Consider the following 113,883-nt stretch of genomic DNA (forward strand, 5'->3'; position numbering starts at 1 on the left):
GCCACGGCGACGGCGGTCACGGTCATGGAGATGGTGGCCATGGCGACGGCGGTCACGGTCATGGCGATGGTGGCCACGGCGACGGCGGTCACGGTCATGGAGATGGTGGCCATGGCGACGGCGGTCATGGACATGGTGATGGCGGCCATGGCGACGGCGGTCATGGACATGGTGATGGTGGCCATGGCGACGGCGGCCATGGCGACGGCGGCCACGGCGATGGCGGCCACGGCGATGGCGGTCATGGTGACGGTGGCCATGGTGACGGCGGCCATGGCGATGGTGGCCATGGTGACGGCGGTCACGGTGACGGCGGTCATGGTGACGGTGGTCACGGCGACGGCGGTCATGGCGACGGCGGTCACGGCGACGGCGGCCATGGTGACGGCGGTCATGGCGATGGCGGTCATGGTGACGGTGGTCATGGCGATGGCGGTCATGGTGACGGTGGCCATGGCGATGGCGGTCATGGCGATGGCGGTCATGGTGACGGTGGCCATGGTGACGGCGGCCATGGCGATGGTGGCCATGGCGATGGCGGTCATGGTGACGGTGGCCATGGCGATGGCGGTCATGGTGATGGCGGCCATGGTGACGGCGGTCACGGCGATGGCGGCCATGGTGACGGCGGTCATGGCGATGGCGGCCATGGTGACGGCGGTCATGGCGACGGCGGTCATGGCGACGGCGGTCACGGCGACGGTGGCCATGGCGATGGCGGTCATGGTGACGGTGGCCATGGTGACGGCGGTCACGGTGATGGCGGTCATGGCGACGGCGGTCATGGCGACGGCGGTCACGGCGACGGCGGTCATGGCGACGGTGGTCACGGTGATGGCGGCCATGGTGACGGCGGTCACGGTGACGGCGGTCATGGCGATAGCGGCCACGGCGATGGTGGTCATGGCGATGGTGGTCACGGCGCCAGCGGTCATGGTGGCCAGGGCAATGGCGGCAACGGCGGTGGCCAAGGCAATGGCGGCCCCGGAAACGGCGGTCATGGTGGCAGCGGTGGTCCCGGCAACGGTGGCAACGGCGGAGGCCAAGGCAACGGAGGCTCCGGAAACGGTGGCCATGGTGGCAACGGTGGCGGCCAGGGCAATGGCGGCAATGGTGGTGGCCAAGGCAACGGTGGCCCCGGAAACGGCGGTCATGGTGGCAGCGGCGGTCCCGGCAACGGTGGTAATGGCGGTGGCCAGGGCAATGGCGGTAACGGTGGTGGCCAAGGCAACGGTGGTTCCGGAAACGGCGGTCATGGTGGCAGCGGTGGTCCCGGCAACGGTGGCAACGGCGGTGGCCAGGGCAATGGCGGTAACGGTGGTGGCCAAGGCAACGGTGGCCCCGGAAACGGCGGTCATGGTGGCAGCGGCGGTCCCGGCAACGGTGGCAACGGCGGTGGCCAGGGCAATGGCGGCAACGGTGGTGGCCAAGGTAATGGCGGCCCCGGAAACGGCGGTCATGGTGGCAGCGGTGGTCCCGGCAATGGTGGCAACGGTGGCGGCCAAGGCAACGGTGGCGGCCAAGGCAACGGCGGCGGCCAAGGCAACGGCGGCGGCCAAGGCAACGGCGGCGGCCAAGGCAACGGCGGCGGCGAGGGCAACGGCGGAGGCCAAGGCAACGGTGGCCGCGGTGGCCCGGGCAACGGCGGTTTCGGTGGCGGCTTTGGCGGTGGCCACGGTGGCGGCTTCGGTCACGGTGGTGGCTTTGGCGGCGGCTTCGGCGGAGGCCCGGGTAACGGCGGAGGCCAGGGCAATGGCGGAGGCGAGGGCAACGGCGGAGGCCAGGGCAACGGCGGCCGCGGTGGTCCGGGCAACGGCGGCTTCGGTGGCGGCTTTGGCGGTGGCCGCGGCGGCTTCGGTGGCGGCTTCGGCCACGGTGGTGGTTTCGGCGGCGGCTTCGGCGGCCACGGCGGCGGCTTCGGCGGCCACGGCGGTGGCTTCGGCGGCGGCCATGGTGGCGGCTACGGCGGTGGTGGCGGTGGCAATGGCGGCGGCCACGGCGGCGGCAACCACTAACCGGTGGGCGATCCCCGCATCACGCGGGGCACCCATCGGGTGCGGAGACCGGCTCCCCGGTCCCCGCACCCGAACCGGTCCCGAGCAACAGCAAAGAAACAGCAGAAGAAGTAAACAGGCAAAACGAGTCAAAGCAGTGGACGGCCACCACCGTCCACTCACCCCGCCAGTTCGATCACCTTGTCCTGCACGACGAGGAAGACCTTCTCCCCAGCGACGCGTCCCGTCTCACGCGCGCCTCCCGTAAAGCTCCCAAAAGCCGGCAGCACCCCGCAATCGGCACCCAGCCGAAAACACGGCACACGCACCGAATCGGTCCGCGTCGTAATCCGATAGACCGGGTGCACATGACCCGCAAGCACATACGCGCCGTCAACCGCGCGCGGATGATGACACAGCGCCCACGGTCCGACACGCCACGGCGCGCGCGCGTATTCGACATCCAGTGTGCGAGGCAACGCACCCGCATGCCGGTCGTGATTGCCTTCCACCAGCACCACGTGCAATTGCGGATGCGTCGCGCGCCACGCATGCAACGCGTCGAGCGTGAGCGGCGTCAGCGATTCGCGCGCGTGCAGCAGATCGCCGAGAAACACGAGCATCACCGGTTCGAATTCGGCGATCAGCAGATCGATACGCAGCAGATTGTCCGCGGTCGACCCCGTCGGCACCGGAATGCCGCGCGCGCGAAATACGGCGTCCTTGCCGAAATGCGCATCGGCGATAAAGAGCGCGCGCAGTACCGGATCGAAACTCGCGCGCAAGCTCGACAGCACGAGCGGCTGTCCGGCGATCTCGATTGCAAGCGAGGAGAACGTCATCGTTGCGCTGCCTTCTCGAGTTCCGCCAGCATCCGCTCGACGCGATCCGCGAGCTTCTCCGTGCTGACTTTTTCACGCAGGCGTCCGACGATCAACGGAAATGCGAATGGCGTCGGCTTTTTGGGCTGCGTCATGACGACGCGGCTCGCGTTCATTCGCTCGAGCGCGCCGCGAATGCGCCGCACGTCGAGTTCCTGCAGCAATACTTCGGTATCGGCCTGGCTCAATAGAAGATTGCCGCGATCATGCTGACGGAAGATCTCGTAGAAAAGTCCGCTCGACGCCTGCAATTGCCGCGCGCTTTTCTGCTGTCCCGGATGCGCCTGAAAGACGAGTCCCGATACGCGCGCAATCTCGCGAAAACGCCGTAACGACAATTCGGACGAATTGAGGCTCGCGAGAATGTCGTGATCGAGTTCGTCGAGCGACAGTAAGCCGCATTGCAATTGCGCATCCCAATCGAATGGTTGCGCGCACAGCAACTCGAAACCGTAGTCGTTCATCGAAATCGAAAACGTGCCGGGCTTCTCGCGTGCGACGCGCCATGCGAGCAGTGCACCGAGACCGATATGCGCGGTGCGTCCCGCGAATGGATAGCAGAAGAAATGATGTCCTTCGCGCGATTTCAGCAACTCGATGACGAGTACCCCGGGCGCGGGCAATGCCGACCACTTCTGCTGCAATTCGAGCAGCGGGCGAACCGCGCGCATTTCCGGTTCGTCATAGATGCCTTCGGCGGCGCGCGCGAGCATCGTCAGCGTGGCGTCGGCGAGTTCGGACGAAAGCGGCATGCGGCTGCCCGCCCATTGCGGCATCGCTCCGCGCGACGAGGTCGCGCGCCGTACCCACGCGGTCATGTCCTGCACGCGGACCAGTTCCAGCACGCGGCCGCCGAATGAGAAAACGTCGCCGGGCTTGAGCCGTGAAATAAACGATTCCTCGATTGCGCCAATTCGTCCGCCCGACAGATACGCGACATTCAGCGTGCCGCTCGCGACGATCGTGCCGATGTTGTTGCGATGCCGCCGCGCGAGATCGTCGCGCGGCACGCGATAGAGACCGTCGTCGCCGCGTGCGACGCGATGGTAGTCCGGATACGCGCGCAGCATCGCGCCGCCGCCTTCGACAAAGCCGAGTGCCCAGTCGAATTCCGTTTGCGTGAGATCGCGGTATGCATAGGTGCGCAGTATTTCCCTGTATAGCTCGCGCGCGTCGAAGCCGCCGCCTGCCGCGACGGTGACGAGATGCTGCACCAGCACGTCGAAAGGCTTTTCCGGCGTGTCGCGGCTTTCGATCCGCCGGCTTTCGACGGCCTCGCGCGCGGCGGCGGCTTCGATCAGTTCGAGTGCATGCGTCGGCACGATCGTCACGCGCGACGGCAAATCAGGCGCATGGCCCGAGCGTCCGGCGCGTTGCATCAAACGCGCGACGCCCTTTGGCGAACCGATCTGGAATATGCGTTCGACCGGCAGAAAATCGACGCCTAGATCGAGGCTCGACGTACATACGACCGCTTTCAGCAAACCGTTCTTCAAACCGCGCTCGACCCATTCGCGCACCTGCTGATCGAGCGAACCGTGATGCAGCGCGATCGATCCGGCCCATTCAGGCCTCGCTTCGAGCAGCGCCTGATACCAGACCTCGCACTGCGAGCGGGTGTTGGTGAAGACGAGCGAGGTTCGTGCTTCATCGATTGCATGCGCGACGGCATCGACCTGACGCATGCCCATATGACCGCCCCACGGAAAGCGCTCGATCGTCTCGGGAATGAGCGTGTCGACGATCAGTGTCCTGGGCAGTGCACCACGCACGCTGACGCGCGGCGTCGCGACCGGCGCGAGCAGCACGTCTTCGGCGAACGGCAGATTGCCGAGCGTCGCCGACAGGCCCCACACCTGCAAGTCGGGCCGCCAATGCGTGAGACGCGCGAGCGCGAGTTGTGTCTGCGTGCCCCGCTTGTTGCCGAGCAATTCATGCCACTCGTCGACGATCACGAGCCGTACGTGCGAGAGCACTTCGCGCGCATCGGCGCGCGTGAGGATCAGCGTCAGGCTCTCGGGTGTCGTGACGAGCGCGGACGGCATGCGCCGGTTTTGCCGCGCGCGTTCGGCCGATGACGTATCGCCGGTGCGCAGCCCGACGCTCCAGGGCACCGCGAGTTCGGCCGCCGAGCTTTGCAACGCGCGCGCGGTGTCGGCGGCGAGCGCGCGCATCGGCGTGATCCATAACACGGTGAGCGGCTCGGGGTGCTTGCGCGCCGCGGACGATTCGCTCGCGAACGCGGCGAGCGCGCCGAACCACACGGCCCAGGTCTTGCCGGCGCCGGTAGTTGCATGCAGCAGACCGCTCGCGCCCCTGGCAATTTCGCGCCACGCGTCGCGTTGAAAATCGAATGGCTGCCAGCGGCGTGCGGCGAACCACGCGTCGAGTTTGTCCGCGAAAGGGCGGCGCGCTTCTTCCGGCGTGTACGACGGGAACGGCAGCGGTTCGAAAGCGGGCTCGCGCGCGTCGAGCCGCGCCTGCTGGGCGCGGCTGCGCGGAATCCGCCGTGGCCGGGGCGCGCGGCGCGCTGCGTCAGCCGTCGAAAGAGGCGGGGTGGCGGGATCGTCGCGATCGTTGCGATCGTCGGGTGGGGCCGGCTCGGTCATCGAAAGCGCTCTTTAGCATGAGATTCGCGTGCCGGCGAATGGCTCGCCGGGGATATTCACGTGGACTTCGGCGTTGCGGCAGTGGTTCATCGAAAGCCGCTTCGCGGCGACGCTCAGCCGTGCATCCTTCAGCCGGGGCCGTGCCGTCGATCCGCTACAATGCGGCGAATCACCCCATTGGAGACTCGCCTTGAAATCACTCGTTGCATTGCTGGCCGCAACCGTTCTTTCCTCGACCGCAATGGCTGCCGCGCCGGCTACGGAAAAGCTGCCGTCCGGGGTCGTCGTCGAACACCTCATGCAAGGTACGGGCCCGCAACCGTCCGCGACCGACGTCGTCAAGGTCAACTATCGCGGCACGCTTCCCAACGGCACCGAATTCGATAGCTCCGCGAAGCACGGCGGCCCGGCCACGTTCCCGCTCAATCGCGTGATTCCGTGCTGGACGCAAGGCGTTCAGAAAATGAAAGTAGGCGGTAAGGCGCGGCTCACCTGCCCGGCGGCGACCGCATATGGCGATCGCGGGGTCGGCCCGATTCCGCCGAACACCGACCTGACGTTCGAAGTCGAACTCGTCGACATCGTCAAGTGATAGCGCGCGAAATACGTATGACGCGCTGAAGCCCGGGCCTCGCTGCGGAATCGCAGCGAGGCTTTATTTTTTGGGGAGCGGAGTCGAGATAACCCGCGCGGCGAGTATTTCGAGCTGATTGCGAAGCGCCGCGTGGAGAGCAATCTGGATATTGCGCTATTTCAGTCGGGCCGCTTGCTTTGCAGTGGACATTTACACATCATTGTCACCGGAGGCTCGCGCTCGGGTATCTGAATGAACAGGCACTGGAATAACCTCTCTCCGTTAACGTATCCGACCTGACTGGTCTGCTCCATGGGTGGTTCATATGCCGCCCAGCGGTCCTTTTTCTACGTGTTTCTCCGTACTCACGCGCGCGGCCGGGCGGTGCAGCGCCGCATCGACTCTCTGCTTCCCGGCAGCAGCCCAAACGTTTGACTGGCTCAAAAACGCGGAAAATGCGTCTTTTTTCAAGTCTCGCGCCATTGACTCGTCTACTATCTACGCACACGCAACCCCCGCCACCCTCCTGCCGGCCACCGGGAATACGCCGGCCGTTCTTCTTCGCGCGCCAGGAGCGCATGCCATGAATATCGACTTTCACTACGGTGTGGTCTACATTGCCGCGCGAGTCGGTGGAATGACACCCGACGACGCACAGACGGTCGCCCATGCATGTCAGTACGTCGACGATGCGACAACGAGCGGAATACTCCGTTTTAAAGGCGGCGAAACATACGAGCGGTTTGCGACCGCGCACAAGTTATTCGATTACGCCAATACCGAGAATGACCAGAATCGCCTGGTCTGGACGCCATTTCATTTTCTGCCTGCCGGAGTGGGGGCAAGCCTGGAGGAAAAAGCCATTTGCCGGCCGGACAGCGAGGTGGCGCGCGAAGTCGTGCGGCGCGCCATCCGGCAGCGCGATTCGGAAACGGCTTTGCACCGACTCGGCGTGACGCTTCATACGTATGTCGATACCTGGGCGCACCAGGGATTCGCGGGAATCGAAAGCCCGTGGAACCGCGTGCATCTGCTGGAAGCCCAGGATTGCACGCGCAAGGGCTGGCTGGCGAGTCTGGAGCGCGCGGTCGAACATCTGATCGAGCATATCGAGGAAGACATTGTGACGATCGCGCTGCCGGTCGGCCACGGCGCCGCATTGCACTATCCCGATCAACCGTGGGCGCGCTGGCATTACATCGACGGCCAGAACAACTTCATCTCGCGACACAATCTGCCGGATTTCGTCCAGGCGGCGGAAATGGCTTGCCGCGCCGTACGCGGTCATCTGGCCGGGAAGGAGGATTTCGAAAACCAGCCCGGCATGCCTGACGACGTGAAAGACGCACTCACCAGACTGCTCGGTACGAACCGGAATCCCGACGACAACATGCGTTTGCGCACTGTCTGCGAGTGGGTGAAAGCCGGCCGTATTCCAGGTCTGAAAGAACCGGTACCCGGTTATATCGCCAAGGGACGCGGCTCGTGGAAACACAAAGCCACCGGTTTGTTATGCGATGACGACACCGGGGACAGACCGGTGTGGACCAGTGAGTTCGAGAAAAGCGACTACCGCCTTTTTCACGACGCGGTCAAACAGCATCGTTTCGTCACCACTCAGGAGATCCTGCCCGCTCGCGGGTTGCGGATTGCGTGAGAGCGGAGAGCAGCGCGTCTTGCCGCCGGACCGATTTCAAACCCTGGTATGTGACCGACGGCCGGCGGTGACACCGGTGTACTTTGCCGGCTATTGCATTCTGCCCTGCTGATGCGCGGCGGGTTGCACCGCAGCCTGTTCTTCCGCATGCTTTTTCGCCATATGCCGGCCGACCAGACAGCCGCCGACCGCGCCGGCCACCGCATGATGTCCCGCGTAATGTCCGGCGACACCGCCTACTACCGCGCCTTTCAGGCAACCGGCCGCATTCGCGGTGCCGGTCATTGCAGAAATGAGTACCACCGCCGCGAGGGCGGTTCGAATATAACCAGCTTTCATTGCAAATACCGTCCTGTAGAGTGGGTCGAAAATGGCGTCACCCCGCATCTTCTCAATAATCTTCCGCATCACCTTCTTCGGAGCCTCGCTATTGATGACCGCGGGCATGCCACGAGGCACGGACCGCAGTGTAAAAGCCCGAGCCCGGCGCGGGCGAAACGGCAATTGCAAGATTGGTAACCGTCGGTTACCGGCGGCGCTGAGTGTATTGCGCGCCCGAACCCCGTGTTTTTGCCCTTCTTCAATGCATTGCTCTATAGCCGGGTGCGAGAAAGGACTGTTTTCAATTAAAAAAATGAACTAGTCTCCTTTGAATATTCGAATGCTTGCCTATAGTAGAAGCGGTTATTGCCGCACAGGACGGCAGCGGCCTTTTGTCGTTGATGCGGGTGACGGGGAAACAGAAATGACGCCATCGAATGCTGCGATCTATCAGACCAGAACTTGCACGCCGGAGTCGTTACGGACACTCGCCGGATATCTCGAATTGGCGCTCGACGAGGGAAAAAGCGTGGTCGTGATGCGGATCGGCAAGCAGGTACGCAGCGTTTATGTCGGAAATCCGTCCGGCGCATTGGACGATTTAACAGATTCCGGCGTTGTCGATGCTTTTCAGGCAGATGAAATGTTGATGCTGACCCATCTGGGGCTCAACCGGATAACAGCGGACGGTCAACACTACCGCTTTATACGAAGCGTGAGGTACATCGACGATCGCCAGGCCGTCGTTTTTACGCCCACCTGAGCCGCGGAACTGAAAGCACGGAGAAGAGTCAGGAGAAAAGGAAAAGGAAGAGAAAGACACGATGAGGCAGTGGAGAAGCTGGAAATCTCATATTTGTACGCGACGCGAGTGATCCTATCGATGTACTGAAGTTGCGGATAGTCCAATAAACTGCCTTTCTTGCTTCATTCATGGCATAGTTCGACGATTACCACATAAGGAGGAACCAGATGCCTTCGTTAGAGCAAATCCAAGCAAAGCTTAAGAAACTCCAGGCGCAAGCTGATGTCCTGATTGCCAGGAAAGCACAGGCTGCGGTCGATCAGATTCGTGAGTTGATGCTCAGGCACGGCCTGACTACCGCGGATATCGAAGCGCGCGCCAAGGCAAGACGCGTGGCGCGCGGTCTGAATGGCCTCACCGGAAACGGCAGGGGACGACCCGCCGGAGCGGCCAAGGCGGCTAAATCGATGGGCTCGGCGAAATATCGCGACCCCGCCACCGGCGCGACCTGGACAGGTCATGGTCGCGCGCCGGGCTGGATTGCCGGCGTGAAGGACCGTACGCCATTCCTGGTGGACGGTGCGAGCGAAATGAAAGCGGCGGCGGCCCCGGCCCGGCGCGGCAAAGGTCAGCCGAAAGGCGTGCAGCCGCCGAAGTACCTGGATCCGAAAACCGGCGCGACCTGGAGCGGCCGCGGTCCGGCGCCCGCGTGGCTCGCGGCGGTCAAGGACCGCAGCAAATTCCTGATTGAAGGCGCGGCGGCGGCTCCGAAAGCCGGTAAAGCGGCGGCTAAAACCGGTAAAGCCAAAGCGGCCACGAGTGGCGCGGCGGGCAGAAAGACCGCGGCGAAAAAAGCAGCGGCTAAAAAAACCGGTGCGGCTCGTAAGACGGCCGTGAAAAAGACGGCGGCGAAAAAGGCCACTCCGGCGAGCAGAAAAGCCGCAGTAAAGAAAACCGCCGGCCGCAAGAGCGCGATCAAGACGGCAAGGAAAGCACCGGCGCGCAAGGCTGCCGTGAAGAGCGCCGCGGCCCCTGCCGCGGCGGCGCCGCAAACGTCGACGGCGCAAGCGGGCGAGTAATTGCAGCGGAGTCGTGAAGTAGAAGATGGTTAACACCTTCGATGCACCCCGGCAGGAGGACCTGGTCGTCCTGCTGGACTCCGTTCCCCATCCGGCAGCCGATGCCGCCGAACCGTTCATCGTCGCGAGCGATCGCCGCGTGATTCTGACGTATCCGATCGCGGAGTCGGACTTTGAACGGTTCGGACCATTCGATCCCGACGATGATCCCTTTTGCGCGGTGCTGTTTGCCGACACCGTGTTTCATCGGCTCGGTCCGCCGGGCGACGCCGATCTCATGATTCATCCGCTCGCCGCGCAAGGTCTGTCCGGCTATTCGGTGCATGAAGTCGTCAATTCGTCGTTGTGCGCGGAAATCGCGGCGGTACCGGCCGGCTCCACGTCAATTGCGGCCGCGGCGCCGGCACGGCGTCATTTCGTCATTACTTTTCTCGAGTCGACGTTCGAATGCGTGGCGTCGGACTATACGGTAATCGGTGTATTTGGCGCGGGCGAAATAGCGAGCCGGGAAGCATTCGCGCTGGTCAGGTAAAGCAATAGGTCACCAGAGCGGCCGGTTGAGATGAACCTCGGCCGGATGCCAGGATTGTCAAAAAGCTGCAAATCAGGCGGCTGGGCGCGCATACCTTGTGCCCCGCTTAGCATCGAGGCCACGCATGCTGACTATTCCTATTACCGCGTTCGTCACGCTCGTCATCGTACTGATCATTGCCAATCTGTCGAGCGGCGAAAAGAAAATAGAACACAGGATCAAACGGCTCTACAAGAGCGAGGATCCGCAATTCCTTCGTTCGATGGGATTGCTGCTCGGGCCGCCGGTCGTGCCGGGCAATCGCTTCGACATGCTGCTCAACGGCGATCGTATTTTTCCGTCGATGCTCGAAGGCATTCACTCGGCGCGTAAAACCATTACGTTTGAAACGTTCATCTACTGGTCCGGCGAAATCGGCGAACAGATTGCGCGTGCGCTCGCGGACAAGGCGCGTGAAGGCGTCGCCGTGCATGTACTGCTCGATTGGGTCGGCTCGTCGAAAATGGATCAGCGCTATCTGGATATGCTGCGCTCGGCCGGCGCCGAAGTAGTCAAGTACCACAAGCCACATTGGACCGGACTAGGCCGCATGAACGATCGCACGCACCGTAAGCTATTGGTGATCGATGGCCGGATCGGCTTTACCGGCGGCGTCGGCATTGCGCCGGAGTGGACCGGCAACGCGCAGGACGAAAAGCATTGGCGCGATACGCATTTTCGCGTGACGGGCCCGGTGGTCGGCCATATGCAGGCGGTGTTCATGGACAACTGGATCAAGGCGACCGGCAACGTCCTGCACGGCCCCGAATATTTCCCACCTGTCGATGCCGAAGCCAAAGGAGAGGGCGAAGGGCTCGCGCATATGTTCAGCAGCTCGCCGTCGGGCGGCAGCGACGACATGCAGTTGATGTATCTGATGGCGATTACCGCGGCCACGCACAGTCTGCATCTTGCGAGCGCGTACTTCGTGCCTGACAAACTGACCATCAACGCGCTCGTCGAAGCGGCGAAACGCGGCGTGAAAGTACAGATCGTCACGCCGGGCAAGCATATCGACACGCATACGGTGCGCGAAGCGTCGCGTGCGTGCTGGGGCGATCTGCTCAGAACCGGTGTCGAGATGTTCGAGTATCAGCCGACCATGTTTCACTGCAAACTGCTCGTGGTCGACGAATACCTGGTCTCGGTCGGCTCGACCAACTTCGACAACCGCTCGTTCAAGCTCAACGACGAAGCGAACCTCAACATCTACGATCGCGACTTCGCGAAGCAGCAGACCGCCGTGTTCGCCGACGACATTGCGAAGTCGCGGCGCGTCACGCTCGAAGCGTGGATGCACCGGCCGTTCACCGAAAAGCTCGTCGAAAAGTTCGCGCGGCTACTGGACGCGCAGCTTTGAAACCGTCGTCGGAATCGTGGCGCGCACCGGCCAAATGGGCGCGGCGGGTCAGCGAGAGGCCTGGCTCAAATACGTTTCGATGGCGGCATGTGCCGACAGATTGCCGTTGCCGTGTTCGGCGGCCAGTGTGTCGACGAGCTGCCCCTTGGCGTGCCGATACGCATTGGCAAAACCGCGCAATTGCTGCGTGACCGGACGATCGTCGAGCCTTCGGCGTGCGAGCGCCCGCGCAATGCCGCGATCGATCAATGCGATCTGACTGTCGATATAGTCGATGCATAACGCGCGGCTGCGCGCCGAAGCCGCCGCGACGGTCAGTAGCGCGGGCACGAGCGAGATCGTCAGAAAGCCGCCGGCGGGAATCCGCGCGAGCGCGGCGGGCGAATCGAACAGGTCCGCGCGCAACGCTTCAAAAACGGCTTGTGTCCATATGAAGCGTTCCTGTTCGAGCGCGCGACGGCGGCGCGCGAGAGCATCCCGCGCCAGCCTGTCGACGAGGCGGCCTTGCTCGACCAGCAGCGCGGCGTCATCGCGTTTGCCTTCCTGAATGCACGCGCTGCCGAGATAGGCAGCGTCCTGGGCGCGTTCGGCCAGTACCAGATGTTGCAGACTGTCCGGCACGAGCGGATCGAGCGGGACCACTTCGCACGTCAGCGGCTTGCCGTGCAGATGGATCGCGCAGCGTCCGTCGTCGGCGAGAGCCGGGCAGCGCGCGAGCGACGGGTAGTCGAAGCCTTGCGCGGTAATGCTGAAGGTGTCGCCCGCGCGATGCAGCAGCGTATCGGCAAGCGTATCGAATGCCGCGCAATCGGCTTCGTCGAGCACGGTTTCATACCGGCCGATGCGCAGCTTCTCGCCCGGGCGCCGGCGCGCCACGCGACCGATCGCAATGCAGCCGATGAAGCGATCGCGATGCTGGAACAGTTCCGCGAGCGTCATCGAAGGCGGGCTGTTGCAGCATTGGCCGCACGCGGAACAGGCGAACGAGAACGTGTTCACCATGGCCGGCGCACCGAGTCCTGATAGCGAGTGAGGATGAAATGCGCGACGTCGTTCGAGTGATAGGCGGCGACGAGTTGCGCGACCCACGCGCCGCCGCGGTCGCTGTCGCGCACGGTCAACACGTTCGCGTAAGGAGAGCGTGCGTCTTCGAGACCGAGACCGTCGCGTGCCGGATAAAGCCCCGCACGTGCCGCGCTGTCGCTGTCGATCACCGCGAATGCCACGCTATTCAACGCATCGTACAAACGCGCGCGAGGGATCGCGCGAATCTTCAGATCGAGCCGGTTGCTCGTGATGTCGGCGAGTGTCGCGTGCAGGCCCGCGCTGTCCCTGAACGTCAGCAGCGTTTCGTTTTGCAGCAGGATCAATGCGCGCGCGATGCCTGCCCGATCGTCGGGAATCGCGATCGTCGCGCCGCGTTGCAACTGGCCGAGGTTCGTCAGCTTGCGCGAGTACAGCGCGAACGGAAACGTCACGGTCGTGGCGACTCTCGTCAGCGCGTAGCCGTGCCGTTTGCGCCGCGCGTCGAGCGCCGGTTCGTCTTCGAAACTCGCGGCGTCGATCTGCTTCGCCACAAGTGCGGCGTCGATACGCGACGGCTGATCGAATACGACGACGTCGAGCGCAAGGCCGCGCGTCGCGGCGACGCGACGCACTTCGTTCATGATCTCGGCCTGGGCGCCCGCGCTCACGCCGACCTTGATCGCTTGCGGCGCGGCCTGGGCCGCCTGCGCAGCCTGAAACGACGATGCACCGAGCACCAACCACGCGACGGCGGCCACCACGCTACGTCGCTTCATGACGCATCCCTCAGCACCGTGCGAAAGCCGATATGCGAGGCCGGCAAGTCCGCTTCCTGCTGTTCGCGCGAGGCCGCGCGATATCTGACGCAGTAGTCGCGCGAGCATAGAAACGAGCCGCCCTTGATGACCATCGGCGTGTCGTGCCGGCGGCCGAGCGGCGCGACGGCCGCGGTATCGCCGTTCGTGTGCGACTGGTGCGGGCCGGTGTAGACGTCTTTGGTCCACTCCCACGCATTGCCGATCATGTCGTAGAGCCTGAAGTCGTTCGCCGCATAGCAGCCGACCGGCGCGAGTCCGATGTGACCGTCCTCGCCGGTGTCGAGCACCGGAAACACGCCTTGCCAGTAGTTCGCGCCCGGCTTGCCGTGTTCGTCGCGCGGCGCGGTGTCGAGATCCGCGCCTTCGTGACCGGCCTTGCCCGCGTATTCCCACTCGGCTTCGGTCGGCAGATCGCGGCCGAGCCAGCGCGCGTACGCGAGTGCGTCGGCCTGCGTGACCATCGTCACAGGCTGGTTCATCTTGCCATCGAGATTGCTGCCCGGACCGCCCGGATGATTCCACGCGGCGCCCTTGACCCAACTCCACCACGCGAGATCGCGCGCGTTCATCTCTTCGCGCGTCGGCGTGTGAAAGACGACCGCGCCGCCCTGGTGTTCGGCATCGCTGACATAGCCGGTCGCTCGCACGAACGCCGCAAACTGCGCATTCGTGACGTCCGTCTGATCGATCCAGAAGCCGGCGACATGGGTTGTGCCGTCGCCGGCCGGGCGTTCGTCTTCATAACCGAGCTTGCTGCCGAACACGAAGTCGCCGCCATGCAGATGCACCATGCCGGCTTGCGGATCGTCACGCCAGCGCGCGGGCAAACCGGAGTAGCGCACGCATTGCGATTCGGAGCCGAGCGCGGCGAGCGGACGCGCCCGGTTCAGCGCGTCGAAGGCGCTGGCGTGGCCGCCGCCGGATTGCGAAGAGGCGATGGCGGCAAAGGCCGCGGCAAACGCGGCCGAAAACGCGACTACCGCAATCGCGGCATATGTGCCGTACAACGCCGCGCCGCCCTTGAACCTGAATGGAAACGTCATCGCACGCTCAGTAGTAACCGCGCGGACGCAACGGCTCGACGCCGCCGACGCTGCTCATATAGCTGTTCCACTGCTGCACGAGACCGTCGATGATCGACGGATTCTGCGTGGACACGTCCTGCGTTTCGCCGCGATCGGCGCTCATATCGTATAGCTGCCAGTGACCGTCGACGGGTCCGAGCGGCGGCTCGGTCCACAGCGCTTTCCAGCGGCCGTCGGCGCTGCGCAGATAGGCGCGGCCATACGCCTCGTCGCCGAACGACGCGCCGTGCACCGGCGCCGTCGCCTGATCGTTCAGCAGCGGCAACAGCGACTGGCCGGTGATCGGGTACACGTAGCGATTGTCGTAGACCACCTTGCCCTTGTTCTGGTCGACGCCGGTGAGCGTATTGATCAGCGGCGGCGCGGGCTGCGTGGGCGGCGTGATCTGCGCGACGGCGAGGAACGTCGCGGTGTTGTCGGTCACGTGCGTGAATTCGCGCAGCGTCGGCTTCTGCGTGGTTTGCCCCGGCAGATGCACGATCAACGGTGTCGATACGCCGCCTTCGCCGGAATAGCCCTTGGTCAGCCGGAACGGCGTCGCGCTCACTTCGGCCCAGCGCAAGCCGTATTGCAGGCGCTGCGCGTTCTGCCGGCCGTTGTCGGTGCCGAGTTGCGAATAGGTCGGCTCGCTCGCGTTCGCGGTATCGGTCGCGGTCGGATCCGCGCCGGAATCGATCGGCCAGCCTTCCGCGCCGTTATCCGACTGGAACATGATGAACGTGTTGTCGTATTCGTCGATGTCCTTCAGATGCTGGATCAGCAGGCCGATGTTGTGATCGAGGTTTTCGACCATGCCTGCGTAGATTTCCATGTAGCGCGTCTGCGCTTTCTTTTCGGCGGGCGACAGGCTGTCCCACTTCTTGTTCACGTAACCGGGGCCGTAGTCCGTGTAGCCTTGCGCGGCGCTATGCACGGCGCTCACGTATTTCGCGTTCACCGTGCCGTTGCCGGCGGTGGCGGGGTTCGCGGCCAGCGTCTCCGACGCGCCGCCGTACGGCACGAAATCCTGCGGAATGATGCCGAGTGCTTTTTGCCGCGCGATGCGCGCGTCGCGGATCGCGTCGTAGCCCGCGTCGTATTTGCCGACGTAATTGTGCAGATAGGGATCCGGTACCTGCAGCGGCCAGTGCGGCGACGTATAGGCCGCGTACGCGAAGAACGGCTTGCCGTCGCCCTTGTTCGAATCGATGTACGAGATCAGGCGCTGCGTATAGAAGTCGGTCGAATAGAACACCGCGGGACTGCCGCCGGCGCCGCCCGGTTGTCCCGGCTGGCCGGGCTGCACGTATTTGCCGTCTTCGGTGTAGTTCTGCGAACCGGCCGGCTCGTGCGCGAAGTGATTGGTCGCGGCGCCGCCGAGCAGCGCGTAGCTGCGCTCGAAGCCCCACTGGTCCGGGGTTTGTCCGCTGCCGGTCGCGCTGCCGACGATGCCCGAGCCGATGTGCCACTTGCCGGCCATATACGTGTGATAGCCGCCGTCCTTCAGCAACTGCGCAACCGACAGCGCGCGATCGTTCAGATAGCCTTCGTAGCCCGGCAGCCCCTTGCGTTCGTCGGTCGGCACGCCCATCGTGCCTTCGCCGACCAGATGGTGGTCGGTGCCGGAGATCAGCATCGAGCGCGTGATCGCGCAGACGGTACCGGTATGGTGATTCGTCAGGATGCGGCCCGCTTGCACGAGCGCGTCGAGATTGGGCGTATTGATCTCGCCGCCGAATGCATGGATGTCGGAATAGCCGAGATCGTCGGCCATGATGTACAGGATGTTCGGCCGCTTATGCGCGACGACGGGATTGGTCGCGGGCGCGCTGCTGGACGTGGTGCGCGGATTGTCGTCGCCGCACGAGGCGAGGGTGACGAGACTGGCGACGGCGGCGCCGATCAGGCCAAGGCGGAATGCGGGAAAGAACCCGGTACGTTGCGATCGATATGTTGTCATTGTTCCGCGGACCGTTAGGTTGGGCCGCCGATGTTAGCAATGACGTCATGAAGGCCAAAGATCGATTTCTGCGTTGCTATCGAGGTTTGCCGATATAGGCCGGCACGATGAAAAGCGCCGCGCGCGTTCACACCTGTAAAGCGCTAATTGCCCGGTTCGAGTACCGGTTTGTCCGGGTCTGCCTGCGTGCGGTACGGCAGTTGCGCGGCGTGCGGATCGGTGACCGTATTGTCGATCACGCGATCGACGTCCGCCGTTTTCGCCAGTTCGGAGAGAAAGGTTTTCTTGTCGAAACCGGACGCGACGCAGCCTTCGACATAAATAAAGCGGCGTTGCAGCGTAAGCCACAGCGTCGACTGTTCGCGCCAGTGCGTCGCCACGTTCAGATTCGCGAGACGCCGTTGCACGCTTTCGGCGATTTCCTTGTCGTACAGATAGGCATTCGACAAACGGCAGCGGCCTTCTATCCAGCAGCTATTGCCGCGCTCGATCCGGTAATGGCTGTCGTCGAGCCATTCCTTTTCCGTTTCGAACGGACCGAGCGGCGTCGGGCAATCGGCGATGGCTTTGGAGATCTGCATGAACGGATCGTGGCCGCGATTGACGCGCGCCGGTTCCGCCTGCGCGTGAGCCGTGGATGCGCAGATCAGCAGACCGGCGAGGAGTTCGAACAGTCGTTTCATGCTCAGGCCGCTCCAGATGTTTGAACTATTATCGCGCGCGCAAACGTCAGCGGCGCGTCCTCCGATGCTCGACCGCGAACTTGATCAATTCCGCCTGACCTTCTATTTCGAGCTTGCGCTTCAGATTCAATCGATGCGTTTCCACCGTCCGCACCGACAGATCGTTGCGTTGCGCGATCTGCTTGCTCGATAGTCCTTCGGCGAGCGCATCGAGAATGTCGAGCTCGCGCGGCGTCAGACGTTCGATCGGCGATTGCGTCGCCGACGCCTGAATCAGCCGCGAACTCAACTCCGCGCTGAAAAACGTCTTGCCGTCGAGCACCGCGCCAATCGCCTGAATGATTTCGATGGCGGGCGAATCCTTCAGCACGTAGCCGCTCGCGCCCGCGCGTACCGCCTGGGTCACATATTCGAGGTTGTCGTGCATCGACAGCATCAGCACGCGAATCGCCGGAAAACGCTCGTGAAAAAGATTCGCGAGCGCGATGCCGTTCATTCCGTTCATGCCGATGTCCATCAACGCGAGGTGCGGTGCTTCTTTCCCGGCGAGCGCGAGTGCTTCCTGCGCGTTGCCCGCTTCACCGACCACTTCGAAATGACGCACCGCTTCGAGGCGCGCGCGCAAACCGTCGCGCACGAGCGGATGATCGTCGACGAGCAGCAGGCGCGCGATGGAACGCGTGGAGGTGTCGTTCATGAGCTGATTTCCTGCAGGGACGGCAACGGTGCGCCGGCAGCATGCAGCGGCACGCGCGCGGTGACGATGGTGTGACCCGCTTGCGAACTCAGCGACAGGCCGCCGCCGAGCGCTTCGAGCCGTTCGCGCATATTGCGCAGACCGACACCGGCGCGCCGGCCGACGAACACGTCGGTCACGTCGAAGCCGCGGCCGTTGTCGGCGATCGTCAGCGTGACGGCATCGTGCGCGATTTCGAGCGCGAGCGACGCGCTCGACGCGTGCGCATGACGCACGATGTTCGTCAGCGCTTCCTGGGCGATGCGAAACAGCACGGTGTTGACCGCGTCGGGCAAGGTTGCCGCATGCGTGTGCGCGATCTGCGTGAAGCCGATCTCGATGCCGGATTCGTCGCCGAGTTCGCGCGCGAGCTGTTCGAGCGCGGCGGCGACGCCGAGGTCGTCGAGCATCGACGGACGCAGCGCGTGCGAAATGCGCCGCACCTCGCGCAGCGTCTCGCCGAGCCGCGCAAGTCCGGTGGACAACGCGGCCTCGGCGGCGGGCACGCGCGCTTCGCCGCGCTCGAGCCGCGCAAGCGCGGATTCGAGCAGCAGCTTCACCGACACCATCATCTGGCTGATGCCGTCGTGCAATTCGCGCGACAGCCGCGCGCGTTCGTTTTCCTGCGACTCGACCACCTGCCGCGCGAGCCGCTTCAGCTTCGCATCGGCGCTGCGGTATTCGGTCACGTTGAGCACGAGCGCGCACAGCGCGATGGCCGCGAGCCCCGCCATCGCGATCGCGTCGATCCACTGCATCGTGCGATCGATGTTGGCCGCCGCCTCGGCGTCGAGATGTGCGAGCGCCGCGTCGACGTCGTCGAGATAGATGCCGGTGCCGATCATCCAGCCCCAGCGTTCGAGCGGCACCACGTAGCCGAGTTTCGACGCGACCTTGCCGGTCGACGGCCGATGCCACAGGTAGCGCACGTAACCGCCGCCGCGCGCGGCTGCGGCGAGCAGCTGCTGGATCGTCGGCGTGCCCTGGCTGTCGCGCAGCGACCAGAGATCGCGGCCGACCAGATCGGGCTCGCGCGGATGCATCAGCGTACGGCCGTGCAGGTCGTAGACGAAGAAGTAGCCGTCCTTGCCGAAATCCATTTTCCCGAGCACGTCGAGCGCGCGCGTGCGCAGCAGCGCGTCGTCGCGCGCATTGTCGCGGCCGGCTTCGTAGAGCGGCGCGATCGCGGTGGTCGCGAGCTCGACGTAGTGCTTGAGTTCGAGCTCCTTGCTCGCCATGTAGGCGGCCTGCGTGATCGCGTGCTGCCGCTCGGCGAGCGCCGTGGCTTCGCGGCGCACGCCGGTTTCGATAGCGGCGATCGCGGCCAGAAAGGGCACGATTGCCAGCAGGACAATCTTTGCTTTGAGTTTCATCGTCGAAAAAACCGGCCGGAAGGCTACGTAGTATTACGTAGAGCGCGTACGTAGTTGCGCGCTTGTGAGGACACTCGTGAAGGCGAATACTACATCCCCGCGAGGTGGCGCGCTTCGCGGGGCCTGGAGCCGGATCGTTCCGGCAGTTTTCCCGCGCGATGCCCCCCGTTTTTCCGCCTGACCTCAGGCAACCGGACACTCGCGTACGGGCCACGAGCCATGACACGCGGTGTCGATAATATTCAGGAGACGTTCGTGGAGACCTCCCCGTCCGCCGGCCGTTCATGGCGCTGGCTCATTCTGCTCATTCCTTATATCGCGCTGCTGTGGCTGCCGTTCTATAACGACACGCATCCGCCGCTCGCGGGCTTTCCGTTCTTCTACTGGTATCAGTTTCTGTGGGTGCCGTTGACCTCGCTGCTGATTTACATCGTGTATCGAGGTATCAAATGAGCGACCTGAATCCCGTGAATCCGGTCGCGATGTCGGTCTTCATCGCGTTCTTCGTCCTCGTGACCGTGATCGGCTTTTTCGCCGCGCGCTGGAAGCGTGGCGATCTTACGCAATTGCACGAGTGGGGCCTCGGCGGACGCCAGTTCGGCACGCTCATTTCGTGGTTCCTCGTGGGCGGCGATTTCTACACCGCCTATACCGTGATCGCGGTGCCCGCGCTCGTGTACTCGGTTGGCGCGTATGGCTTCTTCGCGTTGCCGTACACGATCATCGTTTACCCGTTCGTGTTCGCAGTGATGCCGAAACTGTGGAAAGTCGCGCATGCGAAGAACCACATCACCGCGGCGGACTACGTGCATGGCGAATACGGCGGCAAGTGGTTCCCGGCGGCCGTCGCGCTGACCGGCATCGTCGCGACGATGCCGTATATCGCGCTGCAACTGGTCGGCATGCAGGTCGTGATCAAGGGCCTCGGCGTGAGCGGCGAAATGCCGTTGATCGTCGCGTTCGTGATTCTCGCGCTCTATACGTATGCGAGCGGCCTGCGCGCACCGGCGATGATCGCGTTCGTCAAGGACATCATGATCTATATCGTCGTGATCGCGGCGGTGTGGCTGATTCCGGTGAAGCTCGGCGGTTATGGACACGTGTTCGATCTGGCCGACGCGCACTTTCAGGCGAAGGGCGGCGCGACCGGCATCATCCTGAAGCCGACGCAGTACACCGCGTTCGCATCGCTCGCGCTCGGCTCGGCGCTTGCCGCGTTCATGTATCCGCATACGATGACGGCGGTGCTGTCGTCCGCGTCGGCGCAGACGGTGCGCAAGAACGCGATCTTCCTGCCCGCGTACACGCTGCTGCTCGGCCTGATCGCGCTGCTCGGCTATATGGCGATCGCCGCCGGCGTGAACGTGAAGTCCGCGAGCGACGTGGTGCCGGCGCTGTTCGGCACGCTGTTCCCGTCGTGGTTCGTCGGCTTCGCGGCTGCCGCGATTGCGATCAGCGCGCTGGTGCCGGCCGCGATCATGTCGATCGGCGCGGCGAATCTGTTCACGCGCAATCTATGGCGTCCGCTGGTGTCGCCGAATATCTCGCCCGAAGCCGAGGCGGCCAACGCGAAGATCGTATCGCTGGTCGTGAAGTTCGGCGCGCTGTTGTTCATCGTGTTCCTGCCGACGCAGTATGCGATCGATCTGCAACTGCTCGGCGGCGTGTGGATTCTGCAGATTTTCCCGGCCGTCGTGTTCTCGCTGTACACGCGCCGCCTCAACACGCCGGGCCTGTTCCTCGGCTGGCTGGTGGGCATCGTGCTCGGCACGGGCCTCGCGATTTCGCAAGGGCTCAAGCCGGTGTACGGGCTGCATTTCGGCCACGAGAACTATCCGCTGTATATCGGCCTGATCGCGCTGGCGGCGAATATCGTCGTGAGCTTTGCGGTGGCGGCGGTGTCGCCGCGACGGGCTGCCGTGACGGCCTGATCGCAGCCTGTTTGTCCGGCTGAATGAAAAACGCCGCGGAGCTGTTGCTTCGCGGCGTTTTTCGCATGGGCGCTCCCCGGCTCGCGCTATGCGTCGGCCCAACGGCGCAAAAGGTTGTGATAGATCCCGGTGAGGCTCACGACGGTCGCGTCGTTCGAGCCTCTTTCGGCCACGAGCGTCTGTATGTCGTTGTCGAGCTGAAACAGCGTCGCGCGCTGACCGTCATCGCGCACCATGCTCTGGATCCAGAAGAACGACGCGACGCGCACGCCGCGCGTGACCGGACTCACGTGATGCAGACTCGAAGCGGGGTAGAGCACCATGTCGCCGGCGGGCAGTTTCGCGCGATGCACGCCGTAGGTGTCTTCGATGCAGAGTTCGCCGCCGTCGTAGCTGTCGGGCTCGGCGAGGAACAACGTGGCCGACAGGTCGCTGCGGATCCGGAAGTCCGTGCCGCGAAGCTGGCGGATCGCGTTGTCGACGTGCGTGCCGAAACCGTCGCCACCCGCATAGCGGTTAAAGAGCGGCGGAAATACTTTCAGCGGCAACGCGGCGGAAAAGAAACGCGCATTGCGGCCAAGCGCGTCCTGGATCGCATCGCCGATCGCGCGCGCGGCAGGCGAGCCTTCGGGCAGTTGCTGGTTACGTTTGGCCTGCGCCGACTGCCGGCCGGACGTCGCATTGCCATCGATCCATTGCGCCGCGTCGAGTACTTCGCGGCATTGCGCGATCTGCTGTTGGGTGAGCACGGCTGGCAGATGCAGCATCATGGCTGTGGTTCCGGCATGAAGTTCGTCGCGGCGCGGGTCGGCGCATGCGTGTTTGCATTCACACTCGCGGCAAGACTCCGTTCGAACTCACGAAACGCGCTAACAGAAGAAGCGGCCAGCCAGCCACGCATCTTCGCGATGAACGCAGCAGTCGCCGTGCGCGGCACACGCTGCAACCACTGCAACGCTTCGGCGATGTCGCCACGCTCCGCAAGCAGCCGCGCGTAGTTGAACTGACCACGAAAATCGCCGCCTTCGGCCGCGCGGCGGTAATAGGCGAGCGCGATGCTCGCGTCGGCGTCGACTACCCAGCCGTCTTCGTAGAAACTGCCGACGAAGTTCAGCGATTTCGCGTGACCGAGTTCGGCGGCGCGCCGGAACCACCGCAACGCTTCCGCGCGATCGCATTCGATACCGTTGCCGAGCGCGAGCGCCGACGCATAGTTGTACATGCCCCAGTCGAGCCCGGCCTGGGCCGCGAGCCGATACCAGTACACGGCGACCGGCGCGCAGGCGGCGGTGCCCCAGCCATGTTCGTAGCAGCGGCCAAGCATGTTCATCGCCATCGGATGATCGCGCCGCGCCGCGTGCCTGAACCAGACGAATGCCTCGCCGGCGTTGCGCTCGACGCCGTGCCCGTCGAGCAGATACTGCCCGTACACCGCCTGCGCCTCGACGATGCCGTTGTGCGCGGCCGCCGCGACCCACGCGGCGGCGCGCTCGGGTGGCCCGGCCAGGATCGCGGCGAACTCGTCGCGCGAGACGTTCGCGAGCGCCTTCAACGAGACCTGAGTCATCACGCCGTATTCCGTCGTGCTCAGTAGTGCGCGTTGAGCGTCAGGAACGCGGAGCGTCCCGGCGCGATCGACGCATAGTGCGCCGCATACGCCTGGTCGTAATACGTGCGGTTGAAAATGTTCTGCACGTTCAGTTGCAGATCGACGTGCTTGTTCACGCGATACGTCGCCATGCCGTCGAAGCGCCAGTAAGACGGCACCGCGCGCAGATTCGCGGTGTCGCCGTAGACCTTCGACATATAGAACGCGCCGCCGCCGATCGTGAACTTCGGCAGCACGTCGTAATTGGTCCACAGGCTGATGCTGTTCTTCGGCGTATTCGGGAACTGATGACCGTTATCCGACGTGGTCTTGCCGTTGTCGCGCAACTCGCTCTTCAGATACGTATAGCCGCCGAACACCTGCCATTGGCTGGTCAACTGACCGGCCACGCCGAATTCGAAACCTTGCACGCGCTTGTTGCCGACCATCGCGTATTCGTTGTTCGGCAGCGTGACACGCGCGTTGGTGGTGTCGATCTGGAACAGCGCGCCGGTCAGCGAGAGCTTGTTGTTCAGCACGTTCCACTTGCTGCCGAATTCGATGCTGCGGTTCTTTTCCGGCGACAACTGCGCGGCGTTCAGACCGACGCCGTTACGGCCCGGCGTCAGCGACTGCGATTCGCTACCCTGGCCGAGCATCGCGCCGGCCGGGGTCGACGACGTCGCGATCGACGCATACACGCTGCCGTTCGATGCCGGCTTGAACACGAGACCGAACTGGTAGTTGAACAGCGTGTCGTCGCGCGACACACGCGTCGCGCCATTGGCGACGGTGTTGCGCAAGTCGGTCGAGTAATCGTCGACGCGCAGGCCGACGTTCGCCTGCCAGCGTTTCGTGAACTCGATCGTATCGAACGCGTAAATGGATTTCGTCGTGGTGCGCTGCTCGCCCGGATCGTTATTCCGTTTGATCGAACCGGCCCACGGGTCGTTCGGGTTCGGCGTCCACAGGCTCGTGCAGTTGTAGCCCGACGCCGCGCCGATGCCGTTGGTCCGGCAGATCGCGCCGGTCGCGGTGGCCACCGTGTACGCGTCGTTGACGCTGGTTTCGCGCGACAGCTCGATGCCGGTCGTGAAGCTGTGCTTCAGGAAGCCGGTTTTGAATTCGCCGAACAGTTCGGTCTGGTTCGCGAGGCTGTAGACGTCGCTCGCGCGCGTATTCGCGCGACGCCACACCATGCCGTTGACGACGTTGCCCTGGCTGTCGTCGGGCTGGGTCCAGATGTAGTCCTGGGTCGCCTTCGTGTAGCGCGTCGTGTTGCGGATCGTCAGGTCGCTGTTGATGTCGTGCTCGATGCGCACCGTGCCGACGTCCGAGGTCGTCTTGCGGAAATCGCGGTCGATCAGACCGTAGAAGTTGTGGCGGTTCACCGGCGCCGGGTAGATCGTGTCGACACTCGCCGGCTTGTTGGTCGTCGTGTAGTAGTACGGGATGCCGCTGTCGGGCAGGTCGTCGGTGGTGAGGTGGTAGTAGCTCGCGGTCACGCGGGTCGGCGTGCCGAGGCCGTACGTGAACGACGGCGCGATGCCCCAGCGTTCGTTGTTGACCGCGTCGCGGCCGGCCACGTCGTTGTTGTGGCTCATCACGTTCAGGCGGAACGCCGCGTGGTCGGCCATCTGCCAGTTGCCATCGGCGGTGAAGCGCCGGTAGCGGTCGGTGCCGAGGCCGACGCTGCCGTCGGCGGAAGTGCCCAGATGCGGTGTCTTCGTGATCAGGTTGATGCTGCCGCCCGCGCCGCCGCGGCCGCCGAACGCGCCGTCCGAGCCCTTCGTCACTTCGACGCTGTCGATGTTGAACACTTCGCGTGTGGTCGCGCCGATATCGCGCATGCCGTCGACGAACGTGCTGCCCTGCGCGTCGTAGCCGCGAATGAACGGCCGGTCGCCGAGCGGGTTGCCGCCTTCGCCGGCGCCGAACGTGATGCCGGGCACCGTGCGCAGCGCTTCGGTCAGCGTCGACGCGCCGGTGCTGCGAATGAGTTCCTGCGGAATCACGGTGACGGACTTCGGCGTGTCGACGAGCGGCGCGGTGAATTTGACCGATCCGGAATGATCGGTCTTGAAGCCGTCGTCCGACTGGCCTTGCACGGCGATCGGCGCGAGCTGTCCTTCCCCGTCGGGCGGCGCGGCGGCCGTGGTGCCCTGCGCGAGGGCGGGGCCGGCGGCCAGTACGCCGCACAGTGTCGTGCTGATTTTGCCGAGTTTCGGATCGTCGGACCGCAACTTCATGTTCATCCCCGTCTGGTTCGGGAAGCCGGGGCAGGTGTCGTTTCCTTACCTCGACATTCCATGTTTATTACAAAGTGTTTTCGGTGTGAATTCTAAGCAAACACTCCATAATTGAGAAGCGTTCTCAATAAAAATTTGGGGAGAGCGGTAAGAATTGCGTTGCCGTGGCAGGCTGATTTGTCTGTAAAAGATGATTGATTGATATAAAAAGCCGTGTATTGGCCGACGTTAGATGATTCTTACGAGGCCAATCGGAAGGGGTCAAAGGTGGCGAGCAGAGATGTTTGAGAGGTGCTGCTGCGCAGGGCGTGTCTCAGGAAAACCACAATGCGGTCATTCTGAACGGCTCATTTCGCCCATCCGCGCAGGTCGTTTCTTTCATAAAAATAACAACCGGATGTGCGCCGGGGCGGCAGTCCGCTAGAAGCGTTCCACGCGAAACGGCCACGGATCGACCAGCGTTTCTTCGCCGGTCATCATCTCGGCGATCAGCCGGCCGGTCACCGGGCCGAGCGTGAGGCCGTGATGCGCGTGACCGAACGCGAACCACAAGCCCTGATGTTTTTTCGCGGGCCCGATGATCGGCATCATGTCCGGCGTGCAGGGGCGCCGTCCCATCCACGGTTCGTTGTCGAGACGCTCGCCGAGCGGAAACAGCGTGCGCGCGATCGGCTCGACCGCATCGAGTTGCACCGGTGTCTTGTCCGCGTCGGAACGCGCGATTTCCGCGCCGGTGGTCAGACGGATGCCGCGTGCCATCGGCGCGAGCACGTAGCCGTGCTCGACGTCGAGAACCGGATGATTGAGCCGGGCCGTCTGACGCGGCGCGTAGTGCATGTGGTATCCGCGCTTGATCGCGAGCGGCAGCTGGTAGCCGAGCCGCGTGACCACCTGATCCGACCACGGCCCGAGCGCGACGACCACCGAGTCGGCCGTGACCGTTCCCTCCTGCGTATCGACCTGCCAGCCCTCGCGCAGCGTCGCGGCATCGCCGATCAGAAACCGTCCGCCGAGCGCTTCGAAATACCGCGCGTACGCGGTGACGAGCGCGTTCGGATCGCTGACGGAATCGGATTGCGGATAGCGCAGGCCGCCTTGCAGACGTTTGTCGAGGTCGGGCTCGAGTTGCTGCAGGCGCGGCGCATCGAGCGTTTCGAACTCGACGCCGTATTCGCGATGCCATTGCCCGGCGAGTCGGGTTTCGGCGTCCCGCGCCGCCTGGCTGCGAAACACCTTGATCCAGCCGATCGGGCGCAGCAGCGCGCTTGCGCCGGCCGCGGCGGCGAGCGCGCGGTGTTCGCTCACGCAATGCTCGATCAGCGTCGCGTACGACCTTGCGATTTCCGCGTGTTTCGCGGGACGGGAGTTGCGCCAGTAGCGCCACAGGAACGGCGCGGCTTCGAGCATCGCATCGGCGTGGTAGCGAACGTCCGGCGACTGGTTGCGCGCGTAGCGCAGCAAGGTGCCGAGCCCGCGCGGAAACGCGTAGGGGTAGACGCCTTCGCGCTGGATCAGTCCGGCGTTGCCGAACGACGTTTCATTGCCGGGCAGCTTGCGGTCGATCAGCGCGACGGCGCGCCCGCGTTTCTGAAGATGCGCGGCCACGCACACGCCTACAATGCCGGCGCCGAGCACCACGGTATCGAATTTCATGCTGCCCGCCCTGAATGTGTTCACTGCGTTTAGCGCTCCGCCGTTGCGGCCCGGTTACTGCCCGGATGCGGATCGGAGCGAACTTTCATCTTATAAGGGATAGGGCTGCTTATCTATTGGCGAAAAACCGTGTTCGGGACGCGTGAAAGCTCCGTAAGCGCTGTCGAAACAGCGTTCCTGAACATACGTCGGGTCGAGGGACCTCGGCCCCGCGAGCGGCAGCGTGTAAACTGCTGCTTTTTTTGCTTCCGGTGGTATGTTGCAAGCCCCCTCGCGCCGCGCCCTCAGCGGGCCCGCGCTCGTTCGTTTACTGGCCCGTCTCGCGGATATCGACGCCGCCGAATCGCGGCAATCGTTGTCGGACCGGCTGAGCCAGTGGCTCGGCTGGACCGATGCGATTGCGCTGTCGTCGGCGTTGAACGGTAATCCGCCGGCCGTCGCCGCCGGCGCACGGTCGTTCGGTCAGGTCGACGAGGACGAATGCGCGCGCGTGCGCCGCTCGCTCGTGAGCGCGATTGCCGGCGACAGCGTGTTGGCCGCCGCGCGGCGGCGCGGGCCCGGCCAGATGTCCGCGCAGCGCGTTGCCGTCGATACGCCGGCCGACTACGCGGTGTTCCGCCAGCGTTATCTCGCGCTTCAGCAATCGATGGAAACGGCCGTCGCCACGTTGCGCGGCCGCCTGCGCGCGCTGCTGGCCGCGCGCACGCCGGCGCTCGCAAGGCTCGCGGTCGTGGATGCGGTGATGGAGCGCGCGCTCGGCGAGCGCGAGCGGACTTTGCTGGCCGCGGTGCCCGGCTTGCTGGGCGGGCATTTCGAGCGGCTGCGCGAGGCCGCGGAGCGGCGCTCCGCTGAAGCTCAAGCCGACGCCGACGCCAACGCCGCGCCGCAACAGCCAACCGAAGCCCCGGCTCGTGCCGCCGCCCGAGTCGGAACACGCGCCGCCGCCACGCATCCCGCCAGTGCAGCCGTGACGCCCGGCCGCTTGGCGCCGGTCACGCCTGACGCGTGGCTCGACGTATTCCGCAAGGACATGCAGAGCGTCTTGCTTGCCGAACTGGATGTTCGTTTTCAACCGGTCGAAGGGCTGCTCGCGGCCCTTCGCGCCTGCTAACCGGGACCCCATGTCCAGATATCGTATCGATCTCGTTGTGTTTCTCGCGGGTCTGGCCGCGGCGTGCTGGATCGCCGCCGGCTATGCCGTCTCCAACCCGCTCGCGTTCGCCGTCACGTTGCTGATCGGCGTCTTCTACGTGGCGGGCGCGCTCGAATTGCGCCGCTACAGTCAGGCCACTTCCACGTTGACGCGCGCGCTCGCCGCGCTGGCCGGGCCGCCGCCGAGCCTCGCCGCGTTTGTCGAGCCGCTGCATCCGAGTCTGCGCAACACGGTGCGTCTGCGCGTCGAAGGCGAACGTGTCGCGTTGCCGGGCCCCGCGTTGACGCCGTATCTGGTCGGGTTGCTCGTGCTGCTCGGCATGCTCGGCACGCTGCTCGGCATGGTGATGACGTTGCGCGGCACCGGTCTCGCACTGGAAAGCGCGAGCGATCTACAGGCGATCCGCGCGTCGCTCGCGGCGCCGGTCAAGGGGCTCGGCTTCGCATTCGGCACGTCGATCGCGGGCGTCGCGACGTCGGCGATGCTCGGGCTGCTGTCCGCGCTGTGCCGCCGCGAACGTCTCGAAGCGGCTCAACAACTCGATGTGAAGATCGCGACGACGTTGCGCGTCTATTCGCAGAGCCATCAGCGCGACGAAAGCTTCCGGCTGCTGCAGCGCCAGGCCGAGGCGATGCCGCTGCTGGTCGAACGTCTGCAGACGATGATGGGGGCGCTCGAACAGCAGAGCGCCGCGTCGAACGAGCGGCAGATCGCGAGCCTCGACGCATTTTATGGCCGCACCGAAGCCGCGTATCTGCGCCTCGCCGGCGTGATCGAGCAGTCGCTGAAAGACAGCGTGACCGGCAGCGCGCGCGCCGCGGGCGAGGCATTGCAGCCGGTCGTCGCGGCGACGATGACCGGGCTCGCGCGCGAGACCGCCGCGTTGCACGAGTCCGTGACGCAGGCGGTGCAGCGGCAGCTCGACGGGATGTCGAGCGGTTTTGCGGCGACGAGCGCGAACGTCGCCGAAATCTGCAACAACGCGCTCGCCGGCCATCGACAGACCAGCGACGAGTTGGCCGCGCATCAGCGCGCGTCGCTCGAGCGTGTCGCTGAAGCGTTCGAACAGCGCTCGGCCGCGTTGCTCGATCGCGTGTCGGCGCGGCTCGACGCGACCGCGAGCGGTATCTCGCAGGCGTGGGGCGACGCGTTGTCGCAACAGCAGAGCACGGGGGACAAGCTCGCGACGGCCAACGAACAGGCGCTCGCCCGGGCCGCCGCGACGTTCGAGCAGCATGCGGCTGCGCTGCTGGGTGCGCTCGGGCAGTCGCATGCGGACTTGCAGTCGGAGTTGGCTGTGCGCGATGAGCAGCGCTTGAACGTGTGGGCCGAAACGCTCGGCGCGATGAGCGCGAAGCTCAGCGAGCAATGGCAGCAGACGGGCGTGCAGACCGCGAGCCGTCAGCAGCAAATCTGCGATGCGCTTGCGCAGACCGCGCGCGATATTTCCGCGCAGACCCAGACGCACGCAAGCGCCACGATTGCCGAGATCGATCGTCTGGTGCAGGCGGCGGCCGAAGCGCCGAAGGCCGCGGTGAACTTGCAGGCCGAACTGGCCGCGCGCGACGAACAGCGTTTCACCGCGTGGACCGAAACGCTCGGTGCGATGGCCACGAAGCTGAGCGAGCAATGGCAGCAGACGGGCGCGCAGACCGCGAGCCGTCAGCAGCAAATCTGCGACGCGCTTGCGCAAACCGCGCGCGATATCTCCGCGCAGACCCACACGCATGCCAACGCCACGATCGCCGAAATCGAGCGTCTCGTGCAGGCCGCATCGGAAGCGCCGAAGGCTGCCGCCGAAGTCGTCGCCGAACTGCGTCAGAAGCTCTCCGACAGCATGGTCCGCGATACCGCGATGCTCGACGAGCGCAGCCGTCTGCTCGCCACGCTGGAGACGCTGCTCGACGCGGTGAACCACGCGTCGACCGAACAGCGCACGGCCGTCGATGCGCTCGTCGCGACGTCGGCGGATCTGCTCGAGCGCGTCGGCAACCGCTTTACCGATCACCTCGAACACGAGACCGGCAAGCTGGGCGCGGTCGCCGCGCAGGTCACCGGCAGCGCGGTCGAGATCGCGAGCCTCGGCGAAGCGTTCAGCGCGGCGGTCGGCGTGTTCGGCGAATCGAACGGCAAGCTGGTGGCGCATCTCGAACGTATCGAAGCCGCGCTCGACAGATCGCTCGCGCGCAGCGACGAACAACTGGCCTATTACGTCGCGCAGGCGCGTGAAGTGGTCGACCTCAGCGTGATGTCGCAGAAGCAGATCGTCGAGGATCTGCAACTGCTTGCCGCGCAGCGCGCAACCGTCGGAGCCGACGCGGTATGAGCGAGGACATCGACGGCGGCGTGGAAACAGCCGCGCCGATCTGGGCCGCTTTCGGCGATCTGATGTCGGTGCTGCTCGGCGCGTTCGTGCTGATTCTGGTGGGCGTGATCGGCGTGCAGCTCGAGCTGTCGAGCAAGCTCGAACAGGAGGTCAGGCAGCGCCAGGCCGAAACGCAGCGCCGCAAGACGCTCGAGCAGGCGCTCGCGGGACCGCTGGCGGCGGGGCGCGTGACGCTCGTCAACGGCCGCATCGGCATCAGCGGCAACGTGCTGTTCGCGCTGAACTCGGATCAGTTGCAGCCCGAGGGCCGCGCGCTGCTGAAAAGTCTCGCCGGACCGCTGTCCGCGTATCTGCGCGCGAGCGACCAGATCCTGATGGTGAGCGGCTTTACCGACGACCAGCGGCTGCGCGAAGGCAATCGCCGTTTTGCCGATAACTGGGAACTGTCGGCGCAGCGCGCGTTGACGGTTACGCGAGCGCTGATCGACGCAGGCGTGCCGGCGGCGTCGGTCTTCGCGGCGGCGTTCGGCTCGGAGCAGCCGGTGAGCTCGAATGCCGACGAACAGGGGCGCGCCAGAAATCGCCGTGTCGAAATCGCACCGGTGCCGCGGCCGTCGAACGCTGCCGCGACGGAGAAGACCGGTGCTTGACGATGATCGTGGCGATGGCGTCGACGGCATCGCGACCAACGACATGAGCCGTTGCCCGGCCCGCGCGATGCTCGATGCGTGGCGCGCGAGCGGCGCGGACCGGATCGACCCGCTGCGCTTTCATTTCATCGAGGCGCTCGCGCGCCGCGCGGCCGCTCACGGCGGCGAGGCGCGCCGCATTCTCGACGGCAGATTGTCAGCGCTGCTCGACGAATATGCGGGGGCGCTCGAGCAAGCTGCCGCGACGAATGCCGCTGCGGATAGCGTGCCGGAATCCACCGCGAGCGCCGCCGATAATGCGACGCTCGCGGGATTGACCGAACGGATCGCCGATCGTACGCACGCGGATAGCTCTGGCGCCGCCTATCCCGAACTGCCCGCACTCGATTACTTCAGGGAAGTCTGGTCCAGGGTTCGCGCGGAGAAACAGTTGCGTCAGTCGCTCGCGCCGGTGCCGGGCAACGCGGGGCCGCTCAACTCGAGCAGCCTCGTGCATCGTTCGCTATCGTTGATGCGCGAGTTGTCGCCGGGGTATCTGAAGCAGTTTCTGTCGTACGTCGATACGCTGTCGTGGCTCGAGCAGATGAACGGCGGCGCGGCCGCCGGTAAGGAGCGGGCGCGCCACGTCGCGGAACCCTCCACGCGAAGAAAATAGCCCGCGCGTCGCTGTGCATCACTGCGCATCGCCGCTCGCACGCTTCGCCTTCGCCCGCCGCGACAGCATGTTCATCGACTCGACGAACGCGGAGAACGCCATCGCCGCGTAGATGTAGGCCTTCGGCACGTGCGAGCCGAAACCTTCCGCGATCAGCGTCATGCCGATCACCAGCAGGAAGCTCAGCGCGAGCATCACGATGGTCGGATTGCGGTCGATGAAGCGCGCGAGCGGCTGCGCGGCAAACAGCATCACCATGATCGACACGATCACCGCGGCGAACATGATCGGCATGTGCTCGGTCATGCCGACCGCGGTGATGATGCTGTCGACCGAGAACACGAGGTCGAGCACGATGATCTGGCCGATCGCGGCCGCGACGCTCAACTGCGCGGCCGACCCCGCCTTCGCGGGGGCGTCGTCGTCGCGTGTCACGTGATGGCGGATTTCGCTGGTCGCCTTCCACACGAGGAACAGGCCGCCGGCGAACAGGATCAGATCGCGCCACGAAAAACCATGACCGAACAGCGTGAACGCGGTCTGTGTCAACTGCACGATCCACGCGACCGTGCCGAGCAGCGCCAGCCGCATCACGAGCGCGAGCAGCAGGCCGGTGCGCTGCGTGCGCGTGCGTTGCGCTTGCGGCAGCTTGTTGCTGAGGATCGAGATGAAGATCAGATTGTCGATGCCGAGCACGATTTCCATCACGATCAGCGTGACGAGCGCGGCCCACGCGGTGGGATTGGTGACGAGTTCGAGCAGATAGTCCATGACGTGGCCGGGAAATTGACATGTCCAGGTTGACGCGCCGAAGCGCGGGGAACCGCCATCATCGCCGGGTTCACGATTCGAATAAATCAGTGCTACGCTGAATCAGATATCGGTTTTTTCGAAGTATCAGGCACGCATGCTCAACTATCGCCATCTCTATTATTTCTGGATCGTCGTGAAGGAAGGCGGCTTTGCGCGCGCGGCCGAACGGCTCGACATGGCCGTGCAGACGATCAGCGCGCAGGTGCGCGAGCTCGAGAAATCACTGGGACGTCAACTGCTGAAACCGGCCGGGCGCGGCGTCGCGATGACCGAGGCCGGCGAGCAGGCGTTCAATCGCGCGGAGCAGATCTTTCAGCTCGGCGAGATGTTGCTCGACGAGATGCGCGAGGCAGCGGGCGACGGCGCGGTGCGGTTCGCGGTCGGTTTGTCGGATGGCATGTCGAAGCTCGCCGCGCATGCGCTGCTGGCGCCGGTGCTCGCGACGCCGTCGCTGAGGCTGCTGTGTCACGAAGGCGAGCCCGCGCAACTGCTGTCGGAACTCGCGCTGCATCGGCTCGATCTGGTGCTCGCCTGCCAGCCGGCGCCGCATGGCGCGGATTTGCGCGTGGTGAGCCAGCGCGTCGCGGGGTCTCCGGTGGACTGGCACGGGCCCGCGCAGCTCGTGCGCAAAGCGTCTCGCGCGGGCTTTCCGCAATGTCTCGCGGACCTGCCGGTACTGCTGCCGACCCGCCACGGCGCGTTGCGCGCGCGGCTCGACAGGTGGTTCGAGGCTCAGGGGATCCGGCCGCGCATCGTCGGAGAATTCGAGGACAGCGCGCTGATGGCGGTGTTCGCGGCGCGCGGGCTCGGCGTGTTTCCGCTCGCGGAACTCGGCGCGGAAGAATTGACGTTATTGCGGGGGCTGCGCCGGCTCGGCCGCGCGGACGGCGTGATCGAGGAGATCCACGCAATCCGTTCGCGGCGCGGCCAGCATCATGCGCTGGCGTCGCGGGTGATCGCGGCGTCGCGGTCGTGACTATATGCGCGCTCACGGCCGCGCGCGCCGCGGGAAATCAGAACGCGTGGCGCATGCCGACCGTCACCGCGACCTGCGTATTCGTCGACGACGGCGACAACGTGTTGATCATCGCGTGCGACAGCACCGAATCCGCCGGCGCGCCGTGCGCGTTCTGGTACACGCCTTCCAGATAGAAGTCGGTGCGCTTGCTTACCGCGTAGTCGGTCTGCAGCATCGCCGTGTTCCAGTCCGGCGACGAACCGTTATACGCGCCGTGCGTATACGTGTACGCGCCCGACACGCTCCATGCCGGCGTCAGCGCGTACTTCGCATTGATCTCGTAGTTGTCGAGACGCAGCGAGCCGCCGAGCGTGCCGGTCCCGTCGCCCGCCGCGCCGAGGTAGCTGCCCGTGCCGAACGAGAACACGCCCGCGACGTTGTCGATCTGCGTGTGGCTCCAGAGCAGCCCGAGCGTCGCCGCCCCGAACGTGTAGTTGCCGCCGAGCGACCAGATGCGCTGGCGTTCGGCGATGAAGTTCGCGCTCGTGTCGGCGGTGGTCACGGCGCCCGTGCCGTTGCCCGCGTCGTTGAACTGCAGGTAGCCGGCCGCGAGATCCAGCGGGCCTTGTGCGTACGAGAGGGCGAAGCCGTACGAGCGGTTGTTCGCGAAGTCGCCGGCCTTGTTGCTGAACGAGTACATCGTTTCGAACGTGACGCCGTGATAGACCGGGCTCGCGTACTTGACCGAGTTGTTGATCACGACCGAATTCGCAGCGAGGTTGTCGTTCTCGAACGGATGCGCGGCGAGGCTGCCGCCCCACGTGTTGAAGCTGGCGGAGAGCGGCCCGACGAGGTCGTTCATCACGTCGAACTGGCGGCCGAACGTCAGCGTGCCGTACGGATCGCTTTGCAGACCGACCCATGCCTGCGAGCCGAACGCGCTGCCGGCGAACGCCTGCGCGCCGTTGTTCAACAGGAAGCCCTGCTCGAGCTTGAAGATCGCATGCAGGCCCGCGCCGAGATCTTCCGAGCCCTTGAGGCCGAACACCGTGTTCTGCGTCGAGCCGCTTGCGAGCTGCCAGTTGCCGTGGCCGAGCTGGTTATTGGTGTAGACGATGCCCGTGTCGATCAGTCCGTACAGCGTCACGCTGCTTTGCGCGTGCGCGGACATCGTGAAGATGCCGCACAGCGCGGCGGCGAGCAGGGTCTTTTTCATAGCGGGTGATTCCTTGATTAAAACAATTGTTGTTGGGTGAATGGGTTCTTGGCGCTATTCCGCAAGTGCTATCGCCTTATTGCGAAAATCGAAAAATATTTGTTAAGTTCGTGTCGTTTATTGCGGATGGTGATGCGCCGGATTTTTGCACTCAATTCGCACTGGCTGCTGAATGATTCGGCGGATCAGCCAAAAGCACGCAACATGCCAAAGGCGGCGAAAAAACCCGCAGCGGTTGTGCAGTGTGGGAACCAGGCGGCAATTTCGAAAAACGGCTGATGGCGGAAAACAGCGAGGGGCCGAAGCTTACCCTGTTGCGGCGCACGCCGCGAGGGGGCGACGCGCCATCGGCACAATCGGGGTGCATCCGGTGCGCGGCAGGAGGGCGTCTGCGCTGCTTCATCGAGACATGGCATATTGACAGGAACCCGTCATCACCGGAGTTCCGTTATGCGCATCCAGACATCCTTTCTTTTCGATCTCGACGGCACGCTCGTCGACAGCGTTTATCAGCACGTGCTGGCCTGGAAAGAAGCGCTCGACAGCGAAGGGATCCCGCTGTCGGTCTGGCGGATTCATCGCAAGATCGGCATGAGCGGCGGCCTGTTCACGAATCAGTTGCTGCGCGAAACGCACGGCGAAATCAGCGTCGAACGCAGCGAGCGGTTGCGGCAGGCGCATGCGGCGGCTTATCAGCGGCTGCGCGCGCAGGTGTGTCCGCTGCCGGGCGCGCGGCAACTGCTCGATGCGCTGACGCACAGCGGCACGCCGTGGGCGGTCGCGACGAGCGGGCGCATGGAAACGGCCGCGCTCAATCTCGAGGCGCTGGGCGTCGATCCTACGAAGGCGGTCGTCGTTACGCGCGACGACGTCAAATACGCGAAGCCGGACCCGGACCTGTTTCTCGCCGCGGCCGAGCGGCTGGGCGTGCCGATCGAGCATACGGTCGTGGTCGGCGACAGCATCTGGGACATGCTCGCCGCGCGTCGCTGCCGGTCGCTTGGCGTCGGTCTGCTATCGGGCGGCTACGGCACCGACGAACTCGAGCGCGCCGGCGCGTTGCGCGTCTACGACGATCCGGCCGATCTGCTCGAGCATCTGGATGAGGTGGCCTCGCGGCCATGACTGATCGGCATGAATGCGCGCGGCGCATGCAAATGACGCACGCGCCGCACCCGCGCCTGCGCCGTCAAAAGGTTTTTTTACGAGCGCGGTAGTCAGTGCTTGAGGTTCGGCGACTGTTGCATCGGCGCCACTCTGGAAGATTCCCTGACCAACTGATCGGTCATCGCCGACGCTACCGGATTCGAACCCTGGCCAGGCGGCGTCTGCATGCTCTGCACGCCGATGCCCGAGGGCATCGGCAGTGACGGATCGGGCTTCGCGGATTCCCTGACCAACTGGTCCGTCAGCAAAGCCGCCACCGGATTCGAGCCGTTCGGATGCTGCCCCGCGCGCCGATGGGCCTGCGCCTGTTCGATGCGCCGCGGCCCGGGCTGCGGCTTCGTATGGGCGGACGCGGCTGCATGCGCGGCGGGCGGCGCCGCATTGGCGATGCGGCCGGCGGCGACCTGGCCGGAATCGGGCGCAACGCTCCGGGCCGGCGCGACGGCTGTCGCTGTCGTGGGGGCGGGCGCGGGCGACGTCGGCGCCGTGGAATCCACGGCGGGTGGCGCGGGCTGCGGCGGCACCGAGTCCGCGGCGGGCAATGCGGGCGACGGCGGCGCCATCGCCAGCTTGTCCGCCGCGCCCGGCGGCGTGACCGGATTCACTGGCGCCGCCGGAGCGGGGGGAAGCGCCGGTTTCGCCGGAACCTCCGGCATCACGACGCCGCCCGTCGCCCGCGCCGAGCCGCCTGGCGAGTCGGGCGGCGCCGGGTCATCGACACTGCCTACCACCACGCCGGTCGCCGTGGGCGCGCGCTGTTCGTCCTTGGGAAAAAGCAGATAACCGGCGACGCCCGCATCGATCACGAGCAGGCCGATTACCAACACCTTGCCGGTATTCGTCATATCTAAGCAACAACATTCATGAACTGCGAATAATCGATGATAAACGACAGTGGCATCATCGACGATTCTCGCCGGCCGGATATGACGCGTTGCGATAGCTGATGTCGGAATGAACCTGGCACCAAAAAGGGGCATGGCGACGTCGTCACGATCAGGCGGGATCGCCTGAATCCGATATTTTTTGCGCTTGCTTCGATATTCTTTTTTGGCCAGATTAATTGCCACGCATTCGCGCGGCATGCGTGCAACGGTATATGCGATGCAAGTTGCACTGTTAATGCGCGGAGCCTGTACTATACGAATCAGCGGAGACTACCGGCAGCCACGTTTCGCTTATCCGGCGTGTAAAGCTGATCATCAGAGATGCGCCGGCACGCTAGTGAAAGGAACGTGGAAGGCGAGGCGCTGACCGGAAGTGGCGGCACTAACCCATTGACCATGCGAGACCCGCGGGCAAGACCTTGCCCGGCATTCCTTGGGCTGTCGCGCGGCGAGCTGCGATACGGACCAGCCGGTCCCGGGCGTTGGCAGCGGCGGCGTGAGAACCACTTGAAAACATGAACAACTTTATTCGACCTCCCGTTTTCTATCCGTCCACGGTTGTTTTTGTCGACGACAACGACAGCTATCTGGATGCGCTGCGCCGGTTTTTCCCGGACACTCACACCAACCTGTTCTTTACGCGGCCGCAAACCGCGCTCAACTATATCCGTCAGCACGCGCGCGAGAATTCACTGGAGTTCGCGGCGGCGTCGGCGTGCCTGAGCGAGCCGGGTGTCGAACGCTTCGTCGAAACCTCGGCGGAGCGCGACATCGTCGCGCGGCCGGCGCGCTTCGAGGAAGTGGCGGCCGTCGTCGTGGACTACGACATGCCGGGTATCGGCGGCGTCGAATTTCTGGCGTCCATTTCGCATCTGCGTTGCGCGAAGGTGCTGCTTACCGGCGTCGCGGATGAAACCGTCGCGGTCAAGGCGTTCAATGCCGGCATCGTCGATCTGTATCTGCGCAAGACCGATCCCGATTCGGCCAACCGTCTCGTGCATTTCCTGAAGGACGCGAAGAACCGTCATTGCGCGGAATCGGGCTGGCTCGCGCTCGGCGAGAACGGCATGACCTACTGCGATCCGCGCACGCGCAAGGTGATCGACGAAGTAGTGGCCGCGCAAGGCATCGTCGAGTATTACTGGCGGCCCGAGCAGAACGTGATCCTGATGTTCGACGGCGCCGGCAACCCGAGCGTGTTCGTCGCGTGGGCCGAGAACGACTGGATCTCGCAGGGCGAGATCGTCGCCGACGAGGGCGGCCCGTCCGAGCTGCTCAGGCAACTCGCGGTGCGCGAGGTAATGCCGCTGTTCTGGCCGGATCTGGCCTACCGGGCGGGCATGCAGTTCCATACGCTGACGCCGCGCGGCATCCCCGGCTGGGACGACGCGTTTTACGGCTGGACCCGCATCGAGCCGGGCGAAGTCGGGCTCGACCTCGTGACGTTTGCGCGCTGGCGCGGCGAGCGTAATCGCTGACGCGCGTCGATGCTACGTCGCTGGCGTAGCGTGATCGCGCGGAAAGTCGCATACCGCCCGATGCATCAACTGAGCGTCGCCCCCGGCCGCGCGAATATGCTCGACGAACACATGCGCGTCGTCGCGTAGTGGATCGTGTTCCGCGCTGAGCGCGACAAGCGGGATGGTCCATGCGGGGTAATGTGTGGAGGCGGTTCCATCTTCGCGATTGTCATCGCGCCTCTCTTCTGTTCTCTCCTCGTTTCCCCCCAATATGCGTCGCGAAACGCATGCACGTCGGCGAGCGTGAGCATCGGCACGATTCGACGGATAGAGCGCGCTGGCGCTTTCGATGAATGCGGCGATTGCCCGCTCAAGCGTGTCCATTCCCTTCCGGTTGCGCTGTTTTCCGTGCCGTGGTCGGCAGACCGATCACGCGTCCCGCGAAACGGGCCGGCGGCAACGTGGCATGCGCTCGCGCGAGCTCCCGCACGCGCGCTTCGACGTCGGGATCGAATGCGACGCCGCGCGGCCCGGTGGTGTCGACATGCAGCAGCATCTGTTCGCTCGCGGCGACGGGTTCGGCACGAGTGTCGTGCGTCGCGAACATTTCGAGGTACAGGTGCAGCCGTTTCGCGTCGTGCGCGAGTATGCGCATGTCGACGCGCACCTGGGTGCCTTCCTTGATTTCATGCAGATAGTTGAGATGCGCTTCGAGCGTGTAGATCGAGCGATGCCGTGCCGTGCGTATCGCATCGGGAAGCCCGATCAGGTCGATCAGCACGTCGGCCGCGAGACTGAAGACCAGCATATAGAACGCGTCGCGCATATGGCCGTTGTAATCGACCCATTCGGCGCGCACGGTTTCACGGTAGGACGGCAGAACAACGGAAGGCGGCATGGCGCGTGTCTCCTCGGTCGAATGCGATGGTGGTGGCGCGAGCGGCGCGTCGTGCTGCGTTGCCAGTTTAGTGCACGGCGATCCGGCCGCGCAGGCGGGCCGTTCGAATGACCGGGCCGGGCGCCCGATTGGCGCGGCTATCGCAACAGTGAATTCAGGGTTTAGGGGTTTTCCCGAGGTCGGGCGGTGCCTACACTGATTTCAACGCTACGAATGCATCGGATCGCACCAGGTCGCATCAGGGCTTCGCGGCAATCTCACAAGTAATTTCTGGAGGTAGGAAATCATGAAGTCGCTTATCCAAGCTGCTGTTGTCGCCGCTCTCGTCGCCACGCCGTTTGCGGCTTTCGCTCAATCGAACCAGAACGACCAACCGGTTACGCGTGCGCAGGTGCGTGCCGAGCTGATCCAGCTCGAGAAGGCCGGCTATGATCCGTCGACGATGAACGCCGATGACTATCCGGCAAATATTCAGGCAGCCGAGGCACGCGCTGCGGCTCAAAACCAGGCTGCGCAGACCAGCGGTTATGGTTCGCCGGCTCAGGGTTCGTCGCGGTCGGGCAGCCGCACGGATTCGGCCGTGAGTTCTTATTCGGTGCCGGTGGTCCACTACACGCATCAATGAAGTTGCGGCGCGGGAGCCGATTCCGCGCCGTTCACGCAGTGCTTCAATACGAATGGCCTGCTTTCACCCGATGGTGAAGCAGGCCATTCGCGCATTCGGCCACAACGAATACAGCGGCCGGCAACTGCCGGATCCGCCTGTCCTCCTCCGCATTTCCCCGCTTTTTCCCCTGCTTCTGTTTCGCTTTGGCATCCTCGCCAGCCGTATTTTCAGCGACTAAGCAAATTTCTATTGCCACCGCAGATTTTGAATAACAAAGCGTAGCTGGCGGCACTTACACTGCATTCCGAACTCCTGTTGAGCGCGCGTCCGAATTACGCGGCGGCGCTCGACGACCATTGATCCGGAGCCCTTATGAAGGAATTGATGCTGGTTGGTACCGCTGCCAATCGTCCGAATGCCATTGGTTCGATGTACCGTCTGAAGCCCGGCGGCGAGTGGGAAAAGCTGACCGACTTCCCCGACGATGCTTCCGTGCAGGCGATCACGCCGCATCCCGAGCGGCCCGATCTGCTGTTCGCGGCGACCCGCAAAGGCGTATATCGCTCGACGAACGGCGGCGATTCATGGTCGCGTCTGAACGTGACGGACGAGTCGATCCAGTTCTGGAGCGTCGTCATTCACCCGACGCGTCCCGACACGCTGTTCGCGGCCGGCGGCCCGGTCAGCATTTATCGCAGCGACGACGGCGGCGACACGTGGCGCAAATGCAAGGCCGATCATCCCGAGCGCTTCAAGATTTCATTCGGCGATTCGCGTGTGATGCGCATCGCGTTTCATCCGCTGAATCCCGATGTGATGTACGCGGTGGCCGAAATCAACGGCTTTCTCGTCAGTGAGGATGGCGGCGACACGTGGCGCGGCGAAGCAGAAGGTCTGCTCGAACTCTCCAGACTGCCGCATCTGAAAAGCCGGATCGAAACCGACGACGACGCCGAAGGCGTGTTCGACGCGCACTCGGTCTGCACGACACGCGCCGACCCGGACGCGTTGTTCTATGTGTGCCGTCTCGGCATTTTCGAAAGCCGCGACAAGGGCAAGACCTTCCGCGATCTCGAAGTCGGCAAGTTCGCGCCGTTCACGTATGCACGCGATTGCCGCTTCGTCTGCGACGACCCGAACAAGATGTACGCGTGCTTCAGCATTTCGTCGCGTAGCAATGCCGGCGCGCTCTATGCGAGTGACGATCTCGGCAAGAGCTGGTATCGCGCCGATGCGCAGGTGAAGCCGGCAAGCACGATGCTCGGCTTCGGCGTGCATCCGACCGACCCCAACGGGGTGATCAGCGTCACGCGCGGCGGCCAGGTGTTCTTCACGACCGACGGCTGCAAGAGCTGGACCGAAAAACCTCTGCCGCCCGGCGCTGGCGATGCATTCTGCGCGGCGATGCTGTAAGCGAACCAGGGACGATGAAACCATGACAGAAAGACTCAATGGCGTGATCCGCGCGCTGCAGACCGGACGCCGTATCGCGCTGACGTCGTTCATCCCGGCGGAAGTGGAATCGGCGGTCGCGTTTGCGCAATCGTCGAACGACGGTGTCGTGTTCGAACTCGAGCACACGCCCTGGGATATCCGTGCGTTGCGTGAATCGATGCAGTTTCTGCTGCTGCGCGAGCGCATCGCGAAGGCGCAGTCGATTGCCTGTCAGATGACGCCGCTCGTACGTATTCCGCCGAGCGGCAGCGAAATGAACCAGTGGTTCGCGAAGCAGGCGCTTGATCTCGGCGCGTACGGCATCGTGTGGCCGCGCATCAGCACGCCGGAAGAAGCCTATAACGCAGTCGCCGCGTGCCGTTATCCGCGTCTGAAGAGCGCGCCGCGCTACGAACCGGCCGGCCTGCGCGGCGATGCGCCGATGCCCGCCGCGCGCTACTGGGGCGTGTCGCAGCAGGAGTACTACCGCAAGGCCGACGTGTGGCCGCTCGACCCGGACGGCGAAGTGCTGGTCGTGCTGATGATCGAGGACACGCGCGCGATCGAAAACATCGAGGCGATCGTCAAGCAGGTGCCGGGCATTGGCGTCCTGCTGATCGGCGAGGGCGATCTGACGCAGGAACTCGGCTGTCCGCGCCAGTACGACAATCCGGAATTGCTGCGCATGATGGCTCACGTGCTCGAAATCGGTAACGCATACGACATTCCGGTCGGTCATCCCCATGTGACGGGTCAGAACGTGAGCCGGGTCATCGAGCAGGGCTATCGTTTTCTGATGACCTATCCGAAGCGCGATTTCTCGGCGTTGGAAAAAGGCCTGCAACTAGCCGGCCGTTCGGCCAGCTAACGCGAACACGGGAGGATTCATGACAGCAAGACTGTCCATCGTGCTGGGGCCGCACGGACAGGTGCGCGATCTGCGCAACGGCGCCGTGAGCGTCGAAGGGTTCGAGCTCGAGTTCATCGAAAAGAAGCGCATGCCGGATGCCTATCGCGAGATGGCGCGCAGCCAGCCGTACGACATCTGCGAAATGGCGCCGACGTCGTATCTGATGGCCGTCGCGGCGGGCGCGCCGATTACCGCGCTCGCGATTCCAATGACACGGCGGTTCCGTCACGCGGGGATGCAGCGGCTGCGCGCGTCGACGATTCGCGAACCGAAAGATCTGGAAGGACGTCGCGTCGGCGTGCGGACCTATTCGGTCACCGCGGCGGTGTGGACGCGCGGTATTTTCGCCGACGAATACGGTGTCGATTCCGACAGGGTGACGTGGATCACCGAGGAAGAAGAGAACGTCCAGAGCTTCGTGACGCCGCCGAATGTGCAGCGGCTCGCTGAAGGGCAGTCGATCGCGGACCTGCTGAAACGCGGCGAGCTGGAAGCCGCGTTCGGCGGACTCGCGGGCGCGGGCAACGATCTCGACGGCGAACTCGTCGAGATCGTCGAAGACGCCGACGCACGCGAGCGCGACTGGTTTCGGCGCACGGGCATCTATCCGCTGCACGGCATGATCGTCGTGCGCAACGATGTGCTCGACCGGCATCCGGCGCTTGCGACGGCACTGTTCGACGCATTCACCCAGGCGAAGGCCGGCTATCTCGAGCGCATTCGCAGCGGCGAGGCCGACGGCGCCGAGGACAGGCGCTATCGCGAACTCGCGCGATGGGTCGGCGATCCGCTGCCGTATGGCTTCGACGAAAACGCGAAATCGCTCGCGGCGCTCGTGCGCTACGCGCACCGGCAGAGGCTGATTCCAGACGAGCCGCCGTTGCAGGCCGTCTTCCACGATCCGCGCATGAGCAATAGCAACAGTAACAGCGGCAGCGGCAGCGGCAACGCACGGCACGAAACGCTGGTCACCACGAGCCGCACATGAAAGGGACCGATATGACCACGCTCACCGCGATGATGGGCACTTACGAGAAGACCGCGCCGCTGAAGGACGGTAGTGTCGCGTCGTCGCTGCTGCGGCTCGATTTCGCCGATGTGGACACCGCGCAGAAGGCATTCAAGGACGTCGTGCGCGGCCTGAAGTTCGACGTCGCGGAACTCGCGGTCGTCACGTTCCTGCAGGCTTACGAGGCCGGCAAACCTTACCTGATGCTGCCGTTCGTGATGAACGGAAACTTTCACCACAAGAGCATTCTGTGTCGCGCCGACGATGATTTGCGGCCACAGGACCTCGCCGGCAAAACGGTCGCGATGCGCTCGTATGCGCAAACCACGCCAACGTGGGTGCGCGGCATTCTGTCCGACGAATACGGTGTCGCTCTCGACAAGGTGCGCTGGCTCACGCAGGAAGGCGCGCACGTCGCCGAATATCACGACCCCGATTTCGTCACGCGTATCGATTCGACGCTGAGCCTCGAGGACATGCTGCGCGCGGGAGAGGTCGACGCGATCATCGCGGGCGGCGCGCTATCGGGCGATCCGGGTATTCGCACGTTGATTGCCGCGCCGCAGGAGGCGGCGATGGCGTCGTATCGTCGTACACACGTCGTGCCGATCAATCACGTCGTGGTGATTCGCAAGGAAATCGCCGGGAACCGGCCTGAACTCGTGCGCGAAGTATTTCATATGCTACAGAAGAGCCGTGAGGCGAGCGGCGATCGGCCGTCGGCGAACGGCCCGGATTTGCAGCCGGTCGGCTTCGATGCGCTGCGTCCCGCGCTCGAAACGGTGATCCGGTACGCGTTCGAACAGAAGCTGGTTTCGCAACGTTATACGGTTGAAGCGTTGTTCGGGAACGTCGCGGACATCTTGAGCTGAAGCGCGTTACGGTACTGCACCGACAACGGAAAGCTTTAAGGAGACAGTGGTGGCTTCACCGATTACTGGAATGTCATATGTCCGGCTGAGTGCGCCGGATCTCGGCCGCATGCAGGCGTTTCTCGAAGATTTCGGCATGGTGCTCGCGCATCGCGATGCGAAGCGCCTCTATATGCGGGGTGTCGGCGATGCGCCGTTTCTGCATGTGACCGAACTCGGCGCGCCCGGCGCGATCAGCTTCGGCTATGAACTGAGCGAGGACGCCGACGTCGCCGCGCTGGCGAAGCTGCCCGGCGCGCAAGGCATCGAGTCGCCCGACGTGCCGGGTGGCGGACAACGCGTGCGGCTGCGCGATCCGAACGGCTTCTGGCTCGAACTGGTGACGAATCGCGAACGCATCGCGCCGCTGCCGCCGCGCGCGCTCGTGCGCGGCCCCGATGGCGAAAGCCGCTCGCTCGGCCCCGCGCGCATCGTGCGGATTGCGCACACCGCGTATGCAACGCCGAATCTCGCGGACACGATCGGTTGGTATCAGCGCACGCTCGGCTTGCTGCCGACCGACGAACTGTTCGTCGGCGAAGCGAGCAATGTGATCGGCCAGTTCAATCGCGTCGATCGCGGCGACGAGCTGGTCGACCATCACGTGATCTTTCTGTTGCGCGGGCAACGGGCCGGCATGCATCACGTGTCCTACCAGGTCGAAGGCGTCGACGACATTTTCTTCGGCTACGACCACATGGTCCACCGTTCGCACGATCACGTGCGCGGCATCGGCCGTCATGCGCTCGGCAGTCAGATTTTCGACTACTGGATGAGCCCGTTCGAGCAGATGCACGAGCACTGGATCTCGCAGGAAAAACTCAATGCGGCGAGCCGCTTCAACCGCATCCGGATCGGCGAGGGGATGAGTTACGACACTGGCGAGAAGCCACCCGAGCGTTTCGTCAGGCAGGCCACGCAGATTGTCGAATGGCCACGAGGAGCGGGCGCCTGACGCGCGGTGGCCGCTCGCCGGACTTCGCATCCAACAACACGGTAAATCACGATGATCATTGACTGTCACGGGCACTTCACGACAGTGCCGAAAACGCTGCACGAATGGCGGCGCCGTCAGCTCGAGAATGGCGGCGGTTTTTACGGCGCGCCGCTCGATATCCCGGACGACGAATTGCGCGCCGCGCTCGAAAACGGTCAACTGAAAGAGCAGCGCGCGCGGGGCCTCGACCTCACGCTGTTCTCGCCGATCGCCGGGCAAATGGGACATCACCTCGGCACGCTCGATAACAGCATCGAATGGTCGCGCCTGAACAACGATCTGATTCATCGGGTCTGCACGCTGTATCCCGACAATTTCGCGGGCGTGTGTCAGTTGCCGCAATCGCCGGGACATGGGCTCGAAGCGTCGGCGCGGGAGCTCGAGCGTTGTGTGCTCGAACTCGGTTTTGTCGGCTGCAATCTGAACCCGGATCCGTCCGGTGGCTACTGGACCGACAAGCCGCTGACCGACCCCATCTACTATCCGCTCTACGAGAAGATGGTCGAGCTCGACGTACCCGCGATGATTCACGTGAGCAGTTCCTGCAATCCGTGCTTCCATCACGTCGGCGCGCATTATCTGAATGGCGACACGACCGCGTTCATGCAGTTGCTGCTCGCGCCGCAACTCTTCAAACATTTTCCGACGCTGCGCTTCATCATTCCGCACGGTGGCGGGGCGGTGCCGTACCACTGGGGACGTTATCGGGGGCTCGCGCAGGACATGGGTTTCGAAACGCTCGACAACGGGCTGCTCAACAACGTGTTCTTCGATACCTGCGTCTATCACCAGGCCGGCATCGACCTGCTGACGAAGGTGATTCCCCATCGCAACATCGTTTTCGGCTCGGAGATGATCGGCGCTGTGAAAGGCATCGATCCGCAAACCGCTCATCACTTCGACGACACCGGCCGTTATATCGTCGCGACGCCGCATCTGGATGATCGCGACCGGCGGGAAGTGTTCGCGGGCAATGCGCTGAAACTCTATCCGCGCCTGAAAGAGCGTTTCGCGGCAATGGCCGATAAAGCGCGCTAAAGGCCGGGGAAATCAACGAAGTCATAAAGGACAGGTCATGGATTTGGGAATCGCCGGAAAGAAGGCACTCGTTTGCGCGTCGTCGCGAGGCCTGGGGCTCGCGTGCGCGACGGCGCTGGCGCGTGAGGGTTGCGAGGTCTATATCAACGGCCGCAACCTCGATGCGCTGGAAACCGCCGCCGCGCGGATCGAGGCGGTGGCCGGCCGGCGTCCGCGCATCGTCGCCGCCGATCTGAACACGGAAGCCGGGCGCGCGAGTCTGATCGAAGCGTGCCCCGCGCCGGACATCCTGATCAACAACAACGCGGGACCGGAGCCGGGCAAGATCGGCGACTGGAGCCGCGAGGACTGGCTCGGCGCGGTCGAAGGCAACATGCTCGCGCCGATCTTTCTGATCAGGGCGTTCGTGCCGGGCATGCGCGAGCGGCGCTTCGGACGCATCGTCAACATCACGTCGGCGATGGTCAAGTCACCGAGCGCGATGATGGGCCTGTCGGCCGCGGTGCGGGCGGGGCTCACCGCACTGAGCAAATCGGTGCAGCGCGACAGCGTGGCCGATAACGTGACGATCAACAACATGTTGCCGGAGCGCTTCGACACGGACCGTCAGCGCTATATGGCCGAGCGCATGATGAAGAAGGACGGCATCACGATGGCCGAAGCGAAGCAGCGGATCGCGGCGACGATTGCCGCGAAGCGGCTCGGCGATCCGATGGAATTCGGCGATGCCTGCGCGTTCCTGTGCAGCGCGCAGGCCGGCTATATCTCGGGACAGAATCTGCAACTGGATGGCGGCTCGTATGCCGGCCTCGTCTAACGGAGAAGTGAAGTGAAATATTCCAGCTTTGAAATCGACGGTCGCAACACGTACGGCGTCGTGGTCGGCGACGGCGTCGTCGATCTCGGCAAGCGTTTCGGTCATGAATACGCGGACCTGAAGGCGCTGCTCGCCGCGGGTTTTCCGCGGCACGTCGCGGCCGCCGCCGCGGCGCCTGCCGACTATGCGCTCGATCGCATCCGCTTTCTGCCGCCTGTCGCAGCGCCCGTGCACATCTGGTGCCTCGCGCTCAATTACGCCGAGCATCACAACGAAGTGCAGAGCGCGGGCCGCGTTCAGGAATTGCCGAAAGCGCCGGCGCTGTTCGCGCGCGCCGCGGATTCGCTGGTCGGCCACGATGAGCCGCTGCTGCATCCGGGCGTGAGCGAGCAGTTCGACTTCGAGGGCGAGCTCGTCGTCGTGATCGGCAAGCCCGGCTACCGGATCGCCGCGAAGGACGCGTTCGAGCATATCGCGGGTTTTACGATCATGAACGAAGGCAGTGTGCGCGACTGGCAATTCCATACGCGGCAGATCACGCCCGGGAAAAACTTCTACCGCAGTGGCTCGATCGGACCGTGGATCGTGCCGCGCGGCGAGATCGAAGACGTCGATCAACTGCGTATCCGCACCACGCTGAATGGCCAGGTGATGCAGGACGAGTCCGTCAGCGCGATGATTCACAAGATTCCGCGTTTCATCGAATACGCGTCGACGATCGCGCCGCTGTATCCCGGCGATATCCTCGCAACCGGCACGCCGAGCGGCGTCGGCTTCTCGCGCACGCCGCCGGTATTCATGAAAGTGGGGGACGTGTGCGAGATTTCGATCGACAGGATCGGAACGCTGCGCAATACGGTGGGCCGCGAGTAGCGCGGGTAATGTAGAAAGGTAGAAAGCGTGACGGACTTTTCATCCGGTCAACCTGTTTGACCCCGTTGATTCAGGAATGGCAATGCGACGAATCGAGACCGCTGCGTCCGAGAAAGATCTGCCGGGCATCTGGCAGTTGCGGGTCTTCGAGACCGTCGCGCGCCATGAAAACGTCACCCAGGCATCGCAGGAATTGCTGCGTTCGCAGCCGGCCACCACCTCGTGCGTCGCGGCGCTCGAAGGCATGCTCGGCGTCGCGTTGTTCGAGCGCTCGCCGACCGGTACCTATCTGACGCCGGTCGGCGTCGCGGCATTGGTACGCACGCGCAAGATCCTGCAATTCGCGGAGGAAGCGGCGCAACTGGTCGGCAGCACGCGCAAGGTGTCGCCGCTCGCGCTCGCGAGCAGCATCACGCGTACGCAGATGCGTTGTCTGATCGCGATCGAGGAATGCGGGTCGTTTCGCGCGGCCGCGCGGATGCTCGGCATCACCGAAGCCTCGTTGCAACGCGCGGCGCGCACGCTCGAGCAGAATCTGGGCGGGCAGTTGTACCGGCATACGTCGGCGGGCATCAACACGACGGAGATCGGCAGCGAGTTCGCGCGGCGCCTGAAACTCGTGTCGAGCCAGATCGCGGCGCTCGCCGAAGCCGTCACCACGTATGAGTTTCCGAAGGAGCGCACAGTGACGGTCGGTGTGCTGCTGCTCGATCCGACCATCCTGATCGTCAATGCGATCCGCTCGCTGACCGCGCAGTTTCCCGATGCGCGCGTCGTCGTGCTGAGCGGCACCTATGAGGCTTTGCTCAACAAGCTGCTGCGCGGCGAAATCGACTTCATGCTGGGCCTGCTGAAACAGCCGGGCAAGGCGTTCGATTTCGTCGAGGAGCCGCTTTATCACGAACGCTATTGCGTGGTGGCGAGCCGCGAGCATCCGCTGACGCGGCAAAACACGATTACCGTCGACGCACTCACGCGCTACCAATGGGTCCTGCCGCCGAAGGGCTCGCCGCGCCGCGAAGCGTACGAGCATATCTTCGCCGAGACCACGCCGCCGCCGGCGAGTATCGAAACCTACTCGCTTTCGACGATCCGCATCACGCTGTACGACGCCGAAATGCTGACAGTGCTGAGCTGGACCGAGGTGCTGAGCGAGCGGCGTTTCGGCTTTATCGCGCCGCTGCCGGTGGACGTGCCGTGGGACGGTCCGATCGTCGGCATTACGACGAAGCGCGACTGGCGGCCGAACGACGTGCAGGCGGCCTTTTTGCATCATCTGAAGCGCAACGCGACGGCGATTGCCGGAGAGTCGCTCGCGGAAACCTCTCCTTGGGCGGCTGAAACGCCGGAGATCCAGGACGTGCCGATGAAACCCGCAAGGTCCGGGAAGACGAAACGCAAACCGGCGCGGAATACGAAGCTTCCGCGCCGCTAGACACATTCCTGCTGGCAGGACCCAGAACATGCTGACGAATCGAGTCCGCAGGACCCGGCTCGTACTGCGAATACAAAACTCGAACGATGGAGACGGAGGCAACCATGTTGCAGATCAATAGCGGGCGCAGCCCGTTTCAGGAACAAACGCGATTGTCCGGAAACCAGAGGCTTCTGCTCGCGCTGGTCGGCGTGGGCAGCATGCTGGAGTTCTGGGACGCGTATCTGATCGGCTTCATCATGGCTTATCTGATCAAGCCGTGGGGCCTGACGTACGGGATCATGGGCGCGGTGCTGTTGTCATCGGGCGCGGGGGCGATCGTCGGCGGCGTCGTGTGGGGCAGCATGGCCGATCGCTTCGGCCGCAAGCCGGTGTTCGTCGTTTCTCTGCTGCTGCTCGCGGCGGCGAGCGTGGGCCTCGCGTTCACGCCCGAGCGCGGCTGGATCTATATGGCGGTGCTGCGCATCGTGATCGGTTTCTGCACGGCGGGCTACTTCATCCAGATCGCGCTCGTTCACGAGTTCACGCCGCCGCGTCGGCGCGGCATGCTGACCGGCATCGTCTCGGCCATCACCACAGGAGGGCTGCTGCTGGGCGCGTTCAGCGGCGCGTATGTGATTCCCGCAATCGGCTGGCGTTGGACTTTCGCGCTCGGCGCCGCGCCGGCCGTGATCGCGCTGATCGGCGCCGCGTCGATTCCCGAGTCGCCGTGCTGGCTGGGTCTGCAAGGACGCGAGGCGGCGGCGCGCCGCTCGATTGCGTGGGCACTCGGCAAGCCGTCTTTCGAAGATCAGATCGACGCACCGCAACCGGTGGCCTCGCGCGGGTGGTTGGAATTGCTGCGCTGTCCGCGCGCTGTCGTTACGACGACGCTGATCAACATCGGGCTGATCGGCGGCTACTACGGCATCGTGTTGTGGGCGCCCACGCTGCTCGCGCAGATCCAGCAATTCTCTCCAGCGGTCGCGGCAAAAACGATGATCGGCTTCAGCCTGCTCGGCATGCTTGCGCGCTTGTCCGCCGCGGGACTCGCGGACCGTATCGGTCGTCGCAAAACGGGCGGCTACTTTGCGATTGCGTCGGCCATCGCGTTGCTCGCCGCGGGCTATATCGGTCACGGCGATCTGCTCACGCCTGCGCTGTTCTGGGCGCCGCTGCTGCTCGCCTTCGTCTTCGCGGACGGCAGCTTCTCCGTGTGCGCCGCGTATTCGACGGAGATCTGGCCGTCGCGGCTGCGCGGCACCGGGTCGGGCTATGCGGGCCTCGCCGGTTCCGTCGGCAAGATCCTCGGGCCGCTCGGTCTCGCGATGACAGCGGGGTCGAGCAACGTCGTGATGCCGTCGGCAACCGTCAACGTGATCGTGCCGGCGTTCCAGTTCCTGGCGTTCTGCCTCGTGGTGTGCGGTCTCACGTATCTGACGATCGGCATCGAGGCGCGCGGCAAATCGCTCGAAACGATGGACAACAGCGAGGACGAAGCGCGCGCGTCGAACCCGTCGCCGGAGTACAGCAAAAACGGATGACCCCGGCAGTTTTTCGATTGGGCCTGCAAAGCGTAAGTCCATAGACTGGTCCACAACGAGGAACAATGCAGCAAGCAACGCAGACGCGAGGAATCGATGAAGAAATTGCGTGTGGGGATGATTGTCCCGTCATTGAACACGATCGCCGAGGACGACTTCCGCGCCTATTGCCCGGACGGCGTCGCGTATCACGTGCATCGCATCCGTTTGCGCAAGGAAGCGGGGCGCGTGACGATGGAAAGTCTCACGCGAGCTTACCTCGAAGCGATCGACGAAGCGGGCTATCTGAAAGACCTGTCGCCCGATGCGATCGCATTCAACTGCACGGGCGCGAGCGTCGCCAATGGCAAGGATTGCGATGCGAGGCTCGCGCAGCGCATGTCGGACGCGCTGGAGATTCCGTCGACCAATACGATGGTCGCGATCAAGCAGGCGCTTCGCGCGCTGAAAGCCGACGGCATTCTGCACGTTTGCCCGTTCAGCGACGAGTTCTCGAGTGTCGAGCGGCAGTCGCTGATCGACGCGGGCTTCCACGTATTGCGTACCGTGTCGCTCGGTTTCACCGACGCGAGAGCGGCCGCGCAAATGGAGCCCGCCGAAATCACCGCGGTGGTGCGCAGGCAGGTCGACGGCGATACGCGCGCGGTGCTGCTTTCGTGTGCGAACGTGCGCGCGTTCGAAGCCGCCGACGAACTCGAGCGCGGCCTCGATCTGCCGGTCGTCACGAGCAACCAGGCGATGCTGTGGTCGGTGCTGCACGCGGCCGGCTGGCGCGGCGATGCGCATGGCGAAGTGCGCGGCGCGGGCCGGCTGTTCCAGGTCGGCCGTTCATGAATCACCGATTTCATCCACGACAATCCGACAACGAACTTCCATGCCGATCGTAGACGCACAAGTACATGCCTGGTCCAACGGTGTTTCGACCGGGCACCATCGACGCACGCCGATCACCGGTGACGTCCTCAAGGCGGAAATGACACAGGCCGGGGTCGACCGCGCGTTGCTCGTGCCGCCGCTGTGGGACCCGGACGGCAATGCCTATTCGCTGTCGCTCGCGGCGGCCGAGCCGCGGCGTTTCGCGGTGATGGGCCTGCTCGACAGCCGGCTCGACAATCAGGACCGTCTGTTGCGCGCATGGCGCGAGCAGCCGAACATGCGCGGCGTCCGCTTCCTGTTCAACACGAAGGAGCGGCTGCGGCCGCTCGTCGACGGCGAGATGGAGCGGCTCTGGCCGATCGCCGAGGAAACCGGCCTCGTGGTCGCGCTGCTGGTGCCGAACGTGCTGCACGTGGTCGACGATATCGCGCGGCGGCATCCGCGCCTGCGGATCGTCGTCGATCATCTTGGCGTGCCGCGCGGCGCGTCCGGCCCGGCCGCGTTCGATCATCTGCCCGCGTTGCTCGCGCTCGCGAAGCATCCGAACGTACATGTGAAGGCGGCGGGCGTCGGCGATTACGCGCTCGATCCGTATCCGTTCCGTTCGCTCGACAGAACGTTGCGCCGCGTGTTCGAGGCGTTCGGCGCCGAGCGGATCCTATGGGCGAGCGAATTGTCGAGGCTGCATCATCCGTACCGGCAGTGCGTCACGCATTTCAGCGAGACGCTGCCGTGGTTGTCGGCGGCGGACCGCGAACTGATCATGGGCGGCAATATATGCCGCCTGCTCGAATGGGAGTGACGGGATCAGGCAGGCACGACTTCAATAGCGGCATGACACATACAACAATCACATGATTTCTCAGGAGACAGGCATGTTTTCCCCAGGCAGTTGGCCTTGCATCATTCTGCTGTACATCTACGGCACCGTCGCGACCTCGCTCGTGACGCAGTCCGTTCCCGTGATCGGCGACATCGCGAAGTACTTCGGCCTCTCGCACGCGAATGCCGGCTGGGTTATCTCCATTCCGTCGCTGATTACCGCGATTGCCGCGGTGTTCGGCGGCTGGCTCGTCGACCGCATCGGCGACAAGCGGGTGATTTTCGGCGGCTCGGTGTTCGCGCTGGTCGGCAATCTCATCGTGTTCGGCTCGCATGACGTGAGCACGCTGTTTTTCGGGCGCTTGCTGCAAGGTGTCGGCTATCTGTCGCTGACGGTCGGCGCGGTGACGCTGATCATGCGCACGACGACGGGCTCACGACGCAGCATCGCGCTCGGCCTGTGGACGTCGCATACGGCGGTCGGCATCGGCCTCACGCTGAGCATCGTCGCGCCGCTCGCGCAGCGCGGCGAGCTGTGGCGCTGGGCGTTCGGCGGCCACGCGATCCTGATGGCGGCGCTCGCCTGCGCGGTGATCCTGTTGCCGGCCAGGCAGGCCAATCTGCAAAGCCGCCGGCTTGCCGATATCTGGCTCGTGCTGAAGAGTCCACGGCCGTACCGCGTGGCGCTCGCGTCCGGTGCGTCAGCGTTTATCCAGACCGGCATCATGGCGGCGCTGACTGTCTATCTGTCGCGGCGTTACGCGATTGCGATTCCGGCCGCGGCCGCGGTGGGCACGCTGGCCGAAGTTTTCGTCGCGTGTGGTTGCCTGAGCGTCGGTCATCTGCTGAAAGCGGGCGTGCGCGGCGGGCGGCTCGCGATCGTCGGCGGCATCGTGATGCTGTGCGGCGGCGTCGGCCTGTATCTGCCGACGGTCGAACTCATTGCGGCCATCGTGGCGGTCTGCGTGTTTTCGCTCGGCATCGGTACGGTCAACGGCTATATCTGGACGCTGGTGCCCTCGTCGTCGCCGGGTGTCGGCACGCTGGGCGCGACGAGCGGCGTGGTAGCCCAGGCCACCTATCTCGGCGTGCTGCTCGGGCCGCCGGCGATTTTCGCGAGCTTCTACGAAGGCGGCTGGATGGTTCGCATCGGCCTTGTCGTGATTGCCGTCGTATTGCAGCTCGCGCCGATTCTCGGCTGGGGCCGTCCGGAAAATCTCGAAGACCGCCGGCACGGCCCGGTCGAGGCGCTGGGACCGAACTGATCCGGCCGCGGTGCGCGCGGCGACGTATCTCGCCGCTCTCTCATCTGTTGATGATCCGCCAGGACGGACAGCACAAGCTGTCCGGCGGACGACGCACGACGCGAGAAACAGGTGGTTCTGAATACGTGGGTCCATTCATAAAAACAGCGATATAAGGAGACATCATGAAGAGTCGGCAATTTACACGGAAGACGGCGGAGCGCGCGGGTCTATGCGCGGCGTTGACGGCGGCGGGCATCGGCTGCGCGCATGCGCAGAGCAGCGTCACGCTGTACGGGATCATTTCCACCGGCATCGAATACGTGAGCAACGTGAAGGGTTCGCACCTGTTCGCGCTCGCCAACGGCGGCATGATGCCGCCGCGGTTCGGCTTGCGCGGCGACGAAGATCTCGGTGGCGGAACGCATGCGATCTTCACGCTCGAAAACGGCTTTTCGATTACCAACGGCGCGATGCTGGGCGGCATGTTCGGGCGCCAGGCGTATGTCGGCCTGAGCAATCAGCGCTACGGTACGATCACCGCGGGCCGTCAGTACGAGGAAATGACCAATAGCCTGTGGTGGGCCGAGTCCGCGAATATCTTCGCGGGGTTCGGCGCGCATATCGGCGACAACGACAACATGTTCTTCACGAACCGCTTCAACAATTCGGTGCGCTACGTGTCGCCGGCTTTGTCGGGACTGACGTTCGCGGGCAGCTACGCGTTTTCGAACTCGACGCAGTTCTCGAACAACAACGGCTTCAGCGGCAGCGTGAACTATGCAAATGGTCCGCTGAAGGCCGGCATCGCCGTCACGCAGTTCAACCGGCGCAGCAACGCGACGCCGTCGAACCTGACGAGCGGCGCGGTCGACAGCACCGGCTGGGGTTTCAGCTCGCCGTTCGTGGTCAGCCCGGCAGGCGCGGGCACGGATCAGCAGCGCATCATCGGCGCGGGCGCGGCCTACGATTTCGGTTTCGTGAACGTGCTCGTCAGCTATTCGAACGTGCTGTTCAACTATTCGGATTCGACGGGACTGCGGCTGCAGAACGGTGAATTGGGCGTGTACAAGCGCTTCACGCCTGCGTGGCTCGTCGGCGTGTCGTACGTGTACACGAATGCCGACTATTCCGGCGGCCGCTCGCCGCACTACAACCAGGTGACGCTCGCAACCGACTACCTGCTGTCGAAGCGCACGGATCTGTTCCTCACCGGCATCTATCAGCGCGCGAGCGGTCCGGGCGCCTATGCGCAGATCTATACCACGACCGCATCGAGCAGCCATTCGCAGACGCTCGTGCAGGCGGGTATCCGGCATCGGTTCTGAGCTGGCCGTGTCACTGTTTGATTGTTCGACTGTCTGACGCGGAGTGACACGGCAACGCGCGGGGAAGCCTCAAACCGCAACTGCGACGCTTTCCTTCAATACGTCCTCGAGTATCGCCATCGCTTCGTCGAACACAGTGTCCTGAATCGTGAGCGGAAACAGGAAGCGCACGACGTTCGAGTAGACGCCGCACACGAGCAGCAGCAGACCGCGTTCGAGTGCGCGCGTCTGCACGCGCTTCGCAAACTCCGCGTCCGGGCTGGTGCTGTCCGGCTTGCGGAATTCGGCGGCCACCATTGCGCCCGGACCGCGCACGTCCGCGATCTGCGGCACGCTGCGCTGCAATGCGACGAGCTTCGCCTTGAGGCGCTCGCCGAGTACGGTGGCGCGCTCGCAAAGCCGTTCTTCGTCGATGATGTCGAGTACCGCAAGCGCGGACGCGAGCGCGAGCGGATTGCCCGCATAGGTGCCGCCGAGGCCGCCGGGCGCCGCCGCATCCATGACCTCGGTGCGGCCGACCACGCCCGACAGCGGCATGCCGCCCGCGAGGCTCTTTGCCATCGTCATCAGGTCGGGCGCGACGTCGTAATGATGCATCGCGAACAGTTTGCCGGTGCGCGCGAAGCCGGTCTGCACTTCGTCGGAGATCAGCAGGATGCCGTGCTCGTCGCACAGCTTGCGCAACGCGCGCACGAAGTCGGCCGGCGCCGGATAGAAGCCGCCTTCGCCCTGTACCGGCTCGAAGATAATCGCGGCCACGCGCTTCGGCTCGATATCGGCCTTGAACAGCGAGTCGAGCGCCTTCAGCGAGTCGGCGGTCGTCACACCGTGCAGCGCGTTCGGGAATGGCGCATGGAACACGTCCGACGGGAACGGTCCGAAGCCGCTCTTGTACGGCACGACCTTGCCGGTCAGCGCCATGCCGAGCAGCGTGCGGCCATGGAACGCGCCGCTGAACGCGATCACGCCGGGGCGGCCGGTCGCCGCGCGGGCGATCTTGATCACGTTCTCGACGGCTTCGGCGCCGGTCGTGAAGAATGCGGTTTTCTTCGGATAGTCACCGGGCGCGCGCGCATTGATCTTCTCGGCCAGCTCGACATACGACGCGTACGGCACGACCTGGTACGCGGTGTGCGTGAAGCGATCGAGCTGATCGCGAATCGCGGCGACGATCTTCGGATGACGGTGCCCCGTGTTGCACACCGCGATGCCGGCGGCGAAGTCGATGAAACGGCGGCCTTCGACGTCCCACAGCTCGGCGTTTTCGGCACGCGCCGCGTAGAAATCGCACATCACGCCGACACCGCGCGGCGTCGCGGCATCCTTGCGGCTCTTCAGCTCGGCATTCTTCTGGGTCATCTCGATCGCTCCGGTGGCGGGTCTGGCGCCGCGCTCACCGCACGGCATCTGGAGCGACTATAAAGAGATTTGGCTCTCGACTTGAGAGCCATTTCGGTGAAATTGTAGGAGCCATTCTGGCGCACGGCGCGCCTCGCGCGTCACACGCACGTGCCGCCCGCCGCGTCGAACGTCAAATCCGGATCAGCACCGCCCCGAGCGTCACGAGTGCGCATGCAACGATCCGCCGCGTGGTCAGCTTTTCGCGCATGAAGACGCAGCCGATCAGCACCGCGAAGATCGAGCTCAATTCGCGCAACGCGGAGACCATCGCGATCGGCAGGTAGCGGTACGCCTCGATGATCAGGCAATACGCGCCGAGCGCGAGCACGCCGGACGCGATGCCCTTCACCACCAGCGCGCGGCCGATGAAAAGCCCCCTCGCGCCACCGCGCCAATGCCACGCGAGCAGGAACTGCGGGATGTTCCAGATCAGATAGACCCACATGATGTAGCTGAGGCCATTGCCCGCGACGCGCGCGCCGATGCCGTCGACCACCGAATACGCCGCGATGAAGAGACCCGTCAGCAGCGCGAACGGCACGCTTTCGCCGGAAAAGCGCATGCCGCGCCGAAACGCGAGCGAGACGATGCCGGTCGACACCAGCGCGACGCCGAGCGCCGCGAGCGGCTTCAGCGTTTCTCCCGCGAACACGAGCGCGCCGATGAAGACGAGCATCGGCGACAGGCCGCGCGCGATCGGATAGATCTGGCCGAAGTCGCCGCTCCTGTACGCGCGGATCAGCGCGAGCAGATAGCCCCATTCGAGCACCGCCGACGCGACGATATACGGCCACGCGGCCGGCGCGGGCAGCGGCAGCACGAGCACGCCGATCGCGCTGACCGCGAGATACGGCATCGCCATCATGCCGAGCAGCCAGACGCGGTCCTCGGACAGATGCAGGAACGCGTTCCAGGTCGCGTGAAGCAGCGCGGACAACAACACCAGCAGGACGACAAAGGTTTCCATCGACAACGGAGAGGGCGAGAGAGCAGGGACGGCGCGGGGGGGCGCAAGCCCGTGATTATTCCAGCAGAACGCCGGAACGGTGGGAGTGGACGACTAAATCGAAGGGCTTTAGGTGGGAAACGACGCGTTTTGCGGCGCGCAAAAGGCCGCGGCTACTTGCGCGGAAACGCGCTTCGTCCGTGCTGTTTCGTGGCTGTGCCCGGCGGATGGAGCCGGGCAGCGGAGCACGACGCCGTCAGATCACCCGCTCGCGCAACCACGCCGACCCGAGGTCGATCACGGTCACGACGACGATCACCATGATCATCACCGCGGCGGTCTGCGCATAGTTGAACGAGCGGATCGCTTCATACAGCACGACGCCGATGCCGCCCGCGCCGACCATGCCGACCACCATCGCCGAGCGCACGTTCGATTCGAAGCGATATAGCGCATATGAAATCCACAGCGGCAGCACTTGCGGCAGCACCGCATAGACGATTTCATCGATGCGCGTCGCGCCCGTCGCGCGCACGCCTTCGGCCGGATGCGGATCGATTGCTTCGACCGCTTCTGCGAACAGCTTCGCGAGCACGCCGGTCGTATGCACCCACAGCGCGAGCACGCCGGCGAACGGCCCGAGCCCGACCGCGACGATGAACAGCATCGCGAAGACCATTTCATTGATCGCGCGGCACGCGTCCATCAGACGGCGTACCGGCTGCACGATCCACAGCGGCGCGATGTTGTGCGCCGACATCAGGCCGCACGGCACCGCGCAGACGAGCGCGAGCGCGGTGCCCCAGATCGCGACCGATAATGTGACGAGCATTTCGTGCACGTAGCTGCGCCACTCGGTGAAGTCGGGCGGAAAGAAGTCTTTCGCGAACTGGCCCATGTTCGCGGAGTCGCTGATGAGATCGAGCGGACGCATGTCGGCGCCGTGCCATGCACCGCCGAGGACCGCGAGCACCGCGATCCAGCCGAGCAGCGACAACCAGCCGCGCTTGCCGGCGTTGTCCCGCGTTGCCGCCGCCGATGCCGTGCCTGTCGCTTGCGCTGCTTGCGCCTCTTGTGCCGCGCGCGCCGGCGACCTGATCAGATCGACGCTGTTCATTGCTTCGACTGCGCGCCATTGAGCGCGCTCAGCTTCGCGTCGAGCGCGGCGAGCTGGGTTTTGCGCTCGTCGTCGGACAGGTGCGCGTCGCTCTCGATCTTCTGCTTCTGCTGGAACAGTACGATCTCGCGAATCGGCAGCAACTGCTTGTCCGACGAAGCCTCGAAGCCGCTGTATTCGGTGATGCCGGCCATCACCGCTTTTTCGTGGGGGTCGGTCTTCGCGTAGTTCAGGAAGAAGTTGCGCAGCTTGTCTTTCGTCGCTTGCGGCAGATCCTTGCGCCACACGAGCGGGTCCGACGGAATCAGCGGCGAGGTCCACAGCACGCGCACCTGCGCGAACTTGTCCGGATGCTCGCGCTTGAGCGTTTCCATCATCATGCTGTTGTTGGTCGCGATGTCGATCTTGTTGTTGACGACCGCGAGCAGATTCGCCTCGTGGCTCGACGGCAGCACGCTTTTGAACGACGTATTGACCGGCGTGTTGTGTTTCGCAAACAGGTAGTAAGCCGGCACCAGCGTGCCCGACGTCGAGTTCGGATCGCCGAAGCCGAGCGTGACGTCCTTTGTGTTTCTGAATACGTCGTCGAGCGTCTTGAAGCGACTGTTCACATTGGTGATCAGCAGCGAGTAGTAGCCGCTGTCGCCGTCCGCATGCCGCGCCTTCGCGAATACTTCGCCACCCGAACGGTCCACCGCCTCGATTGCCGATGCGTTGCCGAAATAGCCGACCTGTACCTTGTTGAAGCGCATGCCTTCGATGATGCCGGCGTAGTCGGTGGCGAAAAACGCTTTCACGTTCAGGCCGGTCTGCTTCTTCATATCGTCGATCAGCGGCTCCCAGCGTTGCTTGAGCACCGCCGACGAATCGGTCGAGATGATGCCGAGGTTGACGTCCTCGGCGTGGGCCGCGGCAACGCAGGCGAAGGCGGCCGCGCCGGCGGCGAGCGTGATCAGTAAGCGCAGGAGTTTCATCGGTCGGGATCCGGTTGGGTGGGCGGAATGGATGGGCGAATGAGTGAAAGAGCGCGGGCTGCCTCAGTTCGAGTGCGCCGGATTGAGCGCGAGTGAATAGTGCGTGGCGGCGGGGCCGGCATCGTCTCGCGTGGGCGCGGCGGGAGTGTCGCGCACGTCGTGCATGACGTGGGCGCTATCGTCGAGCAGTTCGCGCGCGTCGTCGCCGTAAAGCTTCTTCAGCAGTACCGGCGTGAGCGCACTGGAAGGACCGTCGTAGACCACCTTGCCGCGGCGCAGCGCGACCGTGCGCGCGCAGTACTGCATCGCGATGTCGACCTGATGCAGCGATACGAGCACCGTGATCCGATGCTCGAGGTTCAGCGCGCGCAGCATGTCCATCACGCGGCGCGACGATTCGGGATCGAGCGATGCGATCGGTTCATCGGCGAGCACGATGCGCGCGCGCTGCACGAGCGTCCGCGCAAGGGCCGCGCGTTGCTGCTGGCCACCCGACAGAGTCGCCGCGCGCTCGCGCGCATGTTCGCCGATGCCGACCTCAGCGAGCGCGGCGAGCGACCGCGCGCGCTCCGCGCGCGGAAAGCAGCCGGTCAGACGCCGCCACCACGGCAAGCGCGACAGCGCGCCGATCAGCACGTTGGTTTCGACGGAAAGCCGGTTCACCAGATTGAATTGCTGGAATACGAAGCCGATGTCGCGGCGGATGCGGCGCACCTCCCTGACGATGCGGCCGTTCTGCTGGATCGGCCGGCCAAGAATCTCGATCTGCGACGGCTGCGCATCCGACGCCGTGAAGCCGGCGATATGCCGCAGCAGCGTCGATTTTCCCGAACCCGAGGCGCCGATCAGCGCGACCATTTCTCCCGGCGCGATGCGCAGATCGATCTCGTCGAGCGCTTTGCGGCCGTTGCCGAACGTCTTGCTCAGGCGTTCGATACGAATAGCTTCACGGATCGCTTCCATCGGTTTCCCTTCGATGCCCCCGGCCGCTGCCGGCATGTGTGGGGCTCATTCTAGGAAGCGTCTGTGACGGTTGAGTGAAGGCATCGCAACGTCTAGACGACTACATCTCTGGGGCGTTGCCGTGTGTCGTCAGGATGGCGGATCAAAGTCGGTCTGAAGTCGTTTGGAAGTCAGCGGACTGAACGAAACATGACGTGCGTATGACACGATGCGCGCGGCACGGGCGGCGTCATTCGAGCAGGGTCACCGGCACCGTGCAAAGTTGCCTGAGCCGCGCGAGCAGGCGCCATTTGCGCAGAAATCCGAGCCCGTTCGTATCCACCACGACGATATCCGCGTCGCCGGCTTCGACACACGCCGCAATGACCCGGGCCGGCGGTCCGGCGACGCGGCGGCACGTGTAAGGGACGCCGGCGTCGTCGAGAATCGCGCAAACCTGTTGCAACGCGGTGGGTGTCCAGTCTTCGCGCCGCGCCGGCGAAGCGCGGCGCGAGCGCGCGGCGACGGTGTTTTCATGCTGGACTTTCAGGACCTCGGCGACTTCGACCATCGACACGCAACGTTCGGCAAACAGGAAAGCGCTGTGGCGTGCCGCCTCGGCCGCGCCGTGACGGTCGAGGATCGGAATCAGCAGTTTGAGCATGGTCAGCTCTCGAAAACGAGCGGTGCGAGCGTCGCCACCCATATCGCCAGGCCGGCCACCGGCGCGCCGAGCGCAATGGCGGCAATCGCCGCGGCTGAACCCGCCAGCGCGACGATATCGAGGCGCTGGCGCGCAAGATGCCTGCGTTCGAAGACGGCGCGGCGTGTCTTTGCCTCGCGTGTCGAAAACGCCTTCGACATGCGCGAATCGAACGGACGTCGCGCGAAAATGACTGACATGGATCCCCCGAGAAAGAAATGGCATCGATCCGAACGCGAAAATGCTATCGGTCAGCGGGTAAAAGGCGCGAAGGATTTGAGTGCGACGCGGTAAACAACGCATATATCCCGATCGAGGTGCCGTGCTTGCACCGCGCTCGCATGTGAATGCAGGTTTTTTTACGGGAGATTTATGTGCACCGCGCTACGCTAGCCAACCTCGACACAACGCACGATCAACGTGCCCGACTGCATGGCTTACGTATATTCCATCGCCGCTGGCAGCCTGCTCGCCGGCGGCATTCGTTCAGGCGACACGGTCTCGCCGTTCATGGCGCCGGACAATTTCAGCTTCATGCTGGATACGCTGTTCGCTCTCGTGCCCGAAGCGACGGTTCGGGCGTTGCGTCCGCGCATCGACAGTGAGGGGAATTGATATGTTCGAAGGAATCTGGCTTCCGCTCATCACGCCCTTCCGCTCGGGCGCGGTCGATGTGCCGGCTTTGACGGCGCTGACGGAACGCTACGTGAATAGCGGGATGAGCGGACTCGTCGCGTTGGGGACGACCGCCGAGGCCGCGCTGCTCGACGGCAAGGAGCGCTCCAGGGTGCTGCGGACGATCACGGAGACCGTCGCGGGACGCGTGCCGGTGATTGCGGGAGTCGGCGGTATCGATACCCGCGCGTTCGTCGACGAAATTCATCGTCTGGAGGCGTGGGATCTGGCTGGCTATCTGGTTTCCGCGCCCGCTTACCTGTGTCCGGATCAGACCGGCATCGTCTGGCATTTCGAACAGATTGCGCACGCGACCAGCCGGGATATCGTGCTCTACGACGTGCCGCACCGCACCGGCGTCGCGCTGACGGAAGCGACCGTCGGGACGCTCGCGCAAATCGCCAACGTCAAGGCCATCAAGGCCTGCGCGCGCGAGCGATTCGACGCGTATGGCGCGCTGCCCATCGCGCTGTTGTGCGGCAATGACGACGCGTTTCTCGATTGCCTGCGCGCGGGCGGGACCGGCGGCATTCTCGCGAGCGCGCACGTGTGCGCCGATCTGCTTGCCGAGGTGCAGGCGCTGACGAGCACGGGACAACACGCCGCCGCCGGCCAGCTCTTCGAGCGCCTCGAGCCGGTATTGCGCATCCTGTTCGCCGCGCCGAACCCGAGCGCGATCAAGGCGATGATGGCGCTCGACGGCGGCTTGTCGCCCGAGACGCGCATGCCTATCGCGCCTGCGTCGAAAGCGCTGGTCAGTCGTCTGGAACTGGCGCGCGCCGTGCTCGACGAATTGCGCGAGTCGTCGTTCGGGCCGAAGGTTGCCGAAGGCGTTTCTTCTGTGCGCCTCGCGATGCGGTAGACCTTCATGTTGACGCAGTGCGAAGCGTGAACGACAAACTTTCTGCTGTCAGTGCTTTCGTGACGAAGTACTGACAGGTGTCGATCTCATAGGGAGAAGGCGGCTCGATGCCGCCTTTTTTGTTGAGCCTGCGATATGGGAAAGATGCACTTGAAATCGAGATGCCCGAACCGTCGTGAATAGTTTTTTAAGACAGGTTTTCTCAAATTAAAGTCGTTGACCGTGATCTGTTTAGATGGTTAATTCGCTGGGTGTTTCCTCAAATCAGAAGAGATCGAATGGAACAGCAGGGACAGGAAGGCGCAGGGAGCTCTCACATGGAGCAACGCCTGCGCCGCAGGCGAAAGTTCCCACTTATGAACGGGGTATCACGTGTCATACCGAAGCGCGCGCAAGTCGAAATAGAGATGGTCGACAGTAGTCGACGTTCAGTATCGGGACTCATTGCTGGACTCCTCTCTGCATTGCTTGTTTCAACTGCCTGCGCGGAGGGGGCGATTAGCTTCAACGACAACATCGTACCGATGCTAAAGGATCGCCAACAATTCAAGGAATTTATTTCGCAATCTTTTTCGGTTACGGATACCGGATGGGGTGTCCGAATAGATAGTCCGACAATGCCTCATATGGGTGGCGTACGAATGGGGCCGTACAGGTTCCAGGCTATCTGGCATAGTCCGCATGGCGACACACCTGTTACGCTCGTAATCGATACTAAAACGGAGTTTTTCGATAGCCATCGTCGGAAAATAAACGGCAGCGATCTACGTGGGGCTACTTCAATTACGGAAACACTGGACTCTATCGAAATCGAACCACCCGAAGCACAATAGCTTCCGAACCATACGCGTGCCATACTCGCCCCGCCTTGTGAGGGTGGCTCAATGCCGCCTTTTGTTGAGCCGCGATATGTGAAGGATGCACTTGAAAGCGAGATGCCCGAACCGTCGTGATTTGAGGAAGCCTGACATCAGGAGCGAAAACTTTTATATCGAGCCTGAAACTCTTACCGATGTATCTGCACACGAGCTGCCCGACGGCACGGCGTATCGCATTTGCTTCGAAAACGATTTCACCAGCGACCTTGCGTCTGCTGTCGAAACCTTCCCACCGTTTGCCCGACGCACTTGTCGCCACGCTCGAACGTGAATATGGTCACATTGCGAAGAAGGAACTTCGCTAGACTTGCTTCCGGCTGTCTCCGCCGATCCGGCGCAAACGCTATCTGGCGTGCCTTCCGCATAGTCTTCTCGCATGGTCTGAGAACAATCATATTGCGTTATGTATAGCTTTCTACCCGACAGCTTCGAGGAATACGAGGACCTGAAGGCATTGCTCGACGAGGGCGCGCGCTGGTTCGATACACAGAGCCTCGCGAGCGTCGAGGTGCGCGGGCGTACGTTCGAGGTCTATATGGCGTCGGTCGGATCGACCGACCCGCGGGCGCCGGCGGTGGCTTTCTTCGGCGGCATCCACGGGCTGGAGCGCATCGGCTCGCGGCTCGTGCTCGAATACATGCGTTCGCTGATCTCGCGCCTCGCGTGGGACGATCTTCTGATTCAACTCCTTGATTCAGTTAGGATTTATTGCTGCCCGATCGTCAATCCCGGCGGCATGTGGGCGTCGACGCGCGCGAATCCGCGTGGCGTCGATCTGATGCGCAACGCGCCGCAGAACGCCGATGCCCGCGTGCCGCTGCTGGCGGGCGGCCAGCGCGTGGGCGCGTGGCTGCCGTGGTATCGCGGCCGCGCGGGCGAGCCGATGGAGCCGGAAGCCGCCGCCTTGCTGCGAGTCGTCGAAACGGAGCTGGCCGCGCGGCCGCTCAGCATCGCGCTCGATTGCCATTCCGGCTACGGCTGGAGCGACAGCATCTGGTTTCCGTATGCGCGAACCCGCAGGCAGATGCCGCATCTGCCCGAAATGTACGTGCTGAAAAGCATGTTCGAACACGCGCATCCGCATCACGGCTATACGTTCGAGCCGCAAAGCCACCAGTATCTGCTGCACGGCGACTTGTGGGATTACGCGTACGACCGCACGCCGTCGCCGAACATCTTTCTGCCGATGACGCTCGAACTCGGCTCGTGGCTGTGGATCAAGAAGAATCCGCGCCAGTTGTTTTCGCGCCAGGGCATGTTCAATCCGGTCAAGGCGCATCGAACCGCGCGCGTGCTGCGGCGGCATGCGAACCTGCTCGACTTTCTGGCGCGCGCGGCGTTTTCGTCGCAGCGCTGGCTGCCCCAGGGCAATGGCCGCGAGCAGATGCTGCAAAGCGCGCTTGACCATTGGTACAGACCGGAGAGCGCATGAGCACGTGGATCCTGCTGCGCGGACTCACGCGCGAAACGCGGCACTGGGGCCCTCTGCCGGAGATGTTGCGCGAAGCGTTGTCCGATACCTCGCGCGACGGCTTGCGCGATGCAACAGCAACCGATGCGACAGCCCCGCGCGTGCTGTTGCTCGACCTGCCGGGCAATGGCGAGTACGCGCGGCAGCGCGCGCCGGCGACGGTTGCGGACATGCTCGGGTTCGTGCGGCACGCGGCGCTGCAAACGGGCGCGCCCGGCCCCTACAGCGTGCTCGCGATGTCGCTCGGCGGCATGGTCGCGACGGCCTGGGCGCAGCGGCAGCCGGGCGAAATCGAACGGCTCGTGCTGATCAATACCAGCATGCGGCCGTTCAGCCGCCCGCACGAGCGGCTGCGGCCATCGGCATGGCCGAGGCTGCTGGGCGTCGCTGTTCATTGGAGCGACGCGGCCGATGCCGAGCGCGGCATCCATCGGCTCACCTGCAATAACGTCGAAACATTGGGCGCCGATATTGATGCGTGGACCGGGATTCGCCGCAGTGCGCCGGTGAGCCGTGCGAACGCGTTGCGACAGCTCTGGGCCGCCGCGCGTTTTACCGCCGCGCCAGCCGCGCCGCGCTGTGGGCTGCTGATCCTGTCGTCGCGGGCCGACGGGCTCGTCGACCCGGTCTGTTCGGCGAAGCTCGCGGCGGCGTGGGGCGCCGAGCATCGCGAGCATCCGTGGGCCGGCCACGATCTGCCGCACGACGATCCGGCGTGGACCGCCGCGCAGATCAGCGCGTGGCTCGGCGGGCAGCGTGAAGAGCGGGACGGGGCCGTGCCGCCGCCCTCACCGGTAGCGGCCAAACCCGCGTTCTGAACGGCCGCGCGCATTGCGGCGCCGCAGCGAAGCCGAGGTATTTCCCACGAATCGTAGCGAGTCCGTAGTGCGCCGTAGCGGGTATTACCTGACTGCGCCACCCGGTCGTATTGCTGGCGGCAGGCGCATAATTCCTGTTCAGACGTTGCCTGCGAATCACGCGATACTCACCATTGCCGCCAGTCAGGGGAGTCGATCATGCAAGCAAAGAACGAAGAAGCCGTCACGCACCTGCTGAACGATGTCGTCGAATTCGCACGGGGGCGGTTGCCCGAGCCGACCTTCAACATCGTCGAACCCTTCCTGCGGCATTACTACGATTTCGTCGATGCCGGCGATCTGCAAAGCCGCTCGATCGCCGATCTCTACGGCGCGGCGCTCGCGCACTGGCAAACCGCGCAGCGCTTCGTGCCGGGCGAGCAAAGGCTGCGCGTCTATAACCCGATCCTCGAACAGCACGGCTGGCATTCCGATCACACGGTGATCGAAATCGTCAACGACGACATGCCGTTCCTCGTCGATTCGGTGTCGATGGCGGTCAATCGTCATGGTCTCGCGCTGCACTCGGTCGTGCATCCGGTGTTTCGCATCTGGCGCGCGCCCGACGGCAGCATCGCGCGGGTGAGCCAGGGCGCCGAGGAAGCCGGCGATACGCGCTCGCATCTGACCTCGTGCATCCACTTCGAAGTGGACCGTTGCGGCGACGCCGCAAAACTCGATGCGTTGCGCGACGACATCGCGCGCGTGCTCGGCGACGTGCGCGCGGCGGTGGAGGACTGGCCGAAGCTCGTCGAGTGCGCGAAGGAAACGATCCAGGACATGAAGGCTCGCGAGACCGGCCCGGAAGGCGTCGAGGCGCGCGCGTTTCTCGAATGGATGGTCGCCGATCATTTCACCTTCCTCGGCCAGCGCGACTATGAACTCGTGCAGCAGGAAAACGGCTATGGTCTGCGCGCGGCGCCCGGCTCCGGCCTCGGCATTCTGCGCGATGCGCTGCGGCCCGTCAGCGCCACGGAAGTCACGTCGCTGCCGCCGGCCGCGGCCGAGATCATCGGCGGGTCGTCGCCGATCTTTCTGACCAAGGCCAACTCGCGCGCAACCGTGCACCGGCCGGGCTATCTCGACTATGTCGGCATCAAGCTGACCGGCGCGGACGGCAAGGTGAGAGGGGAGCGGCGCTTCATCGGCCTGTATACGTCGACCGCCTATTTCGTGTCGGCCGCCGAAATTCCGATCGTGCGGCGCAAATGCGCGAACATCGTGCGGCGCGCCGCGTTCCTGCCGAAAGGTCATCTGGCGAAATCGCTGGTGACGGTGCTCGAAACCTATCCGCGCGACGAACTGTTCCAGGCCGACGAAGACCAGCTTTACGACACCGCGCTCGGCGTGCTGCGTTTGCAGGAGCATCAGCGCACGCGTCTCTTCGTGCGGCGCGATCGCTTCGACCGTTTCGTGTCGTGTCTCGTGTTCGTCTCGCGCGACAAATACAACACCGATTTGCGGCAGCGTATCGCGAACCTGCTGGCCGACGCGTTCAATGGCGAGAACGTCGAGTTCACGCCGCTGCTGTCGGAGTCGACGCTCGCGCGGATTCATTTCGTCGTTCACGCGAAAGCGGGCGGTATGCCGGATGTCGATACGCGCGAACTGGAAGCGCGGCTCGTGCAGGTCGCGCGCCGCTGGCAGGACGATCTCGCCGACGCGTTGCTCGACGCATATGGCGAAGAGCACGGCAACCGGTTGCTGCAGCACTATGGCGATTCGTTTCCGGCCGGCTATCGCGACGACTATCCGGCGCGCACAGCAGTGCGCGATATCGAACTGATCGAACGCGTGCAGGGCACCGAAGGGCTCGCGATGAACCTGTACCGGCCGATCGAATCGGGACCGCGCGCGTTCCGCTTCAAGGTCTATCGCGCGGGCTTGCCGATCGCGCTGTCGCGCAGTTTGCCGATGCTCGAACATCTCGGCGTGCGGGTCGACGAAGAGCGGCCCTATCTGATCGAGGCATTGGGCGCCACGCCCGCATGGATTCACGACTTCGGTCTCGAACTCGCGGACGATGCCGAATTCGACATCGAGCGCGTGAAGGATCTGTTCGAAGAGGCGTTCGAGCAGGTGTGGACCGGCACGATCGAAAGCGACGATTTCAATCGCCTCGTGTTGCGCGCGCAATTGAATGCGCGCGAAGTGACGATTCTGCGCGCGTATGCGAAGTATCTGCGCCAGGTGGGCTCGACATTCAGCGACGCGTATATCGAGCGCGCGGTGACCGGCAATCCGGCGATTGCGCGCATGCTCGTCGATCTGTTCATCGCGCGCTTCGATCCGGCGCTCGGCGCCGCGCGCGACGCGCGCGTCGACCGCTGTCTCGAGACGATAGACAGCGCGCTCGACCAGGTACCGAATCTCGACGAGGACCGTATCCTGCGCCAGTTCCTCGGCGTCATCAAGGCGACGAAGCGCACGAACTACTATCGCTTCGCCGCCGACGGCAAGCCGAAGCCGTATCTGTCGTTCAAGTTCGATCCCGCGCAGGTGCCCGGCTTGCCCGAGCCGAAACCGATGTTCGAGATCTGGGTCTATTCGCCGCGCGTCGAGGGCGTGCATTTGCGCGGCGGCCGTGTCGCGCGTGGCGGTTTGCGCTGGTCGGACCGGCGCGAGGATTTCCGCACCGAAGTGCTGGGGCTGATGAAGGCGCAGATGGTGAAGAACGTCGTGATCGTGCCGGTCGGCTCGAAGGGCGGCTTCGTCGTCAAGAATCCGCCGCCGCAGAGCGAGCGCGATGCGTGGCTGCGCGAAGGTGTCGCGTGTTATCAGACATTCCTGCGCGGGCTGCTCGATGTGACCGACAATCTTTCGGGCACCGACATCGTGCCGCCGCCCGACGTGGTGCGTCACGATCCCGACGATCCGTATCTGGTGGTGGCCGCCGACAAGGGCACGGCCACCTTCTCCGACTACGCGAACGCGATTTCGCAGGAATACGGCTTCTGGCTCGACGACGCGTTCGCGTCGGGCGGCTCGGTCGGCTACGACCACAAGAAGATGGGGATCACTGCGCGCGGCGCGTGGGAGTCGGTCAAGCGGCATTTCCGTGAAATGGGCGTCGACACGCAGAGCATGGACTTCACCGTGGTCGGCGTCGGCGATATGTCGGGCGACGTGTTCGGCAACGGCATGCTGCTGTCGCCGCACATCAGGCTGGTCGCCGCATTCGATCATCGCCATATCTTTCTCGATCCGAATCCCGATCCGGCCGCGAGCATGGCGGAGCGCGCGCGGCTTTTCATGCTCGACCGTTCGAGCTGGGCCGACTACGACCCGTCGCTGATCTCGGCGGGCGGCGGCGTGTTCCCGCGCAGCGCGAAGACGATTCCGCTTTCGACGGCGGTGCAGGTGGTGCTCGGCATCAGCGCGGCGGCATTGTCGCCGGCCGAGTTGATGCGCGCGATTCTGCAGGCGCCGGTCGATCTGCTTTACAACGGCGGCATCGGCACCTATGTGAAGGCGAGCCGCGAAACGCATCAGCAGGTCGGCGATCGCGCCAACGACGCGATTCGCGTGAACGGTGCCGATCTGCGCTGCAAGGTCGTGGCCGAGGGCGGCAATCTCGGCTTGACGCAGCTCGGCCGCATCGAATTCGCGCAGCGCGGCGGCCGTATCAATACCGATGCGATCGACAATTCGGCGGGCGTCGATTGTTCGGATCATGAGGTCAACATCAAGATTCTTCTGGGCCTCGTCGTCGCCGATGGCGAGATGACCGAGAAGCAGCGCAATGCATTGCTCGCGGAAATGACCGATGAAGTCGGCCTGCTGGTGCTGACGGACAACTACTACCAGACCCAGGCGTTGTCGATCGCGGGGCGCTACGGGGTCGAACTGCTCGATGCCGAGGCGCGCCTGATGCACTATCTGGAACGCGCGGGGCGCCTCAATCGCGTGATCGAGTTTCTGCCCACCGACGAGGAAATCGCCGAACGCGCGGCGGCGAAACAGGGACTCACGACGCCCGAGCGCGCGGTGCTGCTCGCGTACAGCAAGATGTGGCTGTACGATGCGCTGCTCGAATCGTCGATGCCGGAAGACCCGCTCGTCGGCGACATGTTGATCGAGTACTTCCCGAAGCCGTTGCGCCAGCGTTTCCGCGAACCGATGCAGCGCCACCCGTTGCGCCGCGAAATTCTCGCGACGCACCTGACCAACGCGCTCGTGAACCGCGTCGGCTGCGAGTTCGTGCATCGGCTGATGGAGGAGACCGACGCGAAGCCCGGCGATATCGTGCGCGCGTGCATCATGGCGCGCGACGTGTTCGACCTCGATCAGATCTGGCGCAGCATCGACGCGCTCGACAACCGCGTCGCCGACGACGTGCAGGCGCGCATGTTCGCCGAAGTCGCGCGGCTCGTCGAACGTTCGGCGCTATGGTTCCTGCGGCATCTGCAAACGGGCGCGGCCGGCGACGACGTGACCGGTCTGCTCGCGCGCTGTCGCGATGCCGCGCAACGCCTCGCGCCGCAATGGCCCGCGCTGCTGCCGGCCGCGGATCTCGAAGCGTTGTCCGAGCGCCAGCGCGTGTTCGTCGATGCCGGTGTCGACAGCGATCTCGCGGTGCGCATCGCGAGCGGCGAGATTTCGGCTGCATTGCTCGATATCGCCGAAGTGGCGTCGACGTGTGGGCGCGGTCTCGAACAGGTGGCGGGCGTGTACTTCGCGCTCGGCACGCTGCTCAACTACAACTGGATCAGCGAGCGCGCGGCCGCGTTGCCGGCGCCGACGCATTGGGACATGCTCGCGCGCGCATCCGCGCTCGCCGAACTCGCGCGGCTCAAGCGCGCGCTGACTACGAGCGCATTGGCCGGCGCGACCGATGCGTCGACGCCGGACACGCTTGTGCAGGCATGGCGCGAAAAGCGCACGGCGCAACTCGAGCGCTACACGCGTTTGCTGACCGATCTGCGCGCGACGGGCGGCGCGAGCCTTTCGGTTCTGCTCGTGGTCGTGCGTGAGATGGCGGTGCTTGAAAGAGCATAGCGGGGGATCATGCAGCGGAACGGATAAAGGCGGCAAAGGGGAGAAGGTGGCGGTAGCGGGGGCGCACGCTTGCGACTCAGCGTGTCGTGTCGTCCATAATACGGAGTCTTGCCGGTTTTCTTGCTGACCGGCAACCCCCTGCAAACTCACGGACGCCTTCCCGAAGATGAAAGAAGAATCGCCGAAAGCCATTTTTTACGCACTCGCCGCCAATCTCGGCATCGCCATCTGCAAGTTCGCCGCGGCGGCGTTCACGGGTTCCGGCTCGATGTTCGCCGAAGCGATTCACTCGACCGCCGACTGCGGTAATCAACTGCTGCTGCTATTCGGCCTGCGCGAAGCGCGCAAGCCGGTGAGCGCGTTGCATCCGATGGGCAGCGGCCGCGAAGTCAATTTCTACTCGCTGCTGGTTGCGCTGCTGCTGTTCTTTGTCGGCGGTGCGTTTTCGGTGTATGAAGGCGTCCATCGTCTGATCGCACGCGAGCCGTTGCAGTTTGCGTTCGTCGCGTTGGCGGTGCTCGGTGTGTCGGTGGTGCTCGAATCGTTGTCGTTGTGGGGCGCCGTCAAGGAAATTCGCAAGACGCATCCGGACAAGAGTTTGTGGCGCTGGTTTCGCGAGACGCGCGAATCCGATCTGCTGGTCGTGGCCGGCGAGGATATCGCGGCGTTGTTCGGTCTCGCGATTGCGTTCGTCGCGGTGCTGCTGACGATGGTGACCGGCAATCCTGTCTATGACGCGCTCGGCTCGGTCGGCGTGGGCTTTCTGCTGATGGTCATCGCGTGGCTCGTCGCGCGCGAAGTGAAATCGATGATCGTCGGTGAGTCGGCGAGCCCTGAAGTGCGTCGGGAAATCGAAGCGCATCTGCATGCGCGTCCCGAGATTCGCAGCATCATCAACATGATTACGCTGCAATGGGGGCGTCATGTCGTCGTGGCGGTGCAGGCGGAAATGATCGACTATGCGAGCGGCCGTGCGATGGTGGATGCAATCAACATCATCGAAGCCGATTTGCAGGCCACGTTTCCGCAAGTACGCTGGGTGTTCTTCGAGCCGGACGTACCGCGCAATTAAGCAGGATCAGGCAATTGCGGAAATGAATGGGCGGAATGGAGTGTGGCAAATCTCACGCAATTCCGCCTGTCTTTCATTTTATGCGACCACGTACCGCTTATTTGAACCCGGTCACCGCATGCGGCACATACAGTTCTTCGAGCCGGTGAATTTCTTCTTTACTCAGCTTCAGCGAGAGCGCTGCTACCGCATCGTCGAGGTGATGAAGTTTGGTGGCGCCGACAATCGGAGCGGTAATCGGCTTCTTCTGCAGGACCCACGCCAGCGCGACCTGCGCGCGCGGCACGCCGCGTTCTTTCGCGATCTCGCTGACGCGTTCGACGATCCGCCTGTCCGTATCCTGGGTATGCGCGTAAAGCGTGCGGCCGAATTCGTCGGTTTCCGAGCGCGCGCTTTCGGTGTCCCAGTCGCGCGTCAAACGCCCGCGCGCCAGCGGACTCCACGGAATCACGCCGATGCCTTCGCTTTCGCACAGCGGCAGCATTTCGCGTTCTTCCTCGCGGTACAGCAGATTCACATAGTTCTGCATCGTCACGAAGCGCGTCCAGCCATGGCGCTCGGCGACATGCAGCGCCTTCGCGAACTGCCACGCGTACATCGACGACGCGCCGATATAGCGCGCCTTGCCGGCTTTCACGACGTCGTGCAGCGCTTCCATCGTTTCTTCGATCGGCGTGCCGTAGTCCCAGCGATGGATCTGGTACAGGTCCACGTAATCCGTGCCGAGGCGCCGCAGGCTGTGGTCGATTTCCGCCATGATCGCCTTGCGCGACAGGCCCGCGCCGTTCGGCCCCGGATGCATGCGGCTATTGACCTTGGTGGCCAGCACGATTTCGTCGCGCCGTGCAAAGTCCTTTAGCGCGCGGCCGACGATTTCCTCGCTGGTGCCGTCCGAATAGACGTTCGCGGTGTCGAAGAAATTGATGCCGTGATCGAGTGCCTGCTTGATGAAAGGGCGCGCGGCTTCGTCGTCGAGCGACCAGGGGTGCGTGCCGCGCGAAGGCACGCCATAACTCATGCAGCCGAGACAAATACGCGAGACATCGAGACCGGTGCGACCGAGTTTCACATAATCCATCGTGGTGCTCCTGTGGTGACGCGCATCAATACGCTGCGCGGGGAGAACCATCGATTATAGGGAAACGTCGACCGGAGCGTGGGGGCGGTTGCGATAGCTTTCAAAAACAATGCACTCGCGGCGCGGCGCCGCGAGTGCATGACGGCAAATGCCGTGGATGACCGATCGTGCTTAATGCTGCGCCGGACGATACGGCGTCCACACGGGCGTGTCCGTATTCCAGTGATCGAGTTCTGACGGTGTCATGATGTGCTCCTTGATAAAACGTGCGTGGGCAATACCGCAACGATCGTTTCTCGTGGCAAGCCAATCGTTGCGGCGGCCACGTTTACCGATCGTTCGCGACGCGCGTGACGTCGCCGTTCGTGCGTTCCTGCAACGCGATGCGCGCGGCTTGCGTTTGCCCGACCAGGCCTTTGTCGGGATACGACGTGCGATTGAGCGCGGGCAACGAGCCGTCGCGATACGCGGCGACCAGTTCCGCTTTGACTTCGGCGCGCGTTTTCGTGCTCGCGGTTGGTGCCGGTTGCGTGTCATACGTGCCCGCGCGGCCAATACCGCCGCCGCCTTCGGCGAACACCGGAGCGCTGACGAGCAGCGAAAGAGCGAGACCTGCCAGCAGATTGCGTTTCATGATTCACTCCTGTCGATTCATTGGCAGCGCATGAGGCGCCGCGACAGGGTGAAATGTAGACGTCGACACAGTGCGGATAAATCGCACTTTCGCGAAATGAATTGTCGAGATTCCGGAACAATTGCGGGAAGGGTCTTGCTGGATAGCGCTATTGCGCAGTAGCCGCGGCATTGGCGCCGCGGCTGGAATTCACTGTTTCAGTTTGCGCACTTCTCGCTTAGGTCACTCTCTCAGGCAACTACTCACACAGCCCACTCGGTCACCATCGGCGTGTCGAGTGCCGGCGCGGACTCGCGTTCTTCGAACGTGCGCTTCGTGCAGGCCGTGTCGAGACTGCCGCGTCCGCTCAACAACGGACAACGATCGAACAGCTCCGCAATCCAGTCTACGAAAACACGGACTTTCGGCGACAGATGACGACTGTGCGGATAGACTGCCGAAATCGGCATCGGCAGCGGTTTCAACTCCGGCAGTACTTCGACGAGTTGTCCCGAACGCAGATGCGGCAGCACCATGAAGCGCGCCGGCTGGATCAGGCCGAAGCCTTCGAGTCCGCAGGTCACGTAGGCATCGGCGTCGTTGACCGATACGATGCCCTTCATCTTCACCTCCACTTCCTTGCCATCGACCATGAACGCCCAATCGATCGTGCGGCCCGTGCGGCTCGAGAAGTAGTTGACGGCCTTGTGATTGTCGAGGTCTTCGAGTGAAGCCGGCATGCCCGCGCGCTTGATGTAGTCCGGCGCCGCGCAGGTGACACCCTCGAACAGACCGATGCGGCGCGCGACCAGCGACGAATCCTGCAGCGCGCCGACCCGCACCACGCAATCGACGCCTTCCTGCAACAGATCCACGGGGCGATCCGTCAGGCCGAGTTGCAGATCGATGTCCGGGTAGCGCGTGTGGAATTCGCACAGCGACGGAATCACGATCAGGCGGCCGATCGAGCCGGGCATGTCGATGCGCAGCTTGCCGTGGGGCTTCTTGTTGCCGCTCTGAAAACTGGCCTCGGTCTCTTCGACGTCCGCGAGGATGCGCACGCAGCGCTCGTAGTACGCGGCGCCGTCGGGCGTCAGCGACAGACGCCGGGTGGTCCGGTGCATCAGGCGCGTGCCGAGAAACGCTTCGAGATTCTGAATAATCGTAGTGACGGACGCGCGCGGCAGATCGAGTGTTTCCGCTGCGCGGGTAAAGCTGTTGGTGTCGACGACACGGGTGAACACTTGCATGGCCTGAAGCCGGTCCATCGCAAACCTCCAGAAGGGACGGGCGCACTGGCGGGAGTGAATCCGCGAAGCAATCGGATCGGATTGTTCAGAGGCACCGAATTGTGTTGCCGGATTATAGGCATTTATTTGCGACTCTGCCGAACCCACAATTCGCATCATTGAAGTTCTATGCGCATTTGCGCGGCTCGACATGGATGCATTCAAATCGCCGTTGCCGTTCGTTTCCGCCGACAGCAGTCCGGCGGATACCACTGGCACGGCACTCGAAGTAACCGAAGTGCGGATCGAAGGGCACGCGCAGGACATCCCGCTGCGGCTCTACCGGCCCGCGAAAAAAACCGCATTGCCGGTACTGCTTTATTTTCATGGCGGCGGCTTTACGAAGGGTTCGGTCGACCAGGCCGACTTTGCCGCGCGCTATTTCGCAGAACACTTACCGGCGCTGGTCGTGTCGGTCGGCTATTCGCTCGCGCCGAGGTTTCCGTTTCCCGCCGCGCCCGAAGACGCGTACCGGGCGGCGCAGTGGGTGCAGGCGCGGGCGCGCGCTTTGGGCGGCAATAGCAGAAAGATCGGCGTCGCGGGTCATGACGCGGGCGGCCAGCTCGCCAATTGCCTCGCTTTTATCGCGCGCGATCGCGGCGATGTGCAGATCGTCGCGCAGGCGTTGTTCGGGCCGATGCTCGATCCGAGCCTCACGCGTCTCGGCGACGAACAGCGCCTCGGTTCGGACATCACCGCGCGCGAGTGCGCGGCGTGCTATCGCGCGTATCTGCCGCAAGCGTCGCAGCGCATGCATCCGTATGCGGCGCCGCTCGAATCGTCGCGGCTCGCGGGTTTGCCGGCCACGCTGATCGCGACCGCGCAGAACGACGTGCTGCACGTGGAGGCCGAGAAATACGCAAGCAGTCTGATCGACGCCGGCGTGCAGACCCAGGTGGTGCGCTTTCCGAGCGTGTCGCATGCGGCGCTCGCCGATCATCCGCCCGCGTTGCAGGAGGCGGTGCGCTTTTTTCAGTGGCGCTTCGACACGCGCGCATCGATAAACAGAACTTCAATCAACGATACCGGGAGCTTCACATGACTATCCTTCCTCTTTCCCGTCGCCGCGTGGCGATTGCCACGCTGGCTGTACTCGTTCTCGCCGGGCTCGGCACGTTCGGCGCGATTCGCGTCGATGCGAGCTCGCCGGCCGCGCCGACCATCGTGCCGGAGGTCGACGTCGCAACCGTCGTGCAAAAGACGATCACCGACTGGCAGACCTATTCGGGCCGTCTCGAAGCGGTCGAAAAAGTGGACGTGCGTTCACAGGTACCGGGCACGATCGTGTCCGTCAACTTCAAGGACGGCGCGCTCGTGAAGAAGGGCGACACGCTGTTCGTGATCGATCCGCGTCCGTACGCGGCCGAAGTGGATCGCGCGGAAGCGCAACTCGCGGCCGCGCAGGCGCGCACCGGTTACACGCAAAGCGACTGGGAGCGCGCGCAACGTCTGATCGCCGACAACGCGATCGCCAAACGCGACTATGACGAGAAGCAGAACGCCGCGCGCGAAGCGAGCGCGAACCTGAAGGCCGCGCAAGCCGCGCTCGAAACCGCGCGCATCAATCTCGGCTACACGAAGATCGTCGCTCCCGTGTCGGGCCGCGTGTCGCGCGCGGAAATCACGGTGGGCAACGTCGTGTCGGCGGGCGCGAATTCGACGCCGCTCACCACGCTGGTTTCGGTGTCGCCGATCTACGCATCGTTCGACGCGGACGAACAGACCTATCTGCAATACCTGAGCCGCGCGAAGGACGGTGGCAAGGTGCCGGTCGAGCTGGGCCTCGCGGATGAAACCGGCTATTCGCGCAGCGGCACGATCGAATCGGTCGACAACCGGCTCGATACGTCGTCGGGCACGATCCGCGTGCGCGCGCGTTTCGATAACGAGGACGGCGCGCTGATTCCCGGCCTCTACGCGCGCGTGAAAGTGGGCGGCGGCGCGCCGCATCCGGCGCTGCTGATCGACGATGCCGCGGTCGGTACCGATCAGGACAAGAAATTCGTGCTGGTCGTCGATCAGGGCAATCACGTCGTGTATCGCGAGATCTCGACGGGCGCGATGCAGGGCAATCTGCGCGTCGTCAAGGACGGTCTGAAGCCGGGCGACCGCATCGTCGTCAACGGCGTTCAGCGCGTGCGTCCGGGCGACGCGGTGCGCGCGCATATGGTGCCGATGACGACCGACCAGGACCCGAACAGCGCGCCGCTCGCGCAGTCGCGTGCCAGGGCGGCTGCAGGCGCGGACAAGAATTCGTGAGCCCCGCGCGCCGCGTCCGTTGCGCTTGCACCGAATCTGCACCGAATTTGCACGGAATGTGCACTGAATGAAAGCACGACACCGCGCGACGCGGCGCCTGCTCCAATGAGCATGCTCCAACATTAAGAGCTTCCCATGAACATATCCAAATTCTTCATCGATCGCCCGATCTTTGCAGGCGTGCTATCGGTATTGATCCTGCTCGGGGGCATCATCTCGCTGTTCAAGCTGCCCATTTCCGAGTATCCGGAAGTGGTGCCGCCGTCGGTGGTGGTGCACGCGCAGTATCCGGGCGCGAATCCGAAAGTGATCGCCGAGGCGGTGGCCGCGCCGCTCGAGGAACAGATCAACGGCGTCGAGAACATGCTGTACATGCAGTCGCAGGCGAATAGCGACGGCAATCTGACGCTCACGGTGACGTTCAAGCTCGGCACCGATCCGGATCTCGCGACGCAACTCGTGCAGAACCGCGTGAACCAGGCGCTGCCCCGTCTGCCGGAAGACGTGCAGCGTCTCGGCGTGACGACCATCAAGAGTTCGCCGACGCTGACGATGGTGGTGCACCTGATCTCGCCGAACGACCGTTACGACATGACGTATCTGCGCAATTACGCGCTGCTCAACGTGAAGGATCGGCTTGCGCGGATTCAGGGTGTCGGCGAAGTGCAGCTATGGGGTTCGGGCGACTACGCGATGCGTATCTGGCTCGATCCGCAGAAGGTCGCGCAACGCGGCCTGACGGCAACGGAAGTCGTGAACGCGATTCGCGAGCAGAACATTCAGGTGGCGGCCGGCGTGATCGGCGCATCGCCGTCGGTGCCGGGCACGCAGTTGCAGCTGTCGGTGAATGCGCGTGGCCGTCTGAAGACCGAGAGCGAATTCGGCGACATCATCGTAAAGACCGCGCCGGACGGCGGCGTGACGTATTTGCGTGACATCGCGCGTATCGAGCTCGCGGCGTCGGAATACGGGTTGCGTTCGCTGCTCGACAACAAGCCCGCCGTTGCGCTTGCAATCAACCAGGCGCCGGGTGCGAACTCGCTCGCGATTTCCGAGCAGGTGCGCGCGGCGATGAAGGAGCTGTCCGCGGACATGCCGGCCGGCGTCGAATACCGGATCGTCTACGACCCGACGCAGTTCGTGCGCGCCAGTATCGAAGCAGTCGTGCATACGCTGCTCGAGGCGATTGCACTCGTCGTGATCGTCGTGATCGTGTTCCTGCAGACGTGGCGTGCGTCGATCATTCCGCTGATTGCCGTGCCGGTATCGATTGTCGGTACGTTCTCGCTGCTGCTCGCGTTCGGTTTCTCGATCAATGCGCTGTCGCTGTTCGGCATGGTGCTCGCAATCGGGATCGTGGTCGACGATGCGATCGTCGTGGTCGAGAACGTCGAGCGCAATATCGAAAGCGGGTTGAGTGCGCGCGACGCGACCTATAAGGCGATGCGCGAAGTGAGCGGGCCGATCATCGCGATTGCGCTGACACTCGTCGCCGTGTTCGTGCCGCTCGCCTTCATGACGGGTCTTACGGGCCAGTTCTACAAGCAGTTTGCGATGACGATCGCGATCTCGACGGTGATCTCGGCGTTCAATTCGCTGACCTTGTCGCCGGCATTGTCCGCGCTGCTGCTGCGTAGCCACGGCGAGAAGGAAGACTGGTTGACGCGCGTGATGAACCTGCTGCTCGGCGGCTTTTTCAGGCGCTTCAACAAGGTCTTTCATCGCGGTTCGGAAGCGTATAGCCGCGGCGTGACCGGTGTGCTGCGCCGCAAGGGCGCGATGCTCGCGGTGTATGCGGTGCTGGTCGGCGCGACCGTGCTGATGGCGCGTATCGTGCCGGGCGGTTTCGTGCCCGCGCAGGACAAGGAGTATCTGATCGCATTCGCGCAGTTGCCGAACGGCGCGTCGCTCGATCGCACGGAAAAGGTGATTCGCGATATGAGCGCGATCGCGCTGAAGCAGCCGGGCGTCGAAAGCGCGGTGGCATTCCCCGGTTTGTCGGTGAACGGCTTCACGAATAGTTCGAGCGCGGGCATCGTGTTCGTCACGCTGAAGCCGTTCAAGGAGCGCGGCGATCGCAAGCTGTCGGCCGGTGCGATTGCGGGCGCGCTGAACCAGCAATATGGCGCGATCAAGGACTCGTTCGTCGCGGTGTTCCCGCCGCCGCCGGTGCTCGGCCTCGGTACGCTCGGCGGCTTCAAGATGCAGCTCGAGGATCACGGCGCGGTCGGTTACGCGGAGTTGAACAAGGCCGCCGAAGCATTCGTGAAGCGCGCGGCGCAAACGCCCGAACTCGGGCCCACGTTCTCGAGCTATCAGATCAACGTGCCGCAGTTGAACGTCGATCTGGATCGCGTGAAGGCGAAGCAACTCGGCGTGCCGGTAACGGACGTGTTCGACACGATGCAGATCTATCTGGGTTCGCTGTACGTGAACGACTTCAACCGCTTCGGCCGTGTGTATCAGGTGCGCGTGCAGGCGGACGCGCCGTTCCGTCAACGCGCCGACGGCATCCTGCAACTGAAGACGCGTAATGCATCCGGCGAGATGGTGCCGTTGTCGTCGCTCGTCACGGTGACGCCGACGTATGGTCCGGAAATGGTGGTGCGCTACAATGGCTACACCGCGGCCGACATCAACGGCGGCCCGGCGCCGGGTTATTCGTCGGGCCAGGCGCAGGCCGCCGCCGAACGCGTGGCTGCCGAAGTGCTGCCGCGCGGCGTGAAGCTCGAATGGACCGACCTCACGTATCAGCAGATTCTCGCCGGCAATGCGGGCCTGTGGGTGTTCCCGATCAGCGTGCTGCTCGTATTCCTCGTGCTCGCGGCGTTGTATGAAAGTCTGACGCTGCCGCTCGCGGTGATCCTGATCGTGCCGATGAGCGTGCTGTCCGCGCTGACCGGCGTGTGGCTCACCGGCGGCGACAACAACATCTTCACGCAGATCGGCTTGATGGTGCTGGTGGGGTTGTCGGCGAAGAACGCGATCCTGATCGTCGAATTCGCGCGCGAGCTCGAACACGATGGACGTTCGCCGCTCCAGGCGGCAATCGAGGCGAGCCGCCTGCGGTTGCGGCCGATTCTGATGACATCGATCGCATTCATCATGGGCGTGGTGCCGCTGGTGCTGTCGAGCGGCGCGGGCTCGGAGATGCGTCACGCGATGGGTATCGCGGTGTTCTTCGGCATGCTCGGCGTCACGCTGTTCGGGCTGATGCTGACGCCGGTGTTCTATGTGGTGTTGCGCTCGCTCGCGGGCGGCACGGTGCACGTCGCGCAGAAGGATGCGCCGCGCTACGGGGCGGCCGTCACGGACGCCTGAAGGAGAAAACAATAATGAATCGCTTTGAATCTCGCGTTGGTTCCTTGAGCGGATGGGGCCGGGCGGCCGCCAGCGGATTGCTGGTGGCATTGCTGGCGGCGTGCTCGGTCGAACCGGTGTACAAGCGGCCCGATGTCGATACGCCGGCGGCCTTCAAGGAAGCTCCCGCGGCGTCCGCTGCTGCGGCGGCGTCGGACGTGCCGGCTGCTTCGGCGCAGAACACCGGCACGTGGAAGCCCGCGCAACCCAACGACGATGCGCTGCGCGGCGAATGGTGGAAGATTTTCGGCGACCCGCAGCTCGACGCGCTCGAAGAGCAGGCGGCCGCCGCGAATCAGGATCTGAAGGCCGCGGCGGCGCGCGTGCAGCAGGCGCGCGCGGTCACGCAGGCAGCGAAGTCGGACTGGTTTCCGAAACTCGACGCGGGCTTCGGTCCGACGCGCGAGCGTGCGTCGGCGGCGTCGCAATTCCTGCCGGACAGCGCGGGCGGCACGACGGGCACGATCTGGCGCGCGCAGGCCGGCGCGTCGTATGAAGCGGATCTGTTCGGACGCGTCGGCTCGAACGTGAATGCGTCGCGCGCGGACGAGCAGCAGAGCGAGGCGCTGTTCCGCTCGGTGCAGTTGTCGTTGCAGGCCGACGTCGCGCAGAACTACTTCCAGTTGCGCGAGCTCGATACCGATCAGGACCTGTACCGCCGCACCGTCGCGTTGCGCGAGGATACGCTGAAGCTCGTCGAGCGGCGCTTCAAGGAAGGCGATATCAGCGAGCTGGATCTTTCGCGCTCCCGCAACGAACTCGCGAGCGCGCGCGCGGATGCGGTCGGCGTCGCGCGTCAACGCGCGGCATCGGAGCATAGCCTCGCGATTCTGCTCGGCAAGCCGCCGGCGGATTTCTCGTTCGCGGAGGCGCCGCTCGTGCCGGTGACGGTGCGCGTGCCGCCCGGTTTGCCGTCGGCGCTGCTCGAACGGCGGCCCGATATCGCGGCCGCCGAGCGCGCGATGCAGGCGGCGAATGCGCGCGTCGGGCTCGCGAAGTCGGCGTACTTCCCGAAGCTCGACATCACCGGTGCATTCGGCTTTGAATCGGCGACGCTCGGCGATCTGTTCATGTGGTCGAGCCGCGCGTTCATTCTCGGTCCGCTCGCGGGCACCGCGCTGACCGTGCCGCTGTTCGACGGCGGGCGCCGCAAGGCCAATCTCGCGCAGGCGCGTTCGAAGTACGACGAAGATGTCGCGCAGTACCGTCAGCAGGTGCTCGTCGCGTTCCGTGAAGTCGAGGACAACCTTGCCGACCTGCGTCTGCTCGACGATCAGATGCGCGAGCAGAACGACGCGGTCGAGGCGTCGCAACGGGCCGCGCATCTGTCGCGCACGCAGTACACGGAGGGCGCGGTCAGCTATCTCGACGTGATCGACGGCGAGCGGCAGGTGCTGTTGTCGCAACTGCAGGCGAGCCATCTGGCGGGCACGCAGGCGGTGTCGACCGTGAATCTGATTCGCGCGTTGGGCGGCGGTTGGGGTGAAGTGCAGGCGGGGGATACGGCGGTGGGGGCGGCTTCGGCGCCGGCGCCGGTGGTGGCAACGGCTGTTCCGGCGCAACAGCAAATGGCGAAGCGCTAACGGATTGGATGGCGCGGGATTGCGTGCTCGCGCGGCCCGACACGCCGTATGCGAGTCCTCGGTCGCTATGCGCTCTGCGGGACATTGCCGGGGGTTTCTTTGTACACTTGAGGCGGCTCGCGACCGCCGGCATGCAGCGTCGCGTCGATTTCCCCCGAGAGACATCCTGCTTGCTCTTCAAATTACCGACCACCGCCACTGCGCCGTTCTGCCCGTCCGAGGTACAGGGCTCGGTCGCCGTCTCGCCAGGCGCGCCATTCTGGAAAAAGATCCTGCAATTCGCGGGTCCCGGATTGCTGGTCTCGATCGGCTACATGGACCCGGGCAACTGGGCCACCGCGATCGAAGCCGGCTCGCGTTACGGTTACAGCCTGCTGTTCGTCGTGCTGCTGTCGAGCCTCGCGGCGATGGCGCTGCAATGCCTGAGCATGCGGCTCGGCATCGCCACCGGACGCGACCTCGCGCAACTGTCCAGCGCGCGGTATTCGCCGCGCGTCGCGCGCGTGCAATGGCTGCTCGCGGAGCTGTCGATCGTCGCCTGCGATCTCGCCGAAGTGCTCGGCGGCGCGCTCGCGTTTCATCTGCTGTTCAATTGCTCGCTGACCACCGGCGTGCTGCTGACCGCGTTCGACACACTGATCGTGCTCGGCCTCAAGGGCAAGAACTTCCGTGACCTCGAAGCGATCATGCTCGGACTGATCGCGACGATCGGCATCGGCTACGTCATCGAACTCGCGCTCGTGAAGCCGCATTGGCCGTCGGTCGCACAAGGGCTGATTCCGTCGTGGCAGGCGCTGAATTCGCGTGAACCGATGTATCTCGCGATCGGTATTCTCGGCGCGACGGTGATGCCACATAACCTGTATCTGCATTCGTCGATCGTGCAGACCCGCGCGGTAAAGCGCGATTCGGCCAGCATCCGTTCGGCGATCGGTCTGTCGCGCATCGACACGATCGTGTCGCTCGTGCTCGCGCTGCTGATCAACATGGCGATCCTGATTCTCGCCGCCGCGGCGTTCCATGCGACGGGGCACAACGAGGTCACGCAGATCGAGGACGCGTACCGGCTGCTCGCGCCGATCGTCGGCACCGGTTTCGCGGCGATTCTGTTCGCGATCACGCTGCTGGCATCGGGGCAAAGCTCGACCTTCACCGGCACGGTGGCGGGGCAGGTCATCATGGAAGGCTTTCTGAAGATGAAGATTCCGTGCTGGCAGCGGCGCTTCATCACGCGCGCGCTCGCGCTGATTCCGGCGCTGATCGGTGTGCAGATGTTGGGTAACGGCGCGGTCGGGCAACTGCTCGTTGCAAGCCAGGTGGTGCTGAGCCTGCAATTGCCGTTCGCGCTTTATCCGCTGATCCGCATGACCAGCGACCGCTCGCTGATGGGCGAATTCGCCAACACGCTGCCGACGCGGCTGCTCGCGTGGACGCTGTTCGTCGCGATCAGCGCGGCGAATCTGTGGCTCGTCGCGCAGACGGTAGGGCTTACTGGTTGATTCCGGTTTTGGTGAATCCGGCTTGATGAGATGGCAAAAAAAATCCACGCACTGCGTGGATTTTTTTATGAGCTTCGGTTCGAATCGACCTGATTCAGTCCATTCAGGCAGCCTGAGCGACCTGCGCGGCTCCGAGCGCTTCCTGGCGCGCGGCGGCCGCTTTCTTCGTCTTGCCGGCGCGCGACGGCGGCTGGCAGGCGCCGCACACGACGTTGTGCTGCAAATCGTGCTTGTGCGCGACGAACTTGCCGCTGCAGCGGCAGCATCTGGTCAGTTGCAGGATGTCGGCGTCGAAGAAACGCACGAGCGTCCATGCGCGCGTCAGATCGAGCACCGGCTCGGTTTCGCTGTGCCGGCAATGCTCGAGATACAGCCGGTATCCCTTGGTCAGCGCATCCAGATGCGAGCAGCGCGCTTCGTTCTTCAGGAACAGGTACGTGTTGTAGAACAGCGACGCGTGAATGTTCGCGAGCCACGTCATGTACCAGTCCGCCGAAAACGGCAGCATGCCCTTGGGCGGCGACACGCCCTTGACTTCGCGATACAGGCGGATCATGCGGTCGCGCGAAAGCGTCAGTTCGCTTTCGAGCACCTGCATGCGGGCGCCGAGTTCGATCAGCGCGATCGCGCGGAATACTTCCTGCGCGTCTTCAGTCAGGCTTCGCTTGAGCATTGCACTCACCTCGATCAGGCAAACTGTTCAGCGGGCTGGCCTGCAAGCAGGATCGCCGTGTGAGTCGGTGCAACCGCGGTGTGCTTCGTCGTTTGGGTCAACGCCGACAGCATCGAGTGGTCGTTGAAGCGGAAAAAGCACAAAAGCTGGTCGGAAGAGGCCAGCTTGACGATCTGCGCGAGCGACAGCCCGGCAAGCAAATCGGCCAGTTCCGACGACAGTCCCAGCCGGAACATCCCGACCGGTTTGTCCTCGCGCAACATACGTTGCGCGAGCATGATGTAAGACAAGTTGATCTCGCGGATTGAATCCAGCGTCTCGCTGCTACGGTCCATTTTCTCTGTTTCCGAAGCCCCGAATTACTATGTCGGCTTTTCGCCTTATGTCTTTTCTGCCTCACCGGCCACGATCCCCCGGCTACATGTCACCACCTGATACAGACAGCAAATTCTTGATACAAGGAGTTACATTTCGTAACAGCTTGGGACGAATTGTATGAAGGGTAAAAGCAGAAAGCAATCCCTGGACAAAAAAATATCTCAAAAAAGTGCATCACTTTTCGGTAAGTTTTTCACACTGCTGCAATAGACGATGCCAGGCGGATTTCCGCCTCTCCGAGATTCCCCACTAATCCATGAAAACCCTTGTAGAACAGGTGCTTTGCCGGATTGACCAGGTACAGGGCCAGCGCCGGGCGCGGGCCGGTGAATCGGCTTCGGGTTGGAAAGGAAATAGAAAGCGGCGCGAATAAACGGTAATAAATGCCGCGTCGGGGATGGTCTGAGGGGTGGATCAAAAGTGTAACGGGAGGATGCGGCCCCAGTTACAAAAGAGGTTGGAACGGGGCCGTATTTGTAACGACTTGTGTAACTTCTAGCAGCCGGTCTGGCGCAGGCGCTCCACTTCGAGCCCGAAGAGCGGGCGCAGGCGCGTGCCGAGCACGTTGCCGGCGAAAGCCGCGACGAGCCAGAGCCAGCCGTGCAAACTGCCTGACACGATGCCGCTGAAATAGGCGCCGATGTTGCAGCCATAGGCGAGGCGCGCACCGTAGCCCAGCATCAGCCCGCCGGCCACCGCGGCGATCAGCGAGCGCGCCGGCACTTTCCAGACCGGCGCATAACGGCCCGCGAGCGCGGCCGCTGTCATCGCGCCGAGAATGATGCCGAAGTCCATCACCGACGTGACGTCATGTGTAACCGGCGCGGCCAGTGAGCCTGCGTTGGCGTGGGTGGCCCAATATGGCCAGTTGGCCACGTCGATGCCGAGCGCCGCGAAGATCTTGGCGTCCCACAGCGCGAACGCCGACGTGACGCCCCACGGCCGTCCCGACAGTGCCAGCGTCGCGAAGTTGAGCACGGCGAGCGCGATCGCGCCGACGAAGAGCGGCCAGGGACCGTGCAGCCACGGCGACGTATGCGGCTGACGCGGCTCGTCGACGAGGCGGCCGTGGCGGCGCCGTTCGACCAGCACGGTCAGTGCGGCGATCACGGCAAAAATGACCAGGTTCAGCGCGATCGCCCAGCCCGCGCCGAATCTCGTCACCATCGAAAACGGCTTCAGCGACGGCAGCGCGCTCCAGAACGGCATGTGCGCGGTGGCGACGACCGAACCGACGATGAACGCCGCGAGCGTGACGAGCATGCGGGTGCTGCCGCCACCTACCGTGTACAGCGTGCCGGACGCGCAGCCGCCGCCCAGTTGCATGCCGACGCCGAACATGAACGCGCCCACCAGCACGGAGGTGCCCGCCGGCGCGACGAGCCCGCTCACCGGATGGCCGAACAGCGTGCCGGCCGCGAGTGCGGGAAAAAACAGCAGTACGCCAAGCGCGAGCATCAGCATTTGCGCGCGCAGCCCTGCGCCACGGCCATCGGCGATGAAGACCCGCCAGGCCGACGTGAAGCCGAATGCCGCGTGATAAAGCGACATGCCGAGCAGTGCGCCCACGATATAGAGCGCCGCCTGGCGGCCGCTGACGGTTTGCGCGAGATACACGGCGCCAAGCGCAATCAGGACGAGCGCGATGCCGAGCGGTTTCGGATTGGTGTCGAAACGGCGCGGCACGCGCGGAAGCGAAGTGGAAAGGTCTGACATGGATAAACAGGTTGACTGACAGGCAGCGGAGCAAAGACCGCGGCTCGAGATCGGTGCCGGAATTGATGCGGCCGAAAACGTAACAAAAAAAGATAGCACGTATTGCGTGTTTGAGCAGGCTCGCCTGCTCGCTATACGGGGAAGGCGAGGGATGCGATGGAAGCGGACAGGCACGAACCGGGAGCGAACGGCCGCGCGTTGAGCCCGATGCTTTTTTCATTGGCGCGACAACGCCCGCTGAAAGCAGGCTTAGGACTCGCTACAGGAGCCGCATCATCAGATCTTCGTCATGGAACACGCCGCCGACATTCAGCGCGCCGACTTCGCAGCCGTATTTACGAAAACCGAGCGACTCGTACAGCTTGCGCGCCGCGTCGTTGCGGCTGCCCACCGTCAACTGGACCTGCCGCAGACCGTCGACGCGCGCCGCACGCGCCAGCAACTCGCTGAGCAGGGCTCGCCCGATGCCGCGCCCAGTTGCTTCCTGCGCGACATACATGCCCACCACGTTCGCCTTGTGCCGTTCCTTGTCGGCTTTGTAGCGCAGCAGTCCGACCACGCCGATCAGCGTTGCGTCGGGCGATGCGTACGCGCCGAGCAGGAAATTGCCCTCCGCCTGCGAGCCCTGCAGCGTTGCGTCATGTTGTGCGGCGCCTTTGGCCAGCGCTTCCTCGTAACTTTGGCCGAACGATTCGGGATGCGCTTGCAGTCCACGCAGACGAAGCCGGAAATAGGCATCGCGGTCGGCGGGGCCGAGTTGGCGGATCAGTACGGTGTCGGCGGTCGAGGACATATCGTTGTGCTTCGGCTGGATGATGCGAGGGGGACTCGTGCCTGGCGTGCGAAAGCGATGGCCGGGCCAATCTCGATCTGTTCGATGTTAGCGGGCGGCTTTGTCGCTCTGGCTTCGGGCAAACTCCCGCAATGTGAGGGCAGTTTGCTGATCCGCCGGAAAGAACGCTTCGATCGCGAGCTCCGACAGTGTGACGTCGACCGGGGTGCCAAACACGGTGGTGGTGCTGAAAAACGACAATACGCCGATCGGCGTGCGCAGCCGCAGCGGCACGGCGATCTGATTGAGGCCGGCGTCGTCCGGAGCCGCCGGCCCCGCATCCGGCGGCGCGGGATACGCGGCCAGTTCGTCGCGCAGTGCGCTCAGCGTGTCGTCGCCGCTCACTTCGATTTGCCGCTGCAATCGTGCCAGCACATGTTCTCGCCATGCATGCCAGTTGACGATCGACGCCGCGATGCCTTGCGGATGCAGACTCAGCCGCAGCGCGTTGACCGGCGGCTTCAGCAGCTCGGGGCTCGCGCCGCCCAATAACGGCGCGAGTGCGTTGTTGGTCGCGACGATGGTCCAGTGCCGGTCTATCGCCAGCGCGGGGTAGGGCTCGTGCCCCTTGAGCACGAGCTCGACGGCTTCACGCGCGGCGGCGAGCTGCGGATCGGATAGCGGACGTTCACGGAACAGTGGCGCGTAACCCGCCGCGATCAATAGCGTATTGCGTGCGCGCAACGGCACGTCGAGCCGCTCGGCAAGATGCATGACCATCTCCCGGCTGGGTAGCGCACGGCCCGATTCGACGAAGCTCAGATGGCGGGTCGAGATCTCGGCTTCGGTGGCGAGCAGCAACTGGCTCATCCGTCGCCGCTGCCGCCATTCGCGCAGCAGATCGCCAACGGTGCGGCTGGCGACGGGCGAGGGTGAAGAGGCCGTTTGTGCAAGAGAGAATGTGTTCATGCCACTCATCATAGTCAAAGCGCACGAGCAATCGATTACGTGGCAGGTAATGTTTCACTGATTTCAATGATCGCCGCCGGCGACCCGTAAGCAATCAATCGCGCCGGCCTCGACGGTTATTCGCGCCCACGCACGGCTACGTGGCAGACGGCGCAGGCCGATCCGGCCGCGCGATGGCACGCGGCAAATACACCGGACGAGGATCAGGCGGCCGCCACACTTGCCGGCACTGCATTGAGCTTGACGCCGAGTGCGCGCAGCAGTTTGAACACCGTTTCCAGACGCGGTTTCGAGCCGGGCGCGAGCGTCTTGCAGAACGCTGCAGCAGCTTGCTTACCTGCCACGTAATCGACGCAACGTGCACGAGCGGCCAATCTTCACACCGAGCCCGCCGCATACGACGTGTGCCGAGCGTAGTGCTCAGTGCTGCCAACCGAGGAGCTTGAAATGAATGCGCATACCGATCTGATCGACCGTTATTTCGATGCCTGGAACGAGACCGATGGCGCGCGCCGTCGCGAGCTGATCGCGACGATCTGGAGCGCCGATGCCGACTATCGCGATCCGTTGCTCGCCGGCACCGGACACGACGGCATCGACGCGATGATCCGCGCGGTGCACGAACGTTTCCCGCATCACACGTTTCGCCGCACGACCGACGTCGACGGCTTCGCGAATCGCGTGCGTTTTTCGTGGGCGCTGACGACGCCCGCGGGCGATCCGATCGTCAAGGGATCCGACTTCGGCGTAGTGGATGCCCACGGACGCCTGCAGGCGGTCACGGGCTTTCTCGACGAAGCCCCGGGCGGCGCCTGACAACCCTCGCGCAATGACTTTTTCGGAGACGATCATGTACGAACCCGCTGCGTCCACGACTGTTCAGGCCAGCTTCGCGTTAGCACGCGTGTCGGCCGCCGCCGACGCGATATCGAGCGCGATCGCCGGCTTCGCTCTACTCGCCGGCGCGCGGGCGTTCATGTTCATCGCGCTGCTCGGCTGGCGCGAGCCGGTGCTGGGCGGCGCGGGGCTGATGCTGCTGGCGCTGCTCGGCTGGCTGCGCTGGCGGTGCGGCAAAGAAAGCCGCACCGCTGCCGGACTGTCTTCCGCGCGGTTTTCGGCGCAGTCTTGCGCGCAACCCGGCCGTTCGGCGACGGCCCGTGCCGGCGGAGCGCACGAGACCCCCATGGCATCCGCTCGCCCCCATGCACGACTCGGGCAGGTGCGCAACGTTGCTTGCTACAATCGACCGATCATCGCGGTTCGGCGCAACGGCCCCGTGTCATCGGTCGACGCACGGCTCGATGCGCTCTATACCTGTGAGCGGGTTGCGATCCAGCTCACATCGCGCGACCCCCACCGGACGGCGGGCCTTCGGCCGCCCCATCCGCACCATAAGGAAACACCGTGCTGAAGAATCTGGACCCGCTGCTGAACGCCGACATACTGCATGCGCTGCGCTCGATGGGCCACGGCGACGAACTCGTGATCTGCGACGCCAATTTCCCGGCCGAGTCGGTTGCGCGCGACACCGTGCTCGGCAAGCTGCTGCGTCTCGATGGCGTCGGTTCGCCGCGGGCGGTTCGCGCGGTGCTGTCGGTGCTGCCGCTCGACACCTTCATCGACCATCCGGCCTCGCGCATGGAAGTGGTCGGCGAGCCGCACACGATCCCGGCGGTGCAGCGCGAGGCGCAGGCCGAGGTCGATGCGGCGGAAGGGCGCGAGGTGCCGTTCGTGTCGATCGAACGCTTCGCGTTTTACGAGCGCGCGCGCCGGGCCTACTGCGTGATCGCGACCGGCGAAGAGCGCGGCTACGGCTGCTTCGTATTCACGAAGGGCGTGCTGCTCGCACCCGACGCGCCGCGCGCATAGCCGCTTTCTCATTCCTCACTTCACGACGTCGGAACCAAGGTGAAACCCATGAGCTTCCAGCTAGACAGTCTCGATCATCTCGTTCTGAACGTCGCGGACGTGGAAGTCAGCGCCGCCTGGTACGCGCGCGTGCTCGGCATGCGGCGCATCGAATTCGAATCGCGCAGCGGCCCGCGCGTGGCGATGACCTACGGCAACCAGAAGATCAACCTGCGTCCCGCATCGGCCGATACCGTCGCGTGGTTCACGTCGCGCGAGCCGGTGCCGGGCAGCGCGGACCTGTGCTTCGTGACCACCGCGAACCCGGCCGACGTCGAGGCGCACTGGCTCGCCGAGGGCGTTGCGATCGAGGCGGGGCCGGTGGAGCGCGACGGCGCGCGCGGCAAGATGACGTCGGTGTATTGCCGCGATCCCGACGGCAATCTGATCGAGGTCGCCACCTATCCGCGAGCCTGAGCGCCGCGCTGCGCCACGTGGCCCCGCCGCGTTGCCGGGCGGGCTTGGAAAAGGCGCCCGTTGCACATATGCTCGGGGGCGAGGCGGGGAACTGCGGCTGCCCATCCGGGTCTGCTGCTTATTCAATTACAGGAGCCCCTCATGTCGCGTCCCGTCGATTCCGGCATTATTTTCATCGCCCGTCTTGCCCTTTCCGTGCTGTTCCTGTGGAGCGGGGTGATGAAGCTGCTGGGCTACGCCGGTTTCGTCGGCTATCTGCATTCGAGGGGCGTACCGTTCGTGCAGGTCGCCGCGCCGATCGCCACCGCGGTCGAAGTGCTCGGCGGCCTGTTGCTGGTAGTCGGTTTCAAGGTTCGTCCGCTCGCGCTGATCATGGCCGTGTACACGGTGGCGACGGCGGTGCTGGGTCACGATTTCTGGAACATCACCGACCCTGCCTTGCAACACGACATGGTGATCCACTTCTGGAAGAACATCGGGATCGCGGGCGGCTTCCTGCTGCTGTTCGTGACCGGCGCGGGGCGTCTCAGCATCGACGGCGCGCGCGCGCCGCGCGGCGGCCTCCGCAGCAGCCTCTGACGCATTATCGGCGGGGCCGGCGCGCCACGTTTTCCATTCCGCGGCAATCAAGGGAGCACATAATGATTGTGAATTTCGAGCAGGTGATTGGCGGCAACGTTACGCAACTGTGCGCGAGTCTCGGCGAAGGTCCGACGCCGCATCGCGTGATCATCAGCCTCGCCGATTCGGCGAAAACACTGGTGGTTCTGGACGCGTCCGGATTCATCGGCACGCTCAAGGCGGAGATCGAGGAGCCGGAGAAGCTGATTGCCGACGCGATCGCCAAGGCACGCAACGAAGGCCTGATCGAACGCGCGGTCGATACCGGCGTGATTCAGGAGGCGTCGCTGTAGACGATGGCGGCGACACGGCGCCTCGCGGTGTGGCTCGGGGCGAGCCGGAGTTTGCATATGAAAACCCCCGCGGTGCGTGATGCATCGCGGGGGTTTGTTTTTGTGTCTTCGCCTGGGCGCTCCGGTTGCTGCCGCGACTCACTCACCCGCCGCGCTTGCCCCTCGCGCGCGGGCCGGTCCCGCCGCATGTGGCTCCGGATGCACGAGACACGCGAGCACCCCACCGAGCACCAGCAACGCGACCGAGATAGCGGTCGCGGTTTGCATTCCCGCCACGATCTGCGTCGCGGCCGCGCCGCCCGCCAGCGCGCCGAAGGCGGCCACGCCCACCGCGCCGCCCGCTTGCCGCGCGGTGTTCAATACCGCCGAGGCCGTGCCTGCGCGCTTCGCTTCGGTCGATGCGAGCACCGCGGTGGTCATCGCCGGCACGGCGAGACCCATGCCCGACGGAATCAGCAGGAACGGCAACAGCAGGCCGATAAGCGGCGTGGTGGCGTCGACGAGATGCAGCAGGCCATAGCCGAGGCCGGCGGTGATCGCGCCGAGGATCATCGGCACGCGCACGCCGAAGCGGCCGACCACCCAGCCGCTCGCGACGTTCGAGATCAGGAAGCCGCCCGTCAGCGGCAGGAAAGCGAGCCCCGCCTGCAACGGTGTATAGCCGCGCACGCGTTGCAGATAAAGACTCAGAACGAACACCATGCCGTAGTACGTCAGGTTCACGCAGATGCCGAACAGCACCGCCGCGCTGAATGTGCGCGTGCCGAACAGCGACAGCGGCAGCATCGGGCGCGCGACCCGCGCCTCGACGAATACGAACGCGCTCGCCGCCAGCAGTGCGACGCCGAAGGCGCCGGCCACGATCGGGTGCGCGAGGCCGAGCGGCCGCCATTCGATCACCGCGGCGACGAATGCGGTCAGCGCGACGATCGCGAGACCCTGGCCGCCAGGGTCGATGCCGCGCGGGGCCGTGCCCGCGTTGCCGCGCGCGGCGGCCGGCGCGCCGGGCTGCGCGGCTCGAGGGCGTGGTATCCACAGCAGCGTCGCCAGCAGGCCGGCCGCGCAGATCGGCAGATTGACGAGGAAGATGCTGCGCCAGCCGAACGCGGCGATCAGCAGGCCGCCGGCAACCGGTCCCGCCGCGATCGAAATCGCGCCGGACGCGGTCCACAGGCCGACCGCGCGTGCCCGCAGCTTCGGATCGTGGCCGAACGACTGGTTGAGCAGCGCGAGCGAATTCGGCAGCATCGCGGCCGCGCCGATGCCTTGCACCGCGCGCGCGGCGACCAGCATCGGGGCGTCGTGCGCGAGTCCGCAGGCGAGCGACGCGAGCGCGAACAGCACGATCCCGGCCGCGTACATGCGCCGCGTGCCGAAGCGGTCGCCGAGCGCGCCGGCCGACAGCATCAGCACCGCGAACGCGAGCGTGTACGCATCGACGACCCATTGCAGGCCCGCGATATTCGCATGCAGGTCCGAGCCGATTTTCGGCAGCGCGATATTGACGATGGTTACGTCCAGCTGCGTGACGACGAAGCCGACGCTGACCGTCGCGAGAACGCGGCCGAGCGTGGGCGAGAAGGAGGGGGTGGATGAGTTCATGGCGTCATCGTAAGCCTGCCGGGGCGCGGCATGTTTCGATGCGCGGTGAAGTGTGAATGTCGTCGCGACGGCGCGCCCCGAATCGCGCCGTCGCCAGCCTTCGACGCTTCACGGCCGCTGCGGCGCTTCCTTGATAAACAGCGTCGTCACCGCTCCCAGCACGCAGATCGCCGCGACATACAACGGCGCGGCCAGCGGATTCGACTTCATCATCAGCGCCACGACGATCGGTGTCAGGCCGCCGAACACCGCATACGCGACGTTGTACGAGAACGAGATGCCCGAGAAGCGCACCACCGGCGGAAACGCCCGCACCATCACGAGCGGAATCGCGCCGATTACGCCGACGAAAAACCCCGCCAGCGCATAGAGCGGCAGCAGCGCGGACGTATCGACCGCAAGCTGCCTGAACATCGCGTAGTAGGTCACCGCGAGCGCAAGACCGCCGACGAAAATCGTGCGTCCCGCGCCGATGCGTCCGGCAATCGAACCCGCGATCACGCAGCCGATCGTCAGGCACAGCGTCGCCACGCAGTTCGCGAGCAGCGCGGTGGCGGGGTCGAGGTGAAACTGCTTTTGCAGCAGCGTCGGCGTCATCAGGATCACGACGACGATTGCCGCGGACAGCATCCACGTGAGCAGCATCGACACGATCACCGCGCGGCCGTGATCGCGCAGCACCGCCTTGAGCGGCACTTCGGCGGCGATCGCCTTGCGCTGCTTGAGTTCGGCGAACACTGGCGTCTCGTGCAGCCAGCGGCGCAGATAGACCGAGAACATGCCGAACACCCCGCCGACGAGGAACGGAATACGCCATGCGTACGCGGAAATGTCGGCCGGCGTGAAGTGGCGATTGACCGCCGACGCGATCAGCGAGCCGAGCAGGATGCCCGCCGTCAGGCCGGCCGTCAGCGTGCCGCACGCATAGCCGACGTGGCGCTGCGGCACGTGCTCGGAGACGAACACCCACGCGCCCGGCACTTCGCCGCCGACCGCCGCCCCCTGCATCACGCGAAACAGCAGCAACAGCACCGGCGCGAGCACGCCGATGCTCGCGTAGGTGGGCATCAGGCCCATCAGCAGCGTCGGCACCGACATCAGCAGCACGCTCAGCGTGAACATGCGCTTGCGGCCGAACAGGTCGCCGAAGTGCGCCATGACGATGCCGCCGAGCGGCCGCGCCAGATAGCCGGCCGCGAAGATGCCGAAGGTCTGCACCTGACGCAGCCAGTCCGGCATCGCGGCCGGGAAGAACAATTGGCCGATCGCCGGCGCGAAAAACACGAAGATGATGAAGTCGTAGAACTCGAGCGCCCCGCCGAGCGCGGCGAGACCGAGCGTCTTGTAATCGCTGTGCCCAAGCGGGCGTGGGGTGACAGCCTGCGCTCCACCCAGATTTGTCGCTTGCATTGCCATGTCGTTTGATGAATGAGGAGCCACGCGGGCAGCGCGTGGATATACGGCGGTCGTCGGGCAGGAAGTGTAGCTGGCGCTGGGTAGAGCACGGGACACCGGCGCGTCGTCCGGATAGGGCGGGCGCGCTGACGACGGAGGCCGGCGCGGATTTTACAGGATGAAAGCCGGCTCCCTCGGCAAGCGCTTGATTAGAGCGAAGAAAGCGCGAACACGGCGATACCTCGCGGCTCGCCGATGTCGATGGCGCTGTCCACGACGGACGCAAAAATCGGAATGCTCCGATGGGAGAAGCAGGGGCAAGCCTTCGAGAATGACTGGCATTGCCCTATCGAGATTCCATTCATGCGTATTGCTGTCCTTCAGCGTGACCCGGTCATGCGTCAGTCGATCCAGCGTGTCCTCATGAGCGCCGGCCATTTCTGCACCGCTTATGACGACGGCCTTGACATATCGAGAGCGCTCGCCCACTCCACGATGGATCTGCTGGTGCTCGACTGGCAGAGCACGCGGCTCGCCGGCGCCGAGCTGCTTGGCTCGGTGCGCCGGGTGGCCGGCGAGCAATTGCCGATCATGTTCGTGTCGCGCGACCGGTCGGAGGCGAGCATGGTGCGCGCGCTCGCCGGCGGCGCGGACGATTACCTCACGTTGCCGCTGCGTGCGGCCGAGTTTCGCGCGCGCGTCGCGGCGCTGCTGCGGCGCGCGTATCCGGAGCGCGGCACAATGGCGAGTTTCGAAATCGGCCCGTACCGTTTCGACCGGATCCGCAAGGTGGCCATGCTGCGTGGCAAGCGGATGCCGCTGTCCGGCACGCAGTACCGGCTGGCCATGCTGTTCTTTTCCAACGTCGGCCGCGTGATGTCGCGCGATCATATCTTCACGATGGTGTGGGGCCGCGAGCTCGTCGAATTCACGCGCACGATCGACACCCACGTGTCGCGGCTGCGTCTGCTGCTCGAGATCGGGCCACGGAACGGCTTTCTGTTGCGGCCGGTTTACAAGAGCGGTTACCGGCTGCTGCGTCTGGATGAGGACGCCGCGATGCCTCGCTCGAGCGAGCCGGAGATGCCTGCCGGTCGATCCGCACGCGGCTTATGCTGAAATCCGCGTGTACCGGATCCTGACCACCCGCACCGCGCGTTCCCCTGGATGCACGCCGCTTGCCGTGCCGAGAGGGCTATCTCGACGGTCGATCCGGCAACGAGGCGTTGATCTGTTCCGCATGCATCGCGCGCCACGGATGGCGGTTGCCATGCTATGCCCAAATCGTCACAATCCGCGCGCACGCGCACCAAGACCCGCCGGTCCGCGGTTCCTACCATGGGCGTCATGAAAACCCTGAACATTATCGACTCGCACACCGGCGGTGAGCCTACCCGCCTCGTGGTGTCGGGCGGCCCTGACCTGGGCGGCGGCACGCTCGCGCAACGGCTCGACGTTTTCCGCACGCGCTTCGACGACTGGCGCGCGGGCATCGTCACCGAACCGCGCGGCTCCGACGTGGTGGTCGGCGCGCTGCTATGCGAGCCCGACGATCCCACCTGCGCGGCCGGCGTGATCTTCTTCAACAACGTCGGCTATCTCGGCATGTGCGGACACGGCACGATCGGGCTCGTGGTGTCGCTCGCGCACATGGGGCGGATCGGGCCGGGGCGTCACCGCATCGAGACGCCGGTCGGCGTGGTCGAGGCGACGCTGAACGCTGACGGCGGCGTCGCCGTGCGCAACGTGCCCGCCTATCGCTATCGCCGGGCGGTGCAGGTCGACGTGCCCGGCTACGGCGTGTTGACCGGCGATATCGGCTGGGGCGGCAACTGGTTCTTCCTCGTCGCCGATCATGGACACGAACTGGACGCCGCGCGGCTCGCGAGTCTGACGACGTTCAGCTCCGCGATCCGCGACGCGCTGATTGCCCAGAACATCACCGGCGCGGACGGCGCGCTGATCGACCATATCGAACTGTTCGGGCCCGGCTCGCGCGACGGCCTCGACAGCCGCAGTTTCGTGCTGTGTCCCGGCAACGCGTACGACCGCTCGCCGTGCGGCACCGGCACGAGCGCGAAAGTCGCGTGTCTCGCGGCCGACGGCAAGCTTGCCGAGGGCGCGGTGTGGCGGCAGGAGAGCATCATCGGCAGCGTGTTCGAGGCGAGCTATCGCGCCGCGGGCGACGGCGTTCACGTGATCCCGACGATCACCGGTCACGCGCACATCATGGCCGAAGGGCGTCTCTGTTTCGACGAACGCGATCCGTTCGCATGGGGCATTCGCACTGCATGAGCCCGGATGCGCTGATCGTCGGGGCAGGTATCGTCGGCGCCGCGTGCGCGGCCGAACTGGCCGCGCTCGGCATGCGCGTCGACGTGCTCGACGCGCAGGGCATCGGCGGGGGCGCCACCGCGGCGGGCATGGGCCATATCGTCGTGATGAACGACTCGCCCGCGGAATTGGCGCTGAGCCGTTATTCGCGCGATCTGTGGCTGCAGCTCGCGCCGCGGTTGCGTACGCGCGACGCGTTCGCGCGCTGCGGCACGCTGTGGGTCGCGGCCGACGAAGAAGAATGGCAAGCCGCGCGCGCCATGCATGCGGCGTTCGCGGCGCAAGGCGTGGCCGCGCAACTGCTCGACGCAGCCGAACTGCGCGCATGCGAGCCTGAGCTAGCCGAATCGATGGCGGGCGGCCTGCGGATCGAGCACGACGGTATCGTGTATGCGCCGACCGCCGCCGAATGGCTGCTCACGCAATCTCCGCACGCGGCGAACATTCGCGTGCGGCTCGGCGCGCCGGTCACGTCGATTGGCGCGGGCGGCGTCGCACTGGCTGGCGGCGAGCGCATCGGCGCGGCGCACGTGGTCGTCGCCAATGGCCTCGGCGCGGCGCAACTGCTGCCGGCCCTGCCGTTGCAGCCGAAGAAAGGCCATCTGCTGATCACTGACCGCTACCCCGGACTGATCCGTCATCAATTGCTCGAGCTGGGCTATATCAAGAGCGCGCATCACGCAACCGGCACGTCGGTCGCGTTCAACGCGCAGCCGCGTCCGACCGGCCAACTGCTGATCGGCTCATCGCGTCAGTTCGACACCACCGATCCCGCCGTCGAAATGCCCGTGCTCGCGCGGATGCTGCAACGCGCCGCGCAGTATCTGCCGGCGCTGCCGACGCTCAACGGCATCCGCGCGTGGACCGGTTTTCGCGCGGCGTCGCCGGACGGACTGCCGCTGATCGGGCCGGCCGGCGAATTTGCGCCCGGTGTCGTATCCGCTACCGCGTCTGGCGTCTGGCTCGCGGTCGGTCACGAAGGACTCGGCGTGACGACCTCGCTCGCCACCGCGAAGCTGCTGGCGGCGCAGATCGCCGGCAGCGCCGTGCCGATTCCTGTCGAGCCTTATCTACCGGTCCGTTTTGCCGAGCAGGTGGCCCATGACTGACGCACGGGCGGCCCGTATCCATTTGACGGTCGACAGCCGCGACATCGAAGTGGAAAGCGGCACGACCGTGGCCGCGGCGCTGGCGATCGCGGGCGTGAGCGGCTCGCGGCTGTCGGTCAAGGGCGAGCCGCGCGAGGCGTTGTGCGGAATGGGCGTGTGCCAGGAGTGCCGCGTGACGATCGACGGCCGCGCGCACGCGCTCGCTTGCCAGACGCTGTGCCGCGACGGCCAGCGCGTGCAAACACGGAACGCGGCGGGACACGCATGACGCAGCATTTCGACGTCGTGGTGATCGGCGGCGGGCCGGCCGGGCTCAATGCCGCGCGCGCCGCGGCGCGTGCAGGCGCGACAGTCGCGCTGATCGACGACAACCCGCGCGCCGGCGGGCAGATCTGGCGTCAAGGTCCCGCGCATCCTCCGCAAGCGGCGCTGCATACGTTGCTTACTACGTTGCAAACGCAGCAAGGCTTCACGTACTGGCCGTCGACCCGTGTGATCGCGCCGCTCGGCGCGCACGGCTTGCTGCTCGAATCCGCCGGACACGGCGCCGTTTCCATTTCCTGCGACCGTTTGATTCTCGCGACCGGCGCGCGCGAGCGGCTGTTGCCGTTCGCCGGCTGGACCTTGCCCGGCGTGACCGGAGCCGGCGCGTTGCAGGCGCTGATCAAGGGCGGCATGCCGGTGCGCGGCGAGCGGATCGTGATTGCCGGCAGCGGTCCGCTGCTGATCGCCGCGCTTGCCACCGCGCGCGAAGCCGGCGCACGCGTGATCGCGGTGGTCGAGCAGGCGCCGGCAGCCGACGTCGCGCGTTTCGGCGCGTCGCTGCTGCGCGAACCCGCGAAGCTGCGTCAGGCGATCGCCCTCACGCGCGGTTTCGCGGGACTGCGTTACTGGACCGGCAGCATCGTGCGGGAAGCGCATGGGGAGGAGCGCGTGCGGCAGGTGACGATCCGGCGCGGCGAGCGTGACGTGACACTCGATTGCGAGCGCGTCGCGTGCGGCTACGGGCTGCTGCCGAACGTCACGCTCGCGCAGGCGCTCGGCTGCGCGATCAACGAAGCGGGCGAAATCGTCGTCGACGATGAACAGCGGACCTCGCTCGAACGTGTCTATGCGGCGGGCGAATGCACGGGCGTCGGCGGCGCGGAGCTCGCTTGCGTGGAAGGTGAGATCGCCGGACTCGCGGCGAGTGGCGGCGCCGCCGCGCAACGCGCCACGCTGCCAGCGCTCCTTGCGCAAAGAGCGCGCTGGCGGCGCTTCGGCGCGCGCGTCGCGGCGTCGTTCGCATTGGGGCAAGCCGCGCGCACGCCGCCCGCGGACGCGACGCTGCTATGCCGCTGCGAAGACGTGAGCGTCGGCGAAGTACGCCGTTGCGCCGACTGGCGCGACGCGAAGCTGCAGACCCGCTGCGGGATGGGCCCGTGCCAGGGAAGAATCTGCGGCGCGGCCGCGAATCTGTACTTCGGCTGGCCGGCCGCCGCGCCGCGTCCACCGTTCAACCCCGCGCAAATCGGCACGCTGATGAGTGCCGCCGAGGTGTCCGCGCCCGCGCGATGACGGTCTTGTGTGTACGCTCGGCGGATATTGTCGGGCGCCGCGCGGCTCTATAATCGATCGCAATCGACCGCACGCGCAGGCTGCCCGGCCGTGCCGGCGCGGCGATCCGCGAACGCACCCAGAACGCACTCAACCAAGGTACGGACCAACGGGACCCGCATGATGAACACGCTGGCTCATCCGCTCGAACCGGACGATACGACGCTGTCCGGCATGCTGTCGCACTTCAGGTTGCTCGAGCCGGTGTTCGACGCGATGCCGGACGTCGTGTTCTTCGTCAAGGACGCCGATGCGCGCTACGCGCTCGTCAACCGCACGCTCGCTTCACGCTGCGGCTTCAAGGAAAAGACCGCGCTGCTCGGCAAGACCGCCGAAGACGTGTTCCCGCGCCGCTTCGGGCGCATCTACACCGCGCAGGACAAGGCGATCATCGGTGTCGGCAACCAGATGCTCGATCAGCTCGAATTGCATCTGTACCCGGGGCGCCAGCCGGGCTGGTGCCTGACTTCCAAGCAGCCGTTGCGGGACGCGGCCGGCAAGGTGGTCGGCCTGGCCGGCATTTCCCGCGATCTGAAAGCCGACGAAAGCAGCCACCCGGCCTACAGCCGGCTCGCCGCAGTCGTGCAGTCGATTCAGGAAAACTACGTGCAGCCGCTGAATCTGAAGCAACTGGCGGCGATGGCCGATATGTCGGTTGCGCAACTGGAGCGTTACTTTCACAAGGTGTTTCATCTGACGCCGCGCCAGGTGCTGCTGAAAACGCGGCTCGATGCGGCGACCGCGCTGCTGGTTTCGCACGACAAGGTCACCGACGTCGCCGCGCGCTGCGGCTACACCGATCACAGCGCGTTCACGCGACAATTCAAGGCGACGGTCGGCGTTACGCCGACCGAATACCGGATGCTGCTGCACGGCACGCTGCGCAACTGAGCTTCCTTTCTGTCTTATGGCTGGCCGTCGGTATCACTATTACGTGTACGTCGTCGCGCTCGACGACCGGGTCTGGAACGAGGCGCGCTTTCGCCGCGCGAATCCCGATTACCGGTTCGACAAGCCTTGCGTGTATGTGGGCATGACGGGACTCGATCCGGACTTGCGCTTCGACCGGCACAAGGCCGGCATTCAGGCCAATCGTTATGTGCGCGATTACGGTCTTCGCTTGATGCCCGAACTGTACGAGATGTTCAATCCGATGCCTTACCGCGGCGCGCAGGATATGGAAGTCGAACTGGCGATCGGGTTGCGTGAAGCGGGGTATGGGGTGTGGCAGGCTTGAGCGGCTGAAGGGCGGGTTTGCCGGGGTTCCCTGCGTCGCCGCGAACCGCCCGGCCGGAAAGCAGGGGCCGCAATGACGAAGGCCGCGTCGACGCAAGGCGTCGGCCGCGGCCGTGAACGGTGATGTCGCGTGTGGTTTCGTTACTTGACGCCGAGTCCTCGCAATACCGCATTACCTTCCTGCGTCAGACGTATATGCGGCGTGCCGGCGTCATTCGCAACGGTCTCGACGAGACCGGCTTCGTAAAGCTGCGGAATTTCGGGTTTCGCGGATGCGTCGATCGGTGCGTGCAGCAACAGCAGCAGGGTCGCCAGTTCGTGATGGCTCAGCAAGCGACGCAGGATAGTGGGCCGTTTGGCCGGTGTTTCGTTGGTATTCGGTTCGGGCTGGTTCATGGAGCGCACCTCGTGCGGGGACATGTCCGGGGGATCATGAGGACGAAGTCTTAAACGATTCTTAAGACTCCATTGTCCTGTAACACCGTGACATGAACGTTGCAATAGATCAAATCCGGGCGCCCGGAACTTCTGTTTTTTTGACCCGCAACCCCTTATGGAGCACAGGTTTTACCTGCCGATTCGATCCACAGGTTGTTTACATGACGCTTGCCCGCGTAGAAACGGTAAGTTGTCGCGCCATTGTCGCTGCGCACCTTGATGATGTTCGAGTCCCCGAAATCGAGCATCTGACCCTGCGGGATCTCGGTGGACTTGAACGCGGCGTCATGATGATTGGCGATCTGGGTCAGACATGCGATCACGTCGCTGACGGAGCGCTGCGTCGTGGTGTCGGTGACGGGCTCGCCGACATCCGGATTTTTCTGGAAGTACGCGCAAGCGCTGAGCAGCAGCGGAACGGACAGGACTACAGCGAACTTCTTCATATCTCTCCTGGCGTTGATTCGGCGATTCGTCTGATGGTCCGCCACGCCACGCCGCGTGTGTCGCAGGCGGGCGGCTGGACTGCAAGGCAGGCGCCATTATATCGAGACAGCGAACCTGCCCCGACCGGAGACGCAGGTGGCGTGCCAGGGGGCGCCCACACCTTCGGGTTAGCAGCGGCTGAAGCAATCCGTTTCGGCGCGACGGCTTTTCGGGAAGAAGCCGCCGTGTCGCTCTTCATTACTTCCGCCGCTGCGCCTGCGCCGCGAGCCGCACCGCCGCATTGGCCGCGCCGTAGCCGTCGTAGCCGCCGCGCCGCTCGACGATCTCGAGGAAAAAGCGCTGGTCGAGCTGCTCCGTATAAGCGTGGAAAAACTCGCCGCCGCGGTCGTCGCGGTCGTAGAGGATATTGTTCGCGCACATCGTTTCGAGCAGTGTGTCGGACAGCGCGTAACGGGCCGCGAGGTCGTCGTAGTAATTGCGCGGAATGCGCAGCACCGGCACGCCATCGGCAACGAACTCGGGGATCGCGCTGAAGATGTCGCCGGTGCTGAATGCGACGTGGTTCAGGCCGGAGCCGTGATACGTGTGCAGCGCCTCGGCCACCGCCGTATGGCGATCCACCGACGCATTGAGCGCGATCCGCACCGAGCCGTCCTTGCTGCGCAGCGCGCGGCTGCGCACGAGTCCGTACGGATCGGGCACGAGCACGCCCGGCTCGGCCAGGAAGCCGAGCGCGGTGCGCAGAAACAGCACCCACGTATCGAGCGAATTGGCCGGCACCGACAGGCACACGTGATCGATGCGCGTGAGCGGCCCGACCTCGGTCGGCCCGTTGATGTCGGTGAGCACGAAATCGGCTTCGAAGAGCGTCGGCTGATCCGGGGTTTCGTCGACGAAATAGTTGAGGCTGCTGTCCGGCGCTTGCACGGCCGGCAGCACGCGCTCGTTCGGACCGATCTGGCCGGAGAACGGCGCGTAGCCGAAGCCGGCCGCGCGTTCGAACGCCTGGCTCGCGTCGTCGACGCGGAACGCCGATGCGCACAGCGACAAACCATGCTGCTGGAAAAACGCATTCGCGAACGAATCGGGCTCGGCATTCAGCACGATCGATGCCGCGCCGTGCTGGTAAAGCGTCACGTCCTTCGAACGATGCTGGCCGGCCTGGCGAAAGCGCAGCCGGCCGAGCCAGTCGGCGAGTTGCGCGCGGGTGGTGTGATCGACCGCGAATTCGAGGAACTGATAGCCGACGTGCGCGGGCGCGGCGGGGGAGCGGTACAGCTCGTTCGCCATCTGTTGCGGCTGCTGTTGTGCTTCGAGCAGCGCGCGGGTCTGCTCCTCGAGGAACAGCAGCGAGCGATGGCCGTCGGCGGCCGTGATCGTCGTGGGGGCGGCGCGAAAGCCGTCGTTGAAGATCTCCAGCGAAAGCGGCCCCTTGTAACCGGCCTTCACGACCTGCGCGGTGAAATTCGCGAGATCGAAGTCGCCCTGACCGGGGAAGCAGCGGTAGTGGCGGCTCCATTCGAGCACGTCCATCGCGAGCTTCGGCGCGTCCGCGATCTGCACGAACGTAATGCGCTCGCCCGGAATGTCGGCGATGGCGTCGGGCGTGTCGTTCAGCGACAGCGTATGAAAGCTGTCGAGTACGAGCCCGAGATTCGGGTGGTCGACCGCGTCGACGAGCTTCCATGCGTGGCGATAGGTCTTCACGTGCTTGCCCCACGCAAGCGCCTCGTAACCGGCGATCACGCCGGCCGACCCGGCCGCGCGGGCCAGCGCGCCGAGCTGGTCGATCATCAGCGCGTCGTCGCAGATCGTATCCGGTGACACGTTGCTGCACACGAGGATGCGATCCGTGCCGAGCTCGTGCATCACGTCGAACTTGCGCTTCGCACGGTCGAGATTGCGCTCGAGCCGCTCCGGACTCACGCCGTCGAAATCGCGAAATGGCTGGAACAGCATGATCTTCAGCCCGAGATCTTCCGCGATGCGGCGCACGTCGGCGGGCGAGCCGTCGAAATACAGCAGGTCATTCTCGAAGATCTCGACGCCTTCGAAGCCCGCCGCGCGGATCGCGGTCAGCTTCTCGACGAGGGTGCCGCTAATCGACACGGTGGCAATCGAACGTTGCATGAACGGCTCCTGCGAAACAATCAGACGGGTGAAAACGTGAGTGGCTACGCGGTTTGAAGCACTTCCGGCGCGGCTCGACGGTCTTGCTGCAATGCGAAAAATGAGCCAGTTCGTTACGCACTGTAGCAAGTCGCAGGCCAGAATCGCCCACACTAACCGCGAGTTTCGACAGTCTATACAAACTAACTAGATGGTACAAATTCGTAGAAACCCCGAATGACGACGAACGCGGATGCGCGCACACTTCGCTACGCGTCGAAGAACCGCCGCGGGTGCAGCGGTTTGCCGTGCGCCTTACTTTGCAGGAGTCGTTGTCATGAGCTTTGCCTCCGTACTGGTCCTGAACGGACCGAACCTCAATCTGCTCGGCACGCGCGAGCCAGCCGTCTACGGCTCGGAAACGCTCGACGATGTCGCGAAGCTGTGCCGCGACGCGGGCGAACGCCTCGGTCTCGCGATCGACTTCTGCCAGTCGAATGCCGAGCATCAACTGATCGACTGGCTGCACGCGGCGCGCACCAAGGTCGACGGCATCGTGATCAATCCGGCGGCGTACACGCATACGTCGGTGGCGATCGCCGACGCGCTGTCAGCGATCGAAAAGCCCGTCGTCGAGGTGCATATCTCGAACGTGCATCGTCGCGAGGCGTTCCGGCATCACTCATATGTGTCGGCGGTGGCGGACGCGATCATCATCGGCTGCGGCACTCAGGGTTACGTGCTCGCGCTGGAACGGATGGCGACGATTCTTAAGAATAGGGCGGCTGAATGAACACTCAAGCGAACACTCAGGAAAACACCCGGACGGACGCGCTGATCGGCGCGTTGGCGAATGCGCAGGCGAGTTCGCGGGCCACTCCGCACTCGTATCTGGTCGGCCTGATCGGCTCGGGCATCGGCGGCTCGCTGAGCCCCGCGATGCATGAGGAAGAGGGCAGCAAGCTCGGTCTGCATTACGTGTACCGGCGCATCGATCTCGAAGCGCTGAAGCTCGACACCACCGCGCTGCCGGACCTGCTTACCGCAGCCGAACGGATGGGCTTCAATGGCCTGAACATCACGTATCCGTGCAAGCAGGCGGTGATTCCGCTGCTCGACGAGCTGTCCGATGACGCGCGCGCTCTCGGCGCGGTCAACACCGTGCTGTTCAAGGACGGCAAGCGCATCGGCCATAACACCGACTGGTCCGGCTTCGCGCGCGCGTTCCGGCGCGGCTTGCCGGACGTGTCGCTCGAGCGCGTCGTGCAACTCGGCGCGGGCGGCGCGGGCGCGGCGGTCGCTCATGCGGCGCTGAACATGGGCGCGCAGGCGCTGACGCTGTTCGACGTCGACGCCGCGCGCGCACAGTCGCTCGCCGACGAATTGCAGAAGCGTTTCCCCAAGGCCGGGGTCAGCGCGGGCGCGTCGCTCGCGGAGTCGCTGGCGGCCGCGCAGGGGCTGATTCACGCGACGCCCACCGGCATGACGAAACTGCCGGGCCTGCCGCTGCCGGCCGAATTGCTGCATCGCGACCTGTGGGTGGCCGACATCGTCTATTTCCCGATCCGCACCGCGCTCTTGCAGGCGGCCGAGGCGCTTGGCTGCCGTACGTTGAGTGGCGGCGGCATGGCGGTCTATCAGGCGGTCGACGCGATGCGCATCTTCACCGGGCTCGAGCCGGACGCCGAGCGCGTGTACACCCACTTTCAATCGCTGTTGCAACGTTAACCGGCCGCGTAAAGACCGGCACACAAGCTGACGAGGAGACAAGCCCGACATGCCGCAATCGATTCAACCCAGTTCCGCGGACGCATCCGCGCAAAGCCCCGGTACGGCGAGCACCGCGCGCCGTTCGAAAGCCCGTTACCAGATCCTCGCGCTGCTCGCAGCCGGCACGATGATCAATTATCTCGACCGCACGGTGCTCGGCATCGCCGCGCCGCAGTTGACGAAGGAACTCGGCATCAACGCGGCGCTGATGGGCCTGCTGTTTTCGGTGTTTTCCTGGAGTTACGTGGCCGCGCAGATTCCGGGTGGCCTGTTTCTCGACCGCTTCGGCAGCAAGCTCACCTACTTCCTGTCGATGACGTTCTGGTCACTGTGCACGCTCGCGCAAGGTCTCGTGACCGGCATCGGCGCGCTGTTCGCGTTCCGGCTCGGCCTCGGCGTATCGGAAGCGCCGTGCTTTCCGACCAATAGCCGGGTGGTCGCCACCTGGTTCCCGCAAAGCGAACGCGCGATGGCGACCGGCACCTACACGGTCGGCGAATACATCGGCCTCGCGTTTTTCAGCCCGTTCCTGTTCATGTTGATGGGCGCGTTCGGCTGGCGTTCGCTGTTCTTCGTGGTCGGCGGCGTGGGTATCGCGTTCGGCGTGCTGTGGTGGTTCCTGTATCGCGAACCGCGCGATCATCCGTCGGCGAATCAGGAGGAGCTCGACTATATCGAGGCGGGCGGTGGTCTCACGCAGCGCAACAAGGATGCGGACGCGGACGCGCCGAAGAAGAGCGGTTTCGAATGGCGCACGATTAGCCAACTGCTCAAGCATCGTCAACTGACCGGCATCTGCCTCGGCCAGTTCGCCGGCAATTCGACGCTCGTGTTCTTCCTCACGTGGTTTCCGACCTATCTCGCCACCGAGCGCCATATGGCGTGGCTGAAGATCGGCTTCTTCGCGATCATGCCGTTCATTGCGGCATCGATCGGCGTGATGTTCGGCGGCGTGTTCTCCGACTGGCTGCTGCGACGCGGCAAGTCGCCGAACGTGGCGCGCAAGCTGCCGATCATCGCCGGCCTGCTGCTCGCGTCGACGATCATTCTCGCGAACTATGTCGAGAGCAACGTGGTGGTGATTGCGATTCTGTCGGTGGCGTTCTTCGCGCAAGGCATGGCCGCGCTCGGCTGGACGCTCGTGTCGGATATCGCGCCGGAAGGGCTGCTTGGCGTGACCGGCGGGATCTTCAACTTTGCCGCGAATCTGGCGGGTATCGTGACGCCGCTCGTCGTCGGATTGATCGTTGCCGCAACCGGTTCGTTCGTCGGCGCGCTCGTATTTATCGGCGTGATCGCGTTGATCGGGGCGCTGTCGTATATCTTCGTGGTCGGCGATATCAAGCGGATCGTGTTGGTGGATTAGGAGGGGCGGCGGCCAGTAAAAACGGGATGTGGCTCTCACCACATCCCGTTCTCAATTCTGTCGAGGCAACCCGCCTCAATCGTCCTTTTTCACGAACCGCAAAATCGCATCGACGATCATCGCCCGATGCCGCGCCCGCAAGCGCGGATGCGACGGATCCCGCCCAAACGCGGTACCGAACGTATGCCGGTTCCCCACGCGATGAAAGCACAGTGAACTGATCATCAGATGCAGATCGATCGGATCGATATCGCTGCGGAACTGCCCAGCCGCAATCCCGCGCGCAAGCAGATCCTCGATCGTGTGAATAACGGTGACGTTGCGGCCTTTGAACGTCTTCACCTGCTCGACGTATTTCGCGCCGTGAATATTTTCGATCGTCACGAGGCGCACGAAATCGCGCTGGCGGTCGTGGTAGTCGAACGTGAATTCGACCAGCGCGCGCATGCCCTCGACCGGATCGAGTTCGCTGATGTGCAGATCCTGTTCGAGCGCGCGAATGTCGCCATATACCTTTTCCAGCACCGCCTGGTACAACCCTTCCTTGCTGCCGAAGTAGTAGTACAGCATGCGCTTGGTGGTGTTCGTGCGTTCCGCGATCGCGTCGACGCGCGCGCCCGTCAGTCCCATCGCGGAGAACTCCTGGGTCGCGACGTCGAGGATGTTGCGCTTCGTCTGCTCGGGATCGTATTTGCGCCGGGCGTCGACACGTCGCGAGTCGACACGCCTGGTGTCGGCGCGCGGCGTATCGGACGCGATGCCGTTGGTATCAGGCTCGGCGGCCTTGCTTCCCTTTTTCATTGTGGATTCGAGCGGCAGTGACGCGCGCATTCTAGCATGGCGAAACCGGCCTCCGGCGCGGGTCTCGGGCATGAGCGGCGGCATATCGACGGGCCTCGCGGGGCCCTGACAAGGCCATAACGCGGCCGTCGGGCGACCATCGGGCGACCCGTCAGGCCGCCGGGCGCGCGGGCCGGCGGCGCGCCGCGAACGCGTCGCGTGTCTGCATCGCCGTGTAGGTGAGCTGCGCGGCGGCGAGGCCGAGCGCGCCGTACGCGCGCGTCAGACCGAACGTCGCGAACGCGTCGGGCACCGGCCGTTCGCCGGAGATCGCGGCGGCCAGCAGTTCGCCGGATACCGTGGTCGGCGCCATCCCGTGCCCGCCGAAGGCGACCGCGTACCAGACGCCGTCCGCGCTGCGGCCGATCTGCGGCATCTTGTGCCGCGCGTAGCTCATCAGGCCGCCCCATGCATGCTCGACGCGCACGTCGTGCAATTGCGGATAGACCTTCAGCAGATCCTGTCGCAGTAGCCGCGCGATCGCCTCGGGCTCCCGGTTGCGCACCGAGATGCGGCCGCCCCACAGGATGCGCGTGTCGGGCAGCGGCCGGTAATAGTCGAACGCGAAGCGGGTGTCGTAGATCGCGGCGCGTGTGCTGATCGCGTCCCGCAGACGCGCGCCGAGCGGTTCGGTCGCCATCACGTAGGTGGCGATCGGCAATACCGCGCGCTCGACGCGAGCGTACACGTTGCGCGCGTAGCCGCCGCCCGCCATCACGACGTGGCGGGCGTCGAGCACAGCCTGCGGCGTCTGGACGACGAAGCCCGCGCCGTCCGGCCGCAGGCTCACGACCGGCGAGCGCTCGTGAATCGTCACGCCCGCTTGCGCGGCCGCGGCGGCAACACCGAGCACGTATTTGAGCGGATGAAAGTGGAACGCGTTGCGCTCGAAGAGGCCGCCGTGATAGCGGCTCGTTTTCAGTTGCACGGCGAGTTCATCGGCCGCGATCGGCTCCCAGTCGACGCCGAACGAATCGCGCATCAGGCGCCGCTGCGTGTCGAGCCGCGCGGGTTCGTCGAACCAGTTCGCGAGGATCACGCCGGCGTCGGTCGCGTCGCAATCGATCCGGTAGCGCGCGATGCGCTTGCGCATCAGATCGACGGCGTCGGTGGTCAGCGTATAGAGTTCGCGCGCGCGGACCGGGCCGAGCGTTTTCAGCAGGTCGGCGCAATCGAGGCTGTAGCCGCCGAACACGAATCCGCCATTGCGTCCCGACGCGCCGAAACCGACCTGCCGCGCTTCGAGCACGACGACATCCTTAACACCGCGCTCGGCGAGCCCCAACGCGGTGGAGAGTCCCGCGAGGCCGCCGCCGATGATGCAGACATTGGCGCTGCGTCGGCCGTTGAGCGGCGCATAGGCGGAAGATCGGGTGACAGTGGCTTCGTAGAAACTTTGCATGGGGCTAGGGTAGCGGCAATCGTGTGCCGGAGTCCAGCCCGCCGGGCTTGGCGCAACGCTCGGGAAACCGGCGCTCGGGCCACCGTGGAGCAAACCCATGCGCCCCGATGCGCTTTAGTGCCCCCAGCGCAGCACCAGCGGATCGAGTCGCCGCGCGATTTTCAGCAGCCCCTCGCGCGTCGCGGGATGCATCCGCGGCAGCGGATGACGCACCGCGTCCGAGCGGATGATGCCGCCTTCCTTCATCAGCGCCTTGCACGATGCGAGGGCGCCCTGGCGATTCTCGTAGTTGATCAGCGGCAGCCACTGCTGATAATGCGCGGCGGCGGCTTCGGTGTCGCCGGCCGCATAGGCGTCGACGATCAGGCGGATGCCGTCCGCATAACCGCCGCCGGTCATCGAACCGGTCGCGCCCGCATCGAGATCGGCCAACAGCGTGATCGCTTCCTCGCCGTCCCACGGTCCCACGACAGCGTCGCCGCCCAGTTCGATCAGCTCGCGCAGCTTGTTCGCGGCCTGCGGCGTTTCGATCTTGAAGTACGACACGTTGTCGATTTCGCGCGCCATGCGGGCGAGAAACGGCGCGGACAATGTCGTGCCGCTGACCGGCGCGTCCTGGATCATGATCGGAATCCGGATCGCGTCGGATACCGCGCGATAGAACTCCTCGATGCCGCGCTCGCCGATGCGGATCGTCGCGCCGTGATACGGCGGCATCACCATCACCATCGCGGCGCCCGCGTCCTGCGCGGCGCGGCTGCGCGCGGCGCACTGGTACGAACTGAAGTGCGTGGTCGTGACGATCACGGGCACGCGGCCGGCGACGTGTTCGAGCGCGAGATGCATCAGCGTGTTGCGCTCGTCATCGGACAGCACGAACTGCTCGGAGAAGTTCGCGAGAACGCACAGACCATTCGAGCCCGCGTCGATCATGAAATCGATGCAGCGTTTCTGGCCGTCGAGATCGAGGCGGCCGGCGTCGTCGAAGATCGTCGGCACGACCGGGAAGACGCCGCGCAGGGCAGGCTGGGCGGCGGAGTGGGAGGGCTGGCTCATGGTGTCGTCGTAGTCCGTGCTGGGGGTTCGTGATAGGCGTAGGCCCGCGCAAGGCCGCGCAAGTGAATGTCTCCGCCGCCGACTATACGGCGCCACGCGTCGCGGGTATATTGAATTGTTTCCATTCCGTGATCGCTTTTACGACTCACCTCGTAGCTCACCCTCGCCTGGCTCAAACCCGATGAAAGATACGCTGAACATCCTGCTGTCGAAACTGCGCATGAAGCAGTTGCATCTGCTGATCGCGCTCGACGACCACAAGTCGCTGCACAAGGCCGCCGGCGTGATGGCGATGACGCAATCGGCGGCGAGCAAGGCATTGCAGGAGCTCGAATCGATGCTCGACGCGCCGCTTTTCGAGCGCTCGAAAAGCGGCATGATCCCAAACCAGCTTGGCCATTGCGTGATCCGCTACGCGCGTGTCGTGACCACCGACCTCACCGCGCTTTGTCAGGACGTCGCCGAGATACGCTCGGGGCGCGGCGGGCGCCTCGCGATCGGCGCGATCATGGGCGCGATTCCCGAATGCGTGGTGCCGGCGTTGAACGAATTGCATGCCGGGCAGCCGGATCTGTCGATCGAAGTGGTGGAAGACACGAGCGCGCGGATGCTCGCGCAACTCGACGATGGACGGCTCGATCTCGTGGTGGGCCGCGCGGCGGTCGCGGCCGATCCGTCGAAGTATCAGTATCGGCCGCTTGGCGACGAGCCGCTGTCGGTGGTGGTCGGCTATCGCCATCCGCCGTTGCCGCGCCGGGAAATGACGCTTCGTGATCTGGCGGGGCATCGCTGGGTCGTGTATCCGTCGCATATGCCGCTGCACGCGCTGCTCGAGCGGGAGATGGATCTTGCCGGTCTCGACATGCCCGACAATCCGGTTTCGACGGCATCCACGTTCGTGACGGTTGCGCTGCTGCAAGGCAGCGCCGAGCTGGTATCGCTGCTGCCGAGCGCGATTGCCAGGCCGTTCGTGCGGCACAAGATGCTGCGCATCGTGCCGGTCAGGCTCAAATCGCCGTCGCAGACTTTCGGCATCGTCACGCGCAAGGGCGGCGTGCTGTCGCCGCCGGCCGAACGTTTCATCGCGCTGTTGCGCGCACAGGCGCAGACGAAAGCACGCGCGTAGACGCGAAGCGCCGGGCAAAGGACGGGGCAGCGGGCTGCGAATCCGGTAAAGCGTTCGTAAAGCGCCTGCAACGCCCCGGTAAAACAGCCGCAAAGCGCTGCCCAGAAAACGGAAAAACCGCCCGAAACGGCGGTTTTTCATGGCGTGAAGACGTTCAATATCTCATGCCGCTTCGCGTTTTGTAATCCGCCGCCGACAGGTGTTGTAGCCGCGACACTGTCGGGTCAATACGAACCGATGGCGGTTTCCCGTTCCGCGCTACACTGATTTGAATGAAGTAAGTTCAGGTCCCGCAACCTGGCGATCGCTCGGGGAGAGCAGTCATGAATCGGCCACCGCTTCGGTTTCCGTTTCGCGCGACCGGCACTGTACCGGTACGGAGTTGGCGTTGGCTCAAATGGGGGCTCGCGGCGGCGCTCCTCATTGCGATAGCGCTCATTGCGCGCCTCGCGCAGATCGAGATCGAAACCTCGCGGCTGCAGGCGCGCTACCTTTCCGAACTGACCCGCGACGTGGCTTTTTCCGTCGACGAAGGTCCCAGCCATTCGATCCGTTTCCCGCCAGCCGACAAAGGCCCGTACGACATGCGCCTCGGCTACGCGCTGCTGCCTTCGATCCAGCAGCGCCTTTTGCAACGCGGTTTCGAAATCGGCTCGCAGGCGCGCGATTCCGAGCGGATGTTGTCGCTCGCCGATGACGGTTTTTTTCTCCCCTACGAAGAAAAGGATGCCGCCGGTCTGCAACTGTTCGACGGCACCGGCGCGCCGCTTTTCAGCGCGCGTTTTCCGGGCCGCGTCTACGACAGCTTCGACGCGATTCCGCCGCTCGTCGTGAATTCGCTGCTGTTTATCGAGGATCGCTATCTGCTCGATCCGAATCAGCCGAACCGCAATCCGGCGATCGACTGGGGGCGCTTCAGCCGCGCGCTGGTGGATCAGGGGGCGCGTCTTTTCAACCATCATCAGCAGACGCCGGGCGGCAGCACGCTCGCGACGCAGATCGAGAAGTTCCGCCACTCGGCCGGCGGCCGCACCGCGACGCCGCCCGAAAAACTGCGGCAAATCGCGTCCGCTTCGGTGCGCGCGTATCTGAACGGCCCGCAGACGTTGCCCGCGCGCCAGCAGATCGTGGTTCATTACCTGAACTCGGTGCCGCTTGCCGCGCAGCCGGGCATCGGCGAAATCAACGGAATCGGCGACGGTCTCGCCGCGTGGTATGGGCGCGATTTCCGCGAGACCAACCGCCTGCTCAAAGCGCCGTCGACCGACGAGAATCTGGCCGCGCAGGGCCTTGCGTTCCGCGAGGTACTGTCATTGATGATCGCGCAGCGCGCGCCGTCGTTTTTCCTGCAGCGCGGTTATCCGGAACTCGAACGGCGGACCGACAGTTACCTGCGACTGCTCGCGAGCGGCGGCGTGATCTCGGCGCAGTTGCGCGATGCGGCGCTGGCCGCGCACGTCGAACTGCATCACGCGTCGGCAGATGCGCCCGACATCGGTTCGTTCGTGTCGCGCAAGGCGGTGACGTCGATGCGCTCGCATCTGCTCGCGGCGCTCGGTGTGCGCAGCTTCTACGAACTCGACCGCCTCGACGTGCAGGCGCAAGGCACGCTGAACAACGCCGTGCAGCAGGCCGTCGCCGAACGGCTCGCCGCCGCCGCGACGCGCGACGGCGCGAAAGCCGCGGGCCTCGTCGGCTTCGAAATGCTGCGCGCTTCCGACGATCCGTCGCATATCGCGTACAGCTTTACGCTGTTCGAGCGGCATGGTGGCGCGAACCTCGTGCGCGTGCAAACCGATAGCGTGAACCAGCCGTTCGACATCAACTCCGGCGCGCGCCTGAACCTCGGCTCGACCGCGAAACTGCGTACCGTGGTCACGTATCTGCAGATCGTCTCCGACCTGCATGCGCGCTACGGGTCCATGAGCAACGCGGAGTTGAAGGCGGTCAATCCCGATCCGGGAGATCGGCTGACGCGCTGGGCAATCGACTATCTGCTGCACACGCGCGACCACTCGTTGCAGCCGATGCTCGACGCGGCCCTCGAACGCAAGTACTCGGCGAGCCCCGGCGAGACGTTCTACACCGGCGGCGGCGCGCAGACCTTCACGAATTTCGATTCCGACGACAACAGCCGCATCCTGACCGTGCATCGCGCGTTCCAGCATTCGGTGAACCTCGTGTTCGTGCGGTTGATGCGCGACATCGTCCACTACGAAATGGTGCAGACCACTGGACCGTCGTCGCAATGGCTCGGCGATCCGGCGATCCGCAAGATGTACCTGACGCGTTTCGCGGATCAGGAAAGCCGCGTGTACATGAAGCGCTTCTACACGAAGTATCACGGCAAGACACCCGATCAGGCGCTCTCGCTGCTGCTGCTCGGAGTGCGCAAATCGCCGCCGAAAGTGGCGACCGTGCTGCGCAGCGTCGCGCCCGACGAATCGGATGCATGGTTCAACAGGATGATGCGCGCGGCGCTGAAGAACACACCGGCGGCTTCGATCCTCGACGACGAAGACCTCGCGAATCTGTACGTGAAGTACGGTATCGACCGTTTCAATCTGAACGACCGCGGCTATATCTCGAGCGTGCATCCGCTCGAGCTGTGGACGCTCAACTATCTGCGCTCGCATCGGGATGCGACGCTCGCGCAGATCGAAAGCGCGAGCCAGGACGTGCGCCTGTCGACTTACTCGTGGCTCTTCAAGACCCGTTACCACGCGACCCAGGATCGCCGCATCAGGCGCATGGTCGAACTGCGCGCCTATGACGCGATCGGCAAGTCGTGGCAGGCGCTCGGCTATCCGTTCGCGAACCTCACGCCGTCGTATGCGGCGGCGATCGGCGCGTC

The 113,883-nt window shown here is 64.5% G+C and carries 105 protein-coding genes (1 of these 105 only partly in view); 61 read left to right on the forward strand and 44 right to left on the reverse strand.

Annotated elements, in window-relative coordinates:
• The 3 genes from QM685_RS13225 to QM685_RS13235 all read right to left on the reverse strand — a co-directional run.
• On the reverse strand, positions 1–1,997 hold a 1,997-nt coding region (locus QM685_RS13225), incomplete at its 3' end, for a hypothetical protein (RefSeq protein WP_415116535.1).
• Between the two features lie 176 nt (positions 1,998–2,173).
• Positions 2,174–2,836, reverse strand: coding sequence for a ligase-associated DNA damage response endonuclease PdeM (gene pdeM, locus QM685_RS13230; protein ID WP_415116537.1), 663 nt, complete (start codon positions 2,834–2,836; stop codon positions 2,174–2,176).
• Positions 2,833–5,484 (reverse strand): ligase-associated DNA damage response DEXH box helicase, encoded by a 2,652-nt coding sequence (locus QM685_RS13235; protein ID WP_415116539.1) that lies wholly within the window; start codon positions 5,482–5,484, stop codon positions 2,833–2,835. Before QM685_RS13235 ends, pdeM begins: the two co-directional genes overlap by 4 nt.
• Before the next feature lie 190 nt (positions 5,485–5,674).
• Between QM685_RS13235 and QM685_RS13240 the strand changes: the two genes are divergently transcribed.
• Together QM685_RS13240 and QM685_RS13245 are read left to right on the forward strand one after the other, a co-directional pair.
• Positions 5,675–6,076, forward strand: a complete 402-nt coding sequence (locus QM685_RS13240; RefSeq protein ID WP_415116541.1) for an FKBP-type peptidyl-prolyl cis-trans isomerase — start codon at positions 5,675–5,677, stop codon at positions 6,074–6,076.
• Positions 6,077–6,641: 565 nt separating this feature from the next.
• Positions 6,642–7,715 carry a DUF6765 family protein gene (locus QM685_RS13245; RefSeq protein WP_415116542.1) on the forward strand — a complete coding sequence of 358 codons (1,074 nt, stop codon included), beginning with the start codon at positions 6,642–6,644 and terminating at the stop codon, positions 7,713–7,715.
• Positions 7,716–7,805: 90 nt separating this feature from the next.
• On the opposite strand, the gene QM685_RS13250 is transcribed toward QM685_RS13245, so the two are convergent.
• Positions 7,806–8,054: a hypothetical protein gene (locus QM685_RS13250; protein ID WP_415117011.1), complete on the reverse strand. Its 249-nt coding sequence runs from the start codon at positions 8,052–8,054 to the stop codon at positions 7,806–7,808.
• Positions 8,055–8,460: 406 nt separating this feature from the next.
• On the opposite strand from QM685_RS13250, the gene QM685_RS13255 reads away from it, so the two are divergent.
• The 4 genes from QM685_RS13255 to cls all read left to right on the forward strand — a co-directional run bounded on the left by QM685_RS13255 (position 8,461) and on the right by cls (position 11,791).
• Entirely contained in the window at positions 8,461–8,799 is a 339-nt protein-coding gene (locus QM685_RS13255; protein WP_415116544.1) for a hypothetical protein, read from the forward strand.
• 209 nt (positions 8,800–9,008) lie between these two features.
• Complete coding sequence (locus QM685_RS13260; RefSeq protein ID WP_415116546.1) at positions 9,009–9,860, forward strand: H-NS family nucleoid-associated regulatory protein; 852 nt, start codon at positions 9,009–9,011, stop codon at positions 9,858–9,860.
• A 25-nt stretch (positions 9,861–9,885) separates the two neighbouring features.
• Complete coding sequence (locus QM685_RS13265; RefSeq protein ID WP_415116548.1) at positions 9,886–10,392, forward strand: hypothetical protein; 507 nt, start codon at positions 9,886–9,888, stop codon at positions 10,390–10,392.
• A 124-nt stretch (positions 10,393–10,516) separates the two neighbouring features.
• Positions 10,517–11,791, forward strand: a complete 1,275-nt coding sequence (cls, locus tag QM685_RS13270; protein ID WP_415116550.1) for a cardiolipin synthase — start codon at positions 10,517–10,519, stop codon at positions 11,789–11,791.
• Positions 11,792–11,839: 48 nt separating this feature from the next.
• Here cls and QM685_RS13275 read toward each other — a convergent pair whose 3' ends face one another.
• From QM685_RS13275 to QM685_RS13305, 7 genes are all read right to left on the reverse strand, one after another.
• Positions 11,840–12,793, reverse strand: a complete 954-nt coding sequence (locus tag QM685_RS13275; protein ID WP_415116552.1) for a hypothetical protein — start codon at positions 12,791–12,793, stop codon at positions 11,840–11,842.
• Complete coding sequence (locus QM685_RS13280; RefSeq protein WP_415116554.1) at positions 12,787–13,593, reverse strand: MetQ/NlpA family lipoprotein; 807 nt, start codon at positions 13,591–13,593, stop codon at positions 12,787–12,789. The genes QM685_RS13275 and QM685_RS13280 overlap by 7 nt, the downstream gene beginning before the upstream one ends.
• Entirely contained in the window at positions 13,590–14,678 is a 1,089-nt protein-coding gene (locus tag QM685_RS13285; RefSeq protein WP_415116556.1) for a formylglycine-generating enzyme family protein, read from the reverse strand. The genes QM685_RS13280 and QM685_RS13285 overlap by 4 nt, the downstream gene beginning before the upstream one ends.
• A gap of 7 nt (positions 14,679–14,685) precedes the next feature.
• Complete coding sequence (locus QM685_RS13290; RefSeq protein WP_415116558.1) at positions 14,686–16,659, reverse strand: arylsulfatase; 1,974 nt, start codon at positions 16,657–16,659, stop codon at positions 14,686–14,688.
• A 143-nt stretch (positions 16,660–16,802) separates the two neighbouring features.
• The gene (locus tag QM685_RS13295) at positions 16,803–17,342 is read right to left on the reverse strand and encodes a hypothetical protein (protein ID WP_415116560.1); all 540 of its coding nucleotides are present in this window, start codon (positions 17,340–17,342) and stop codon (positions 16,803–16,805) included.
• A gap of 46 nt (positions 17,343–17,388) precedes the next feature.
• Complete coding sequence (locus QM685_RS13300; protein WP_415116562.1) at positions 17,389–18,039, reverse strand: response regulator; 651 nt, start codon at positions 18,037–18,039, stop codon at positions 17,389–17,391.
• Positions 18,036–19,451: a cache domain-containing protein gene (locus tag QM685_RS13305; protein ID WP_415116564.1), complete on the reverse strand. Its 1,416-nt coding sequence runs from the start codon at positions 19,449–19,451 to the stop codon at positions 18,036–18,038. The genes QM685_RS13300 and QM685_RS13305 overlap by 4 nt, the downstream gene beginning before the upstream one ends.
• Before the next feature lie 255 nt (positions 19,452–19,706).
• On the opposite strand from QM685_RS13305, the gene QM685_RS13310 reads away from it, so the two are divergent.
• Together QM685_RS13310 and mctP are read left to right on the forward strand one after the other, a co-directional pair.
• On the forward strand, positions 19,707–19,904 hold the full coding sequence (locus QM685_RS13310; protein ID WP_415116566.1) for a DUF3311 domain-containing protein: 198 nt from the start codon (positions 19,707–19,709) through the stop codon (positions 19,902–19,904).
• Positions 19,901–21,382 (forward strand): monocarboxylate uptake permease MctP, encoded by a 1,482-nt coding sequence (mctP, locus tag QM685_RS13315; RefSeq protein WP_415116568.1) that lies wholly within the window; start codon positions 19,901–19,903, stop codon positions 21,380–21,382. Before QM685_RS13310 ends, mctP begins: the two co-directional genes overlap by 4 nt.
• A gap of 86 nt (positions 21,383–21,468) precedes the next feature.
• Here the strand turns inward: mctP and QM685_RS13320 are convergent, their stop codons facing one another.
• From QM685_RS13320 to QM685_RS13335, 4 genes are all read right to left on the reverse strand, one after another.
• Positions 21,469–22,152 (reverse strand): Fe2+-dependent dioxygenase, encoded by a 684-nt coding sequence (locus tag QM685_RS13320; protein ID WP_415116570.1) that lies wholly within the window; start codon positions 22,150–22,152, stop codon positions 21,469–21,471.
• A complete protein-coding gene (locus QM685_RS13325; protein WP_415117013.1) occupies positions 22,149–22,949 on the reverse strand; it encodes a tetratricopeptide repeat protein in 801 nt (266 codons plus the stop codon). The genes QM685_RS13320 and QM685_RS13325 overlap by 4 nt, the downstream gene beginning before the upstream one ends.
• 20 nt (positions 22,950–22,969) lie before the next feature.
• A complete protein-coding gene (locus QM685_RS13330; protein WP_415116572.1) occupies positions 22,970–25,219 on the reverse strand; it encodes a TonB-dependent receptor in 2,250 nt (749 codons plus the stop codon).
• 420 nt (positions 25,220–25,639) lie between these two features.
• Positions 25,640–26,872 (reverse strand): NAD(P)/FAD-dependent oxidoreductase, encoded by a 1,233-nt coding sequence (locus tag QM685_RS13335; protein WP_415116574.1) that lies wholly within the window; start codon positions 26,870–26,872, stop codon positions 25,640–25,642.
• A gap of 256 nt (positions 26,873–27,128) precedes the next feature.
• On the opposite strand from QM685_RS13335, the gene QM685_RS13340 reads away from it, so the two are divergent.
• Genes QM685_RS13340 through QM685_RS13355 form a run of 4 tightly spaced genes read left to right on the forward strand, consistent with a single transcriptional unit; the run spans position 27,129 to position 31,656 of the window.
• On the forward strand, positions 27,129–27,983 hold the full coding sequence (locus tag QM685_RS13340) for a DUF3348 domain-containing protein (RefSeq protein WP_415116576.1): 855 nt from the start codon (positions 27,129–27,131) through the stop codon (positions 27,981–27,983).
• A 10-nt stretch (positions 27,984–27,993) separates the two neighbouring features.
• The gene (locus QM685_RS13345; RefSeq protein ID WP_415116578.1) at positions 27,994–30,351 is read left to right on the forward strand and encodes a DUF802 domain-containing protein; all 2,358 of its coding nucleotides are present in this window, start codon (positions 27,994–27,996) and stop codon (positions 30,349–30,351) included.
• Positions 30,348–31,001 carry an OmpA family protein gene (locus tag QM685_RS13350; RefSeq protein WP_415116580.1) on the forward strand — a complete coding sequence of 218 codons (654 nt, stop codon included), beginning with the start codon at positions 30,348–30,350 and terminating at the stop codon, positions 30,999–31,001. Before QM685_RS13345 ends, QM685_RS13350 begins: the two co-directional genes overlap by 4 nt.
• A 43-nt stretch (positions 31,002–31,044) precedes the next feature.
• Positions 31,045–31,656, forward strand: coding sequence for a DUF2894 domain-containing protein (locus QM685_RS13355; protein WP_415117015.1), 612 nt, complete (start codon positions 31,045–31,047; stop codon positions 31,654–31,656).
• Between the two features lie 18 nt (positions 31,657–31,674).
• Here QM685_RS13355 and QM685_RS13360 read toward each other — a convergent pair whose 3' ends face one another.
• On the reverse strand, positions 31,675–32,427 hold the full coding sequence (locus QM685_RS13360; RefSeq protein ID WP_415116582.1) for a TerC family protein: 753 nt from the start codon (positions 32,425–32,427) through the stop codon (positions 31,675–31,677).
• A gap of 136 nt (positions 32,428–32,563) precedes the next feature.
• On the opposite strand from QM685_RS13360, the gene QM685_RS13365 reads away from it, so the two are divergent.
• Positions 32,564–33,445 carry a LysR family transcriptional regulator gene (locus QM685_RS13365; RefSeq protein WP_415116584.1) on the forward strand — a complete coding sequence of 294 codons (882 nt, stop codon included), beginning with the start codon at positions 32,564–32,566 and terminating at the stop codon, positions 33,443–33,445.
• A gap of 37 nt (positions 33,446–33,482) precedes the next feature.
• Here QM685_RS13365 and QM685_RS13370 read toward each other — a convergent pair whose 3' ends face one another.
• Positions 33,483–34,643, reverse strand: coding sequence for a porin (locus tag QM685_RS13370; protein ID WP_415116586.1), 1,161 nt, complete (start codon positions 34,641–34,643; stop codon positions 33,483–33,485).
• A gap of 48 nt (positions 34,644–34,691) precedes the next feature.
• Here QM685_RS13370 and QM685_RS13375 point away from each other — a divergent pair, with 48 nt between their 5' ends.
• Positions 34,692–34,922 (forward strand): hypothetical protein, encoded by a 231-nt coding sequence (locus QM685_RS13375; protein ID WP_415116588.1) that lies wholly within the window; start codon positions 34,692–34,694, stop codon positions 34,920–34,922.
• Between the two features lie 171 nt (positions 34,923–35,093).
• Positions 35,094–35,768: an HAD family hydrolase gene (locus tag QM685_RS13380; protein WP_415116590.1), complete on the forward strand. Its 675-nt coding sequence runs from the start codon at positions 35,094–35,096 to the stop codon at positions 35,766–35,768.
• Positions 35,769–35,860: 92 nt separating this feature from the next.
• Here QM685_RS13380 and QM685_RS13385 read toward each other — a convergent pair whose 3' ends face one another.
• On the reverse strand, positions 35,861–36,895 hold the full coding sequence (locus QM685_RS13385) for a hypothetical protein (protein WP_415116592.1): 1,035 nt from the start codon (positions 36,893–36,895) through the stop codon (positions 35,861–35,863).
• Between the two features lie 317 nt (positions 36,896–37,212).
• On the opposite strand from QM685_RS13385, the gene QM685_RS13390 reads away from it, so the two are divergent.
• Entirely contained in the window at positions 37,213–38,175 is a 963-nt protein-coding gene (locus QM685_RS13390; RefSeq protein ID WP_415116594.1) for a response regulator, read from the forward strand.
• Positions 38,176–38,187: 12 nt separating this feature from the next.
• Here the strand turns inward: QM685_RS13390 and QM685_RS13395 are convergent, their stop codons facing one another.
• Together QM685_RS13395 and QM685_RS13400 are read right to left on the reverse strand one after the other, a co-directional pair.
• Positions 38,188–38,541, reverse strand: coding sequence for a hypothetical protein (locus QM685_RS13395; RefSeq protein ID WP_415116596.1), 354 nt, complete (start codon positions 38,539–38,541; stop codon positions 38,188–38,190).
• On the reverse strand, positions 38,528–39,055 hold the full coding sequence (locus QM685_RS13400; RefSeq protein WP_415116598.1) for a thioesterase family protein: 528 nt from the start codon (positions 39,053–39,055) through the stop codon (positions 38,528–38,530). Before QM685_RS13400 ends, QM685_RS13395 begins: the two co-directional genes overlap by 14 nt.
• 286 nt (positions 39,056–39,341) lie before the next feature.
• Here QM685_RS13400 and QM685_RS13405 point away from each other — a divergent pair, with 286 nt between their 5' ends.
• From QM685_RS13405 to QM685_RS13475, 15 genes are all read left to right on the forward strand, one after another.
• A complete protein-coding gene (locus tag QM685_RS13405) occupies positions 39,342–39,680 on the forward strand; it encodes a DUF4148 domain-containing protein (protein ID WP_415116600.1) in 339 nt (112 codons plus the stop codon).
• A gap of 354 nt (positions 39,681–40,034) precedes the next feature.
• Entirely contained in the window at positions 40,035–41,075 is a 1,041-nt protein-coding gene (locus tag QM685_RS13410; RefSeq protein WP_415116602.1) for a WD40/YVTN/BNR-like repeat-containing protein, read from the forward strand.
• 22 nt (positions 41,076–41,097) lie between these two features.
• Positions 41,098–41,964 carry an HpcH/HpaI aldolase family protein gene (locus QM685_RS13415; protein WP_415116604.1) on the forward strand — a complete coding sequence of 289 codons (867 nt, stop codon included), beginning with the start codon at positions 41,098–41,100 and terminating at the stop codon, positions 41,962–41,964.
• Positions 41,965–41,983: 19 nt separating this feature from the next.
• Complete coding sequence (locus QM685_RS13420) at positions 41,984–42,994, forward strand: ABC transporter substrate-binding protein (RefSeq protein ID WP_415116606.1); 1,011 nt, start codon at positions 41,984–41,986, stop codon at positions 42,992–42,994.
• On the forward strand, positions 42,991–43,887 hold the full coding sequence (locus QM685_RS13425; protein WP_415116608.1) for a phosphate ABC transporter substrate-binding protein: 897 nt from the start codon (positions 42,991–42,993) through the stop codon (positions 43,885–43,887). Before QM685_RS13420 ends, QM685_RS13425 begins: the two co-directional genes overlap by 4 nt.
• Before the next feature lie 49 nt (positions 43,888–43,936).
• Positions 43,937–44,881, forward strand: a complete 945-nt coding sequence (locus QM685_RS13430; RefSeq protein WP_415116610.1) for a VOC family protein — start codon at positions 43,937–43,939, stop codon at positions 44,879–44,881.
• Between the two features lie 51 nt (positions 44,882–44,932).
• The gene (locus QM685_RS13435; protein WP_415116612.1) at positions 44,933–45,961 is read left to right on the forward strand and encodes an amidohydrolase family protein; all 1,029 of its coding nucleotides are present in this window, start codon (positions 44,933–44,935) and stop codon (positions 45,959–45,961) included.
• 37 nt (positions 45,962–45,998) lie between these two features.
• Positions 45,999–46,778: an SDR family oxidoreductase gene (locus tag QM685_RS13440; RefSeq protein ID WP_415116614.1), complete on the forward strand. Its 780-nt coding sequence runs from the start codon at positions 45,999–46,001 to the stop codon at positions 46,776–46,778.
• Positions 46,779–46,790: 12 nt separating this feature from the next.
• On the forward strand, positions 46,791–47,651 hold the full coding sequence (locus QM685_RS13445) for a fumarylacetoacetate hydrolase family protein (protein WP_415116616.1): 861 nt from the start codon (positions 46,791–46,793) through the stop codon (positions 47,649–47,651).
• 82 nt (positions 47,652–47,733) lie between these two features.
• Positions 47,734–49,086, forward strand: coding sequence for a LysR family transcriptional regulator (locus tag QM685_RS13450; RefSeq protein ID WP_415116618.1), 1,353 nt, complete (start codon positions 47,734–47,736; stop codon positions 49,084–49,086).
• A gap of 104 nt (positions 49,087–49,190) precedes the next feature.
• Positions 49,191–50,609, forward strand: a complete 1,419-nt coding sequence (locus QM685_RS13455; protein ID WP_415116620.1) for an MFS transporter — start codon at positions 49,191–49,193, stop codon at positions 50,607–50,609.
• Between the two features lie 96 nt (positions 50,610–50,705).
• Positions 50,706–51,443 carry a hypothetical protein gene (locus tag QM685_RS13460; RefSeq protein ID WP_415116622.1) on the forward strand — a complete coding sequence of 246 codons (738 nt, stop codon included), beginning with the start codon at positions 50,706–50,708 and terminating at the stop codon, positions 51,441–51,443.
• Positions 51,444–51,483: 40 nt separating this feature from the next.
• A complete protein-coding gene (locus QM685_RS13465; RefSeq protein WP_415116624.1) occupies positions 51,484–52,287 on the forward strand; it encodes an amidohydrolase family protein in 804 nt (267 codons plus the stop codon).
• A 73-nt stretch (positions 52,288–52,360) separates the two neighbouring features.
• The gene (locus QM685_RS13470) at positions 52,361–53,572 is read left to right on the forward strand and encodes a CynX/NimT family MFS transporter (protein WP_415116626.1); all 1,212 of its coding nucleotides are present in this window, start codon (positions 52,361–52,363) and stop codon (positions 53,570–53,572) included.
• A 164-nt stretch (positions 53,573–53,736) separates the two neighbouring features.
• Positions 53,737–54,879, forward strand: coding sequence for a porin (locus tag QM685_RS13475; RefSeq protein WP_415116628.1), 1,143 nt, complete (start codon positions 53,737–53,739; stop codon positions 54,877–54,879).
• 69 nt (positions 54,880–54,948) lie between these two features.
• Here the strand turns inward: QM685_RS13475 and QM685_RS13480 are convergent, their stop codons facing one another.
• The 7 genes from QM685_RS13480 to QM685_RS13510 all read right to left on the reverse strand — a co-directional run bounded on the left by QM685_RS13480 (position 54,949) and on the right by QM685_RS13510 (position 61,162).
• On the reverse strand, positions 54,949–56,238 hold the full coding sequence (locus tag QM685_RS13480) for a 4-aminobutyrate--2-oxoglutarate transaminase (RefSeq protein ID WP_415116630.1): 1,290 nt from the start codon (positions 56,236–56,238) through the stop codon (positions 54,949–54,951).
• A gap of 172 nt (positions 56,239–56,410) precedes the next feature.
• Entirely contained in the window at positions 56,411–57,247 is an 837-nt protein-coding gene (locus QM685_RS13485) for an EamA family transporter (RefSeq protein ID WP_415116632.1), read from the reverse strand.
• Between the two features lie 235 nt (positions 57,248–57,482).
• Complete coding sequence (phnE, locus tag QM685_RS13490; protein WP_415116634.1) at positions 57,483–58,343, reverse strand: phosphonate ABC transporter, permease protein PhnE; 861 nt, start codon at positions 58,341–58,343, stop codon at positions 57,483–57,485.
• Positions 58,340–59,317 (reverse strand): phosphonate ABC transporter substrate-binding protein, encoded by a 978-nt coding sequence (gene phnD, locus QM685_RS13495; RefSeq protein WP_415116636.1) that lies wholly within the window; start codon positions 59,315–59,317, stop codon positions 58,340–58,342. Before phnD ends, phnE begins: the two co-directional genes overlap by 4 nt.
• A 63-nt stretch (positions 59,318–59,380) precedes the next feature.
• Positions 59,381–60,280, reverse strand: coding sequence for a phosphonate ABC transporter ATP-binding protein (phnC, locus tag QM685_RS13500; protein WP_415116638.1), 900 nt, complete (start codon positions 60,278–60,280; stop codon positions 59,381–59,383).
• Positions 60,281–60,509: 229 nt separating this feature from the next.
• Positions 60,510–60,923 (reverse strand): universal stress protein, encoded by a 414-nt coding sequence (locus tag QM685_RS13505; RefSeq protein WP_415116640.1) that lies wholly within the window; start codon positions 60,921–60,923, stop codon positions 60,510–60,512.
• A gap of 2 nt (positions 60,924–60,925) precedes the next feature.
• Positions 60,926–61,162, reverse strand: coding sequence for a hypothetical protein (locus tag QM685_RS13510; RefSeq protein ID WP_415116642.1), 237 nt, complete (start codon positions 61,160–61,162; stop codon positions 60,926–60,928).
• A 232-nt stretch (positions 61,163–61,394) separates the two neighbouring features.
• Here QM685_RS13510 and QM685_RS13515 point away from each other — a divergent pair, with 232 nt between their 5' ends.
• The 7 genes from QM685_RS13515 (at position 61,395) to QM685_RS13545 (ending at position 71,775) form a co-directional block, all read left to right on the forward strand.
• The gene (locus QM685_RS13515) at positions 61,395–61,577 is read left to right on the forward strand and encodes a hypothetical protein (RefSeq protein ID WP_415116644.1); all 183 of its coding nucleotides are present in this window, start codon (positions 61,395–61,397) and stop codon (positions 61,575–61,577) included.
• A gap of 1 nt (position 61,578) precedes the next feature.
• Positions 61,579–62,499 (forward strand): 4-hydroxy-tetrahydrodipicolinate synthase family protein, encoded by a 921-nt coding sequence (locus QM685_RS13520; RefSeq protein ID WP_415116646.1) that lies wholly within the window; start codon positions 61,579–61,581, stop codon positions 62,497–62,499.
• Between the two features lie 317 nt (positions 62,500–62,816).
• Complete coding sequence (locus QM685_RS13525; RefSeq protein ID WP_415116648.1) at positions 62,817–63,332, forward strand: hypothetical protein; 516 nt, start codon at positions 62,817–62,819, stop codon at positions 63,330–63,332.
• Between the two features lie 448 nt (positions 63,333–63,780).
• Positions 63,781–64,809: a M14 family zinc carboxypeptidase gene (locus QM685_RS13530; protein WP_415116650.1), complete on the forward strand. Its 1,029-nt coding sequence runs from the start codon at positions 63,781–63,783 to the stop codon at positions 64,807–64,809.
• Complete coding sequence (locus tag QM685_RS13535) at positions 64,806–65,666, forward strand: alpha/beta fold hydrolase (protein ID WP_415116652.1); 861 nt, start codon at positions 64,806–64,808, stop codon at positions 65,664–65,666. The genes QM685_RS13530 and QM685_RS13535 overlap by 4 nt, the downstream gene beginning before the upstream one ends.
• Positions 65,667–65,864: 198 nt before the next feature.
• Positions 65,865–70,703, forward strand: a complete 4,839-nt coding sequence (locus QM685_RS13540; RefSeq protein WP_415116654.1) for an NAD-glutamate dehydrogenase — start codon at positions 65,865–65,867, stop codon at positions 70,701–70,703.
• A 166-nt stretch (positions 70,704–70,869) separates the two neighbouring features.
• The gene (locus QM685_RS13545; RefSeq protein WP_415116656.1) at positions 70,870–71,775 is read left to right on the forward strand and encodes a cation diffusion facilitator family transporter; all 906 of its coding nucleotides are present in this window, start codon (positions 70,870–70,872) and stop codon (positions 71,773–71,775) included.
• Between the two features lie 97 nt (positions 71,776–71,872).
• Here the strand turns inward: QM685_RS13545 and QM685_RS13550 are convergent, their stop codons facing one another.
• From QM685_RS13550 to QM685_RS13560, 3 genes are all read right to left on the reverse strand, one after another.
• Positions 71,873–72,853 (reverse strand): aldo/keto reductase, encoded by a 981-nt coding sequence (locus QM685_RS13550; RefSeq protein ID WP_415116658.1) that lies wholly within the window; start codon positions 72,851–72,853, stop codon positions 71,873–71,875.
• Between the two features lie 328 nt (positions 72,854–73,181).
• A complete protein-coding gene (locus QM685_RS13555; protein ID WP_415116660.1) occupies positions 73,182–73,487 on the reverse strand; it encodes a DUF4148 domain-containing protein in 306 nt (101 codons plus the stop codon).
• 242 nt (positions 73,488–73,729) lie between these two features.
• Positions 73,730–74,734, reverse strand: coding sequence for a LysR family transcriptional regulator (locus QM685_RS13560; RefSeq protein WP_415116662.1), 1,005 nt, complete (start codon positions 74,732–74,734; stop codon positions 73,730–73,732).
• Positions 74,735–74,906: 172 nt separating this feature from the next.
• On the opposite strand from QM685_RS13560, the gene QM685_RS13565 reads away from it, so the two are divergent.
• The 5 genes from QM685_RS13565 to QM685_RS13585 all read left to right on the forward strand — a co-directional run bounded on the left by QM685_RS13565 (position 74,907) and on the right by QM685_RS13585 (position 83,456).
• Positions 74,907–75,797 carry an alpha/beta hydrolase gene (locus QM685_RS13565; protein WP_415116664.1) on the forward strand — a complete coding sequence of 297 codons (891 nt, stop codon included), beginning with the start codon at positions 74,907–74,909 and terminating at the stop codon, positions 75,795–75,797.
• Positions 75,794–77,014 carry an efflux RND transporter periplasmic adaptor subunit gene (locus tag QM685_RS13570; RefSeq protein ID WP_415116666.1) on the forward strand — a complete coding sequence of 407 codons (1,221 nt, stop codon included), beginning with the start codon at positions 75,794–75,796 and terminating at the stop codon, positions 77,012–77,014. The genes QM685_RS13565 and QM685_RS13570 overlap by 4 nt, the downstream gene beginning before the upstream one ends.
• 135 nt (positions 77,015–77,149) lie before the next feature.
• A complete protein-coding gene (locus QM685_RS13575; protein WP_415116668.1) occupies positions 77,150–80,335 on the forward strand; it encodes an efflux RND transporter permease subunit in 3,186 nt (1,061 codons plus the stop codon).
• A gap of 14 nt (positions 80,336–80,349) precedes the next feature.
• Positions 80,350–81,957 (forward strand): efflux transporter outer membrane subunit, encoded by a 1,608-nt coding sequence (locus QM685_RS13580; RefSeq protein WP_415116670.1) that lies wholly within the window; start codon positions 80,350–80,352, stop codon positions 81,955–81,957.
• Positions 81,958–82,127: 170 nt separating this feature from the next.
• Positions 82,128–83,456: an Nramp family divalent metal transporter gene (locus tag QM685_RS13585; protein ID WP_415116672.1), complete on the forward strand. Its 1,329-nt coding sequence runs from the start codon at positions 82,128–82,130 to the stop codon at positions 83,454–83,456.
• 103 nt (positions 83,457–83,559) lie between these two features.
• On the opposite strand, the gene flhC is transcribed toward QM685_RS13585, so the two are convergent.
• From flhC to QM685_RS13615, 6 genes are all read right to left on the reverse strand, one after another.
• A complete protein-coding gene (gene flhC / locus QM685_RS13590; RefSeq protein WP_415116674.1) occupies positions 83,560–84,129 on the reverse strand; it encodes a flagellar transcriptional regulator FlhC in 570 nt (189 codons plus the stop codon).
• Between the two features lie 14 nt (positions 84,130–84,143).
• Positions 84,144–84,464, reverse strand: a complete 321-nt coding sequence (flhD, locus tag QM685_RS13595) for a flagellar transcriptional regulator FlhD (protein WP_075297569.1) — start codon at positions 84,462–84,464, stop codon at positions 84,144–84,146.
• Positions 84,465–85,002: 538 nt separating this feature from the next.
• Entirely contained in the window at positions 85,003–86,223 is a 1,221-nt protein-coding gene (locus tag QM685_RS13600; protein ID WP_415116677.1) for a YeeE/YedE family protein, read from the reverse strand.
• A 259-nt stretch (positions 86,224–86,482) separates the two neighbouring features.
• Positions 86,483–87,016 carry a GNAT family N-acetyltransferase gene (locus tag QM685_RS13605; protein ID WP_415116679.1) on the reverse strand — a complete coding sequence of 178 codons (534 nt, stop codon included), beginning with the start codon at positions 87,014–87,016 and terminating at the stop codon, positions 86,483–86,485.
• Between the two features lie 87 nt (positions 87,017–87,103).
• On the reverse strand, positions 87,104–87,964 hold the full coding sequence (locus tag QM685_RS13610) for a helix-turn-helix domain-containing protein (protein WP_415116681.1): 861 nt from the start codon (positions 87,962–87,964) through the stop codon (positions 87,104–87,106).
• A gap of 203 nt (positions 87,965–88,167) precedes the next feature.
• Positions 88,168–88,338, reverse strand: a complete 171-nt coding sequence (locus QM685_RS13615; protein ID WP_415116683.1) for a hypothetical protein — start codon at positions 88,336–88,338, stop codon at positions 88,168–88,170.
• Positions 88,339–88,411: 73 nt separating this feature from the next.
• Between QM685_RS13615 and QM685_RS13620 the strand changes: the two genes are divergently transcribed.
• The 6 genes from QM685_RS13620 to QM685_RS13645 all read left to right on the forward strand — a co-directional run bounded on the left by QM685_RS13620 (position 88,412) and on the right by QM685_RS13645 (position 91,203).
• The gene (locus tag QM685_RS13620) at positions 88,412–88,780 is read left to right on the forward strand and encodes a nuclear transport factor 2 family protein (RefSeq protein WP_415116685.1); all 369 of its coding nucleotides are present in this window, start codon (positions 88,412–88,414) and stop codon (positions 88,778–88,780) included.
• A 34-nt stretch (positions 88,781–88,814) separates the two neighbouring features.
• The gene (locus QM685_RS13625) at positions 88,815–89,375 is read left to right on the forward strand and encodes a hypothetical protein (protein ID WP_415116687.1); all 561 of its coding nucleotides are present in this window, start codon (positions 88,815–88,817) and stop codon (positions 89,373–89,375) included.
• Positions 89,369–89,833, forward strand: a complete 465-nt coding sequence (locus QM685_RS13630) for an RbsD/FucU family protein (protein ID WP_415116689.1) — start codon at positions 89,369–89,371, stop codon at positions 89,831–89,833. Before QM685_RS13625 ends, QM685_RS13630 begins: the two co-directional genes overlap by 7 nt.
• Before the next feature lie 48 nt (positions 89,834–89,881).
• Positions 89,882–90,289: a VOC family protein gene (locus tag QM685_RS13635; RefSeq protein ID WP_415116691.1), complete on the forward strand. Its 408-nt coding sequence runs from the start codon at positions 89,882–89,884 to the stop codon at positions 90,287–90,289.
• A gap of 141 nt (positions 90,290–90,430) precedes the next feature.
• Complete coding sequence (locus QM685_RS13640; RefSeq protein WP_415116693.1) at positions 90,431–90,868, forward strand: DoxX family protein; 438 nt, start codon at positions 90,431–90,433, stop codon at positions 90,866–90,868.
• Between the two features lie 62 nt (positions 90,869–90,930).
• The gene (locus tag QM685_RS13645) at positions 90,931–91,203 is read left to right on the forward strand and encodes a hypothetical protein (protein WP_415116695.1); all 273 of its coding nucleotides are present in this window, start codon (positions 90,931–90,933) and stop codon (positions 91,201–91,203) included.
• A 138-nt stretch (positions 91,204–91,341) separates the two neighbouring features.
• Here QM685_RS13645 and QM685_RS13650 read toward each other — a convergent pair whose 3' ends face one another.
• Positions 91,342–92,805, reverse strand: coding sequence for an MFS transporter (locus QM685_RS13650; protein ID WP_415116697.1), 1,464 nt, complete (start codon positions 92,803–92,805; stop codon positions 91,342–91,344).
• 108 nt (positions 92,806–92,913) lie between these two features.
• A complete protein-coding gene (locus QM685_RS13655) occupies positions 92,914–94,215 on the reverse strand; it encodes an MFS transporter (RefSeq protein ID WP_415116699.1) in 1,302 nt (433 codons plus the stop codon).
• 348 nt (positions 94,216–94,563) lie between these two features.
• Here QM685_RS13655 and QM685_RS13660 point away from each other — a divergent pair, with 348 nt between their 5' ends.
• The 7 genes from QM685_RS13660 to QM685_RS13690 all read left to right on the forward strand — a co-directional run bounded on the left by QM685_RS13660 (position 94,564) and on the right by QM685_RS13690 (position 100,476).
• Complete coding sequence (locus QM685_RS13660) at positions 94,564–95,319, forward strand: response regulator transcription factor (protein WP_415116701.1); 756 nt, start codon at positions 94,564–94,566, stop codon at positions 95,317–95,319.
• A gap of 219 nt (positions 95,320–95,538) precedes the next feature.
• On the forward strand, positions 95,539–96,495 hold the full coding sequence (locus QM685_RS13665) for a 4-hydroxyproline epimerase (protein ID WP_415116703.1): 957 nt from the start codon (positions 95,539–95,541) through the stop codon (positions 96,493–96,495).
• Positions 96,492–97,643 carry an NAD(P)/FAD-dependent oxidoreductase gene (locus tag QM685_RS13670; protein WP_415117017.1) on the forward strand — a complete coding sequence of 384 codons (1,152 nt, stop codon included), beginning with the start codon at positions 96,492–96,494 and terminating at the stop codon, positions 97,641–97,643. Before QM685_RS13665 ends, QM685_RS13670 begins: the two co-directional genes overlap by 4 nt.
• Positions 97,636–97,911 carry a (2Fe-2S)-binding protein gene (locus QM685_RS13675; protein ID WP_415116705.1) on the forward strand — a complete coding sequence of 92 codons (276 nt, stop codon included), beginning with the start codon at positions 97,636–97,638 and terminating at the stop codon, positions 97,909–97,911. Before QM685_RS13670 ends, QM685_RS13675 begins: the two co-directional genes overlap by 8 nt.
• On the forward strand, positions 97,908–99,200 hold the full coding sequence (locus tag QM685_RS13680) for an FAD-dependent oxidoreductase (RefSeq protein ID WP_415116707.1): 1,293 nt from the start codon (positions 97,908–97,910) through the stop codon (positions 99,198–99,200). Before QM685_RS13675 ends, QM685_RS13680 begins: the two co-directional genes overlap by 4 nt.
• Positions 99,201–99,362: 162 nt before the next feature.
• On the forward strand, positions 99,363–100,130 hold the full coding sequence (locus QM685_RS13685; RefSeq protein WP_415117019.1) for a helix-turn-helix domain-containing protein: 768 nt from the start codon (positions 99,363–99,365) through the stop codon (positions 100,128–100,130).
• Between the two features lie 16 nt (positions 100,131–100,146).
• Complete coding sequence (locus QM685_RS13690) at positions 100,147–100,476, forward strand: hypothetical protein (RefSeq protein WP_415116709.1); 330 nt, start codon at positions 100,147–100,149, stop codon at positions 100,474–100,476.
• A 140-nt stretch (positions 100,477–100,616) separates the two neighbouring features.
• Here the strand turns inward: QM685_RS13690 and QM685_RS13695 are convergent, their stop codons facing one another.
• From QM685_RS13695 to QM685_RS13705, 3 genes are all read right to left on the reverse strand, one after another.
• Positions 100,617–100,871: a hypothetical protein gene (locus QM685_RS13695; RefSeq protein WP_415116711.1), complete on the reverse strand. Its 255-nt coding sequence runs from the start codon at positions 100,869–100,871 to the stop codon at positions 100,617–100,619.
• Between the two features lie 155 nt (positions 100,872–101,026).
• Positions 101,027–101,359: a hypothetical protein gene (locus QM685_RS13700; protein ID WP_415116713.1), complete on the reverse strand. Its 333-nt coding sequence runs from the start codon at positions 101,357–101,359 to the stop codon at positions 101,027–101,029.
• A gap of 238 nt (positions 101,360–101,597) precedes the next feature.
• Positions 101,598–103,490 (reverse strand): bifunctional sugar phosphate isomerase/epimerase/4-hydroxyphenylpyruvate dioxygenase family protein, encoded by a 1,893-nt coding sequence (locus QM685_RS13705; RefSeq protein WP_415116715.1) that lies wholly within the window; start codon positions 103,488–103,490, stop codon positions 101,598–101,600.
• Between the two features lie 316 nt (positions 103,491–103,806).
• On the opposite strand from QM685_RS13705, the gene aroQ reads away from it, so the two are divergent.
• From aroQ to QM685_RS13720, 3 genes are read left to right on the forward strand one after another with little or no spacing between them, the layout of a single operon-like run.
• Entirely contained in the window at positions 103,807–104,262 is a 456-nt protein-coding gene (gene aroQ / locus QM685_RS13710) for a type II 3-dehydroquinate dehydratase (protein WP_415116717.1), read from the forward strand.
• Positions 104,259–105,197: a shikimate dehydrogenase gene (locus QM685_RS13715; protein ID WP_415116719.1), complete on the forward strand. Its 939-nt coding sequence runs from the start codon at positions 104,259–104,261 to the stop codon at positions 105,195–105,197. The genes aroQ and QM685_RS13715 overlap by 4 nt, the downstream gene beginning before the upstream one ends.
• A 49-nt stretch (positions 105,198–105,246) precedes the next feature.
• On the forward strand, positions 105,247–106,605 hold the full coding sequence (locus tag QM685_RS13720) for an MFS transporter (RefSeq protein ID WP_415116721.1): 1,359 nt from the start codon (positions 105,247–105,249) through the stop codon (positions 106,603–106,605).
• Between the two features lie 75 nt (positions 106,606–106,680).
• Here QM685_RS13720 and QM685_RS13725 read toward each other — a convergent pair whose 3' ends face one another.
• From QM685_RS13725 to QM685_RS13735, 3 genes are all read right to left on the reverse strand, one after another.
• Positions 106,681–107,406, reverse strand: coding sequence for a TetR/AcrR family transcriptional regulator (locus QM685_RS13725; RefSeq protein WP_415116723.1), 726 nt, complete (start codon positions 107,404–107,406; stop codon positions 106,681–106,683).
• A 151-nt stretch (positions 107,407–107,557) separates the two neighbouring features.
• Positions 107,558–108,847 (reverse strand): NAD(P)/FAD-dependent oxidoreductase, encoded by a 1,290-nt coding sequence (locus tag QM685_RS13730; RefSeq protein ID WP_415116724.1) that lies wholly within the window; start codon positions 108,845–108,847, stop codon positions 107,558–107,560.
• 114 nt (positions 108,848–108,961) lie between these two features.
• Positions 108,962–109,903, reverse strand: a complete 942-nt coding sequence (locus tag QM685_RS13735; protein ID WP_415116726.1) for a dihydrodipicolinate synthase family protein — start codon at positions 109,901–109,903, stop codon at positions 108,962–108,964.
• Positions 109,904–110,084: 181 nt separating this feature from the next.
• On the opposite strand from QM685_RS13735, the gene QM685_RS13740 reads away from it, so the two are divergent.
• Entirely contained in the window at positions 110,085–111,029 is a 945-nt protein-coding gene (locus QM685_RS13740) for a LysR family transcriptional regulator (protein WP_415116728.1), read from the forward strand.
• A 323-nt stretch (positions 111,030–111,352) separates the two neighbouring features.
• On the forward strand, positions 111,353–113,883 hold the 5' portion of the coding sequence (locus QM685_RS13745; protein ID WP_415116730.1) for a transglycosylase domain-containing protein. Its footprint extends 580 nt past the window's final position; 2,531 of the gene's 3,111 nt are visible here — the first part of the coding sequence; it begins with the start codon at positions 111,353–111,355; its stop codon lies off the right edge, out of view.

The organism is Paraburkholderia sp. (assembly GCF_047605525.1).
In the GTDB taxonomy this organism is placed as follows: domain Bacteria; phylum Pseudomonadota; class Gammaproteobacteria; order Burkholderiales; family Burkholderiaceae; genus Paraburkholderia.

What these genes read in the sequence shown, in the direction of transcription:
- QM685_RS13385 (WP_415116592.1), bottom strand. Translation starts at nt 36,895, where the DNA reads ATGCCGCGCGAATGCGTGGCAATTAATCTGGCCAAAAAAGAATATCGA.
- QM685_RS13635 (WP_415116691.1), top strand. Translation starts at nt 89,882, where the DNA reads ATGAGCTTCCAGCTAGACAGTCTCGATCATCTCGTTCTGAACGTCGCG.
- QM685_RS13470 (WP_415116626.1), top strand. Translation starts at nt 52,361, where the DNA reads ATGTTTTCCCCAGGCAGTTGGCCTTGCATCATTCTGCTGTACATCTAC.
- QM685_RS13695 (WP_415116711.1), bottom strand. Translation starts at nt 100,871, where the DNA reads ATGAACCAGCCCGAACCGAATACCAACGAAACACCGGCCAAACGGCCC.
- QM685_RS13455 (WP_415116620.1), top strand. Translation starts at nt 49,191, where the DNA reads ATGTTGCAGATCAATAGCGGGCGCAGCCCGTTTCAGGAACAAACGCGA.
- QM685_RS13275 (WP_415116552.1), bottom strand. Translation starts at nt 12,793, where the DNA reads ATGGTGAACACGTTCTCGTTCGCCTGTTCCGCGTGCGGCCAATGCTGC.
- mctP (WP_415116568.1), top strand. Translation starts at nt 19,901, where the DNA reads ATGAGCGACCTGAATCCCGTGAATCCGGTCGCGATGTCGGTCTTCATC.
- QM685_RS13285 (WP_415116556.1), bottom strand. Translation starts at nt 14,678, where the DNA reads ATGACGTTTCCATTCAGGTTCAAGGGCGGCGCGGCGTTGTACGGCACA.
- QM685_RS13645 (WP_415116695.1), top strand. Translation starts at nt 90,931, where the DNA reads ATGATTGTGAATTTCGAGCAGGTGATTGGCGGCAACGTTACGCAACTG.
- QM685_RS13535 (WP_415116652.1), top strand. Translation starts at nt 64,806, where the DNA reads ATGAGCACGTGGATCCTGCTGCGCGGACTCACGCGCGAAACGCGGCAC.
- QM685_RS13415 (WP_415116604.1), top strand. Translation starts at nt 41,098, where the DNA reads ATGACAGAAAGACTCAATGGCGTGATCCGCGCGCTGCAGACCGGACGC.
- QM685_RS13735 (WP_415116726.1), bottom strand. Translation starts at nt 109,903, where the DNA reads ATGAGCCAGCCCTCCCACTCCGCCGCCCAGCCTGCCCTGCGCGGCGTC.
- QM685_RS13300 (WP_415116562.1), bottom strand. Translation starts at nt 18,039, where the DNA reads ATGAACGACACCTCCACGCGTTCCATCGCGCGCCTGCTGCTCGTCGAC.
- QM685_RS13640 (WP_415116693.1), top strand. Translation starts at nt 90,431, where the DNA reads ATGTCGCGTCCCGTCGATTCCGGCATTATTTTCATCGCCCGTCTTGCC.
- QM685_RS13370 (WP_415116586.1), bottom strand. Translation starts at nt 34,643, where the DNA reads ATGAAAAAGACCCTGCTCGCCGCCGCGCTGTGCGGCATCTTCACGATG.
- aroQ (WP_415116717.1), top strand. Translation starts at nt 103,807, where the DNA reads ATGAGCTTTGCCTCCGTACTGGTCCTGAACGGACCGAACCTCAATCTG.
- QM685_RS13330 (WP_415116572.1), bottom strand. Translation starts at nt 25,219, where the DNA reads ATGAAGTTGCGGTCCGACGATCCGAAACTCGGCAAAATCAGCACGACA.
- QM685_RS13380 (WP_415116590.1), top strand. Translation starts at nt 35,094, where the DNA reads ATGCGCATCCAGACATCCTTTCTTTTCGATCTCGACGGCACGCTCGTC.
- QM685_RS13340 (WP_415116576.1), top strand. Translation starts at nt 27,129, where the DNA reads ATGTTGCAAGCCCCCTCGCGCCGCGCCCTCAGCGGGCCCGCGCTCGTT.
- QM685_RS13405 (WP_415116600.1), top strand. Translation starts at nt 39,342, where the DNA reads ATGAAGTCGCTTATCCAAGCTGCTGTTGTCGCCGCTCTCGTCGCCACG.
- QM685_RS13580 (WP_415116670.1), top strand. Translation starts at nt 80,350, where the DNA reads ATGAATCGCTTTGAATCTCGCGTTGGTTCCTTGAGCGGATGGGGCCGG.
- QM685_RS13460 (WP_415116622.1), top strand. Translation starts at nt 50,706, where the DNA reads ATGAAGAAATTGCGTGTGGGGATGATTGTCCCGTCATTGAACACGATC.
- QM685_RS13560 (WP_415116662.1), bottom strand. Translation starts at nt 74,734, where the DNA reads ATGGACCGGCTTCAGGCCATGCAAGTGTTCACCCGTGTCGTCGACACC.
- QM685_RS13435 (WP_415116612.1), top strand. Translation starts at nt 44,933, where the DNA reads ATGATCATTGACTGTCACGGGCACTTCACGACAGTGCCGAAAACGCTG.
- QM685_RS13320 (WP_415116570.1), bottom strand. Translation starts at nt 22,152, where the DNA reads ATGATGCTGCATCTGCCAGCCGTGCTCACCCAACAGCAGATCGCGCAA.
- QM685_RS13650 (WP_415116697.1), bottom strand. Translation starts at nt 92,805, where the DNA reads ATGAACTCATCCACCCCCTCCTTCTCGCCCACGCTCGGCCGCGTTCTC.
- QM685_RS13465 (WP_415116624.1), top strand. Translation starts at nt 51,484, where the DNA reads ATGCCGATCGTAGACGCACAAGTACATGCCTGGTCCAACGGTGTTTCG.
- QM685_RS13305 (WP_415116564.1), bottom strand. Translation starts at nt 19,451, where the DNA reads ATGAAACTCAAAGCAAAGATTGTCCTGCTGGCAATCGTGCCCTTTCTG.
- QM685_RS13235 (WP_415116539.1), bottom strand. Translation starts at nt 5,484, where the DNA reads ATGACCGAGCCGGCCCCACCCGACGATCGCAACGATCGCGACGATCCC.
- QM685_RS13365 (WP_415116584.1), top strand. Translation starts at nt 32,564, where the DNA reads ATGCTCAACTATCGCCATCTCTATTATTTCTGGATCGTCGTGAAGGAA.
- QM685_RS13350 (WP_415116580.1), top strand. Translation starts at nt 30,348, where the DNA reads ATGAGCGAGGACATCGACGGCGGCGTGGAAACAGCCGCGCCGATCTGG.
- QM685_RS13355 (WP_415117015.1), top strand. Translation starts at nt 31,045, where the DNA reads ATGAGCCGTTGCCCGGCCCGCGCGATGCTCGATGCGTGGCGCGCGAGC.
- phnD (WP_415116636.1), bottom strand. Translation starts at nt 59,317, where the DNA reads ATGAAACTCCTGCGCTTACTGATCACGCTCGCCGCCGGCGCGGCCGCC.
- QM685_RS13250 (WP_415117011.1), bottom strand. Translation starts at nt 8,054, where the DNA reads ATGAAAGCTGGTTATATTCGAACCGCCCTCGCGGCGGTGGTACTCATT.
- QM685_RS13520 (WP_415116646.1), top strand. Translation starts at nt 61,579, where the DNA reads ATGTTCGAAGGAATCTGGCTTCCGCTCATCACGCCCTTCCGCTCGGGC.
- QM685_RS13245 (WP_415116542.1), top strand. Translation starts at nt 6,642, where the DNA reads ATGAATATCGACTTTCACTACGGTGTGGTCTACATTGCCGCGCGAGTC.
- QM685_RS13255 (WP_415116544.1), top strand. Translation starts at nt 8,461, where the DNA reads ATGACGCCATCGAATGCTGCGATCTATCAGACCAGAACTTGCACGCCG.
- QM685_RS13345 (WP_415116578.1), top strand. Translation starts at nt 27,994, where the DNA reads ATGTCCAGATATCGTATCGATCTCGTTGTGTTTCTCGCGGGTCTGGCC.
- QM685_RS13510 (WP_415116642.1), bottom strand. Translation starts at nt 61,162, where the DNA reads ATGTCAGTCATTTTCGCGCGACGTCCGTTCGATTCGCGCATGTCGAAG.
- QM685_RS13555 (WP_415116660.1), bottom strand. Translation starts at nt 73,487, where the DNA reads ATGAAACGCAATCTGCTGGCAGGTCTCGCTCTTTCGCTGCTCGTCAGC.
- QM685_RS13280 (WP_415116554.1), bottom strand. Translation starts at nt 13,593, where the DNA reads ATGAAGCGACGTAGCGTGGTGGCCGCCGTCGCGTGGTTGGTGCTCGGT.
- QM685_RS13485 (WP_415116632.1), bottom strand. Translation starts at nt 57,247, where the DNA reads ATGGAAACCTTTGTCGTCCTGCTGGTGTTGTTGTCCGCGCTGCTTCAC.
- QM685_RS13290 (WP_415116558.1), bottom strand. Translation starts at nt 16,659, where the DNA reads ATGACAACATATCGATCGCAACGTACCGGGTTCTTTCCCGCATTCCGC.
- QM685_RS13725 (WP_415116723.1), bottom strand. Translation starts at nt 107,406, where the DNA reads ATGAAAAAGGGAAGCAAGGCCGCCGAGCCTGATACCAACGGCATCGCG.
- QM685_RS13335 (WP_415116574.1), bottom strand. Translation starts at nt 26,872, where the DNA reads ATGAAATTCGATACCGTGGTGCTCGGCGCCGGCATTGTAGGCGTGTGC.
- phnE (WP_415116634.1), bottom strand. Translation starts at nt 58,343, where the DNA reads ATGAACAGCGTCGATCTGATCAGGTCGCCGGCGCGCGCGGCACAAGAG.
- QM685_RS13325 (WP_415117013.1), bottom strand. Translation starts at nt 22,949, where the DNA reads ATGACTCAGGTCTCGTTGAAGGCGCTCGCGAACGTCTCGCGCGACGAG.
- QM685_RS13395 (WP_415116596.1), bottom strand. Translation starts at nt 38,541, where the DNA reads ATGGACACGCTTGAGCGGGCAATCGCCGCATTCATCGAAAGCGCCAGC.
- QM685_RS13730 (WP_415116724.1), bottom strand. Translation starts at nt 108,847, where the DNA reads ATGCAAAGTTTCTACGAAGCCACTGTCACCCGATCTTCCGCCTATGCG.
- QM685_RS13390 (WP_415116594.1), top strand. Translation starts at nt 37,213, where the DNA reads ATGAACAACTTTATTCGACCTCCCGTTTTCTATCCGTCCACGGTTGTT.
- QM685_RS13540 (WP_415116654.1), top strand. Translation starts at nt 65,865, where the DNA reads ATGCAAGCAAAGAACGAAGAAGCCGTCACGCACCTGCTGAACGATGTC.
- QM685_RS13660 (WP_415116701.1), top strand. Translation starts at nt 94,564, where the DNA reads ATGCGTATTGCTGTCCTTCAGCGTGACCCGGTCATGCGTCAGTCGATC.
- QM685_RS13295 (WP_415116560.1), bottom strand. Translation starts at nt 17,342, where the DNA reads ATGAAACGACTGTTCGAACTCCTCGCCGGTCTGCTGATCTGCGCATCC.
- QM685_RS13685 (WP_415117019.1), top strand. Translation starts at nt 99,363, where the DNA reads ATGAACACGCTGGCTCATCCGCTCGAACCGGACGATACGACGCTGTCC.
- QM685_RS13425 (WP_415116608.1), top strand. Translation starts at nt 42,991, where the DNA reads ATGAAAGGGACCGATATGACCACGCTCACCGCGATGATGGGCACTTAC.
- QM685_RS13475 (WP_415116628.1), top strand. Translation starts at nt 53,737, where the DNA reads ATGAAGAGTCGGCAATTTACACGGAAGACGGCGGAGCGCGCGGGTCTA.
- QM685_RS13690 (WP_415116709.1), top strand. Translation starts at nt 100,147, where the DNA reads ATGGCTGGCCGTCGGTATCACTATTACGTGTACGTCGTCGCGCTCGAC.
- QM685_RS13565 (WP_415116664.1), top strand. Translation starts at nt 74,907, where the DNA reads ATGGATGCATTCAAATCGCCGTTGCCGTTCGTTTCCGCCGACAGCAGT.
- QM685_RS13440 (WP_415116614.1), top strand. Translation starts at nt 45,999, where the DNA reads ATGGATTTGGGAATCGCCGGAAAGAAGGCACTCGTTTGCGCGTCGTCG.
- QM685_RS13605 (WP_415116679.1), bottom strand. Translation starts at nt 87,016, where the DNA reads ATGTCCTCGACCGCCGACACCGTACTGATCCGCCAACTCGGCCCCGCC.
- QM685_RS13625 (WP_415116687.1), top strand. Translation starts at nt 88,815, where the DNA reads ATGTACGAACCCGCTGCGTCCACGACTGTTCAGGCCAGCTTCGCGTTA.
- QM685_RS13480 (WP_415116630.1), bottom strand. Translation starts at nt 56,238, where the DNA reads ATGACCCAGAAGAATGCCGAGCTGAAGAGCCGCAAGGATGCCGCGACG.
- QM685_RS13740 (WP_415116728.1), top strand. Translation starts at nt 110,085, where the DNA reads ATGAAAGATACGCTGAACATCCTGCTGTCGAAACTGCGCATGAAGCAG.
- QM685_RS13670 (WP_415117017.1), top strand. Translation starts at nt 96,492, where the DNA reads ATGAGCCCGGATGCGCTGATCGTCGGGGCAGGTATCGTCGGCGCCGCG.
- phnC (WP_415116638.1), bottom strand. Translation starts at nt 60,280, where the DNA reads ATGGAAGCGATCCGTGAAGCTATTCGTATCGAACGCCTGAGCAAGACG.
- QM685_RS13600 (WP_415116677.1), bottom strand. Translation starts at nt 86,223, where the DNA reads ATGTCAGACCTTTCCACTTCGCTTCCGCGCGTGCCGCGCCGTTTCGAC.
- cls (WP_415116550.1), top strand. Translation starts at nt 10,517, where the DNA reads ATGCTGACTATTCCTATTACCGCGTTCGTCACGCTCGTCATCGTACTG.
- QM685_RS13675 (WP_415116705.1), top strand. Translation starts at nt 97,636, where the DNA reads ATGACTGACGCACGGGCGGCCCGTATCCATTTGACGGTCGACAGCCGC.
- flhD (WP_075297569.1), bottom strand. Translation starts at nt 84,464, where the DNA reads ATGGACCGTAGCAGCGAGACGCTGGATTCAATCCGCGAGATCAACTTG.
- QM685_RS13575 (WP_415116668.1), top strand. Translation starts at nt 77,150, where the DNA reads ATGAACATATCCAAATTCTTCATCGATCGCCCGATCTTTGCAGGCGTG.
- QM685_RS13525 (WP_415116648.1), top strand. Translation starts at nt 62,817, where the DNA reads ATGGAGCAACGCCTGCGCCGCAGGCGAAAGTTCCCACTTATGAACGGG.
- QM685_RS13655 (WP_415116699.1), bottom strand. Translation starts at nt 94,215, where the DNA reads ATGCAAGCGACAAATCTGGGTGGAGCGCAGGCTGTCACCCCACGCCCG.
- QM685_RS13450 (WP_415116618.1), top strand. Translation starts at nt 47,734, where the DNA reads ATGCGACGAATCGAGACCGCTGCGTCCGAGAAAGATCTGCCGGGCATC.
- QM685_RS13665 (WP_415116703.1), top strand. Translation starts at nt 95,539, where the DNA reads ATGGGCGTCATGAAAACCCTGAACATTATCGACTCGCACACCGGCGGT.
- QM685_RS13570 (WP_415116666.1), top strand. Translation starts at nt 75,794, where the DNA reads ATGACTATCCTTCCTCTTTCCCGTCGCCGCGTGGCGATTGCCACGCTG.
- QM685_RS13705 (WP_415116715.1), bottom strand. Translation starts at nt 103,490, where the DNA reads ATGCAACGTTCGATTGCCACCGTGTCGATTAGCGGCACCCTCGTCGAG.
- QM685_RS13515 (WP_415116644.1), top strand. Translation starts at nt 61,395, where the DNA reads ATGGCTTACGTATATTCCATCGCCGCTGGCAGCCTGCTCGCCGGCGGC.
- QM685_RS13530 (WP_415116650.1), top strand. Translation starts at nt 63,781, where the DNA reads ATGTATAGCTTTCTACCCGACAGCTTCGAGGAATACGAGGACCTGAAG.
- QM685_RS13620 (WP_415116685.1), top strand. Translation starts at nt 88,412, where the DNA reads ATGAATGCGCATACCGATCTGATCGACCGTTATTTCGATGCCTGGAAC.
- flhC (WP_415116674.1), bottom strand. Translation starts at nt 84,129, where the DNA reads ATGCTCAAGCGAAGCCTGACTGAAGACGCGCAGGAAGTATTCCGCGCG.
- QM685_RS13545 (WP_415116656.1), top strand. Translation starts at nt 70,870, where the DNA reads ATGAAAGAAGAATCGCCGAAAGCCATTTTTTACGCACTCGCCGCCAAT.
- QM685_RS13420 (WP_415116606.1), top strand. Translation starts at nt 41,984, where the DNA reads ATGACAGCAAGACTGTCCATCGTGCTGGGGCCGCACGGACAGGTGCGC.
- QM685_RS13680 (WP_415116707.1), top strand. Translation starts at nt 97,908, where the DNA reads ATGACGCAGCATTTCGACGTCGTGGTGATCGGCGGCGGGCCGGCCGGG.
- QM685_RS13260 (WP_415116546.1), top strand. Translation starts at nt 9,009, where the DNA reads ATGCCTTCGTTAGAGCAAATCCAAGCAAAGCTTAAGAAACTCCAGGCG.
- pdeM (WP_415116537.1), bottom strand. Translation starts at nt 2,836, where the DNA reads ATGACGTTCTCCTCGCTTGCAATCGAGATCGCCGGACAGCCGCTCGTG.
- QM685_RS13265 (WP_415116548.1), top strand. Translation starts at nt 9,886, where the DNA reads ATGGTTAACACCTTCGATGCACCCCGGCAGGAGGACCTGGTCGTCCTG.
- QM685_RS13360 (WP_415116582.1), bottom strand. Translation starts at nt 32,427, where the DNA reads ATGGACTATCTGCTCGAACTCGTCACCAATCCCACCGCGTGGGCCGCG.
- QM685_RS13400 (WP_415116598.1), bottom strand. Translation starts at nt 39,055, where the DNA reads ATGCCGCCTTCCGTTGTTCTGCCGTCCTACCGTGAAACCGTGCGCGCC.
- QM685_RS13505 (WP_415116640.1), bottom strand. Translation starts at nt 60,923, where the DNA reads ATGCTCAAACTGCTGATTCCGATCCTCGACCGTCACGGCGCGGCCGAG.
- QM685_RS13550 (WP_415116658.1), bottom strand. Translation starts at nt 72,853, where the DNA reads ATGGATTATGTGAAACTCGGTCGCACCGGTCTCGATGTCTCGCGTATT.
- QM685_RS13715 (WP_415116719.1), top strand. Translation starts at nt 104,259, where the DNA reads ATGAACACTCAAGCGAACACTCAGGAAAACACCCGGACGGACGCGCTG.
- QM685_RS13410 (WP_415116602.1), top strand. Translation starts at nt 40,035, where the DNA reads ATGAAGGAATTGATGCTGGTTGGTACCGCTGCCAATCGTCCGAATGCC.
- QM685_RS13610 (WP_415116681.1), bottom strand. Translation starts at nt 87,964, where the DNA reads ATGAACACATTCTCTCTTGCACAAACGGCCTCTTCACCCTCGCCCGTC.
- QM685_RS13700 (WP_415116713.1), bottom strand. Translation starts at nt 101,359, where the DNA reads ATGAAGAAGTTCGCTGTAGTCCTGTCCGTTCCGCTGCTGCTCAGCGCT.
- QM685_RS13720 (WP_415116721.1), top strand. Translation starts at nt 105,247, where the DNA reads ATGCCGCAATCGATTCAACCCAGTTCCGCGGACGCATCCGCGCAAAGC.